The sequence below is a fragment of the Williamsia sp. R60 genome, assembly GCF_054063855.1.
Window position 1 is genome coordinate 736,439 of record NZ_JBSSGR010000002.1, and the last position, 115,343, is coordinate 851,781.

A 115,343-nucleotide genomic window follows, 5' to 3' on the forward strand; every position below is an offset into this window, starting at 1 on the left:
GAGCTCCGCTCGATTCCGGGGAGCGCTGTCCACGAACCCGGCGCACTGAGGCCCGACGATTACCCCGAGCCGATCGTGGATCACTCGGCACAGCGCCGGGTCGCCCTGGATCGCTACAACCAGCTCGACTGAATCCCACCGTGCGGGCAGAAAATCCCCCCGCTGGGGGAGTGTCAGATCGGCTTCTTCAGGTCCGGGTTCTCTGCGTAGATCTCGTTGACAATCGACATGTCGAAGATGGCTTCAGGCTTGATGTCGTAACCCGCTTTGGCGAGCGCTTCGATGTTCAAGGCGATCAGCTCATCTGACATCGTCAGCAGGCCATTGGCCTTGGTCTCCTCCGACACCACCAGAAGATTCTGGGCTTCGGCTTCTTTCACCTGCTCACCGAGTTCGAGGCCGAGATCCTTGCCGTACTTGGTGACGGCCAGCTCGGCCGACTTGGCGGGGTCGGCCACCGCGTCGTACCAGCCCTGGATGTCGGCCTTGATGAAGGCTTTGAGCTTGTCGCGTTCGTTGTCGATGGTCTCCTGCCGGACCACAAGGGTCTCGGCGACGAGGGGCAGATTGAAGTCGGCGAACAGGAAGTTCGCGTTGGGGAAACCGCCCTCTGCCAACGTGATCGGTTCATTGGTGACATACGAGACCCAGCCGTCGACCTCACCTTTGGTCAGTGGGGTCGGGTCGTACTGCACGGTGATCTTCTGAATGTCAGAGTCGGTCATGCCATTTGCGGTGAGCAGTGCCTTGAAGACGTTCTCGTTCGACGCCTGGACGCCGATCTTCTTGCCTTTCATCTCCGCGGGACTCAGGATCGGGCTACCCGCCGACGACACGATGCAGAAGGGGTTCTTCTGGAACGTCGCGGCGACGGTCTTGAGCTTGGCGCCCTGCAGGATCACGGGAGCGGTCAGCTGCGGGGCGGTCATGCCGATCCACACCTTGTTCGACGTCAGGCCCGTCTCCACGCCGGTGCCCGGCCCGCCGCCGGTGATCAGTTCAGGGGTGCCGAGTCCGGCGGTTTCGTAGTAGCCGTTCTCGATGGCGAAGTACTCGCCGGCGAACTCGATGTTTTTCTGCCACGACAACTGCACCTTGGGATTGGTGGTGCTGGCCCCACCGCTGTCGCTGCTGCCGGAACTGCAGGCAGCGAGAACACTGGCGCTTCCGACTGCGCCACCGGCGATTAGGGAGTACCGAAGGAAGGATCGGCGGTCGAACGTGTAAGCCATGTGCAGACTCCTGTTTTCAGTGAACGTCGGCGGTACTTCAGATCGAGATCCGCCTTCGGCAGAACTTAAGGTGGCGCGGTTTCGGCCACATTGCGCACGTGCGTTTGTTTGTAACGAGTTGTGAATCTGCCCCGCCGGCAGCTGATCTATGTCGGTGTGGTGCCCATCTGCGCCAGCACGAGCTTTTCGGCGACACCGACAAACGCATAGAGCACGATGGACGCGACCGTGATGACCAGCACCGACGCCCACAGCTCGTTGTAAGCCGCCGCGGGCAACGCCTGCTGAAGGGTGGCGCCCAAACCCTTGTTGGTGCCGAGCCATTCGGCAACGGTGGCTCCGATCATGGCGCCGGGCACCGAGACCTTGGCCGCGGCGAACAGTGCTGGAACAGCCGAGGGCAACGCCGCCATCCTCATTGCGGTCAGGCGGGTTCCGCCGTAGGCCACGATCACGTCGTTGATCTGCCGCGGCGCATTCGCCAGGCCGGTCATGATCATCACCAACGCGGGGAAGAACACCACGATCCCGCCCATCACCGCGACGACGGCCACACCGCGTCCCACCACAAGCGTGATCAGCGGGGTCATCGCCACCAGCGGTACCGACCGCAGCAACATGGCGATCGGCATGAACGTCTGGGCAACCGGGCGGAACATCACGAACAGCGCGGCGGCGACCACTGCTGCGCCCATGCCGCACACGAACCCGATCCCGGCGTCTTTCAGCGTGATCCACAGATTGTCGAGGATCGCGCTGCGGTCGGCCGAGGCCGTCGGGTCGGTGAACAGGTAGTGGAACACATCCACCGGGGTCTTGCCGATGATCGGGCCGATGTCCGGGTACGCCAGCAGGAACAACCACCAGATGGCCAAAATCAGGAAGAACGAGATCACGAGCGAGCCGATGAACTTGGCGATCTCCCAGGCGATCGCCTTGCCGTTGCCTGCGTTCGCTCGCGCTGCTGCGGCCGCGGGAACCGGTGCGGTCGGTGGAGCTTGGGACGTGGTGGTGGCGGTCATTTACTGCCTGCGATTCCGGTGCTGTAGCGGGTGACGAAGACCGAGAAGAACGCGACGATGCCGTAGCCGATACCGGCGACTGCTCCCGCGACGAGAGCGATCGCCCACACGGCCGGGATGTCGCCGCTTTGCTGGGCGATGATGAGCGCCGGCCCCGCACCCTTTTCAGGCATCGCCAGGAACTCGCCGAGCACGGCACCGAGAACCGCTGCCGGTGCGGCGATCTTCAACGCTCCGAAGGTGCTCGGCAGCGCCGAGATGATGCGTACGCGCACCAGCTGCGAAAAGGTGCCTCCGCCATAGACTTTGACGAGGTCGAGGCTGGCCTGATGTGGCGAGCGCAGGCCCGACAACGTTCCGATCATCGTGGTGAAGAACACCGAGATCGCCGCGAGGAACACGATCATGGTCTGTACCTCGGCGAACGCCACCTGCACGATGGGTGCCACCGCGATGATCGGCGTGCAGTAGCTGATGATGGCCAGCTGTGTGGCCACGCCCTCGATCAACGGGATGATCACCACCAGCAGCGCCAGGACGATGGCGAGTACGTTGCCCCACAGAAACCCTCGTAGGGACAGTTCGATCGTGGGTGTGAAGTTGTTGATGTAGTAATCCCAACCCTTGTCCCCGATGGCGTCGATGACGGCCAGCGGGGTAGGGATGGTGCCTTTGAACCACTCGAAGTACCCGGCCATCGTCCAGATGATGAGGACCGCGACAATGCCGATCGCCCCTGCACCCCAGCGCTTCCCGGCCAGTTGTGCCCGGCCGGTGATCTGCGCACCGCCCATCCCTTTGCCTGCGGTCAGGGTGGTCACGCGACGCCCGCCGATCCCTTGTTGCCGAACAGCAGGCCGCTGAGGTGGTCGTGCAGCGCGTGGAACTCGGGCGTCCGCATCATGTCGGGTACCCGCGGGCGGGGAAGGTCGATGGTCACCGTCTCCAGGACCCGTCCTGGCCGGGGACTCATCACTGCGACGACATCGGAGAGGAACACCGCCTCCGCGATGCCGTGGGTGACCATGAGAGTGGTGGCCGGCTTCTCGGTCCAGATGCGCAGCAGCTCGATGTTCAGGCGTTGGCGGGTCATGTCGTCGAGGGCGCCGAACGGTTCGTCGAGCAACAGTGCTGTGGGCTTGACGACCAGTGCGCGGGCGATGGATACGCGCTGTCGCATACCTCCGGACAGGGTGGCCGGTTTGGCCTTCTCGAAGCCCTTGAGGCCGACCAGGTCGATCAGCTCGTCGATGAAACCCTTGTCGACGGAGATTCCCGCGACCTGCAACGGCAGCTTGATGTTCGATTCGACACTGCGCCACGGCAGCAGCGCGGAGTCCTGGAAGGCGATGCCCAGCCCGTGTTGCGACTGGAGTTCTTTCGGTGATCGCCCGTTCATCAGCGCCGTGCCGGCGGTGGCATCCTCGAGACCCGCCAGGATGCGCAGGACCGTGGATTTCCCGCATCCCGATGGCCCGAGAAGCGAGAGGAACGCGCCTTCGGAGGTCTGCAGGTCGACGTTGTCGAGTGCGGTCACCGACGACCCGCCCCGCAGTCCCGCGGACTTGAACTCCTTGGTCAGCCCGGAGATGTTGATACCGGTGCCCAGCGGCCGGGGAGCCTTGGGTGCGGTGGGCGATTCGTCCGTAACACTCATCGACGGAGAGTCAGCGTGGGTCATATCGGCCGACGCTAGGCGTCTGGAGTTTCTTCGTGGTTACACCCGCGTTACCGGGCTCATCCGGATGTCACCGTGGCCTCATTCCGCGCAGCGACAACGCTTTTCGTTGTCTATCGTGCGGGCATGAGATTGGTGTTGATGTTCTACGGAAGCCGCGGCGACATTCAACCCGGTCTGGCCTTCGGGCTCGAACTGCAGCGCCGAGGCCACGACGTCAGGATGGTCGTGCCGCCGAACTACGTCCGCCTCGCCGGGGATCTCGGACTGATCGCGTATGCGGTGGGTTCGGACACCGCCTCGGTGTGGGACAGCCCGCGAGGGCAGGAGATCCTGCGGACCAAGAACCCGTACACCAAGTTGCGGCTGGCCGGTGCGGCGATCAAGGAGGGTTTCGCGGCGTTCGACGCTGACGCGGTGGATTTGCTCACCGGACCCGACGCCAAAGTCACCGGCGTGGACGGTGTGGTGAGCGGACCCCTCTGTCAGGAACGGATGTACTCGATCGCCGAGAAGCTCGGCGTGCCGTTCTCGGTGCTGCGTTTCGGGCCGTTCTCGGAGAACGGGGTGGTCGGCGCAGTTCCCGGAGTCGCGCTGCCAGGTCCGGCTGCGATCAACCGTGCGTCGTGGAAGCTGACCGACGCGCTGGGGTTCATGGTCGGGCGAGGTGCGGAGAACTCGTTCCGAGCCCGGCTCGGACTACCTGCTGTGCAGGAGTCGCTCCACCAGAGATTGATGACAGGCGAGGTTCTTCAGATCCAGGCCTACGATCCGGTCTTGTTTCCCGGTCTGGTCGAGGAATGGGGCCATCGCAAGCCGATCGTCGGTTACCTCGATCTTCCCGCCGACGCGCGAGGTGAAGCGGCCGGGGATGCCGCGACGACACAGGCGGCTACCCGGGCGCTGGATCAGTGGCTGGCAGCAGGTGATGCACCGGTCTTCGTCACGGTGGGCAGTGTGCCGGTTCTCGATCCGGACGCACTCACCCGGGTGATCACCGAAGCCTGTGCGGCGGTGGGTGTCCGCGCGCTGATCACGATGAAAGGGCGGGCCACCGGACCCGACCCGTCGGATGACAGAGTGTTCTTCGCCGAATCGCTCGATCACGCGGCCGTGCTGCCACGGTGCCGCGCCGCGGTGCATCACGGTGGGGCGGGAACCACCGCCGCAGGACTGCGGGCCGGGTTGCCCACCATGGTCTGCCACGGTGGCGCCGACCAGGCGTACTGGGGCAGGCAGGTGAAAACTCTTGGCCTCGGGACATTTTGCCGGTTGAAGGGCTTGACCGCCGAGCGGTTGACGGCCGGCCTGGAGGTGATCCTCGACCCTGCTGTCAGTACACGAGTGGCGGCGGTCGCCGGTGCACTCATCGCACCTGACGCCGCCGCCACGCATGCTGCTCAACTCGTCGAGGACCGTTTCGGGGCGACCCGTTCGGTCAGCCCTTGATGGCTTCCTTCCACTTCACGCGGGCCCCTGTGCGCAGGATGTTGCGCTGGTAGATGCGGGCGGCGAGCCACGCCGCCACCGCGCAGGCGATCATCATCAGGACGATGGTGACGATCACCTGAACCACCGTTGCGTCCCCGGTTGCTATCCGCACCGGCATGATCGACGCTGAGAACGGCGGTATCCACGCCAGTGTCTGCATCAACGTGCTGTCGAGGGAACCGATGCCGAAGTAGGCCGAGTACACAACCGCCATCGCAAGAATGGTGAGCGGGGCCGAACTCGATCCGAGCTCCTCCTGTCTCGACACCACTGCGCCCGTTGCGGCGTATAGGGTTGCGAAGAAGACGAATCCCAGCACGAACCAGACGACAACCGCGGCGAACATCGAGCCTGCCGCCGTGGGCACGTCGAGAATGCCGGTGGCAAGGGCGGCTACGAGCGCGGTACCGCCCAACAGGACCACCTGCGCAAAGGCCATCAATCCGATGCCGACGATCTTGCCCCACAACAGATGTAGCGGTTTGATCGTTGCCAGCAGCAACTCGACCACCCGAGATGTCTTCTCTTCGACGACCCCGGCCGCGACCATGGAACCGCCTTGCAGTACAGCGAACATCAGCAATGAGACGCCGACGAGCGCAACGGCAATACGTTGGCCTTCATTGGGTTTGGCGGGGTCTGTCTCGCTGACGGTGAGTGTGGAGTCGGCGCTGATGGCCGAAAGGTCCACGTTCTCAGCGGCCAGGGCCTTGGTCAACCCGTCCTGACTCACGGCCGTTCGCAATACACCTTCGAGGCTGCCGTCGAGGTCGTCTTTGGTGACTGCTTCGTAGTTGTTGGTTCCGGCGGCACCGGGGACCAACGCCACCTTCACGTCGCCTTCTTTCGCCTGGGCGCGCGCCTCGTCGGCGTTGCCGATGGGCACGATCTCGATGTTCTCCCCGGATGCGTCGCCGACCGCGACGATCGTCTCCGACAGCTGCGAGTTGTCGCCCACCAGTCCGACTTTCGTGGCTTTGTCGTCGCCGGTGAAAATCGAGAGAACGATGATGCCCGCAACGATGACGACCAGCAGGATCACGTTGGTGATGAGGAACGACTTGGTGGCCGCGCGGGTGGTGATCTCGCGCCGGGCAACCAGGTTGATGGCCCGCCACGCGCTCATCCGGCCCGAGCCGGACTTCGGGTGGTTGTTCGGATCGGAAGCGTTCGTACTCATGCGGATACAACCTCTCGGAAGAGTTCGGTCAGGTCGGGTCGGGATTGGGCGAAGTGTGTGACCGGCCCCGTCGCGAGTGCAGCGGTCAGAATTGCCTGTTCGTCGGTCCCCGGCGTCATGCTTACCGTGGTGATCGACCCGTTCTGGATGGTGCCGACAACCCCGGGCAGATGATCGGCCCATCCGGGAGGGGCCTGTGGTGCACCGACGTCGAGCCGGATCTCGCCGGCCGACCGGAGTTCGTCCACGGTGCCCACTGCCCGCATGGTGCCGGAGGAGATGATGCCGACCCGGTCACACAGGCGCTGCACGAGTTCGAGTTGATGGCTGGAGAAGATGACCGGGACACCTTGCGCGGCCTTTTCTTTCAGCACGTCGCTCATCACGTCGACGGCAACGGGGTCCAGGCCCGAGAACGGTTCGTCAAGCACCAGCACATCGGGGCTGTGAACCAGGGCAGCCGCCAGCTGCACACGCTGCTGGTTGCCCAGGCTCAGGCTGTTCACGTCGTCGTTGATCCGCTCGTACACACCCAGCCGCCGTACCCAGGTCTCCACCTGATCATCGGCTTCGGCGCGCGACAGGCCGTGCAACTGTGCGAGGAACGAGAGCTGTTTGCCCACCTTCATCTTGGGATACAGGCCGCGTTCTTCGGGCATGTACCCGATGCGACGTCGGGTGTCGAGGTCGATGGGCGAGTCGCCCAGCAGTACTCGACCCGAATCTGCCGACAGCACACCGAGGATGATGCGCATCGTGGTGGATTTTCCGGCGCCGTTGGAACCGACGAATCCGAAGATCTCGCCGGGGGCGACGGTGAAGGACATGTTGTCGAGGGCCTTGAGGGACCCGTATCTCTTACTCAGACCGTCGACGATGAGGGGAGCGGTCACTGTTCGAATCCTCCTGATTGGCTGACGTTTTCATTGGCCACCACCTGGGGGTAGGCGGCGAAGTCTTCTGGATCGGGGTCGGGTAACCACCATCCGATCAGACAGGTGGGAATGCAGGTGGCCCCGGCGACCAACACGATGAGGAGCACCGCGCTGCCGTAGATCACCTGGCCGCCGACGCTGTTGTCGCCTCCGCCCGACAAGATGATGAGCACGAGGTACGGGACGAACATCGAGACCCACAGCGCGGTGTACGCGATCGATCGGGCAGCGTTGCGGCTGGCCAGTTCGAACTCGTCGAGGGCCGAGGCCGGTGCATCGCTGACATTGCGCGTCACCGCCCGCAGCACGTAGATGAGCGGGAGCATGACAAACGAGATGAGGCCGATGAACGCCGGGGCCGCCCACATGGTGAAGAACATGACGATGGCACTGGCGATCACCAGGATCACCGAAGTGACAAGCGCGACCACGAGCTTGCGGGCACTGCGCCGATTCCGCAGACGGGGGAACCGGTGGCCATAACGACGCAGGAACTTCTCGTGCCTACGTACCTGCCATTCTTCGTATCCACGCCACCACGCCGGTTTCGCGGACTCGGGGATCACGCTGTTCGGATCGTTCACGACGGCCCTCCATTCGTGCGATACAACTGCGTCGACATCGCGCCGAACTCGCGGCGACTGAAGACGGCCTCCACCGGGAGCCCGAACACATCGCAGATGCGAAAGGCCAGGTCGAGGCTGGGATAGTTGTCACCCCGTTCGAGCGAGCCGATCGACTGGACGTTCACGCCCACCAGCTCGGCAAGTTGTGCGCGTGACATCCGGCGCTCGGCGCGTAGTACGCCGATGCGGTTGTAGATCGGCAGGTGGCCTGCCTTCTTGACCGGACTCACAGGGATAAGTGTTGGGAAAACACAACAGAATGTCAATGTTTGCCATACCTGGAGGGCGCTTTGTGATCGCCAGCCTCACGAATTCTCTGCGATCACCATCTCGAGGATGTCCGCGCCCAGCGCGACCGGTCTGCAGGTGGGTGCCGCCGAGGCCGGATCGAGGGCACCCAGTACAAGCCCGACGGCGTAGTCGTCGTAAGGCAGGCGGAAATGGCCGCTCAGATCGGCCGGGCAGCGATCCTGGATGAATAGATTTGTTGCGCCGGCACCTTTGAGTGCAACGGTCGCCGCCGGCTGGATCACTTCGTCCACCTGCGTGCCGATGGTCGTGTACTCGACGCCGGGGACCGTGTCGTTGCCACCGTTGTTGAGTTCGGCGAGCAGCGGCGAACCCTGGACTTGCTGCCACAGTGCGGTGGAGACCAGCTCAGGTGGGATGACGGTGGCGGCGACGTCGAGGGCGCCTGGGATCCGGGCGGCAATCGGCACCAAGCCGTACAGGGAGCTGCCGTACGACGGGGATGCCAGACCCACCCAGTGCCCGACCATCGTCGACCCACCCAACCGGTTGACGAAATACCGGCCGACCGTTGCGCCCTGCGAATACCCGACGATGTCCAGCCTGGTGGCTCCCGTCTCTTGCAGTACCTCAGCCGCGAAGCCGCCGACCTGCCGAGCGCTCTCCACGATGTCTTCGGTGCCGAAGTTGTCGCCGCCCGCCCGCCCGCCGAAGTTCACGGCGAACACGCAGAAGCCCTTGGCAGCGAGCCGGGGCCCGATCTTCGCGAAATCGGAGTAGGCGCTCGAATCCGTGCCGTGGAGTAGAAGAACCGGCCGCGGGTGCGTGGGCGATGGGGTGCAGGTGAAGTCGTTGACGCCGGGCGGCGCCGACCCCGGGTGATCGCCGACATGGCGGGAGGCCTCATGATGCGTGTTCTGAGCCGGGCCGGGAACGGTGGGTACTTCCCACAGCGACGCCGGCGATTCTTGTACGTTGTCTGATCCCTGGCTGCTGTCGGCAGCCGCTGGGGAAACCGAGATGAAGGCGAGAAGCACGGAAATCGTTGCCGCGGCACACAAACTCCGGCGACGACCCGGGCCACGTCTGCTGTCCGTGTATCGCATCGCACACCTCACCTCGGCCCGACCCGCTGTAGATCGATTTGACCATCTCAGCTGACGAGTAGCCGGATTTCGGGCGGAATGTGGTCTGAACGTTGCAGTGCACTGCCACTGTGCTGCGGCTGCGGCACCAGCCGGCCGGGCGCGTCAGGCGAGAATGTCCTGCACCACCCGGGCTGCTTCGCGGCCCGCGCGGTTGGCGCCGATGGTGGACGCTGACGGGCCGTAGCCCAGTAGTTGCAGACGAGGAACAGATGCCACAACGGTCGCCAGCCGGCCGGTCATCACGATGCCGCCGCCCGGAGCCCGCAACTTCAGTGGCGCCAGATGGTCCAGGGCGCTCCGAAAGCCGGTGCACCACAGGATGACGTCGACATCGAGATGATCACCACCGCCACCTCCACCCTCGGGTGTCCCACAGTCCCAGCAGACTCCCGTCGGTGTGATGCGGGTGAACATTGGTCGCCACGCGAGGATGCCGTCCGCGCGGGCGGCGCGTATCGCGTCGTTTTCGGGCAACCCGGTCACCGACACCACCGACCCGGGCGGTAGCCCTGCACGCACCCGTTCCTCGACGCGCGCCACTGCGGCCCGGCCGTTTTCGGGGGTGAACGGGCCACTGCTGAAATGGGGTTCGGTGCGACTGCACCAGAAGGTCTGTGCGCCTTCGGCATTGCGTGCGATCTCGATCAGCAACTGGATGGCCGAGATGCCCGCCCCCACCACGAGAACACGCTTACCGTCGAAATCGGTCGGCCTGTTGTAGTCATGGGTGTGCAGTTGTGTCCCGGTGAACGTCTCGATACCCGGCACATACGGGATGAATGGTCGGTCCCAGGTTCCGGTTGCGTTGATCACGGTGCGCGCCATCAGCTGTGAGCCATCAGAGGCCGAGACCAGGAAGTCGTCGCCGTCGCCGCCGGCGAGCGACACCGAGCGGACGTCGACTGGCCGACGCACGTCGAGCCCGAACCGCTGTTCGTACTGATCGAAGTAGTCGGGCACCGCCGTGGACGCCGGCCACTGGTCGCATTCGACGCCGAGCGCTTCTGACAGCCCGAAGCCGGGAAGGTCGTGCACGTTGTTGGCCCCGGCCAAAGTCAATGTCGGCCAACGGAACTGCCACGCGCCTCCCGGCCCGGGGGAGTGGTCGACGATCATGGTTCGATCACCGAGGCCGTATTTGCCCAGGTAATACCCGGCCGACAGGCCCGCCTGCCCCGCACCGATGACGAGTACATCGGTACGCGCCCGGTCTCCGAAGGCGTTGGAGTTCACCTGTCGAACAATAGCGGTACGCTGACGCCCATGATTGGGACCAGCCGGGATGGCGATGTGCTGACCATCGAACTGCAGCGAGAGCGGCAGCGGAACGCACTCAATTACGAACTGGTGGAAGCGCTGTCGGTGGCGATGACCGACGCGGCAGGGGCAGGTGTGCGGGCCATCGTGCTCACCGGTCAGGGAACCGTTTTCTGTGCGGGCGCGGACCTGTCCGGCCCGGTCTACGAACAGACCTTCCTCGACGAACTGCTGGCGATGCTCCGGGTTGTCGAGAGCATCCCGGTACCGGTGATCGCCGCGCTGAACGGCGCCGCGTTGGGGGCAGGCCTCCAGCTCGCGATGGCCGCTGATCTGCGGGTGATGTCGCCGTCGGCGTGGTGCGGCATCCCCGCAGCAAAGATCGGTGTGACAGTTGACGAATGGACCATCAAGCGTCTCGTCTCGCTGGTCGGTGCGGGTGATGCGGCGGGCATCCTGATCGGTTGTGACTCACTCAGTGCCGACCGAGCTGCTGCCGTCGGGTTCGCCAATCGGATCGGCGATCTTGCCGAGGCGCAGCAGTGGGCCGCGAGCATCGCCGCGCTGGCTCCACTGACCCTGCAGCACTACAAGCTCGTTCTCGGCGACGACGGTGCCCGTGAGGAGGCCGCCCCCGACCACGTCGCAGCGATGGTCAGGGCCTGGCAGAGCCAGGACATGGCCGAAGGGCGCGCGGCTCGGGCCGAGCGACGTCAGCCGAACTTCATCGGGAAGTAGAACCTTCCCGGGCCTACCCCAACCCGTCGCCAACCGGTCCTCGGCACGACCCCTCGACGATACCCGCGCTCAAGTGGGTTTTCGTGGTGGTAACACGGCTGCAGCCTCCCAGATACACGGCGGCCTTACGTTCCTCGCAGTCTCTGGTTCAGAGGAAACGTGGGCATGACGCGAGGGAGAGATATGTCTGCAGACAAAACGGTGGATCCGATAGCCGCGGGGGAATTGCCGACCAACATCAACGCGATGAGCGAGACGTTGGAGGACTACACCCTTCGTTTCGCGCCCCGCAGCTATCGCAAGTGGGGCCCCGCGGTGGTCGCCACCTCGGCTCTGGGTGGCATCGCCTACCTGGCCGACTTCGCCATCGGCGCCAACATCGGCATCGCCAACGGCACGGGAAACGCGTTGTGGGGCATCCTCATCTTCGCGGTGGTCATCGTCCTCACCGGCTACCCGCTGGCGTACTACGCCGCCCGGTACAACATCGACCTCGACCTGATTACCCGTGGCAGCGGCTTCGGCTACTACGGCTCGGTGGTCACCAACGTCATCTTCGCGTCGTTCACGTTCATCTTCTTTGCCCTCGAGGGCTCGATCATGGCGCAGGGCCTCAAACTGGGTCTCCACATCCCGCTGTGGCTGGGCTACCTCATCTCATCGGTGATGGTGATCCCGCTGGTCATCTACGGCATGAACACACTGGCGAAACTGCAGGTGTGGACCACTCCGCTGTGGCTGGTGATGATGGTGCTGCCGTTTGTCTACCTCGTGATCAAGCACCCTGACGCGATCGGAGACTTCCTTGCATTCAGTGGTGGCACCGACGCCCAGGGCGGACACGGCGTCAACTTCGCCGGCATCATGCTCGCCGCCGGTGTGTGTCTGTCGCTGATCGCCCAGATCGCCGAGCAGATCGACTACTTGCGGTTCATGCCTCCCAAGACACCGGAGAACTCGCGTCGCTGGTGGATCGCCGTGATCACCGCAGGACCGGGTTGGGTGTTCTTCGGTGCGATCAAGCAGATCGTGGGCTTGTTCCTGGCCGTCTACCTGATCATGAACTTCGCCGATCAGGCCGGCGTCGCCAACGAACCCGTGGAGCAGTTCCTCGCGGTCTACGAGGAGTTCATGCCGCACTGGCTGGCGATGACCCTCGCCGTCATCCTCGTGGTCATCTCGCAGATCAAGATCAATGTGACCAACGCGTATTCGGGATCGCTGGCCTGGACCAACAGCTTCACCCGCATCACCAAGACCTACCCGGGTCGACTGTTCTTCGTCTTCTTCAACGTCGCGATCGCTCTGGTGTTGATGGAAGCCAACATGTTCAGCTTCTTGAACAACATCCTCAACTTCTACGCGAACATCGCCATCGCATGGATCGTCGTGGTGGCCTCGGACATCGTGTTCAACAAGTACGTCCTGAAGCTCTCGCCCAAGGTGCCCGAGTTCCGCAGGGGCATGCTGTACAACTTCAACCCGGTCGGGTTCATCAGCGTGATCCTCGCCGGCGGACTGTCGGTGCTGGTGTACTTCCACGCTTTCGGTGACGCCATCCAGCCGTACTCGCCGATCGTCGCAACCATCCTCGCGCTGGTGTTGCCGCCGATCATCGCGGTGATCACCAAGGGCAAGTACTACCTGCGACGCACCGACGACGGAATCGACCTGCCGATGTTCGACGAATACGGCAACCCTTCCGACGCCAAGTTGCTGTGCTCGGTCACCGGTATCGAGTTCGAGCGTCCCGACATGCTCGCTTCGAACAAGCCAGGCCCCAACGGGGAGAAGCAGTACATCAGCTCGCTGGCTCTGTCCTGCGACAAGACCGGTGAGCACGTGTTGCCTGCCCAGAAGTAACGCGCCTGCTCTGACTCGTCAGCTCCACCCGTTCCGCGAAGGGACGGGTGGAGCTGTCTTGTCTGTCCCCCCGCCGACCGGGCCGTAATTCCCGCCGACCGGGCCGTAATTCCCGCCGAGCGGGCCGTAACTCCCGTCGAGCGGGCCGTAACTTCCGCCGACCGGGCTGTTCCCATCACCGTGCCCCTCGGAATGTCGCGACGGCCGGCCTTGTTGTGCTCCTCAGTGCTCCAACACGCAGGACCCATCAACGACGAAGGGAACGATGCATGTCACGAATCGCCATCATCGGAGGCCACGGCAAGATCGCGCTCAAGCTGGCCAAGATTCTGACCGGTCAGGGACATCAGGTCAGCTCCCTGATCCGTAATCCAGACCAGTCGGACGACATCACGCAGACCGGGGCCACCCCGGTCATCGCAGATGTGGAAAACCTCTCGACCGACGATATCGCCCAGGCCATCAAGGGCCATGACGCCGTGGTGTTCTCTGCAGGTGCCGGCGGCGGCAGCCCTGAACGCACGTACGCCGTCGACCGTGACGCCGCCATCCGCAGCATCGACGCGGCCCAGCAGGCCGGTATCACCCGCTACATCCAGGTGTCGTACTTTGGTGCCGGACCGGATCATGGTGTTCCCGAGGACAATTCGTTCCACGCCTACGCCGAGGCCAAGGCGGCGGCCGACGAGCATCTCCGTAAGACCACACTCCTCTGGACGATCGTGGGACCGAGCTCTCTCACCGATGAGCCCGGCACGGGTCGCATCGCCACCAAGGAACGCGGCGCCGAAGCCGGCACCAGCGTGTCCCGTGACGATGTGGCGGAGGTCCTGGCTGCTGTTCTCGAGACACAGTCCAGCGTCGGAACCACGGTCGAGTTCACCGGTGGTCAGACGCCCATCGCCGACGCTGTAAAAGGCGTCTGACGGGCGGGTCGGCGCAGCATCTTCAGACCGGTAGGCCTGCGGTCGCCGATTCCCAGTCGAAGTCGCCGTGATCGCTGCCGAGCCCGGTGGCGACCACTCCGGCCACCGCGCAACCGAGGTGCGCCGACCGCAGCAGGCTGAGGTCGTGGAGACGACCCGCGATGAACCCGGCCGAGAACGCATCCCCGCAGCCACTGGTGTCCACAACCTGGACGTCGGTGGCTGCGGCGTGTTCGGCACCGTCGCCGGTGACAACCCAGGCGCCGTCCGCGCCGGCAGTGGCTGCGACGCAGGCAACACCCCGGTCGATGAGGGCGCGACAACCGTCGACCAGGTCGGTGGCCCCCGTGAAGCCCAGCACCTGCTCGTCGTTCGGCAGCAGGTAATCCAGGTGTGGCAGAACGGGTTCGATCCACGCCAACACTCCAGGATCACCGGGCGCCAGGATGTCGGCCGAGACGCGGACGCCCGCAGCCCGGATCCGTTCGAGTACGCCCGCCAGTTCCGATGGGTTGAGCAGCTCGGGCGCACCGATGTGCACGTGATCCGCGGACGTGAGAAGGTCCAGCGGCACACGATCGAGCGGGTAGGCCAGATTGGCGCCGGGCATGTGCAGTGCGGGTCGATCGCCGTTACTGCGGATGGGCAACACGCTCATCGATGTCGGTTGATCATCCACTCGCAGAAGGTGTTCGGTGACCACACCGTGTCGCTGCAGCATGGTGGTGAGCAGGTCGGCGGAGTCGTCGCGACCCACGGCGCCGACCGTCGACACCACCGCTCCGAGTTTGGCCAGTGTGATGGCGGTGCCGCCGGCCGGACCCGCGGGCACCAACCGGATGTGGGGGACAAGGGCCGCGCCCTGGCCGTCGGGTATCGAATCAACCGGGTGGACAACCACATCGAGTACATGGGCACCGAACGTCACGACCTGCATGCATCATCTCCTGGGTAGCGGTGAGTAGCCGCGGTTCGCCGCGGCGACGGCCACCGCGATCAGCTGGTCTCGGCTGAGCACGGCGCCATCGCCGACGGCGGCTGTTCGTAGGTAGATCTCGGCCAGCCATTCCACCAATTCGATGCGCTCACAAGCTGCTTCGACTGTAGGGCCGTAGGCGACCGAACCGTGGTTGCGCATCAGGGCGGCAGTCCGCTCGGTGAACGCCTCGACCACCGCGTCGGTGAGTTCCTGGGTGCCGAAGATCTCGTGGGGCGCCACGCGCACGGCGCCACCGACCAACGCCGCGGTGTAATGCACCGCAGGCAGTTCATCGACGAGGTTGGCCACCGCGATGGAAGCCACCGGATGGGCGTGCGCGACCGCGGCCGCGTCAGTGGAGCGGTAGATCTCCAGGTGCAGGAGCAGTTCGGACGTCGGGACGTGATCGGTGTCCTCGACCACGTGCCCGTCGAGGTCTGTCACCACCAACTGGTCGGCGGTGAGTGATTCGAGAACAGCGCCACTGGCTGTGACGACCACCCGATCGTCGACCCTCGCCGACAGGTTGCCCCCCGTGCCGATCACCAGGCGGCGTGCGGCCAGTCGGTGCGCGGCGTCGACCAGATCCGCTCGCCGCTCTTCGACAGTCATGATGCTGACAATAACGGGCGATGGCGGCGATCCATCACGGATCGCCGCCATCGTTGGGTTTGTTCAGCCCCCGTTGGTTCAGGTGTTCAGCCGACCGGGGTCAGCGAACGGTACGTCGACCGTGAGAACCTTCCTGCCGGTTCGAACTTCGCGAGGATGGAGTCGGCGTCCTCTCCGGTCACCTGGGTGATCAGCGACTTGGCGTCGTCCACGGAGTTGATGGAGAGCACCGGCGACGGATCCGAGAGCAGGCCGAACAGCGCTGAGCCGAACTTGGGATTGGTTGCCGCGGCCGGGAACAGCACCGCAGCGTATTCCTGGAACACCGGGTCGCGCAGGAAGATCCGGGTGGCGAGGTTGGCGGCGTCCACACGGCTGGTCAGGAAGTTGTTGTAGGTGGCGATGATCCAGGCGTCGTCGAACTCGCCCTCGTGGTCCTTGGCGGCGGCCACGAACTGTGCGGCCTGGATGAACCCGCTCTGCGCCCCCTGGCCCGTGATGGGGTCGTAGGCCACGGCCGTATCACCCAGAGCAACCACCCGGTGTCCGCTTGCTGTGTGCCCGAGCGCGTTTCGCACGGTGGGCGTGACCGCTCCCTGGAGCCAGGAGTGTGGGTCCTCCTCGATGACCTGGGTGCTGAGCACCTCGGGCAGGTCCCAATCGAAGTATTCGCGATGCAAGTCGATCACTACTTTGTGGGCAGAATGCGCGTCGGTGACCGACTGGAACCGGCGTTCCCATTCACTGCCGGGTTGCGCCCACCCGAGGAACGACCATGACGGCCCGGCATCTTTGTGCAGGTAGGGGCCCCACCAGCCCTCGCCCTGGTCGGCGAAGTTGAACGCCTGGTGCTTCGGGCCCGCGGGACTGCGGTGCGCGAACACATCTAGGTCGTGACCCAGCCCGGCCACGGTGAGCAGGAGGACGCTGCGTTGTGGGCTCTTGTAGGGCGATCGTGATTCGTCGACGGTGAACAGGCTGGACAGTCCGGCCTTGCCGGTGGCGACGAAGGTCAGGTCGTTCTCGGCTGCGATGGAGTCGAGTCGGCCCGGATCGACGTTCTCGACCACGAAGCGGCCACCCTTTTCGAGGAACAGGGTGAGACGCTCGTCGACCTTGAGCCTGGTGTCGACACCGATCGCCTCGAATCCGGGGAACTCGGCGTCGAAGTCGAGGAGCTCGGTGTAGTCGTGCCCGCTGCCCGTGATGGTGCGAGCGCTGATCCCGGTGACCTGCGGCGCCCGGCCGGCAAAGTTGTCGACGCCCAAGGCGGTCTCGGATTGCTGTGACAGGCCGAACGTCACCGCGGTACCGGTGGCGGATACGTCGTGCAGCAGGCTCCGCTGATCACGCTCGCTGTAGACGGTCACGTCGAATCCTGCGTTGAGGAAGCCGACGGCCGCCGAGACGCCTGTTTGGCCTGCCCCGATGATGGCGACGGAACGGTTGGTGTTGCTCATGCAACGATCTCCTGTGTTTGTGCGAATGATGTTGTTCGAGAATCGAATACGGAGTGATTACGATGCGGCGACGTCATGACTGTCCGGCAGTCGCGCCGGTACATCGCGGTGTTCCGGCCCCCCAGGGGGCCTCGGTGGAAATAGTCATGCCGTCGAATCTCATGCCGGTGAGCATTCGCTGATTCGCGATACCGCGGAAGGATTCGACTCAGGCCGAAGTTAAGTGCATCTGAGCGAACAGGGCATCTCAGCGAACACAGCCGCGCAGCTCATGAAGGCCAATACAGTTTGTTCGAGCACTCGCGACGCGACGTGCCGCGGGAACAACGATTGGTGGACGTAGTGACACGGCTGGCGAACAGGGTCGCATTCATCACGGGAGTGGCCCGCGGACAGGGTCGCGCGCATGCGGTGCGGCTGGCACGTGAAGGCGCCGACATCGTGGGTGTTGACCTTGCCGGGCCGTTGCCGGGTGTTCCGTACGACTCGGCGACGCCGGCCGATCTCGCCGAGACCGCGGGCTTGGTCGAGGCCGAGGGTCGTAAAGCACTTCTTCGTCAGGGGGATGTTCGCGACCTCGAGGGGCTACGGTCCCTCGCCGCCGATGCGGTGACCCAGTTGGGTGGACTCGACATCGTGGTGGCCAACGCCGGCATCTGTATTCCGGCCACCTGGAACGAGGCGACCCCGGAGATGTTCCGCGATCACATGGACATCAACGTCACCGGCGTGTGGAACACCGTGATGGCTACCGCGCCTCACCTCGTCGAGCGCGGACGCGGGTCGATCATCCTGATCAGCTCGTACGCCGGGAAAAAGGTGCAGCCTTTCATGGTGCACTACACCACCAGCAAGCATGCCGTCACCGGCATGACCCGGGCGTTCGCTGCCGAATTGGGTGCGCACAATGTGAGGGTCAACAGCGTGCATCCCGGCGCCGTCGCCATCCCGATGGGGTCGGGCGACATGGTGGCCCGCATCGAAGAGACCAATGCAGCCAATCCGCGGTTGGCGCCCATGGGTACACCGTTTCTCAACCAGTACGCAGCAGACCCGGATGAGGTGTCCAACGTGGTCGCGTTCCTGGCGTCGGACGAGTCGTCGTTCATGACTGCCGAACACATCTCGGTCGACGGTGGTGCCCAGTACTTCTGACCGTGGGTCGGGAATCTGCCATCTGCCCTGGCAACCGTGGGCAAGGGTTCTACGGTTGATGGGTGACTGATCGGACGGATCGACCCGAGCGCATCTCGGCGACGCAATTGCTGGCCAAGCTCGCGGACGAGGGCAGTTGGCACCCGTGGGACTCGCAGATCACCGCGCTTCCCGACGATGCCGGGTACGCCGAGGACATTGGACGTGCCCGCGAGAAGACCGGACTCGACGAGTCGATCATCTGCGGTGAAGCCGACGTCAACGGGGTGCGAGTGGCCGTTGTTGTCAGTGAGTTCGGTTTTCTGGGCGGATCGATCGGCCGGGACGCGGGACGTCGCGTGGTCACGGCGATCCGCCGAGCGACTGCTGAAGGTCTGCCGTTGCTCGCCCTTCCGGCGTCGGGCGGGACGCGGATGCAGGAGGGGACTGCGGCTTTTCTGCAGATGGTCAACATCACGGCGGCGGTCGTGGATCACAAGGCCGCGCACCTTCCATACGTGGTGTATCTGCGTCATCCGACCACCGGTGGTGTGTTCGCGTCGTGGGGCTCGCTGGGACATGTGACGTTGGCCGAGCCGGGCGCTCTTGTCGGCTTTCTCGGCCCGCGAGTGTACGAGGGCTTGTACGGCGAGGCATTCCCCGGGGGCATACAGGTGTCGGAGAATCTGCGCTCGCATGGTTTGGTCGATCTTGTTGTCCCGGTGGACGATCTGGGATCAACGGCCTCGCGAATCATCAGGTTGCTTGCCGACCCGATGGTGAGCGATGGGCGCTCCCGAGGCACGCCGGCCGAGGTGCCCGTGAGTGAGTCGTCGGCGTGGGATGTGGTGGAGCAGTCGAGGGATCCCGGCCGGCCAGGCGTGAGTCAGTTGCTGCGCGAGTCGGCCGACGAGGCGGTGGAACTGGCCGGTGGGGGCGAACTGGATTCGCGCAGCGGCATCATTCTCGCGTTGGCACGCTTTGGTGGGCATTCGGTTGTGGTCGTCGGGCAGGACCGCAACCGTCAGGTGCCCGGATCGCTGGTGGGACCTGCCGACCTGCGGCTGGCCCGCCGGGGTATGAGGTTGGCACAGAATCTGCATCTGCCGCTGGTGACGGTGATCGACACTCCGGGCGCCGATCTGTCCGCTGACGCCGAGGAGTCGGGCCTGGCCAACGAGATCGCTCATTGCATCGCGGAGTTGACTGCGTTGACGGTGCCGACGGTGGCGGTGCTGCTGGGTCAGGGAGCTGGGGGAGCCGCGCTGGCGCTGTTCCCCGCGGATCGGGTGGTGGCCATGGAAAACTCGTGGCTGTCTCCGCTGCCGCCGGAGGGCGCCAGCCTGATCGTCTATCGGGACACCGACCATGCAGCCGACATGGCACGGAGCCAGGGAATCCGTGCGACCGATTTGCACGCCGCCGGCATCGTGGATGTGGTGGTCTCCGAGGCCGCGTTGGGCGGCTTTCTGTCGGAGCTGGGTGACCGGCTCGCCGCCGAGATCGATGCGTTGGACGACAGCACGGTCGAAGCCCGCGCCGGGTGGCGGACGGAACGCCTCCGGCGCATCGGTGGTGTCGAGATTTGAACTGCCTGGACCTAGTTCCGGCCAGCCGTCTAGGCGACATCCTCATACCAACTCTCCGGAGGTGGGCAGGGGTCGGGTAGCTGTGCCACCTCGTCGAGCCAGCGTTGTTCTTCTTGATGCCAGATCGGGTGCTCGATCCGCCATTGCTGCTCGGCGAGTTCATCTTTCGCTCGCTGGCGAAACCATGCGGCGTGAGCTTCTTCTTTTTTGCGCCGTTCGTCCACCATTCGCTGGTATCGCCGGTCGGGGAAATGCGTGTCGTTCGGAGTTAGCGCGTCGTCGGTGCCGCGTTGCCTCCACCCGACGCGTCCAACCCATTCTGGGGGTCCGGTTCCGGAGGTGATGATTTCGGTGATCCAGCCACCGTCGCCGTCGTGGACCTGAGCGTGGTCGCCGTCGCATACGAGGGTCAGGACGGTGATGTCGGTGCGTCCACCGTCTTTCCATTCGTGCATGTGATGCACTGCGGTGCGGGTGGCAGGCTGATCGCAGCCGGGCCGCGAACATCCGCGTTCGGCCGCGATCAGAGCGATTCGCTGGATCGCCGATGCCAGACGTTTTTCACGGCCTAGGAACAGCGGCCGGTGTGCGTTGTCGAGCAGCGCAAGGAATTTCCGGTTGCTACCTGCCAGCGCGAGTGCATCCCGGACGGGGAGAGTGCCTCCCGATGCGGTGGTGGCAATACCGGTCTCGGTCTCCAGTTCGTCGACTGTCATGGTTGCCACGACGATGGCCGGCTGTCCGCGGTGCTTTCCGAGGGTGCCCGACCCGACGACCGTCTCCAGCATCTTCTTGAACGCGTCATGGTTGCGTTGACCCTGTGTCCGGTTGTCTCGTTCAGCGGCAGCAGCGAGAACCGTACTGTCAGCGAGATCGGCGTCGCCACCGGGTGATTCGGGGTCGTCGGGGTTGTTCATGCCTGGCTGCGCCCATTTCGCCGCGACAACGTCCCAGAGTGCACGGGTTGCCGGATCGAGCGTTCCGGAGATCCCACTCATGTGGTCGATGTCTTGGCGCCCCGGCGTCAGGTCGCGTCGGCGGGCCCGGTCGGCGTCGTCGGTGAACTCGCCATCGGGGTTGAGATAGGCGAGCAACCGCTGCGCAACGCTTTCCAGCTGATCTGGCGACAGCGCGCAGGCCTGGTTAGCCAGATCCGATTCGATGGTCGACCAGTGTTCTGGCGTCCGTAGAGAAGTGGGCAACTTGGCCAGTGCGCGATGAATCACCCGGTAGTGCGCAAACTCTACTTCGCCGGCGTCCATCGTCGCCGCTGCGGCCGGATACGCGGCGGGCCGCGGTTCGCCGTTGAGTTCGTGCCAATACCTCAACCGCTCAGCGGCTTTGCTGCGCGCGCTGGCTTCGGAGGGGGTGAGCCGCAGCAGTGTCGACAGAAACCTGGCCGGCTTGAGTCCTCGCTTTGCCGCGACACCACGCTCACGCAGTTCCACCGCCCACCGAATCTTCACGGCATCATCTCGGCGCGCGCCCGTCTCGACCAGGGCAGTGGCCGCGACCACCTCGTCGTCGGTCATCGACGACAACGGCACCGTCAGCAGTTGCTGCGAGACGGCCTCGCGAACGGCCACCAACTCGCCGGCATCCAGCTGCTGGATGGCGGCGATCAGATCGGCCGTTTCGCTCATGTGTTCGATTGTAGGAGAGGGTTCTGACAATCACCCGAGCTCGACCCGCCGACTGAGTTCGCTCCACCTATTTGCGTTCGAGCCCGGTGCAACAGGCTCGAACGCAGGCGAGTGGAGCGAATTTGGCCGCCTCGTCACCCCAACCGCCGCACCGACTCGGGAACATCACCGGCGGTATGGGTGACCGGCTCGCCGTAGACCACTCGCATCGGCACCTCGCCGGTCCAGCCGGCAGCATCGTCGTCACCGGGGCCGCCCTTGCGCGCCTTCGTGATCCATTGCCCATCGATGATGGGAAGTGACAGCACCAGTGTCGCGGCCAGTTGTTTGCTCGTGTGCGGTGGCACCTCGGCGCTGCGGCCCGGGAGAATGCTGTCACTGAGGGCGGTCAGGGCCTGCGCCGGGTCGAGCGACGACTTCTCTATGACACCGCGAACAACTGCCGACCGGTAGTTCATGGAGTGATCGAAGAGCGTGTCGGCCACCACGAGTCCATCGGCGATGAACGCTGACAGCGCCACCGGGGCACCTGCCGCGATGTGTCGCAGAGCGCCCGCTCCCGTGGAACCGTGCAGGAGGATCTCGTCACCGTGCCGAGCGAAGAGCATGGGAACAGACCACGGCAGGCCGTCGACCACTGTGGTCACGGTGGCCACCTTGGCTTCGTCGAGAATCTGATCGAGCAGAGCGCGGTCGCCCTGACGTTCCTTGCGGCGATTGAGTTGGTCCACGGTGAGTCCCTTTGTCGTCGGTGCACGCACAACGTCCCAAGAGCGCCCCGCCGCGTCAAGCCGATTTGCAGGTCTGACCCCGGCCGGCCTGGTCGTGTCTGCGTGCGGCGATAACCTGCAACCAATGACCACCGAGTGGGCGCACACCATCACCCCGGACGCGTTGAAGGGCGACTTCGACACCGGGGCGATCCAGCGTGGGTCGGCGTATGCGCGACAACACCGTGTCGCCGCCGTGCAATGGGACGACGACAAACGCAGACTCACCGGCCGCTGTCAGGGCACGGGCGTCGCCACGTATTCGGTGCGCGTCGTCTTCAGCCACCTCGGTCCTGGCTGGAAGCTCGCCGATGCCGGATGCACGTGTCCTGTTGGCTATTTCTGCAAGCATGCCGTCGCGCTACTGCTGACCTTCGCGGATGAGGCCGCCGCCGCAGCCGCTCCGCCAGTCGAGCGTTCGCCGCACTGGGAGCGCACGCTGCAGGTGCTCTATTCCGAAAACCACCCGAAACCTCCGGAAAAGCTTGCGCTGCAGGCGTTCCTCAGCGTGCCTTCGCTGTTCGCATCGCGCGCTCGCCGGGCCCAGCTCGCGTTGCGGCCGATGCGACCGGGCACCCGGAGCGCCTGGATCAAGTCCGGTGTCGACTGGCCGGCCATCGTTGACCTCAGGCCTGGAACATTTGCGGCACAGCAGCTCTCGGTGCTGCAGTCGATGGCGCGCGACTCCATGCGCACCACCCCGTACGGGCTTCCGCACGGGCTGATCCTGGCGGACACGCCTGCCACCATCTGGCAACAATTAGACGCGGCAGCAGCAGCGGATATCCCTCTGCTCGGCGATCCGGCCTCGGGGATCAACACCGTGCAGGTTGCCAAACGGGCTGGTCTCACCGTCTCGGTCAGCGGAGAGGTCGGTGCCGATGCCCACGTCTCGGTCGAGGTGACCATCGACGGAAACGTGGTGCCGACGTCTGAGGTGACCATTCTCGGAAAGGGCGATCCGCACGGGATCGGTCATCTCGATGCCGATGGTGTACTCACCCTCGCCCCCTTCGACTCGGCCGACGCGCCCGCCGCGGCGTTGCTGCACGGTGACCAACCGATCGTCATCCCCGCCGCGGACGTCTCCAGATTCGCCGATGTGGTGTTGCCTCGGCTTCGCGAGTCGGTACCGATCCGGGTCGACGACTCGGTGTTCGTGGCGCCCACCATCTCTGGCCCGACGCCGGTGGTAACCGTCCGTTTCACCGGCGATGTCGCCCATACCCATTGGGCGATGCGCTATCTCGTCAACAGCACACCTCGCGACCTCGACGACGCCATCGGCACACAGCCGTCGTGGCGAGACCGAGTGGTCGAGGAGCAGATCTGGGAGTCGATTCGCGATGCGCTGGCTGCGGTCGCCCTCACCTCGGGCGCGGCCGGCCGACGATTGATCGCGGCCTTCGACGCACAGCAAGGCTCCGGCCGGGTCCGGCAGACAGACGAGGTGGGACCTGCCGACTACGAGGAGGCCGTCAACGGTGTCACCACGCATTTCTTGCGCCACGACGTACACCTGAACCCCCTTGAAACGGCGCGGCTGTGCGCCGAGGTACTGCCGGCACTCGCAGGCCGCGACGACCTGATCGTCGAGGTCGCCGAGGTGGCGCAGCGTTACCGGCAGGTCACCGAGCGGGCACGGCTGCGCATCGCGGGCTCGCAATCCGCCGACACCGATTGGCTTGATCTCGACATCACCATGGACGTCGACGGTGAGCAGGTGCCGATTGCGGAGGTGCTCGCCGAATTGTCCACTGGCGCAACGCACATGTTGTTGCCATCGGGCGTCTACTTCCCGCTGGACTCACCCGAACTCGTGAAGCTGCGCCAGCTGATGGACGAAGCGGAGGTCCTCGGTGAGGCCGAGTCCGGGAGGGTGCCCGCGGTACCCACAAACGTCACACTGTGGGAGGAACTGCTCGAACTCGGCGTGGTCGATGAACAGCTGCAGACGTGGCAGGAGCGCATCGCGGCGCTCAGTGCGGCACGGCCACCGGAACCGGTCCAACCACCGGCGATGCTTCACGCGACTCTGCGTGACTACCAGCTCGACGGGCTCAACTGGCTATCCTTCTTGTGGAACAACGGCTTCGGAGGCGTACTGGCCGACGACATGGGGCTGGGCAAGACACTGCAGACGCTGGCCCTGTTCGGCCGGGCCCGGGAGAATGGTGAGACCGGCCGGTTCCTTGTGGTCGCACCCACGAGTGTGGTGAACAACTGGGCGTCGGAATGCCACCGGTTCACGGATCTGCGAGCGGTCACCATCACAGCGACGCAAGCGCGTGGGCGTACACCCCTGGCCGAGCTCATCGCCGACGCTGATGTTGTGATCACCACCTACGCATTGCTGCGCATCGATTTCCCGGCCTACGACGAACAGCAGTGGGCGGCACTGGTGCTCGATGAGGCCCAGTTCGTCAAGAACCGCAACTCGAAAGCGCATCTGTGTGCGCGACGTCTGAACACACCGTTCAAGCTGGCCATCACCGGTACGCCGATGGAGAACAACCTGATGGAACTGTGGTCACTGCTCTCGATCACCGTGCCGGGACTGTTCCCCGACCCCAAGGCATTCGCAGACTACTTCCGCAAACCCATCGAAAAAGGCGAAGACCCCCAACGTCTCCCGGTGCTGCGCAAGCGGATCAAACCGGTGATGTTGCGACGTACCAAGGATCAGGTGGCCCGCGATCTCCCCGCCAAGCAGGAGCAGATACTGCACGTCGAGCTGTCGGCGAGGCACCGCAAGATCTACGACACCCGCCTGGTGCGCGAACGCGAGATCGTCCTCGGGCTGCTGGGCGACCTCGAGAAGAACCGCTTCCAGATCTTCCGCTCGTTGACCATGCTCCGGCAGTTGAGTCTGCACGCCGGGCTCGTCGATCCGGCCGACGCCGAGGTTGCGTCGGCGAAGGTCGACTTCATCCGAGAGCAGCTTCCCGAGCTCATCGCCGAGGGGCACAGTGCCCTGATCTTCAGTTCGTTCACCGGCTTCCTGGATGTGCTGCGGCGCGGACTCGACGGTGACGGCATCACGTACAGCTACCTCGACGGCTCACTGTCGTCGCGCGAACGCGCCGAGGCGGTCAGCGCGTTCACCGAGGGCACCACCAAGGTCTTCCTGATCAGCCTCAAAGCGGGTGGTTTCGGACTCAACCTGACCGAAGCGGACTACTGCTTCGTGTGCGACCCCTGGTGGAATCCGGCAGCCGAGGCGCAGGCAGTCGACCGTACTCATCGGATCGGCCAGACCCGTCCGGTCACCGTGTACCGGCTGGTGTCGGCCGACACCATCGAAGCGAAAGTTGTTGCGCTACAGAACCGGAAACGTGAGCTGTTCAGTGCTGTGGTCGACGACGGGAACATGTTCTCATCGACCGTCAGTGCCGACGACATCAGGCACATGCTCGACTGATCTCAACTTCGCTGGCACGCTGTAGTGATGGCAAATGTTGATGAACTACACGGCGAAGCGCACGTCCAGCGTTATCTCGAGACGAACGGGGAAGAAGGCTTCCACTGGAAGGGGACCGAGATCCTCATCCTGTTCACCAAGGGGCGAAAGTCCGGCGACGAGCGACGACATGCCTTGATCTTCCGCACCTGGGAAGACAATGCCTATCTGGTGGTGGCATCGAAGGGTGGGGCAGACGCGCCGCCTGCCTGGTTCCTCAATCTGCAGGACAACCCCGAAGCGGAGATCCAGGTCAAAGACGAGCGGATTGCCGTTCGAGCGCGAGTGGCCAACGACGAGGAGAAACCGGCGATGTGGTCCCGCATGGTCGAGGTGTGGCCGGACTACGACGAGTACCAGACCAAGACGTCGCGTCCCATCCCCGTGGTGGTTCTCGAGCGCGTCTGACCCGAAAGAACCGGCCGCCGCCTGGTCAGCCCTTGGTGATCAGGCGGCGTTCGCCGGCCCGTACCGGGAACTCGAACCGATTGTTCTGCGGCGGCAGCGGACACAGATAGTGATCGGTGAACGTGCAGGGTGGCAGGTAAGCCCGGTTGAAGTCCACCACCACGCGGCCGTCCGCATCCGCCGGTTCGACGTCAAGAAATCGGAACCGCTGTGTTTCGCTGCCGTTTGTCGAGTCGGCGAACACGAGTTGAGCGCCCCCGTCCGGCCTCGCAATGCCCGACAACGTAAGCGCCGCCCCATCCACCGTCACCCGTATGGTCGCGGTGGCCTTGGACCCGACGAACCCGTCGACGTGATCGAACGGCAATTCGTCATCGTCGAGTTCGATGGTCCCCTCCAGAACCCAGGACGGATCCGGGTCAAAAGCTTTGATGCCTGACAGTGCCAGGCGGGTGGGTGCCTGCGGGTCGAAGACCCGGACCGCCACGCGTCCTGCCCGGGCGAGCACAGCCACCGTCACGTCATCAAAATCCTGCTTCGCTCCGGGCTCGAGGGAGGCATCGGCCTCGCCGGGACGGCTGACAACGGCCGTGCCGTCGACGGCGGTCCACGAGCCGGTAAGCGGATTGATGGTCTGCGGTTGATCATCGAGCCAGTACGTGCCGGTGACCGAAGCCAGACCGTGGGGTGCGGTTGCGGCGACGTCGCGGTCGGCGCGCCAGAGATGCCACTGACCGAGCCAGTGGTCTGTTGTGGTGGCGGAAGTGGTCACCGTGATGCCTTTCGGTTCGGGTCGGTACAGCGAGAGTGGAAGTTCGGTTGATCAGTGGGTCAGCGAAGCGGTGCGCGCGGCTGCGCGTTTGCCTGGAATGGCGTCGAGCAGACGCTGGGTATACGGGTTCGCCGGGTGCTGGAATACGTCTGCAACGGAACCGGATTCGACGATCTTGCCCTTCTCGAACACGGACACTGTATGCGCCACCTGAGCGACCACGGCGAGGTCGTGGGAGATGAACAGATAGGTCAGGCCGAGACGCTCCTGCAGTTCGGCGAGCAGTTCGAGAATCTGTTCCTGCACCGAGACGTCGAGCGCCGACACCGGTTCGTCGAGGAGCACCACTTCGGGTTCGAGCACCAGGGAACGGGCAATGGCCACCCGTTGGCGTTGCCCACCCGACAACTCGACCGGCAACCGATCGAGGTGGTCGCGGGGGAGTCCCACCTGGTCGAGCAGTTCCGCGGCCCTGTGATGGCGGGAGCGGCGATCACCGATCCGGAACGACACCAGCGGCTCGATGATGCTGTCGCGCACGGTGAAACGTGGATCCAGTGAGGCGAACGGATCCTGATGAACCAGCTGGAATCTGCGGCGCAGCGGTCGGAGTTCACGCCAGGAAAGATCGGTGATGTCGGTGCCGTCGAAGCGAACCCGGCCTGACGTCGGCTTCTCCAAGCCCATGGCGACGCGCAGAGTGGTGGTTTTGCCCGATCCGGACTCTCCGACGAGGGCGTGGGTCCGTCCGGCGGCGACGCGAACGGAGATGCCGTCGAGGGCAGTGAACGGCTCGCCCCCGCTGACGTCGAATCGCTTTGTCACCGAGTCGAGTTCGATGATGGGATTGTCGACCTCGACCTGGTCGGGGGCGACCACAAAACGGGGTGTGATGACGCCGCCCTGGGCGAGCGCGGGTGCCGCGGCTATCAGCCGGCGGGTGTACGAGTTGTCGGGCTCGACGAGAATGCTTGCCGGCGAACCCTCTTCGACGATGTGCCCGTGCTGCATGACGATCACCCGGTCGGCACGGTCCGCGGCAACAGCCAGATCGTGCGTGATGATCAACAGGGCGGTGCCGGTGTCGCGCACGAGTGACTCGAGGTGGTCGAGGATGCGGGCCTGCACCGTGACGTCGAGCGCGCTGGTCGGTTCGTCGGCGATGATCAGATCGGGTTTGCCGGCGAGGGCGATCGCTATCAGAACGCGCTGACGTTGACCTCCGGAGAGTTCGTGAGGGTAGCGGCGGATCCGTTCGGCGGGGTCGTCGAGGCCCGCTTTGGTGAGCGCGTCGACAACCGCGTCACCGATCTCGGCCCCTCGGACACCACGCAGTTTCACGGCTTCAGCGACCTGCACGCCGATGCGCTGAGTGGGGTTCAGCCCCACCATCGGGTCCTGCGGGATGAGTCCGACCACCGAACCACGCAGTCGTCGAACCACTTTCTCCTTGGCGCCGGCGATCTCCACGCCGCCGACCTTGATCGATCCAGACGTCACTCGCCCGTTGGCGGGCAACAACCCGATGATCGCGTTCGCGGTGGTGGTCTTGCCGGAACCCGACTCGCCGACGACCGCAACCACCTCTCCGGGATTCACCTGCAGATCCAAGTTGTGGACGGCGGGCGTCACCTGCCGGTTCCGTCGGTACCCGATGTTCAGGCCACGGATGTCGACGATCGGGACGCGAGCACCAGATGTCGACTTGCTGAGGTTGGTGGTCATCGTTCGAGTTCCTGAAGGGTCTTGGAGATGTGGTTGAGCGAAAGCACTGTGATCGCGATGAACAGACCAGGCATCAGCGAGACCCACGGGGCGGTGACAAGGAAGTTGCGTCCGGTGGAGACGAGGGTGCCCCACTCGGCCTGCGGTGGTGCGGCACCGAAGCCGAGGAAGCTCAGTGCAGCGATCGCGATGATCGCGACACCGAAGTCCAGGACTGCGAGGACGGCGACCGGGCCCCACGAGTTGGGCAAGATGTGCCGCAACAGGACCCGCGTCCACGAGGCGCCACCCGCACGGGCCGCCTCCACGTAGGGGAGGGTCTTGACCCTCAGCACCTCGGCGCGGGTCGTCCGGGCGAAACCGGGGACGATGCCGATGCCCACGGCGATGGCGACGGGGACGGTCCCGAAGCCGAGCGCGGTGACGATCGCCAAGGCCAGCAGCAGACCGGGAATGGCCAGCAGCACATCGACGAAGCGCATGATCACCGAATCCGTGACGCCGCTGAAGAATCCCGAGATCACGCCGAGCGTGAGTCCGGCCACGACTGCGATGGCCAGGGCGATCAGAGCCGCCTCGATCGTCAGGGTTGATCCGTACAGTGTCCGCGTCCACAGGTCGCGGCCCATTTCGTCGGTACCGAACAGGTGAGTTGTGCTCGGCGCCAACAGTCGGTCGGCCGGGGCGGTGCGGTAGGGGTCGTAGGAAGTGAACCAGGAAGGGAAGAACGCCGACACCCCGACAAACGCGATGAACAGCACGGTCAAAACGAACAGAGGCCGCCGAACAGCTTTAGCCGTGGTTTCCCGCAACGGACCCCAGCGTCCTCCGGGTTCGGTTGCGCCCGGCGGAGTCAGCGAATGGTCGGGTTTCGCGACAGGCCGCTCCACCGGCAGATCGATCCCCAGTGCACTGGCACTCGAGCTGGATGTGTCGATGCGGTCTTTCAGCGTCTCGGTCATGTCAGCTCACCTTTGTCTTCGTGCGGACTTTCGTCGTGTGGGCGATGCGAGGATCGAGCAGCGGATAGAGGAGATCGACGATCAGGTTGACCAGGACAAACGCGGCGGCGGCTAACGTCACAATGGCGAGTACCACCGGGATGTCCTGGGCGAGAACCGCTTCCTGCGCCAGCTTGCCGATCCCGTTGCGGTTGAACACGGTCTCGGTCACGATGGCGCTCGTCACCGTCACTCCGACGAGCAGGCCGAAGATGGTCAGCGCCGGTAGGGCGGCGTTGCGGAACGCATGCCTGCGCTGGACGGCACCGCGGGACAGGCCCTTGGCCCGGGCCGTCGCGATGTACTGCTCGCTCAGCGTTTCGTTGAAACTCCGGGTCAGCACCTGCGCCAACGCCGCCGTGGTGGGGATGGCCATCGTGATCACCGGCAAGATGAGGTACTCGGCACCACCCGATCCCTGCGAGGGCAACCAGCCGAGGTTGAATGCGAAGACCTGGATGAGGATCAGGGCGATCAGGAAGGACGGAACCGCAACGCCGAACGCGGGCAAGCGGTCCAGCAAAATCCGGACGGGCTTGAACTGGACGAACGCGGCGAGGTACGCGAGGACGGTCCCGGCGATGACCGCGAGTAGCCCGGCCACCACACTGAGGGTCAGTGTGCCGCCGAGGCGTTCGGCGATCAGGTCGGATACCGGTGCCTGCTTGGAGATCGACAGCCCCCATTCTCCGCGGACGGCGCCGCTCAGCAGTGAGAAGTATTGATCGATCATGGACTTGTCGAGTCCGTACTTGGACTTGACCGCCAGCAACTCTTCAGGCGACATGGTGTCCGGATCGAGTCCGGCCGCGCCCAGTTGGATGCCGACGGCATCGCTCGGCAAGAGATAGAGGATCACGAACGTCAACGTGAATGCGGCCCACAACACCACAACCGCCTGGGCGATTCGGCCTGCTATGTACCTGCGCATGGCTGCGGTTCCTTCCTGTGGCGGTTGGCCCCGGTGGTCGTCACCCGGGGCCAACCGGTCGAGCTCGGTTGATGCGTGGTCGATTACGGCTGCAGGAACGTGTCATTGAGAGCCAGGAAGCTCTCGGACGTGAATCGGAAGCCGTTGACCTTGTTGCTGACGCCGGCCAACTGCTGGCGTTCGAACAGCGGGAAGCTGACACCCTGATCGATCAGCAGGTTCTGCAGATCGTCATAGGCCTGTTTGGTCTGGGCCTCATCGGTGGTCTGCACGGCCTTCGTGAACAACTGCTGGATCTGCGCCGCCACCTCGGGGGTGGCCGCATTCTTGGCAATTGCCTTCTGGTTGGCGAGCGCTTCGACCAGGATGAACTGCAGCGCACCGGGATCGGCGCGGGTGAAGTAGGTTCCGATCAGATCGTAGCCACCACTCTTGAGAAGACCGATCGACTCGGCCTGAGTAACCACCTTCAGCTGCAGGTCGATACCGACCTGGCGCCACTGATCCTGCAGGAGCTCGTTACCGGCGGCGAACTGTCCGACGACGGGCAGGGTGAGGGTCAGCTGCTGACCGTTCTTGGACCGGTACTCACTGCCGGCGGGCTTGGTCCAGCCGGCGGCGTCGAGCAGCTTGCCGGCACCTTCGGGATCGAAGCCCAGCTTGCTTGCCTGCGACTGGAAGAACGGCGTGGTGAGGTCGAATGCACCTTCGACGACGGGGTAGTCGGGGCCGTAGACCGTGGCCGCGTTGGTCTTGAGGTCGGTCGCCTTGTACAGCGCCTGACGGACCTGCGGATCGGACAGGGGCTTGCCGGCACTGACGTTGGGGAACAATGTGTTCGAGACACCCGGCAGCGACCGGGATTCGATGTAGCCACCGGAGTTCTTGATCAGTTCCTGATCTTCGACGGTGAGCGGGTTACGAGGCCAGGTGATGTCGACGGCGCCGCTGACCAGGTTGCCGGTGCGGACGCTGTCTTCGGCGACGTAGCTGTACTTGACCGAATCGAGGTACGCCTCGCCGGTGTTCTTGTTGAGGCTCGATCCCCAGGTGTATCCGGCCCGCCTGCTGAGCGAGATGCCCTGGCCGGGGGTGTAGTTGTCGAGCTTGAACAGTCCGGAACCGCTGAACTGGCCGAGGCACCGCTCTTCCGGGGTCTTCTGGAATGACGCCGGCGAGATGAGGGCGAGGTTTGTGGTGGACGTCGCTTGCAGGAAGGACGAGTTCGGCTGGGTGAAGTGGAACTTCACGGTCGAGGGGTCGACCACAGCGGTGGACTCGAGGCCCAGGATGTAGCTGGCGCCGAAGGCGGTGCCGCCGCTCGACTTTGCCAATGCAACAAAGGCGTCGAAGTTGGCCTTGACGGCCTCGGCGTTCAGCGGTGCTCCATCGGAGAAGGTCACGCCGTCACGCAGGGTGAAGGTGTAATCGAGGCCGTCGGGGCTGATCTCCCACTTGGTGGCCAACCACGGCACGATCTCGCCGGTGTCGGGGTTCTGGTCGGTCAGGGAGTCGGCGATGTTGCGGATGACGCCCCGATGCTCGATCCAGTAGGTCTGAAACGGGTCAACACAGGTGAAGGTGGGGTTGTCCGGGAAGTAGGCGATGTCGAGGGTGCCGCCGCGCACGGGATTGGCGGCGTCGCCGCTGGGGCCGGATTCGGCGTTTCCGCCGGAGCTGCACGCGGTCGCGACCAGGGTCGACATCAGGGCGAGCGCGCCTGCGACCTTCCAGCGGCCGGATCTCGTGCGGGTGTGTTGACGCATTGTCGTGGTTCTTCTTTCGGGTGAGTTGATGAAGCGGTCGAGCGGGATCAGCCGCGCAGGAGTGCGCGACCGGCGGCCAGCAGAGCGGTGTCTTCCTGGGGCGGATGCACGCGAACACAGAGCACATCGCGCAGGTGTCGTTCGAGCGGATTGTGCCGGGTCAGTGCGGCGTTGCCGAGTGCGGCGACCGCGGTCTGGACCGCGGCGATCACCGACCGGGCGATCTGGACCTTGACCAGTGACAGGCCTGCCGATACGGCGGGATCGTCGGCGGCGACGCGCAGAAGTGTTCCGTAGAGCAGGGTTTCGGCCTGCACTATCTGGGCTTCGATCTCACCGGCGATGGCCTGGATGCGTTCGGTCTCGGCAATGGGACGGCCCAACGCGGTCGGTACGCGTTCACGGGCGTATGTCACGAATGCCGTACGGGCCGCCCGCGCAACTCCGACGTACAGCGCGGGATGGCCGAAACCCGTTGGGCCGGTGGCCACTGCGGGATCGCGGTAGACGCCATCGGTCTTCGGGATCTCGAGGAAGTTCTCCTCGCCGACCTCGACACCCGCGTAGCTGACGTCGTGGGTGTTGGAGGCGCGCAGTCCCAGGTGATCCCAGGTCTGGTGCCAAGTGATCCCGGCGGAGTGGGCGGGAACGATCACGTGCCCGACCCTCGGCTCCTCTTCATCGGTGATCGCCCAGACCAGGTGGTACGCCAGTGCCGTCCCACCGGTGGCAAAGGTCTTGCGGCCGTCGAGGGTCCAACCGTTTGCGGTCCGCCGCGCGATGGTCTTGGGCAGACCGCCGCGGGCCGGTGCACCCAGTTCCGGTTCGGCGCGGATCACGTTGACCGGGGCCGGTCCCTGCACCGACTGCCGGAGCAGGTCGTCGTAGAGGTCGGCGGGCCACGAGTCCGTGGCCGCCTGCATCTGGTGGATTGCCAGATTGTTGGCGGCGATGAGTGCCACAGACGGGTCGCCTTCGCCGAGCGCGGAGAGGATCTGCACAACCTCGAACGGTCCGGCCTCGGGACCACCGAACCGTGCTGCCACGGTTGCCGTGAGGTACCCACCGCGGTGGGCGGCAGCCAGGCCGGCCACCGGGATATCTCCACTTCGGTCGTATTGCTCAGCGGTGGAGGCGACTTCGGCGGTCAGCGCCTTGAGACCCGACGGCGAGAGGTCGGGCGTTGGGAGCGTCATGCCCCGCACCGAGGTGACGGTCATGCCTGGCCGGCCGTCGCGAAGGCGCCGAGGTGATCGGCCTGCAGGGTGCCGCGCTTGCCGGTGGCCTCGCGGTGGGCGAGTTCTTGACGAACCAGCGGCACCACGTAACGGCCGTAGTCGATGGCGTCATTGAGGGTGTCGTAGCCGCGGATCGACACCAGGTCGGCGCCCAGGTCGATGTAGTCGAGGATCGCCGCGGCGACTGTCTCGGCGCTGCCGACCAGAGCCGTGGACGCGCCTGCACCGTTCACGGCTGCCGCGGTCCGGGTCCACAGCGCCCGGTCGTAGATGTCTTTACGGTTCGCGAAGTCCAGTGCACGTTGAGATCCCACGTTCTGCGGGGTGTTGCCTGCGATGGCCTTGTACACAGGGTTCTTCGAGAAGTTGGCCTCGATACGGTCGACGTAGTCGTGAGCCTTGGCCCAGGCAAGATCGTCGGTGCGGTCGATGATGGGACGGAACGTGACCCAGATGCGCGGCCGGTCTGTGCGGCCGGACTCAGCGGCGATGCGGTGTACGCGCTCGATCTGGCTCTTGATGTCCGCCAACGGTTCTCCCCAGAAGCTGAAGATGTCGGCCTTGCGTCCGCCGATCTCGAAGGCGGCGTCGGACTGTCCGCCGATCGAAATCGGGACCTGCGCGCCGTACGGCGCGAAGCCGGGACCGAAGTTGTCGAACTTGTAGTGGGTTCCACTGTGGGAGAACGGTTCTGTCTTGGTCCACGAATCCCGCAGGATGTCGACGAACTCGTCGGTGCGGGTGTAGCGCTGCTCCTTGGTGAGGTAATCACCCTGGCGGGCCTGCTCGGCGTCGTTGCCACCAGAGATCAGGTGGACCAGCGCGCGACCCTCGGTCAGCTGGTCGAGGGTAGCCAGCTGCTGCGCAGCCACCGTCGGGAACACCGTGTTGGGACGCAGAGCGACGATCGGTTTGATCGTGTCGCTGAGCTGGCCTACGGCCGACGCCATCACGAACGAGTCGGCGGTGTTGGACCCGTACGGCAGCAGCGTCATGTCGAAGCCACCGTCCTCGAGGGACCGGACGTAGCGACGGAAGAACGGAAGGTCGATGCCACGAGACGGGATCGGGTTGAGCTCGGTGGACGGGTTCAGGTGCGTGAGGCTGATGAACTCGACCTTCGATGCGGCACTGGCCGGCACCGGCAACGACTCCTGGGACGGATCGGCGGTCATGTGGGGGGTCCTTCCTGACGTGTCTGTGGCGAGCAGGACCGAAAGACCGGGCCTGGTTCGGAAATGGATGCTAGGGGCGTTCAGGCGTCTGAACCAGGGTTGAGATCACCAATTCCGATTCGTATTGCCGATCGGAATCAATTGGTTGTACTGATCTCATCGGTGCAGGTCAGAGCATTCGCCGATGCCATCAGATAGCCCTAAGTCCGGCCGTTGCGCCAGGGTTTTACGCTCTGCGAATCAAACTGTGCATCGTCGGCGCCGATAGAGGATTCTGTAGTCCATACCCAGATATCTCAGGCCAGGACTTTGCGGGAACAGGTGAGTGTGTGATGGCGGATCCGTTGGACTTGGTGCATTTGCGCACCCTTGTCGCGATAGCCGAAACAGGGGGCTTTCGACGCGCGGCAGATTCTCTCCATCTGAGTCAGCCGACGGTGAGCCAGCACGTCCGCCTGCTCGAGAAGCGACTGAAGCAGTCCCTGGTGGTCAAGGACGGCCGCGGGTCCCGGTTCACCGCAGCCGGGGAGCGCCTGGTCCTGGAGGCCCGAAAGTTGCTTGCGGCGCAAGACGAGGTGCTGCAACGATTCTCGATGGCGGTGCCCGACAAGCTCACCATCGGTTCCACCGAACACGCTGCGGATGGTCTGCTGCCTGAACTGCTGACTGCGCTACGTGGCGCGTACCCGGACGTCTGGTTGCAGTTCCGCATCGAGCGGTCCACCTCGCTGGCCGAATCGGTTACCAAGGGCGCGATCGATCTCGCCGTGGTGCTGGGCGGCAACGCCGAGCCGATCGGCACAGAAGTCGGAGCGCTCGCGCTCCGGTGGGTGGCGGCGACAGGATGGGACATCACCGAGGTCGACGGCTCGATTCCGTTGGTGGCCTTCGAGGAACCGTGCGGACTGCGGCGCCGCGCGCTCGCTCAGCTAGACGACCTCGGTTACGCGGTCACGGTCAGTGCCGAGTCCGGGAATCTCGACGGGGTTCTCGCTGCTGCGCGTGCCGGTCTCGGAATCGCCCTGCTACCGTTTTCGGGCGCGGTTCCCGACGGCCTCGTGGAGGTCCAGGAGTTGCCGGATATGGGCGACATCGACGTCCGGCTCGTCGCCCGGCGCGGCATCGACCCCGATGTCGAGCAGGCTGCCGTCGAAGCGGTCACTGCGCACTACCGGACGGTTGCCGACAAGGCCGGCGACGCCGGAACACACCTACAAGGAGTTGCCTGATGACCTCGCGCGACGAAGTCCTGATCACCACAACCGAATTGGCGTCGCTGATTGCCGGTGACGCTCCGGTGACCGTGCTCGACGTGCGTTGGCGGCTCGACCGTCCGGACGGCCGCGACGACTACCAGGCCGGGCACATCCCCGGCGCGGTGTACGTGGACCTCGAGACGGAACTGTCCGACCATTCGGTCACCGGCCGTGGCCGCCATCCCCTGCCCAGTGGTGACTCTCTGCAGGCGGCGGCTCGCCGGTGGGGCCTGAACGACGGTGTGCCCGTGGTGATCTACGACGATTGGAACCGTGCCGGGTCTGCCCGCGCCTGGTGGGTTCTCACTGCCGCCGGCGTCACCGGCGCTCGCATCCTCGACGGCGGCCTGAGTGCGTGGGTGGCTGCCGGTGAGGAGCTGGCGAAGGGTGCTGAGTCGCCGGCCGACGGCGACGTCACGCTGGCGCACACCGATCTCTACAAAGGGGCCCTCGCCACCCTGACCGCCGAGGAAGTCGCCACGTTCAGCGATTCGGGTGTTCTGGTTGATGCCCGCGCACCCGAACGTTTCCGCGGAGAGGTCGAGCCCGTCGATCCGGTCGCCGGACACATCCCCGGCGCCGGGAACGCGCCGAGTACCGCGACCCTCGGTGAAGACGGAACCTTCCGTGATGCAGACCAATTGCGTGAGCTGTTCGCCTCCGCCGGTGCCGACGGTTCCGCGCCGGTCGGTGTCTACTGCGGCTCAGGAGTCACAGCGGCCGTCGACCTGGTCGCGCTGAAAATCACCGGCGTCGACGCTGCACTGTTCCCCGGCTCGTGGTCGCAGTGGAGTTCTGACGCCGCCAACCCGGTGGCAACCGGTCCGGCCTGACCTGAAGGCGTTTCACACTGTGAAGTTGTCAAGGTGCTGGTCTGACGGTCGAGTGTCCTGCGGTCTATAGCCGAGATTGTGTTCTAGGCTGCGGTCGAAAGACCTCCCGCCGTTTGTCGGTGCGAGGGTCGCGGTAGCCGTTGTCGGTCAATGTGTTCAGGCGGTGTGAACCACGGATGGCCGTCGTCACCCATGTTCACGTCCCATCCCTGGTGGTGGACCATTCGGTGGTGATGGCGACACAACAGGACGGTATTGTCCAGGCTGGTCTTGCCGCCCTTGGACCAGTGTTCGATGTGATGAGCGTCTGTCCATCCCGCTGGGCGCCCGCATCCTGGGAAAGCGCAGCCACAGTCCCGGGCCAACAACGCTTTACGAATCGCCGGCGTTACAGTGCGGTGCTCACGCCCGACATCAAGCGGTACGCGTTCGCCGTTGAGAATCATCGACGTCAACGTGGCATCACAGGCCAGCATGCGGGCAGATTCACCACTGATCCGTCCCATCCACTGCAACCGGAACGGACTCGAATAACCCTTCTCGTTCAGAAACGCGGTGTACTCATCCACCGACCCATGAAGGCCCGGCGGATGCGGGCCTTCACCGGCCAACTCGCGCGCATCGACAGTCATCGTCACATGCGGACGCACCCCACCCACCGTCGGGCGATCTTCGCCCTGCAGATACGCATCGATCAACCGCTCCAAACCCTCGGCCATCCTCTGCTCTGCCGACCGCGGATCCGGCGTCCCATCCTCGGCTGGTACCGGCCGGGTCAACGGATCCAACCCGGTCAACAGTTTCTCCCCGAACACCGCATCAACATCGAACCGGCCACGCACCCGACCATCTGATTCCTTGCCGATCGACACCTGGTTCAGTGCAGCGTTTTCCGCTACCGGCACCACCCCGGCTTCGCACGCGAGCGCGAACGCATCGCCACGAGCGCGTTCGGAGATCTGCGATGGTGTCGCCCCCGACCACGCCTGCCCCAGCAGCCCGTTGATACACGCCTCCCGCGCCGCGCCCGGTAAACCCGGAACCGCCCGTTCAACATGGGCGACACCCCGCACGATTGCATCGACTTGCTCCCCGGAAAAGTCACCGTCGCCGGCATGAGCAGCTACCCGCGGCAATGCCGTCAACCCGCGCCCGATCCGCACCATCCGGTGTGAACATCCCGGCGCCAGACCACCTGTCATCAACAATGCTGCAGTAGACGACTCGCCCAACCTCTTGGCAACACCCCGACAATCCAAAGCCCCCGCCCACACCGACAACACATGATCGACCAGATGACGCACCCCAATCAATGCCACCACCTGCTCAGCCAACTCCCCATCAGCCTCAGGTGGCGACCCCTGCGCAAGCACAGTCAACGCTGTGCGGATTCCCCCGATATCCATGACTTGAGCATAGGTCCGAAAGTCTATTCGCACAACCGTTCGAACAAAGAAATATGTTGCGTGACAATCACATTCGACGAATAGATCTATCGGAACCCCTCAGCCTACCGCTGCAGTCTGACACCGCAGGAGAATGTCAAGTTCTCAGAACCTGGTGGCCCACTCGACGCGGCCAACGGCCCACTCGACGCGGCCAACGGCCCACTCGACGCGGCCTACGGCCCACTCGAGGTCTGCGAATAGACTCCGGATCAGACGGTCTTACCCGGGTTGAACAGACCCGTCGGGTCGAGTGCCCTGCGGATGGTGCGTTGCAGTTCGACACCGTCAGGCCCCAGCTCCCGTTCGAGCCACCGTTGTTTGAGTACGCCGACGCCGTGTTCGCCGGTGATGGTTCCGCCCAAAGCCAGTGCGGTGCCGAAAATCTCGTCGGCGGCGGCAACAGCACGGTTATACGCATCCGGGTGATCGCGGTCCACCACGATGATGGGGTGCAGGTTACCGTCGCCGGCGTGGCCGAACGTGTAGATGGCGGTGCGGTGGCGGGTGGCGATCTCGGCGACCGCCCGAATCGCGTCGGCAATGCGGGTGCGGGGTACCGCGATGTCTTCGATGAGCGCTCGGCCGTGGCGTTCCAGCGCAGGTAACGCTGCTCGGCGAATCGCCAGCAACTCGTCGGAGACCTGCGGATCGTCGCCTACGCTGACTCGAGAGCTGAAATGGCCGAACACTTCTTGCACGATCCGCGCCTCGGTGTGAGCTCCGAACCCGTCGGTCTGCGCGACCACAAAAGCACCCGCGGCATCCGAGGGAAGACCGAGAAGATCCCGGCTCTGCCGCAGCGACGCCTCGTCGAGCATTTCCATGATCGAGGGACGAACGCGCGCGGCCAGAACTGCAGTGGTGGCCGCGGCCGCCTGCTCGACATCGTCGAAGTACGCAGCGATGGTGACCGTGTCGGTGGGCTTGGGCTGCAGGCGGACCGTCGCCGACACGATCACCCCGAGAGTTCCTTCCGAGCCGGTGAACAAACTGGTGAGGTTCAGGCCTGCAACACCTTTGGCAGTGCGACGGCCGGTGTGGATCAACCGGCCATCGGCCAGCACAACGCTCAGACCCAGGACCGAATCGCCGGTCACGCCGTATTTGACGCATCGGAGACCACCTGCGTTGGTGGCGATGTTGCCACCGATGGTGGAGATCGAGGCGCTGGCCGGGTCGGGCGCGTAACGCAATCCGTACCGGCCCGCTTCGGCGTCCAACGCGGCCGTGATGACACCCGGTTCCACCACTGCGAGTTCGTCGGCGGGCGCGATGTCGGTGATGCGGTTCAGGCCACTGACGTCGAGGACAAGTGAGCCTGACCCGGCACTGGCGCCGCCGGCCAAACCTGTTCCGGCGCCCCGGATCACCACCGACAATTCGGTGTCCGACGCGTAGGACACCGCGTGTTGAACATCGTCGACGGTCTTTGCCTGCACCAGTACTTCTGGTGCTCCGACCGGGTTGAATCCCGAACGGTCGATGCGGTACTCATCAGGGATCTGCACGCCGGTGCGGACGGTACCGGTGAGCGATTGTTCCCACAGGGCAAAGGAGGTCACGCTTCATCATGTCCACCCGAGCGGTGTGATCACCAATTCCGGATGATCGCAATGTCTGATCGGTCGGCCACATGGAACCGGATTGATCCGAAAGCGCTTGTCACCTGTCGGTTGTGCGGGGGCGGCGGTAGCTTCAGCTCATGTCGAGATACGTGATCGTCGGAGCCGGGGCAGTCGGAGCCAGCTTCGCTGCCGCCCTGAGTGACCGCACCGACGTCGTGGTGGTGGCCCGAGGCACGAACCTCGACCATCTGCGCAACAAACCGCTGACTTTCCGCACCTCTGCGGGCACCCGAAGTGTTCGACTCGACGCCGTCGCGATCGACGAACTGCAGTTGCGCGCCGGTGATGTGCTGGTGCTCGCCGTCAAGACCCAGCACGTGGGCGACGTCGCGGAAACCCTGGCGTGGAAGCCCGTTCAGTCGCCGGCCGGTGAGGTGGTCGGATCCGCTGCGGAGACGCTGCCGGTGGTGACCTTGCAGAACGGCCTCGACGCCGAGCGAGCCGTCGCGCGATGGTTTGCGCACATCATCGGTGCAACGGTCCTGATCGCCGCGCGCTACACCGAGGTCGGCGAAGTGAGAGTGGGCGGCAAACCCAGCCTGGGCGGCGTGCATCTGGGTCAGCCGTATCGCTCCACCGGCATCGGTGCGGACGCCGTTCGCGAATTCGCCGCAGATCTGCGGGCGGTGAACATCGATGTCTCGGAGACCGCTGACATCACCAAGATCAAGGCAACCAAGATCCTCCACAGCGTGAAGAACGGCCTCGAAGTGCTGGCCGGTGACCAGTCCGATCGGGTCCAGATCGGGTCGGCGCTCGAAGCGGAGGCGCGACGGGTGCTCACCGCGGCTGGAATCGAGTACGGAGCCACTCGCGAACTCGTCATCAACCCCGAGCAGACCAGCTTCGACCCCGACATCGACGTGGTCGCGGGACAGCAGTCCACCTGGCAGAGTTTTGCGCGGGGAGCAGGTTCGCATGAAGGGGACCACCTCAACGGCGAGATCGCACTGCTGGCCCGATTGCACGGCGTGGACGCTCCCCTGAACACCAGATTGCAGGCGCTGCTGGGTACGGCATCGGAGCGAGGCGGTGGCACAGATCTGGCGGGTCTCGACTCCCTGGTCGAACTCGCGGCGGCGTCGTCCGCACGCTGACTCCTCCGGACCTTCGGCACTATCGTGGGCGAGGTGCATTCGACCTCAGACGTAGCTGTCATCGGAGCGGGCATTGTGGGCCTGTCCACCGCGTACGCACTCCAGCGCAGCGGTCTGTCCCTCACCGTGTACGACAGCGGTCCGCCGGGTGGTGGCCAATCGGTTGGCGCATCACGACTTTTCCGGCACGCGCATGACGATCCCCGCATGGTGGGTCTTGCGGTCGAGGCGCGGACGCTCTGGGACCGCTGGTCCGTCGATCTCGGCACCGAGCTCATCTCGGCGGACGGGTCGATCGCGCTCGGAGAGGTCGCGGCCAGCCGGGTCGACACGCTCCGGTCACGTCCGGGCATCCCGGTACGGCACCTGTCCGGAGACGAATTGCGTTCGCTGATGCCAATTCTGGCGCCGTATGACGGCCCCGCCGTGTTCGACGAACGTGCGGGTGCGATCCGCACCCAGGCCGCCATCGGTGCACTGGCGAACAGCTTGGCCACACCGGTCGTCACAGACCACGTTGTGGCGCTGCGTCCGCTGGGTGATGCACGTGTCGAAGTACGGGCCGGCTCGAACGCGAGTGTCCACAATGACGTGGTGGTGTGCGCGGGCCGCGGCACGGTTCCGTTGGCAGCCGGCATCGGACTGTCGCTGCCGGTGACGGTGAAGGCGCACGCCCGGGCGTCGTTCCGGGTGCGTGACGACACCCTTGGGGCGCTACCGAATTTGCAAGACGGCAGTGGTGTGTTCGAGGAGGCCGGTATCTACGGGGCGGCGCACCCTGATCGGTCGGCGTTCGGATTGGGCATCGCCCGTGAGGTGGAAACGACCGAGCCCGGTGGTGTGGCTGATCCGGATGCCTTGGCAGAGCTGATCGACCGCGCCGCGGTCTATGTGGAGAGGGCGCTCCCGGGCCTCGATCCGAAGCCGTTGCAGCCCATCAGTTGCTGGATCACCACCTTGCCCTGGGGTGATGACGGCGTTGCCATCTGGCAGGCCGACCACATCTTTGTCCTGGCCGGTCACAATCTCTTCAAACACGCGCCCGTGTTGGGTACGACCCTGGCGCAGTCGGTGACGGCCGGATCGGTGCCCGAGTTGTTCCGTCCGGAGTCGATGCTGGGCGGCGGCTGACCACTGGATCCGGCACAGCGATGTGACAAGGTGAAACCCGTGGTTCTCTTCCCGACGCTGAATCAGTCCGCTCTCGCCAATGGCGCCGACAAACCTGCGGTGGTGACCGTGGGGGATGTGGTGCTCTCCCGTAGCGATCTCGTCGGCGCCGCCACGTCGGTGGCCGAGCGGATCCGCGGTGCCCGGCGCATCGCGGTACTCGCCGAACCCACCGCCCAGACAGTGGTGGCCATCGTCGGCGCCCTCATCGCGGGTGTCGCTGTGGTCCCGGTGCCTCCCGACTCCGGCACAGCGGAACGCGAGCACATCCTCGCCGACTCCGGTGCGCAGGCCTGGCTGGGGGCCGCGCCCGCTGAACCGGGGCTGCCGGTCCTTCCGGTGCGGATGTACGCGCGGTCGTGGCACAGCCATCCGGAGCCACACCCGGACTCCACGGCGCTGATCATCTACACGTCGGGCACCACCGGCCTGCCCAAAGGTGTGCCGGTGACCCGCCGTGCCATCGCCGCCGGTCTAGACGCTCTTGCCGACGCCTGGGCCTGGACCGCCGATGACGTTCTGGTCCATGGTCTTCCGCTCTTTCACGTGCACGGCCTGGTGCTGGGTGTTCTCGGTCCGCTTCGCGTGGGGGGATCTGTGGTGCACACCGTGAAGCCGACGCCCGAGGCGTACGCGTCGGCGCACGGATCGATGTATTTCGGGGTCCCGACGGTGTGGGCTCGGATAGCTGCCGATGAGACCTCAGCTCGCGCGCTCGCCTCGGCCCGGCTCCTGGTGTCCGGGAGTGCCCCGCTTCCCGTTCCGGTGTTCACCACCATCAAGGACCTCACCGGTCACGAGATCGTCGAGCGCTACGGCATGACCGAGACACTGATCACCGTGAGCACTCGTGCCGACGGCGAGCGACGACCGGGCTGGGTGGGCACTCCGGTGGCCGGCGTCGAGACGCGGCTGCGCGACGATCAGGGCGCGGACGTCCCGCATGACGGGGAAAGCATTGGCGCACTGCAACTCCGGGGACCGATGGTGGCAACCGGTTATCTCAACCGGCCCGATGCGACCGCTGAGTCGTGGCTCGACGACGGCTGGTTCGCCACCGGCGACGTCGCAGTGATCGACCGCGACGGCATGCACCGGATCGTCGGTCGATCATCCACCGACCTCATCAAGACCGGCGGCTACCGGGTGGGCGCGGGGGAGATCGAGACCGTGCTGCTGGGTCATCCCGCCGTGCGTGAGGCAGCCGTCATCGGCGTCCCCGACGACGACCTGGGCCAGCGCATCGTGGCCTGCGTGGTGGGGGAGGACATCGTGGAACAAGACCTGATCGATCTGGTGGCCACCGAACTGTCGAATCACAAACGCCCGCGCGAGGTGCGGGTTCTGGAATCACTACCCCGCAACGCCATGGGCAAGGTGCAAAAGAAACTGCTGCTGTGAACGATCAAGGGTGACACGACGACGTCGCTTCGGCGTTTGCCGAAACCGTCCGCGCCCGCAAGCCACTGCCGTTAGCGTGGTTGCACGGCGACGAGGAGGTTCCGGTATGCATGCACTCCGTGCTGCGGTCGAGGCGAACAACATCGACGAGATCGAGTCATTACTTGCAGAGTCAGTCACCTTCCACAGCCCGGTGGCGTTCCATCCCTACGAAGGCCGCGACACGGTGGCGGCCATTCTGCGAACAGCTTTCGAGACGTTCGAGGACTTCGAATACGTCCGCGAGTTGGACTCACCGCTCGATGGATACACCGGCCTGGTGTTCAAGGCGAAGGTCGACGGCCTCGACGTCCACGGGTGCGACTTCATCCACGAGAACCCCGACCACGAGATCGACGAGTTCACGGTGATGTTGCGTCCGATGAAGGCAACACACAAGTTCGCGGATCTTATGGGCGAGAAGCTCGAGGCGGTACTCGGTAGCTGATCAGCGCCGAAACGCCCGCGCGTACTGCGGTGGGTGGGCCAACGGCGCGCCGAGCCGGTCGGCGGCCTGCCGGAACCACGACGGGTTGCGGAGCAGCTCCCTGGCCAAGAACACGGCGTCGGCCTGCCCGTCGGCGATGATTCCTTCGGCCTGCTCGGCGTCGGTGATCATCCCGACCGCCGCCGTCGGCACGTCGGCCTCGTTCCGGACGCGGGATGCGAACGGCACCTGGTATCCCGGGGCCACCGGGATGGCGGCATCGGGAACGGTGCCGCCGGTCGACACATCGATGAGATCGACGCCGAGCTCCTTGAGCTCGAGGGCCAGTTTGACGGTTTCGTCGGCCGTCCACCCCTCCCGGTGATCGGCGGTGTCCCCGGCGAGCCAGTCGGTGGCCGATACGCGGACGAACAACGGGTACTCGGTCGGCCACTGTCCGCGGACTGCGGTCACCACCTCGAGCGCAAAGCGGATGCGGTTGTCGAATGATCCGCCGTAGTGATCGGTACGGGTGTTCGAGTGCGGTGAGAGGAACTGATGGATCAGATAACCGTGGGCTCCGTGTAGCTCGAGCACGCGGAATCCCGCGTCTGCCGCCCGACGCGCGGCCGCCGCGAAGTCGTCAATGATTCCACTGATCTCGTCCACGCCCAATTCGCGGGCTGCCGGCAGGCGACCGAACGGCACATCGCTGGCACCGACTGTGGGCCAATGATTTTCGACACGTTCCTGATCGGGCCACGGACGGCCGGTGGACCCTTTGCGGCCGGCGTGCACCAGTTGGATGCCAGGCACGGTGCCCTGCGCCGCGAGGAAACCGGTGAGCCGACGGAACGCGTCTCGTTGACGGTCGTTCCACAATCCGAGGTCGTAGTCGCTGCTGCGACCGTTGGGGGTGATGGCGGTGGCCTCGGTCATCACCAGAGCCGCCCCGCCGACCGCGCGGGCCCCGAGGTGTTGCAGATGCCAGTCGGTGACGCTGCCTGTGCCGGGACCGTCGGGTACGGCCGCGAACTGCATCATCGGCGACATCCACGCCCGATGGGCGAAGGTGACGTCTCGGAGCGTCAGGGGCTCGAAGAGATGGCTCATGGGTTTGCTCTTTCTACAGGCCGAGGAATGACCGGGCGGCCGAGGTCAGCGACGTCGACCCGGGCCCGTGCGCGGCGGCGAATCCGACGGGGTCGGACTCGGCCATGTCGAAGGGATAGTCACTGCCGCAGACGATATGGTCGTCGGCAGCATGTTTCATCAGCAGGCGCAGTGCACCGGCATCGTGGGTGACGGTGTCGAAGTAGAGTTCCGCAAACGCCGCGGTGGGCGGTCGGGCAGAACCTCTGCGAACATCGGGCCGGTTCCGCCAGCCGTGGGTCCACCGGCCGAGCAGGTCCGCCGAGCAACCACCACCGTGCACGAAACAGATTCGCAGATCAGGTAATTCGTCCTTGACGCCTCCGAGGATGAGCGACGCGACAGCCGTCGCGGTCTCGACGGGGTTGCCGATGAGGTTGGCCAGATAGTGGTCCGACCACTCGGGGCGGGGGAGTTGCATCGGATGCACGAGGACTGCGAGCTGCAGTTGCGCTGCGGTGGACAGCACGTGGCGGAGGGGGCCCCGGTCCAAGGAGTCGGGTCCCAGCAGCGGTGGGATGGCAACACCGGCGATGCCGGGGACCGAAGCGAGCTTCTTCATCTGTGCGGTGGCGGTGTCGGGGTCTCCGATCGTCACCATGCCCAAGCCCACCAGTGCGCCACCGGATCCGGCGACGACGTCGGCCAGTGCGTTGTTGAAGTCGTCCACGTAGGTCTCGGTGCCGTCCGCCTGCATGGGGAAGGCGAACGGAGGTGCGGACAACACTCGTACCCCGATGTTGTTGCGCGCCATGTCGTCCAGGATCGCCGGTACGTCGCTCATCGCGGAGGCGTCGATCGACAGGGAGGTCTGGCCGAGAAACAGCTGCCCTTCCCTGTCGTGCATGGCTCCGAACGGGGAGCCCGGCGGCAGTCCGAACAATTCTCGGGGCAGCCAGTGGGCGTGTACGTCGATCACGCCGGCGGCGATGGGTTCGGTGATCATGTCCTCAGATGTTTCCGTCGGCGGGAGCCAGAGGCAACGGCGCGTTTGCACTGTCGAGGTGTTCGACGGTGGAGAAGACCAGGTCGGTGTCGCCGATGTTCTCGATGTCGTGCAGCAGGAACTCGCCCTCCCCGAAGCGGAAGTGGCGGGTCTCGCCGGCTGAGTAGGAGACCTCGCGCACGGTGCCGTCGTGGGTGTGCTGACGGCTTCGGCCGGCATTGATCGCGGTCCAGAAGTAGTCCAGCACGTGCCGGTGCGCGTGCCAGCGTTCGCCCGGCGCGAGCCGGATCTCCCAGACCCGCACGCGGTCGTTCTCGCTGAGAAGCCGTGAGCCCACGTTGCCGTCATGGGCGTTCTCGGCGAACTCGGCCTTGAGCCACTCGGGCCATCCCTGGAAGTCTGTGGCGACGAGGTCGCCGGCCAGCGGCAGATCGTTCAGAAAGCTGTTCTCGGTCATGGTCTTTGCTCCTTCGAGAGGTATTACGAGGTGATCGTTTGCGGTCAGCGGCCGGGTCCGTAGAGACCGAACCGGAGGTCGGGGTCGCCGGGGACCCAGCTGTTGTGGAACTGTGACCGCTCGCCCATGTCGACGACTCGTCGCAGTAGTGATTCGCTGAGCTCGAGCTGGCCGGGTTCCCACTTGCGCAGTGCCGTTGCGATGTCGCCGTCGGCGGCTTCGAGTGCTGCGGCCAGTGCCCAGGCGTCGGCAGCAGCTTTGGCAGTGCCCGCCGCGGCGTGTGGCCGGGCGCTGCACGCGGCGTCGCCGACCAGGGCCACGCGGCCCTGTGCCATCCGGGACGAACGGGCGTCCGACACCACCTGCAGGTACGGCTGTTCGGTGGAGGTGACCACCTCGGCCGCGGCCGGTGCCAGCATTCGGGCAGCTGTATCGCGCATCTCGGCGACGTAGCGGTCTTGGACCTGGCCGGGATGGATGGAGACCGATCCGCTGAAACCTCGCTTGTCGACGAGCATTTCACTCAGTTCGGGTCCGGGTGCGACGTTGCGGTACCAGACGTAGTTCATCAACCGGTGCTGCCGCTCGACGCCCTCCTCACCGGGGATCGGGTAGAGGGTGATGTGTGAATTGGGGATCACGCAGTAGCTGATTGCGTCGTGCATCAGGTCTTGGGTGGGTCCCGACAGCGACGCCAGCGGAACGGTGCCCCGCCAGCCGACGTAGCCCGAATAGTGCAGTGAGGACTCGGGATCGAAGCGCTCTCGGGCCAACGAGGTGATGCCGTCGGCGAAGACCACCAGGTCAGCGGTCTCGACTCGCCCGCTGACGAAGCGAACCGTGACACTGGTGTCGGATTGGTCGAAGCCGCAGGCCAATTCGCCGAGGTGGTAGTGGTCAGCGCCGAAGTCGGCGAGCAGCGCCCGGTAGAACGTGCCCCACGAGGTGTAGGTCCACGTGCGGTCCTCGCTGTAGATCACCTCGTTGCCGTCGCCGAGGTACTGGACCTTGGACGTGGACGTACTCAACGCGGTGGGTTGCTGGTTGCTCCGTTCGGTGAACCAGCGCATGGTGTCGGGTTGCAACACTATTCCGCTGCCGCGTCCGTCGAGAGCCGATGCGGTGCGCTCGTAGACGTCGACGGTGAAGCCCAGATCGCGCAGGAGCAGGGCGGTGGTGAGGCCACCGATCGAACCTCCGATGACGATGGCGGTGGCGTTGCTGTAGGTACTCATGAGTGGCTGTCCTCTCGGGTCAGGGCCGGCCGGGGTGGATCGGTGTGGGGTGGTTCGGTGGTGGCCGAAGAATCGGTGGGCATTGCCGTGCCACGGGTATCGGGGGCGAAGAGCAAACCGATGACCGCGATGAGTCCGACGGCGGCGATGGTCGCGGTTGCGAGTCCCAGGTTGCCGCTGAACCAGGAGGTGGCGATGACTCCTGCGATGAGGGGTCCCGAGGCCGTGACGAGGCGGCCGACGCTGTTACTCAGTGCCAGGGCAGTGGCGCGGACGCTGGGCGGGAACAGCTCGGGGCCGTAGATGAACGTTCCGGACAGGGCGCCGAAGAGGCCGAAGCCCAGGATCGGCATCGCGACAACGTATTCGGTGTAGCTGTGACCGAAGGGGAACACGTAGACAATGGCTGCGGCCGAGACGATGAAACTCAACGCGAACGTCTTGCGGCGGCCCAGTGCGTCGGCGAGAAAACCCCACGACGCGTAGCCGATGATGCCGCCGGCGTTGAAGAGCATCGAGGCGATGGCGACCCGATGGTCGGCAAGCGAATCGGGAAGCGCACTGTCCTCGGTCATGTTCCGGATGATCTGGGGGTACCAGGTGGACACGCTCCAGAAGGCGATCAATGAGCCGGTGGCCAGCGCGGTGCACACCAGCGTGGGTCGAAGAAGCGGAGGTGCGAATAGTCGGCGGAGGACAAAGCTGTCTTCTTCGGTGGCTTGGCCGCGCGCCTTCCGGTCTTTGCGTGCCCGGATGCTGGCCTCGATCTCGGGAGGCTCGGGAACGTAGCGGCGGATGAACCAGACCAACAGCGCGGGAATGACGGCCAGTCCCATCATGAATCGCCAGCCCAGGCTGCCCCAGAGCGCGTAGACCGCTGAGGCGATGAAGAAGCCGCCGGCGTAACCGGACATCATCACGCCGCCGGCGCGAGCCCGGTGTCGGTTACGCCAGGTCTCGGCGATGAGTGCTGCGCCGACCGGTGCCTCGACACCGGAGCCCAGGCCTGCGATGAACCGAAGTATGCCCAGTTGCCACCAGGTGTCGGCGAAGGCGGCCGCGGCGGTGAACACCGCGTAGGTGAGGATGCCGAGCGAGAGCACCCGCGTGCGGCCGAAGTAGTCGGCAAGTATGCCGAACAAGATGGCACCGAGCGCCCATCCGACCAGGAACAGCGCGACGGTCAAGCCGCCGTAGAAGCCGATGGCGCTCGAATCGGCGGCTATGTCGCTGTGCGGAAGCAGTTCTCGCATCGCCGGCCCCAGGACCAGGACGTAGAGACTGCCGGCGAAGCCGTCGAGTCCCCATCCCAGTGTGGTTCCGACGAGCACGAGCCATTGCATTCGGCTGATCTCGGTGCGCCAGCTCGGGCGGACCGGGCCAGGGGTGGTGTGTGGCGTCGACATCGACGCTCCTTTCGGGTTCGGGTGGGCAGCGTTCAGCGCTGCGGCACCCACGTGCAACAGGAGAAGTGTTGGCGCCGAGACACTTCGATCTGTCCCGGGCCGGCCGTTCGACTAGTTGAGGCGCTGTTGCTCGGTGTCGCCGTACCAGTCGACATGGTCGTCGGCGGTGCGCACGACAACCGTTTTGATCCAGGAGAAGTCGTCAAACGATTCGGTGCCCGCATCCTTGCCGGTGCCCGATTCCTTCACGCCACCCCAGGGGAGCGACGGTTCGAGTCGGTGGTGGTCGTTCACCCACACCATTCCGGCGACGATTCGGCTTGCCACCCGGTGTCCGCGAGCGATGTCTCGGGTCCAGACCCCGGCGCCGAGGCCGTAACGGTTGTTGTTGGCCATCGAGATTGCTTCGGCTTCGTCATCGAAGGGGATCACCACGGCGACAGGTCCGAAGATCTCTTGTTGTGCCACAGTCATCTCCATCGTGGCGTCGGCCAGGACGGTGGGCTGCAGGAAGTAGCCGTGTTGCAGGTCGGCGGTGAGGTCGGGGACCGATCCGCCGGCCGCCACGCGGGCGCCCTCGTCGATTCCGGTGGCGATCAGTGCGGTGACCTTGCCGCGTTGCACCTCACTGATGAGTGGACCCATCTGCGTTGAGGGGTCGGCGGGGTCGCCGATGCGGATGGCCGAGGCGCGGGCGCTCAGCGCGGCGACGAAAGCGTCGTAGATACCGCGCTGGACGAGGAAGCGTGAGCCCGCGACACAGGATTGGCCTGCAGCGACGAACGCGGAGAATGCCGCCCCTTCCGCCGCGACCACCGGGTCGACGTCATCGAACACCAAAACAGGGGTCTTGCCGCCCAATTCTGCTGTGACACGGGCGAATCGGGAGGCTGTGGCCATCGCGGCGGCGCGGCCGGCCTCGGTCCCACCGGTGAGGGTGATCTTGGCGACGTCGGGGTGGTTGGTGAGCCGGATGCCCGCTTCGCGGCCGCCGGTGACCACGGTGACCACCCCGTCCGGCACGCCGGCGTCGGCGAGGATCCGGACCAGGGCCAACGTGGTCAGCGGTGTGAGTTCAGAGGGCTTGACCACCACTGTGTTCCCGTTGGCCAGTGCCGCGGACAGGCTACGCGCCAGGATCAGCATGGGATGGTTAAACGGGGTGATGATGCCGCACACCCCGAGCGGGGTTCGTTCCTGGTAGGTGAGATAGGGGCCGTCGCTGGGCAACACGGCGTTGCGTTGCGCGCTGAGCAGGCCGGCGTTGTAGCGGAACCACTCCGGTACCCGCGACAGCTGGGCGCGGGTCTCGGTGACCGGACGGCCGTTGTTCACGGTCTCGAGCCGGAAGAGATCCTCGGATGCCGCCTCGATCGCGTCGGCGCATCGCAGCAGCAACCGGGCACGTTCGCTGCGCACCATCGTGGCCCACGGACCCGACTCGAACGCCGCCAGCGCCGAGCGGACCGCGGCATCGACCTCGGCGGCATCTTGCTCCGGCAGGATCTCGATCACCTGGCCGGTGGCCGGGTTGATGATCTCGCGTGTGGCCGTTTCCCCGGTGGGCGCCGACGCCGCACTGGCGGGTGAGGTGGTGGCTGTGTCCGTCATCCCTGATCCTTCGTCTCGACTGGTCGTCCGGTCACCGGTTGGTTGCGCCTTGTGGCGGGTTGGTCGGTGATCTGAAATGAGTCTGTCCGTCGAGTGTGATCTGGATCAATGTCGCTACCGACACCATTAGTTTGCGGGTATGTCCCCTCAGGACATAGCGGGTAGTGGCAGTCTGGAGTGGTGACCCGCGCACCCGGCAAACCGTCCACCGAGTTGGTGATGTGGCTGCGCGGACTGCGGGAGCTGAGTTCGGCGGCAACGTCGGCGGCTGACCTGCAGGAAGTGCTGGGGTTGGTGGCCTCGACCGCTCGCGCGTTGTTGGGCTTCGACTTTTGCGGGGTGCTCACTCCCAACGATGCGGTGACCGAACTCGCGATCACCGGGTGGTCGGGGTTGTCGGAGGAGTACGTCAACCGGGTCAACGCCGATCATCCCATCGGTCTCGACAGCACCTCGCCGTCGGCGCGGGCTTTTCACACCGGAGAGCCCGTGTACATCCGAGACATCATGGCCGAGCCCGGCTTCACTCCCTGGGGGTGGCCTGCGCGCGAGCAGGGGTACCGCGCGATAGTCGCTGTTCCGCTCATCGCTCAGGACGAGGTGATCGGCACCCTGAACGGCTACTACCAGCCGATCCACACGTTCACCACCGCGGAGGTGGAGCGGCTCGGGCTACTCGCCAACCACGCTGCCATCGCCGTTACTTCGGCCCGTCGTCTCGACGAACTGCGCAACCTCAACGAGTCGTTGCGCGCGCAACGCGACCTGCTCACCCGCTCCGAGCAGATTCATGAGCAGTTGTTCGCGGTGACGCTGCGATCTGGTGGAATCGACGGTGTTGCACAGGTTCTCACGGGTTTGATCGCCAGGCCCGTGTTGGTGGAGGATGCGCAGGGCAATGTCTTGGCAACAGCCGGTGAGGTCTCTGGACTTCCCGATGCCCAACGCCGGGCAGCGACCCCCGTTGACGACACCCAGTCCGCGAAGCCGATACAGGTCCGTTCCGACGATGGGTCGGGGCGACACTGCTGGGTGTCGACGGTCCTGCTCGCAGGTGAGGTGGTGGCGCGTATCTGGTTTCCCGGCATTCCGGGACCCCTGGACCCCACGGGGGAGCGGGCGATCGAGCACGCGTCGTTGGTCATCTCCCTCGAGATGTTCCGGTTCCAGACCGGCATCGAGGTGGAACACCGGCTGCGCGGCGAGTTGCTCGCCGATGTGCTGGCAGCCGGGACGAGTGTGCCGGCACAGGTGACCGCTCGGGCCGCCAGACTCGGCCATGACCTCACCCGGACACACGTGGCCATCGTGGCGTCGATCGCCGTGGACGACGACGCGCAACGAACGCGGATCTACCGCCGAGCGTTGACGGCGGTGGCCGATGTGGCGCGCTCACATCAACCGCGCCCGCTGGCGGCGATGTACCGGGGAATGATCGTGGTGCTGTGGCCCATGCCGGACTCTGATGTTGTGAGCGGTGCGAATCACTCTGATGGGCAGGGTGATTCGCTCGCCGAGGCGGCTGCCGCCGTCCACCGGGCGGTGGCGCGTGTCGCGGGGAGCGCCGAGGCGACGGTAGCCGTGTCCGGTGCGGGGCATCGAACCCACCAGCAGGGCTACCGCGCGGCTCGCGGTGCGCTGGACATTGCGGTGCATGCCGGTCGCGTCGGTGGTGTGGTGACGTTGCCCGCCCTGGGGATCAGCGGCCTGTTGCTCCAGTTGGACGACGCCGACCAACTCCTTGCCTTTGCCGACCGCACTCTGGGTGCGTTGTTGCGCTATGACCAAGCCCACGGCACCGAGCTGGTCTCGACCCTACGAGTGTTGCTGCGTCGCAGAATGAATCGGGCTCAGGCCGCCGGCGAACTGCACGTCCACCCGAACACACTCAAGCAGCGCGTCCGCCGGATTGAACAACTGGCCGGGGCCGATCTCGGCGACCCGGCAGCGCTGGTGGAGTTCAGTACTGCACTTGTGGTTCGCGACGTTGCGACGCAGCAGGTGTCTCGCTTGCACGAGTGAGTTCTGCATCTGTGGACACTCACGCATATTCCATGTGGCGCCGGGGTACCTCCCCGGTCATGGGACTCACAGTTGCGGTCACAGGGCCGACAGGGGAAATCGGGATTTCGGCAGTCACGGCCCTCGAGGCCGATCCGGGGGTTGATCGAATACTCGGGATGGCGCGGCGCGACTTCGACCCGTCGTCGCACGGCTGGACCAAAACCGAGTACCGCCAGGGTGACATCCTCGATCGCGACGCGGTCGACTCCCTGGTCAGCGATGCCGACGTGGTTGTCCATCTCGCGTTCCTCGTGCTCGGATCGCGAACCGAGGGACAACGCATCAATCTTGCGGGCACCCGCAACGTGTTCGAGGCGACCATCGCGGCCGAGCGTCCCAAGCGCATCGTCTACACCTCGTCGGTCGCGGCGTACGGATATCACTCCGACAACCCGGTGCCGCTGACCGAGGACGTGCCCACCCGAGGTTCGAGTGAGCACTACTACTCCGAGCAGAAGGCCGAGGTCGAGAAGGTCATCGCCGAGATCACCGAGGATGCGACGATCGAACTCTTCATGCTCCGCCCGTGCATCGTTGCCGGGCCGAAGGCGACAGCCCTGGCAGATGCGATGCCGTGGAACTACATTCCCGAGCCCGTACGTAAAGTTGCCGGCTCGATCCCTTTCGCAAAGGTGCCGTTCCCGGACACCGGGGTGCCCGTGCAACTGGTCCACCACGACGACGTCGCCCGTGCCATCGCCTTGTGCGCGACCACCGATGCGCCTGCCGGTGCCTACAACATCGCCGGTTCGGGAACCGTCTCGCTCTCCGACATCGGAAGGGTCCTCGGTGCCCAGCCCGTGAAGGTTCCGTCGTCGTCGATCAATGTGGTCGCCGAGGTGATCAACCGTCTCCCCGTGAAGCCCTCGGACGCCGAGTGGGTGAACATCCTGAAGACGTCGGTGGTGATGGACACCTCCAAGGCCCGTGACGTACTTGGCTGGGAGCCCAAGTACTCCGCAGCCGAGACGCTCGCCGATTTGGCGACCGTTCTCGACTGACCGTTACGGCGGGTCGATCCGCCATCGCGTGCTGACTCTGCTTGTCTGATTCGCAAGCGGTGTGTTGAGGCGATCAGAGGAGTTGTTGTGTCGGATACAAAGTCGGAATCCGTGGTCGAGCTGGAGCGCAGGGGCAGCATCGGGATCATTTGGCTGAACCGACCCGACCGGCTCAATTCCTTCACCAGCGAGATGCACCGTCGGATGATCGACGTGTTCGACGAGTGCGATGCCGACGACTCGATCCGTGCCGTGGTGATCACCGGGCGGGGCAGAGCATTTTGTGCCGGCGCCGATCTCGGGGGTGGAGGCGACACCTTTGTTCTCGACGACGGCGGTACCGGGGAAGCCCCACCGGATGAGGGTGGACGGGTGAGCCTGCGCATCTACCGTGCCACCAAGCCGGTGGTCGCGGCAATCAATGGCCCGGCCGCCGGTGTCGGTGTGACGATGAGTTTGCCCGCCGACATTCGAATTGCCTCGGAGACAGCCAAATTCGGATTTGTGTTCGTGCGTCGCGGATTGGTGCCCGAAGCCTGCTCGAACTGGTTCCTGCCCCGCATCGTCGGTATCTCCACGGCGCTGGAGTGGGCGATGGGCGGCAAGATGGTGCCGGTGGCCGAGGCGCTCGAACGCGGGCTCGTGCGCGAGGTCGTCCCCGCCGATCAGGTCCTCGACCGCGCAATCGAGGTCGCGACCGAACTGACCGCGGGGACCGCACCCGTGTCGGTGGCGCTCACCCGGCAGTTGATGTGGAAAATGCTCGGTGCTGAGAGCCCCGAGGTTGCGCACCACGCGGAGTCGAAGGCAATTTTCATTCGCGGGACGTCAGATGATGTGCGTGAAGGTGTGAACTCGTTCTTGGAGAAGCGGGCTCCCGAGTTTCCGCTGAAGGTGTCCGACGGATTGCCAGATCTTTTCGGATGAACCACTCACGCTGGGTCGATGATCATCAACGCTGCATGCAGCGATGTGCGCGACTCGGCGTCGTTGAGGTCGGCGTCGAGTAGTCGCGACAGGGTGTCCAGTCGGGCATAAAGGGTGGGGCGCGAAAGCCTCAGCGATTTGGCGAGTTCGGCTTTGTTGCCGCCGAGATCGAGGTAACGACGTAGTAGCGCGAACAGTACGTCACCGTGTTTGGCGCGGTGTTCGAGCAGTCCGCGCAGTTCGGTTTCGGCAAAGGCTTGCACCCGCGGATCGTCGCGGATCAAGGCGACCAGTCCACGAAGGCGCGTGTCAGATGAGCGATGGAACGGGCGGTTGTCGGGAAGCGCGAGGGCAACGTCGGCAACGTGCCCGGATTCGTCGAGTCCCTGTGCCGCATCGATGATCTGAGTCGACTCCGGGCCGACTCCGATGACGCATCGGTTCACGCCCTCGACCCGCATGATGCTCTGCTGAATAGCTACGCACACGTCGGTCATCTCCTCGACGCGCTGGGCTTCGGAAGAGCTGTGCCGCTGGGCGAGAAGCACGTCGATACGTCGCCCGCCCTCGGACGCTGTGGTGAGCGCCGTGTGCCGCCCGACCTTGATCGCGTGGGTGACCGAGTCGAGGATGCGGGCTCGTCGTTGCTGCACCAGCACTTGATCAGCGCGACCGGCATCACGAAGCCGGATGGTCATCGCGATGTAGGCGGGGCTGGGTCGAAGCCCCAGCGCGAACGCTCTGGCCGTTGCTTCTGCCTCGGTGCGAATGCGGTTGTGCCGCAGGTCGTCTATCAAGCCGCCCTGTGCACGGAGCTCGAGCGAACTGCGATCCTGCTCGGTCATCCGGTTGAGGGCGATTGCCTGAGCGGCTCGTTCGACGATGACAACCGACCGGTTGTCGGCATCGTGCGTCTGCGGCGCGATCAACCGGCCCCAGGTCTGGGGATGCGCGCCCACGGGCCGGGCCAGCCATGCGTCGGGGTCGGCGTGGCTCTGGCTGCCGACCTCAGGGGTCAGGCGGGATCGACGATCCCAATCGGCCAGCAATGTCGCGGGCTCGGTGCCGGAGAAGGCGACAACCTGCCGGTTCAGATCTTCGAGTACCACCGGTGCCTCGAGCATCTGTGCCGCCGCAGTGACTATCTCGTCCACACTCGCTCGGCGCATGCTGAGATCGGTGAAGGTCTCGTGAGTGTTGCGGGCGAACTCCAGTTCGCCGTACTGATCCGCGACGATGGTGCGGTGCACCTGTTCGGTGAGCTGTACGAACCGGATCTGTCGGTGCAGTGCAATGACCGGGAAGGCGAGTGAGCGGCCGGCCTCGATGACCGATCTCGGCACCTCGTCGACGTGGACGCCCAGCTCGATGATCAGTCCGACCGCGCCCGCCGCGACCAGCCCTTCGAGGTAGGTGTCTCGCGTAGGGGGATCGGCCAGCGCGCGGCCGGTGGTGAGTACCAGCTCGCCGCCCTCGAGCAGATCGGACAGGTCGGCGAGGTCGCTGACGTGCACCCAGCGGACCGGCGACTCAAGGGAGCCGTCGGACACCAGTTCGGGCCGCCCGGCCTGGACCACCGGGAGTGCAAGGATGTCCGCGATGGTCGGCTGCATTTACATAGTGTAAGGCAATCACATTCGAAACATACATACTGTCGGCCCCATCGGGGCTGGTCAGCGTGGATGCTGGAACCAGAGAAGTCCCCCCGACGATTGGACCCCCGTGACTCAGACCGTTGCCGACAAACCCGCTGCCACCGTGTCGACCATCGGCCACTGGAGTGGGGGCCGAGCCTTCTCCGGCGCAGCCGACCGCACCGCTCCGGTCACCAACCCTGCGACCGGTCAGGTGACCGGTAACGTGGCGCTGGCGGACGTCGCCGACGCCCGTACGGTGATCGATGCTGCGCGAGCAGCATTCCCCGAATGGCGTGACACCTCGCTGGCCAAGCGAACCACGATTCTCTTCGCCTTCCGCGAGTTGTTGAACGCCCGCAAAGGTGAGCTGGCCGAGATCATCACCGCCGAGCACGGCAAAGTGGTCAGCGATGCGCTCGGTGAGATCAGCCGTGGCCAGGAAGTGGTCGAGTTCGCCTGTGGCATTGCCCATTTACTCAAAGGTGGGATGACCGAGAACGCCTCGACCAAGGTCGATGTCGCCTCGCTTCGCCAGCCGCTTGGGCCGGTCGGCATCATCTCCCCGTTCAATTTCCCTGCCATGGTCCCGATGTGGTTCTTCCCCATTGCCATTGCTGCGGGAAACACCGTGGTGCTCAAGCCGAGTGAGAAGGACCCGTCGGCGGCGTTGTGGCTCGCGGAACTGTGGGCCGAGGCAGGTCTGCCGGCGGGCGTGTTCAACGTGCTGCAGGGTGACAAGGTCGCGGTCGACGAATTGCTGACCAACCCGGCGATCAAGGCAATCTCGTTTGTCGGCTCCACACCCATTGCGCAGTACGTGTATTCAACGGCAACAGCGCACGGCAAGCGTGTGCAGGCACTCGGCGGGGCCAAGAACCACGCCATCGTTCTTCCCGACGCCGATCTCGATCTGGCGGCCGACGCCATGGTGAATGCCGGCTTCGGCTCGGCGGGGGAGCGGTGTATGGCCATCTCCGCGCTCGTGGCCGTCGGCGGTATTGCCGATGAACTCGTGGCGAAGATCGCCGACCGCACCGTGGGCCTGAAGATCGGCGACGGCACACGCGGCACCGACATGGGGCCGCTGGTCACCAAAGCCCACCGCGACAAGGTCGCTTCTTACGTCGATGCTGGCGAAGCCGACGGCGCCACCATCGTGGTGGACGGACGCCAGGTGCAGGCCGACGGTGGCGAGGGCGGATTCTGGCTCGGCCCAACGCTCATCGACCACGTCACCACCGACATGAGTGTGTACACCGACGAGATCTTCGGCCCCGTTCTGTCAGTTGTTCGCGTGGACACCTACGACGAGGCCATCGATCTGGTGAACTCCGGGCCGTTCGGCAACGGCACCGCCATCTTCACCAACGACGGTGGCGCGGCACGTCGGTTCCAGAACGAGATCGAGGTCGGCATGGTGGGCATCAACGTCCCGATCCCGGTGCCCACCGCTTACTACAGCTTCGGCGGCTGGAAGAACTCGCTGTTCGGCGACACTCACGCGCACGGCACCGAAGGGGTGCACTTCTACACGCGCGCCAAGGTGGTCACCACACGTTGGCTCGACCCCAGCCACGGTGGCATCAATCTCGGCTTCCCGCAGAACAACTGATCACGGAGTTCCTCTAATGACTGCAGTAGCTTCCACCCTGCCGACCGGCCAGGAGTTCGACGTCGCCATCGCCGAAGGCCGCCGCGCCTACGAACTCGACCGCCGGCACGTGTTCCACTCGTGGTCGGCGCAGGCCAAGATCGATCCGATGACCATCGTGGCCGCGGAGGGCTCGTACATCTGGGACGGCGAAGGCAACCGGTTGCTCGACTTCTCGTCGCAACTGGTGAATACAAACATCGGCCATCAGCACCCGAAAGTGGTTGCCGCGATTGCCGAACAGGCCGCCAAGCTGTGTACCGTCGCTCCGCAGCACGTCAATGCGGCGCGGTCCGAGGCGGCGCGGTTGATTGCCGAGCGAACACCCGGCGACCTCAACCGCGTGTTCTTCACCAACGGTGGTGCCGATGCAGTGGAGCATGCGGTTCGCATGGCGCGACTGCACACCGGCCGGTACAAGGTGCTCTCGCGTTACCGGTCGTATCACGGCGGCACCGACACGGCGATCAACCTGACCGGGGATCCCCGGCGCTGGCCGAGTGACTACGGCACCAGCGGCACCGTGCATTTCGACGGACCGTTCCTGTACCGCTCGGCCTTTCATGCCGCCGACGAACACCAGGAGTGCCAGCGTGCCCTCGAGCATCTGGACCGGCTGATCTCGCTGGAAGGCCCCGCCTCGTTTGCGGCCATCATCCTCGAGTCGGTGCCGGGCACCGCCGGAATCATGGTGCCGCCGCCGGGATATCTGGCCGGCGTCCGTGAAATCTGCGACCGCTACGGAATCACCTACATCGCCGATGAGGTGATGGCGGGCTTCGGCCGTACCGGACAATGGTTCGCCATCAACAACTTTGATGTCACGCCCGACCTGATCACCTTCGCCAAGGGAGTGAACTCGGGCTACGTCCCACTCGGCGGTGTTGCCATCAGCGACGCCATCGCCGCGACCTTCGCCGATCGCCCGTACCCCGGCGGTCTGACGTACTCCGGTCATCCGCTCGCCACGGCGGCAGCGGTCGCCACCATCAATGCGATGGAGGACGAGAGGATCGTCCAGAATGCCGCACGCATTGGCAGTGAGGTGCTCGGGCCGGGATTGCACGAGCTGGCCGCGCGCCACCGGTCGGTCGGTGAGGTGCGTGGTCTAGGGGTGTTCTGGGCCATCGAACTGGTTGCCAACCCGTCCACACGCGAACCGCTGGCGCCGTACGGCGGCACCAGCGCCGCGATGAACGAGGTGGTCTCTGCCTGTAAGTCGAACGGGCTGTTGCCGTTTGCCAACTTCAACCGGATCCACGCGGTGCCACCGTGCACGGTGAGCGACGACGAGGTGCGTGAAGGACTTGCGATTCTCGACGCCGCGCTCACCGTGGCCGATCGGCATGTGGTGTCCTGACCGTCCGCTGACGCGACAAGTTCTCGGGGTTGCTCGGTCTACAGACCGAGCCGCCTCGGGTTTCTAAGCGGGGTGTGACTGACGTTGCGAGTGGGGGCATCTAGGTGCTGCGGGGGTCAGATGCGGCCCGTCGAGTGGCGTACTGCACCGCGAGCGACCGTCAGGCCGGCGATGTACCATTTCCGACCGGGGGAGTCGTTCGGTCATCCGCATTTTGTGAAGGCCGAACGTAAGTAGACGCGCTCGGCGCGGATAGGTCTGGGGGTAGGGGTGGCTCCGAACGATGTCAGCGAGACGTTCAGTATCAGTCCGGCGGAGGTCATGGCGACCGCAAGCACGTGGCAGCAACAGGGCGTCGTTGTAAACGGGTTGGATTTCTCTGGCATGGCGTGTGCCAGTGGCTCGGGATCAAGAACCTTCGCTGCGGTTGTGGCGTGCAGTGTTGCCGCGACCAACGCAACCGAGTCGATCGGCGGCAGACTGACGACGCTTGGTGAGAATTTGCGGACCTTCACGGTGACGTCCAGTGAGAACGACCGCACCGCTGCCGATTCCTTCACCAGGTTGATGCCGCGCTGATGCGTCCGACAATCTCCCAGCTACGCGGCTGGAATCCTGGCGAGCTGACCGATGCCGGCACCACGGCCCAGGACAACGCAACGGTGCTCGATGGGGCCGTGGACGCGGTTGTTCGTGCCATGTACGCCAACACACAGTGGTCAGGTAAGACCAGGTTCGCCGCCCAAGACAAGGTCAAGGAAGAGCAAGACCACGCCAACGAAGTGCGTAATGTGCTGCAGCAGATCGCGGATGAGACGAAGGACGCCGCGCACGATTTGGCGCACTCCCGCACATTCGTCCTCGGGCAAGTCGACGGCGCGTTGCACGACGGTTGTGCCGTCTCTGACGCCGGTGAGGTCACACATCCCGACAAGGCCAAAAAGGAAGTCGCGGACAACTATGAGAGCCATATCCAGCGCGGGTTGACTACGATTGACACTCTCGACGAAGACTACGGAACCCGAATCGAGGCGCTACAGGGCGATCTCGCCGCGATGGTCAATGGCCAACCCGACGTGGTTCTGCCGGACGGCACCAGGATGGACGGTGACGCGGTGATCGCCAGACTCCGCGACATGTCTGAAGCGGAGCGGCGTGCGTTCCTCGCGGGCATGAGCGAACAGGATGTCCGGCGACTTGTACAGGCCGACCCAGTCTTCATGGGCAACACGAATGGTGTTCCGTTCGCGGTACGGGGAGTTGCAAACGAGATCAACATTCGCAATGCCATAAGCAACGAGGTTCAGGCCGGCAACGATGTACCAGGCAGGAATAATCGGGTCGAAATGCTTCGCGAGCTGCTTCGCCAGCAAAACGATCCAGCACAGACCACGGACAGAAAAGAAAAGGCAGATCGTACCGTCGAGGATCGCAAGGTCGAGCGACAGTTCATCTCTTTCGAGAACACGGAGAACGGCCGGTATGTCGAGATGATCGGAGGCCTCACATCGGATACCAAGAACGCCACTGTGTACGTACCCGGAACGGGGTCAAATCTGAACGGCAGCAACACCAATACGTCCGCTGCCTGGAATCTGGCCCACAAGACGAACGGCCCGGTGTTCGTCTATATGGACGGTGACCTACCGCAAAGTATGGGCCACGAAGGACTTGTCGATGCAGGTAAGGGCGGCTTGACAGGCGCAATCCCCTCACTGGTGGCCGGCGGCCCGCTAGGCCTTCCCGGCGCAGTGGGCGGCTTTATCGCCGGCGGCATCCCAGGTATTTCAGACTCGATCGAAGGTTCGGCCGCAGATCCTCAGTTTGCCCGAGACATGGCACCTCGATTGGTGAGTTTCGGACGGGAGCTCGACGCTGAGATTGCTGTGCACGCACCGGACGCGAAAACCACATTTATCGGGCACTCGTACGGCGGGTCGGCAGTCGGGAGTGCCGAACAGCTCGGCCTCAATGCAGACCGGGTCATCTACGCGTCGTCGGCGGGAACTGGAGTCTTCGACGGACAATGGCAGAACGCCAACCCCAATGTCGAACGGTTCTCGTTGACTGCCCCAGGTGACCCGATTCAGTACATTCAGTCGATGCCAGGGAGTCCTCACGGGGGCGACCCGGACAGCATGCCGGGCGTAACCCGGCTCGACACAGGTACTTACAGCGGGGACAACCCGAAATACCCCGAAGGACTAGTGGAGGGTGGCCGTGGGCACGGCGGGTACTGGGATGATCGCGAGTCGGGAGGATTTCAAAATATGGTTGAAGTCATCACCGGAGGTGATCCGACTCCTTATGTCGAGCATGAATCTGACCGGCCTACGGACCCAGCATGGGATGTTGCCGAGGAGGTGATGGGAGTTACGCCGTTAGGGCCACTCCTTGATCCATTGGACGGAGATATAGACCTGCCAGGCCCCCTGCCCGACGTTCCGCTCAAACTGCCGTGGTGAAGATGAAGACCCTCAAAGGTTCCTTGACGGCTGTCCTTGTGAGCGGACTGCTGGCTGGATGCTTCGGCTCCAACGCCGCAGATCCAGTCGTGCGTGACATTCCACGAGACGAAGCTTGGCGAACCATCAACGTCAACTTGCACGAGGTCGTTCCTGAATGGGACGTTGCCAACCCGTTTCCTGAGGACCCGTTGTCGCCGCCCCCGAGTATGACTGGCTGTGCGACTGGCAAGAACAGTCTGGCTACAGGGCCGCCGTGGAGTTTGCGAGTCGAACAGACACTTTTGGAACCTACGCCCTCAGAAGTCCAAGATATCGAGCGTGGATTCGCTGCTCTGGAAAGACGCGGCTACTCTGCGGTAAAGAAACCATCAGGTTCACCCGCGAATAGAAAAGTGGCGAACGATAGCGGGTACTTCGTCCTGCTGCGGGTCGATGCGACGGCTGACGGCACTCAGACGTACGAACTTATATCGGTTTCGTCTTGCATTCGGTTTGAGGGTGATGATCAATACAGTTGACCATCGGCAGATGACATTCGGATTGTGTGATCGTGCTCTAAAGAGTAGACAACGGCGGGCGCGGATCGACTCCGGTCAGTCCGATAACCAGCATCAGAGCTTCCTCGAATTCACTCCTCAACCCGCAACGACTGTTCCAAATAGTCCAGGTTCTGCCGCATGCGCGCGATGATGCGATCGGGCCCCGGCTCCGCGGAATCGGCGTCGGGTTCGAGAACCGCACTGACAGCCATGTCGGCGAGTTGCTGTGCGACGTCCCGGTCGTCGTCAGTGTCTCCGGGATGATGCCACCAGGCGATCCAGTTCAGCATTCCGATGATGCCGAGTGCCGCAACGCGGGGATCGGCCGCGCGGAACACCCCGGCAGCGATCCCTTCGTTCATCGCGGTGGTCATCTCCCGCAACACCCGACGACGGCTTTGTCGATAGGTTTCGGCCAGCGCCGGCGGCAGCTCGGCCTCAGAACGGATCAGCAACCGAAATCGGTCTTGTGTCTGCATCTGGTGCAAAGCAATCGACATCGCCATCTCGCGGATCTTGGCTGCCGGGTCGAGGTCGGTGCGCTGGTTGATCTCGTGCAGCAACACCGCCGGTTCCTCGGCGATCTCGCTGACCAGCCGGGCGAACAGCTCGTCCTTGTTCTTGACGTAGTGGTACATCGCCGGGCGGGTCAGGCCCGTGGCGTCGGCGATGTCCTGCAGCGTGGTGCTGGCCAGCCCCTTTTCGGCGAACAGCCGCGTGGCCTGCTCCATGATCTCGCGCTCCACCAACTCGCGCCGCGAGTTGCTGCGTACGCCCGGCTTACCGGTGGCGGTCGACGGTGTCCCGTCCGGCGTCGACTTGGTCATGAGCGAACAATAGTGCGCCTCACACCGTCGCCGCGTGAACGTCGTCGAGTGCGCCGCCGATCACCGCGCCATCAACGATGTGGACCAGGTCCGTCCGCAGGCTCACCAGTCCCGCACTCAAGTCGCTTCGACATGCGTCCGGCGCCTCCACCACCACAATGTTCCCGGCCTGCCGCAGCCGTTCGCCCACATCCAGCCGGGTGAGCACAGCGTCTCGCTGAGGTGGTCCGGTCAGCCAGACCACGGACGCGGCGGGGATATCGTCAATGAGTCCATCTGCTGCCGTGCCCCAAGCCGAATCGACGTGGACCTCGACGACCGCAGTGCCCGCATCCGACCGCAGCGATCCGTCAGCCACCCGAGTCGGTGCTGTAAATCCGTTGCGACGCAACGGACGTCGCAACACCCACTCACCGACCTCGCTATCGGGAACCTCGTCCGGCCGCACGTCACCGTACTCGGCGAGCCCACGCCGGGCGACATCGGGCGCCGACTGCGCAAAACGCTCCAGACTGACCTTTCCGGCACGAGTCATGTACGCCACCATCAGCTGATCGACCGGCATATCGATGCGCCCCGGAAAAGACTCCCACCACAGTTCGCTGCGCGCTGCGATCGACTGCAGGTATTCGACGCCGGGCCGGCGTGCGGTTTCGTAGGCAGTCAACGCGTCCTCGAGCGACGACGCCTCCCGCACCCCGCGGTCCAGTGCGATGGCATCTTCCATCGCCAACTTGGTGCCCGACCCGATCGAATAGTGCGCTGTGTGCGCGGCATCGCCGAGCAACACCACGTTGCCTGCATGCCAGCGTTCGCAGGTGACGGTGCGGAACTTCAGCCACCGCGTGCGATTGCCGATCAGGGGATGCCCGCCGAGGGTCGCAGCGAAGGCGTCTTGCAGGTATTTCAGCGACTGGGTGTCGCTGTCGAGGGGGCCGATGTTCTCGGTCGTCACATCGAAACCGGCATTGCGCCAAGTGGTCTCATCCGTCTCGATCAGAAACGTGCTGCGGTCGGGTGCATAGGGATAGGCGTGGGCTACAAAGGTGCCGTGCTCGGTGGTCACCGGAGTGAAGATGGCACTCGGCAGTACGAAATCCGTTCCACACCAGAGGTAGAGACCCTTGCCGGTGGTGATCTGCGGGCGGAACTGATCTGCGAGCTCGGTGCGGGTGACGCTGCCCACGCCGTCGGCGGCGATGATCAGATCCGCGTCCACATCGCCGACCCCACGGCGCTGCCCGAACTCCAGACGCACCCCGGCAGCGACCGCGTGATGCTGCAGCACCTCCAACAGCATGGTGCGGGCGATGGCCAGCAACTCACCGTGCGAAAGCCTCGAGACGGCGTCGCCGACCTGCATCGACATCTCGTGCGAGTAGGCGACGTCGACAATGGCTTCGAGTGAGGCGGGATCGGCCTCGCGGAGATTGCGTTGGGTCCGCGACGCCAGCCCGACGCCGAAGCCGAATGTGGTGTCAGGCGAGCCCTGTTCGTAGACGGTCACGTCGGCGTCGGGGTGGCTGCGTTTGAGAAGCCGGGCGGCGTAGAGACCGCCGGGGCCTCCGCCTAGCACAGCGATGCGCTGTAGTTTCATCGGATATTGTCCTCACTGGTTCACGGGGTGTCGGCAGCAGCGAGCTTGGCGACCACGTCGGCGCGGAGCTGCTTCTTGTCGATCTTTCCCACGTTGGTCTGCGGTAGGGCGGTGAGCCATTCGAGTCGCTCGGGCCATTTGAACTTCGCCACACCCAGGGAATCGAGATGACGTTGCACCTCTGCCATCGACACCGTGTCCCCCTGAGCGGCAACGAGATAGGCGCATGTTCTCTCGCCGAGCCGCGGGTCAGGCATGGCCACCACCGCTGCGTTCGCAATGGCGGGGTGCTTGACGAGCAGGAGCTCGATCTCCTCGGCGTTGATCTTCTCGCCGCCGCGGTTGATCAGGTCCTTGATCCTGCCCTCGATAGACACGTAGCGGACGCCGTCGATCACCGTGATGCGCGCTAGATCGCCGGTGCGGTAGAAGCCCTCGGACGTGAACGCGGCCCGATTGTGTTCGGGCGCATCGAAGTAGCCGGGGATCGTGTACGGGCCGCGACAACACAATTCGCCCACCTCGCCATCGGCGAGAACAGCCTCTGACCCGGGCTCGAGGATCAGCACCTCGTCGTCAACCGCGACGGGGGTGCCCACCGTGGCCGACCGTGCCGCTTGCGGCGCGTCAAGAGGTGTCACCAGGAACAACCCCTCCGACATCCCGAACAGCTGACCGGCCCGCTGTCCGTCGTCGCCATCAGCGCGAGCGAAGAGGTCTGGACTCGGCTTGGCGCCGGAGAGGACAACAGTGCGCAGATGCGACCGTGGTTCGTCGAACGCCACGCTCGTCACCGCCTGGTAGTGGCCGTGCCCGATGAGGACGTCGGTGGCCTGCTCACGCGCCATCAACCGGAATGCGCTCGGCGCATCGGGGGTGGCCAGAACGAGGCATGCGCCGACCGCATGTGCGGCGTGCAGTGCGCAGGTGATGCCCGCGTTGTGGATCAACGGGATCAGATGCGCGACGCGGGTCTTTTCGGTCCACCCGAGCCGCTCGGCATAGAGACGCGCGTTGTCCCAGTACTCCACGTGCCGACGCGGGATGACCTTCGGCACACCTGTTGTGCCGCCTGATAATTGGAACGCACACACATCAAGCGGGTCGATCGCGGCCTGGATGCGTTTGACTCGTTCGCGTGCGACGTCGTCGACGATGTCCGAACCCAAGCTCTCCACCGCATGCGTTCCGTCTACGTCGTCAGCAGCCCCGACCGTCAGCACCGTGCGCATCGTCGGATGATTGGCCGCCTGCTCCTGTGCGAACGACACGAGATCAAACGAGAGTCCCGCCTCGACCACGTGTGCCACCGCGCCGACCGCTCGGCTGATGTGTCCGATCTCGTGACCCCGGTGCGCGGCAAGTGTTGCCACCGGCACCAACCCGGCCTTGAGGCAGCCGTACCAGGCGAGGACGGTTTCGATGCGATTGGTCACCTGGAACAGCACGGGGTCACCCGGCTCGAGGCCCACATCAGCCAGCCCAGCGGCGATCTGATCGGTGCGGCGTCCCAGCTCGTCGTATGTCAGCGAGCCGGTGTCGGTGACCACGGCAACCCGGTCGGGATACCGCAGCACCGTGCGGTGCAGCCGGTCGGCCACCGGCTGGTCGGTCCACGACCCTGACCGCCGGTACTGTTCGGCTTTGTCGGGTGGATAGTCGACCAGCCGGGCTCCCCAGCGAGAGCGGCCGGTCGGCGTGGTGACGGTCATTTGCCGGCCACCGCCGGTAGCAGTTGGGTCAGTTCGGCCACGTGGTCGGGGTGGTCGGCCGGGACGATCCCCGAGTACACCGCAGTCCAACATCCGGGGCAGCACTGCTGCCGGAAAACCACTGGGGTGTCGACGTATTCGGTGGGATCGGAGGTGACCTGCGGGCCTGCAGCACTGGACGGGCCCTCGTACATGGCCAGCGACAGCTTGCCGGTCTTGGTATCGCCGAGGAGGCGTCCGCAGTGCGCACATCCCACCACGCGGGCGTCACCGATCGTGACCTCCACAAGGTTGTCGTCCAGGCGCCGAGCCCGCGTCAGGTCGAGCGTCGCCTCTTGGTCGGTGGGGATCTCGGAGCGTTCTCGCCGTTCGTCCTTCAGAGCAGCGCGATGCTCATCGGTGGCCGCGGCGTCGACCTCGCCGTCGGTGACCACGACGCCGTAGTTGATGGCAGCACCGTCGGTGGTGACTTTGCCGTTGCGGACGTCAACGGCAACGGATTCCGGGTCGCGGCGTAGGGGATCGCCGTAACCGCCGCCGCCCTGCCAGTGCATGTACAGCACCTCACCGGGCGCAAGGTAGCTCTCGGCGTAGCAAGCGCCGATCTCCTTGTTCTCGCCGAGATCATCGAGCGAGCCGGGAATGGTGCCCTGCGCCAACAGTTCATCGATCCCGGAGTTGCGTGCCAGGATCTCCAGCCCGGTGTTACCCGGTTGGCCGCCGGCGAGTCCGGAGTTCTGTGCGACGGCTTTACCCGCGGACGCGAACACCAGCCCCATCGGCAGGCTCGTGCCGTACGGGGTGACGGCCAACGATGCGCTGACGCCGCCGCGATGACGTCCGGGACCACCCGAGTCGGGTTCTTCCTTGCGCCACAACGTCAGAAGCGGGTAGAGGAATTCGGTCATCTCGGTGTCGGGGATGCGGCCCATCGGGATACAGAACAGTCCGCCGGTGTCCATGCCGTCGGCCACCGGGCGCCCGCCGTAGCCACCGCTCATCGGTTCCATCAGGATGTTGAGGAAGGGGACCGGTTGCTCTCCGCGTTCGTCGAGTCCGGCGACAACGGCTGTGTCCCAGGTACCGCAGCACGAGGCCATGACGTTCTTGCCGAGTTCGATGTGGCGGTCGAGCATCTGCGCCAGACATTCGGCAACGAGGTTGCCGGTCAACCAGGCCGGGCCGATCGGGCCGCGACTGACCGCGGCCGGGAAGGTGGCGTTGTTGATCGTCCCTTCCTCGGCGATCAGGTCGAAGCATCGCATCAGACCACCTGCAGACCAGGGGATATCGCCCGCGAGGATCGGCAGTAGAGCCAGCATGACCCCGCCGCGCATGCCGGCGTACGTGCAGTTGATGACGCCGGTTTGCGGATCGGTGCCGGTGAAGTCGAACGAGAGGTGGTTATCTTTCTTGGTCATCGCGAGGGTGATCTTGTGGACCTCGCGGTCGCCGACGCTCGACTGGTCCTGGTACCCGGTGGCGTGCCAGGTGCCGTCGGGCAGGTCGGTCAGCTTGGCCCGCAGGCGGCTCTCGGCGTCGGCCATCATCCGCTTCATCACGGCTTTGACGGTGTCGGGACCGTACTGTTCGATGACGGCCAGCAGACGGTCGCGGCCCACACTGTTGGCGCCGACCTTGGCGCGCAGGTCGAGCCCCACCAGCATCGGGACGCGGGAGCGTCGGACCCACACGTCGGCGACGTCACGCTGCAGCTGGAAGTCGCGGACCACCTTGATCGGTGGTGTCGGAAGTGATTCGGAGAACACGTCTTTGGCTGCGGGGTCGAACGAGCCGAGCCCGGAGCCACCGAGGTCGGGTTCGTGGCAGATGGCGCTGGTCCACCCGAACAGCTTGCCGTCGTAGAAGACCGGTTGGTAGACCATCACGTCGCTCTGGTGCAGTCCGCCGCCGACCCAGGGGTCGTTGCAGAGGAACATGTCGCCCTCGGTGATGCCGGGGTTGCTCGACCGGTGCTGCAGCGTCCAGTAGATGGCCAGGTCAACGGCACCCACCAGCATGGTGTTGTAGAGGCCCACCTGCACCTCTTGCCCGAGTTCGTCGCTGACGGCGAAGTCGAAGTCGTTGGCGTCGGTGACAATCGGCGAACCTGACATCCGCTTGAGGGCATCACCCATCTCGTCGGTGACCGACCACAATCGGTGTCGGATCACCTCGTAGGTGAGGGGGTCGAGCTCATCGATCTGCTGTTGGGTGACGGTGTGGATGGGCAGCGTCGGTGGCAACGACCTGGCGAGAGCGTCGACGTCGACGGGTCGGCTGGAGAAGACTTCCGAGCCGGGGATCGGTGCGGTCATGAGTGATACTCCTGGATCTCAGGTCGGGTCGCGGTGATGGTGAGGTTGCCGAGGCGATCGATCTCGCCCGTGGTGTTGTGCGGCACCACCACAGTGGTGGTGGGCACTTCGATGACGGCGGGTCCGCGCAGAACGTGCCCGGCCCGTAGGCCTGCGTAGTCGTAGATGTCGGTGTCGACGTATCCCTGGCGTCCGTCGAGGCACACCTTGCGGACGCCGACGTGCGCGGCGCTCGCATCCGGCGATTCGGCGACCTCGAGTTCGGGCAGTTCGGGGGTGAAGGGGAGGACGCCCGTGCCGCGGACGCGGTAGGTGATGGCCTGGATCCCTGCTTCGCGGAAGCCGCTGTCTTTTCCGTACAGCTCGGCGTACCGGTTCTCGAATGCCTCTGCAGCTCCGGTGATCTCGGTGGAGGTCAACGATCCGCCAGGGATCGGGGTGGCCACCTCGGCCAGCTGCATCGCGTAGCGCATGTCGATCTCGCGCTCGATGAGCACGGATTTGAACTGAAGGCCCTGCCGATCGAGCTGTTCGCGAACTTGCTCTTCCAGGACTTTGAAGTTCTGTTCCACCCGCGCCGGGTCGAGCGGGAGTGCGGCGGGATCCGAGAGTTCCTTGGCCAGAACGATGTCGGACGAGGCCAGACCGTAGGCCGAGAACGCCGAGGCCACTTGCCCGAGGGGCACCACCACCTGCGAGACCCCGATCTCCTGCGCGTAGAGGCCGCAGTGCGCTGGACCCGAACCGCCGAAGGCGTAGACGATGAAGTTGCGGGGGTCGTGTCCTGCCTCCACCACCGTCTTGCGCAGTAGATCTCCGGTCTGGGCGTTCTGCACCGCGTAGATCGCGGCAGCGGCTTCCTCCACCGACAGTCCGAGTGGCTCGGCGATCCGGGTGCGGATGGCCTCGCGGGCGAGCTGGAGGTTGAGTGCTTTGCGGCCACCGAGCAGGCCACGCTCGGGCAGGATGCCGAGAACCAGGTTGGCATCGGTGTTGGTGGGCTCGGTGCCACCCTGTCCGTAACAGGCCGGGCCCGGAACCGCTTGCGCGCTATGGGGACCGATCTGCAGGTTGCCACCCGCATCGATCCAGGCGATGGCTCCACCGCCGGCGCCGATGGCGTGCACCTCGAGCGTCGGGACGTTGATGGGGTGGTGGTTGATGATGGTGCTCGAGGAGCGGACAGGTTCGCCGTCGACGATCATGCCGACGAGGAAGGTGGTACCGCCGGCATCGGTGGCGATGATGTTGCTGTGCCCGAGTTGACGTCCGAGGGATACCGACCCGACCACGCCGCCGGTGAGCACCGAGCCGACTGTGGAGATCGCGTTGCCGGGAGCTACCGATGCGGCGACCGCTCCGCCGTTGCTCTGCATCACCAGCAGGGGACCGGCGAGCTTGTGCTCGCGCAACTTGCCTTCGAGTTCGCCGAGGTAGTCGCGCAGGCCCGGGCCGATCTGGGTGCTCATGATTGTTGTTGCGTTGCGGGCGAATTCGCGGATGCGGGGGCTGACCTCGCTGGAGAGTGAAACGAAGACGGTGGGGTCGATCTCGTGCACGATGTCGCGGATGCGTTGTTCGTGGGAGGGATTGCGGAATGACCACAGCAGCGAGACGGCGATGGCGGTGATGCCGTCGGCAAGCAAGCTGGTGACGGCGGCGCGTACCTCGTTCTCGTCGAGAGCGACCACCACGCGGCCGTCACGATCGACGCGCTCGGTGACCTCGAGCGCGTGGCGTTTGTGCACCAGTCCGTGAGACTTGCTCTGCGCCATCACGTTCTGCAGCTGTTCGGGTGAGCGCCCGAGATAGCGGCCCTCCACGTTCATGATGTAGATCGAGTCGCGATGGCCCTTGGTGGTCAAGAACCCCACGTCGGGGACGTTGCCCATCACCAGGGCATTGAGCGACGACGTGGTGCCGTGCGCGATGTGGTGGGTGTTCGCCAACATCTCCTCGAGCGGCTGGCCCAGTTGTTCTGCCAACACCTCCAGCACGTCCATCACGCCCTGCGAGTAGTCGGGTGGTGTCGATGGCGATTTGCCGCCGATCAGCAGGCCGGACCCATCATCGAGGACGGCATCGGTGAACGTCCCGCCGACGTCCACTCCGATCACGTATGCCATGGCCAGGTTCTCCTTCAGTTGCCGCGCAAGTGTTCATTTACGTCGACGTTGAGTATTCGACGCCGATGAACACATGTCAAGCAGATTTTGTGAGCCGCCTCACCCATCTTGCCGCTTCTTCTCGGATTTGCGCAGTTCAGCGCGCTGGAGGCGAGGGCTTGACGAATTGTCATCTGCGTCGAATAATTGTCACAGACGTCAACTTGGCGTTCGTCGGTGCCCCTTGGGACACCCGAAATGGAAAGGACGGCCAGATGAGCGTTCACCGAATCGGTCTTGTGGTGCCGAGCTCCAACGTCACCGTCGAGACGGAGATGCCGGCGTTGCTGCGCCGGCACCCCACCTCGGAGTTCTCGTTCCACTCGACGCGGATGCGGATGCACCGGGTGTCGCCCGAGGAGCTCGCCGCGATGAATGCCCAGCGTGAGCGGTGCGTGATGGAGATTGCCGACGCGTCGCCGGAGGTGATCTTGTACGCGTGCCTGGTGGCTCTGATGGTTGGCGGGCCGGGGGAGCACCAGCGGGTGGAAGGTGCCGTAGCCGAGCAGTTGGCGACGGGCGGTTCCGAGGCCATCGTCCGGTCTAGTGCCGGGGCGCTCGTCGAAGGGCTTCGTGCACTCGATGCCAAACGCATCGCCATCGTGACGCCGTACCTGCGGCCACTGGCAGAGAAGGTGGTCGAGTATCTCGAGGCCGAGCACTTCGAGGTTGTGGACTGGCGTGCACTCGAAGTGGCCGACAACGCCGAGGTCGGCTGCATTCCCGGTGACCGGGTGATGGAGGCTGCCCGGTCGCTCGACCTCACTGGCGTCGATGCCGTGGTGCTCTCGTGCTGCGTGCAGATGCCGTCACTGGCACTGATCGATGACGCCGAGCGTGAGTTCGGCATTCCCGTGTTGTCAGCGGCAACCGCCGGTGCGTACAGCCTGCTGCGCGGCCTCGGTCTGCCCGTGGCCATCGACGGCGCCGGCAGTCTGCTGCGCGCAGACGTGGCCTCAGTTCCGGCCTGACTACCCCCAGCTCAACCGAAGGAAGTACTGATGAACGAGCTCGACCACAGGGTGCGCGGCGTCGACCACGTCGCCTACCCGACATTCGATCCGGCGGGCACCGTCCGCTTCTACCGAGATGTACTCGGTTTCCCTGTGGTGCATTCGATTTGTGCGGCAGGCTGGGGTCCGGACAAGCATCCCGACTTCATCCACTTCTTCTTCGACATCGGCAACGACGACCGACTCGCGTTCTTCTACTACTTCGGTCTCGAGCCGTTCGAGGGTGGACCGCAGGGCGATTCGTACTCGCGCTTCGCCGAGGATGTTCCGATTTTCTTCATCCGGTCGCGACACCTCGCCATCCACGTGGACAACGAAGAGGATCTACTCGAGTACCGCAAGCGCCTCGACGGCAGCGATTGGCCGGTGGAGATGCAGATCCAGCACGAGACCATCGAGTCGATCTACACCCACGACCCGAATGGCTACATGATCGAGATCACGCGGGCGATGCGTCCGGTGACGCCGCAGGAGGATCTTGATGCGAACCTGACGATCGATGCGCTGATCGATGTTGTGTCTGAACCGAACCCGAGCATGGCGGGGCTGCTGACCCGCAAGGCCGAGCTGATTGTTCAGCGCGCCGCGCAGTGGCAGGAAAATCAGGACGCCCAGGCGGCGCTCGACGTGGTGGAGGCCGGCCGATGACCACGTTCTTCATCTTGGATGTGCCCGAGAACAAAGCGGTCGCGGCGGTGGCGGGTGAGGACCCCGATGTCACCGTGGATCACGTGGGGCCGTACTACCGCGTGTCGGCTGACGCGGAGATTGTGGTCGACCGCCGAGCAACGGGCTGTCGCCATGCGGTCTGGTACAGCTGCGTCTCCGGGCTCGCCGCCTCGCGAATTTCGCAGTGGGACAAAGACGCGTTGAAGGTGGAGCCGCTGTGAGCGTTGCTGATGCGGGGGAGCGGCTGGGCGCAGGCCGGTACATCGAGGCCGCGGAGCAACCGTCGAACACGGTGACGTCGGTGCATGAGCTGACGACATTCGACGGTGCCAAGGTGTCTGGGGTGTTGCGGACTGTGCCGTCTGCAACGACTGTGGTCGCGCTGATGCATCCGCGTCAGGATCTCACCCATCACGTGCTGGTACCTGAGCTGTTGGCCCGTGGGTTTGCGGTGTGGACGCAGGGAACGCGGTCGGTGAACAACGACCTGAACTTGATCCATGAGCAGGCGCTGCTGGATGTCGCGGCGGGTCAGGTGTTTCTGCGGGACAACGGTTTCGAGTCCGTGGTGTCGCTGGGACATTCCGGTGGTGGAACGCTGTTTGCGTTCTATCACCAACAGGCGGGGATGGCTCCAGGGGATCGGTTGTCGCAGACGCCCGCTGGCCGGCCAGTTGATCTTGCATCGGCCGAGATGCCGGTGCCCGACGGTGCGTTGTTCATGGCGCCGCATCCTGGACAGGGAGCGTTGCTCCTGCGGCTCATTGATCCGTCGGTCGTCGATGAGAGAGATCCGTTGAGTGTGGATCCGGCACTGAATGCGTTTGATCCGGCGAATGGATATGTGGAGGCGCCTGGTGCGTCGTCGTATAGGCCGGAGTTTGTGGAGCAGTACCGGGCGGCTCAGCGAGCGCGGGTGGAGCGGTTGGATGCTATTGCGCGGACACATGTGGCGCAGAGTGCCGATGCGCGAGCACAATTCAAGGCTTCGGGTGAGCCGGTGGATCGTCGGGCCGCGTTGGCACCGCGGCTGATGACGGTGTACCGGACGGATGCCGATCTACGGTTCGTAGACCCGTCACTGAGTCCGAATGACCGCCCGTACGGGTCGTTGTTCGGTCGTCGGCCTGACCTCACCAACTATGGGTTGGTCGGTTTCGGCCGACTGTCTACTGCGGACGCATGGTTGTCGACGTGGTCGGGACTGTCGAGCAATGCTGCGTTCGTGCAGTGTGCGCCGGGGGTGCAGGTGCCAACGCTGTTCGTCGAATTGACCGGGGACCAAGCGTGTTTCCCCGACGATGCTCTGGAGATGGTTGATGCGTTGGGGTCGGATGACGTGACGCATGTGCGTGTCGAGGGGACCCACTTTGGTGGTCCGATTCGCGACGGAGCACCGACTGGGGCGAGTCTGGCTGCGGCGGAGATCGGTGGGTGGTTGGGGGAGCGGTTCGAGTCTTGACGTCCACGCCGCCGGGCGACATGGGCGTGGGTACTACTTCCCCTCGGCCACTTCTCGCTGGATCCCTAGGTAGTACTCCTGCTGGGCAGGGTAGTAGTCGTCGAAGTCGATAGCACCCGGATCCGCGCCGTTCAGCGCGGCGACCAAGCGGTCGAGGTAGTACTCCCAACCCGGCCCAGTGTTCTCGATTGTTGTTGGGTCGTCGATGACTTGGCTCAGCGTGAGCGTCGTGACCCCGTCGGCCTCTGTTAATTCGACGATGAGATTCCACGTCCCGAAGTCGTCGGTGGTGACCACTTGCAGCACTCGTGGTGGTTCGCAGCGTTCGATGTTGTAGCGCGCGGGCGTGACGTCGTCACCTTCGGCATTCATGGTGAACTCGACGTAGCCCTGTTCAGGGTCGCCCGTGTAGAAGCCGATCCACCTTGCGAGCCGGTCGGATTCGGTGACGGCTGCCCATACGTCGTCGATCGGGGCACGGAAGGTGCGAACGAACGCCACTGCGTCGCCCTCGGAGCGCGGGGTGAATGATCCAGTCGGTGTGATGGTCATGCGGTCTCCTCGTCGTTAGTGGCCGTTGTGGGTTGTCGAGACGAACGACGTTGCTTGACAGTGCGCCGCACCTCGGTGTCGAGAGCGTCGAGAGCTGATTCGGTGACGGGAAGGCGGCGCTCGCCGGTGGTAGTGGCCGGTTCGATCGTGCCCGTGGGCGTCAGTTCGGCGATGAACTGCCGGACTTCGTTGATAGGCCGTGCGTCCAGTCGGTAGTGCCGTTCACGTCCCCTGTCTTCGGCGACCACCAACCCGGCTTCAGTGAGCACCCGTAGGTGTCGGCTCACCGCGGGTCGCGAGATCGGGTGCGCATCAGACAGACTCGAACACAGATCTACCACCCGCGTGGGGCCGCCGACGAGTGTGAGCAGGATGCTGCGCCGCACGGGGTCGGCCAGTGCCTCGAACACGCTCACGAGGAGAATGGTAGCCGATCGGTTACCGTTTCTATGTGGGTCCCTAGTGTGGTTTGCATTTCGGACGATTGCTGTGCGGCGCAGCTCACAATGTCCCGCGGTAGCCGAACCGGTAGCGCGGGCCCGATGAGACGCATGTGGACAACAGGGTCCTGCCGTCTGTCCGACGCAGTCCGCCCCAAAGATGGTCGGACCCGGACATAGAGGGTCGAGACAAATGTCAGCGGCGTAATTTACACTGCGGTGGTGCAGAAAACCAGGGCGTGGGCCTCCGCCGATCTGTTCAGCGGTTGTGGCGGCATGTCCGCCGGGCTTGAGGCCGCAGGCAGTTTCGACAACGTCTACGCAGCAGACAACGATCGCTGGGCAAATGCAACATACGAACGGAACCTCGGCCACCGACCAGACGGCACCGACCTCCTTGTACTGACCGATCCAAGAAAGCGGCGCGAGTGGGGGGACCGCCTCCGTGCCGACGTCGGGGGCCGCCCGTTCCTTTTGGCGGGCGGGCCGCCCTGTCAGGGTTTCTCCTCGCATGTGAAGACTAAGGGTGATCGTCAAGGACGGAACCGGCTTTTTGAGCTCTTCGGCGAGCTCGCGGTCGAACTGATGCCAGAGGTCATACTGATCGAGAACGTCGCTGACCTAGTCTCGGCTCGGTCGTGGAGTCTTTTTGACGAGCTGCGAACCAACTTGGTGAGAGCGGGCTACACGGTGCGCGCCCGAATCGTCAATATGGCCCAGCTCGGAGTTCCTCAGGAACGGTTCAGGACCGTAGTCCTGGCCAGCAGGAATGGAACCCCGTCTTTCCCCGCAGTGCAAAGGCGCCCTCACGAGTACTCCACTGTAAAGGAATGGATAGGCGATTTGGAGCCGATCGCGAGCGGTCAAGTCAACCTCGCGGATCCGATGCATGTGACATCCAAGCACCGCGAATCCACGCTCGAAGTACTGCGCCAGGTGCCGCACGATGGTGGGTCGCGGCCTCGGGGTATAGGGCCGGGATGTCTAGACCGGACATACGGTACGCACGGTGGGTACACCGATGTCTACGGACGGCTTTCCTGGTCCAACGCGGCGCCGACTATTACAGCGCGATGCCGGACGCCCAGCTGTGGTCGATTTGCACATCCAGAACAGGACCGCGGACTGACGGCGCGTGAAGCGGGGCTCCTGCAAACATTTCCTCGCGAATGGTATTTCGAAGGGCCATTCGACGATCGTTATAAACAGATTGGCAACGCCGTGCCGCCACTAGCGGCACGCGCATTCGCGGAGCACATCGCCGCGGGAATGCCCGAGGTTGCAGAAGAAGTCGGACTTTTCGAGGTCCGAGATAAACCGGTAGGTAGTAGCTTTTCGGTTTTGATACCGGGAATAAGAAAGCGAGGTGGAATCTTAAATGACAAGTAGTCCAGCTATCGACGCCTTTAGTGGGGCCGGCGGTCTGTCACTCGGCCTAAGCAACGCGGGCTTCGACATGCGATTGGCATTCGACAATAACCAGATTGCAGTCGACACGCATCGCAAGAATCTACCAGGTCGCGCTGAGGTGCTGGATGCTGCTATGACGTCAGGCAGTGAACTACTCGAACTTGCTGGACTCGAACGCGGCGAGGCAGCCTTGCTCGCGGGTGGCCCTCCTTGCCAGGGGTTTTCGCTGCAACGTCGAGGTGCACGAGATGATCCTAGGAACTTACTCGTTTTACGTTATCTCGATTGGCTCGACGAAATACGTCCGCGAGCATTTTTAATCGAAAACGTAACCGCGATACGAAGTATCAGAGGTACTCACCTTCTTAATGCAGTCGAAGAACGCGCAAAAGAGCTGGGGTTCGACGTTCACTCTAAAATTCTGAATGCCGTGGATTTTGGTGTGCCCCAAAGACGACGGCGGGCTTTCCTCGTAGGGGTGCCGTCAGGCTCGAAATTTTTCTGGCCTGCGGAGTCCGATAAACCCCCCCGAACTGTCCGTGACGCATTTACCGAACTACCGGCTCCCCCACGTGATGGCACGCCACATCCGTTTGTGCCTAATCATTACCGTGAGACCCGGCTTAGTGCCCGGAATGTCGAGCGGATTCGTCACGTTCCTGAGGGCGGGGGTAGAGAGCACTTACCGGAAAGACTTCAATTAAAGTGCCATTCCGGCACTCATCGCCACCTCGATACTTATGGGCGACTATCGCGGGATGAACCCGCAGTAACGATCACTGCGCGGTTTGACAGCTTTACTCGTGGCCGGTTCGGGCATCCCACCGAAGACAGAAGCATTACCCTGCGCGAAGGTGCCCGGTTGCAGTCCTTCCCAGACGATTTTGTGTTTTTAGGAAACCGTGAGGATGGTGCGCGCCTAATCGGTAACGCGGTACCGCCTCTTCTCGCCGAACAGATCGGGAAAAGTATCCTAGCAGCGATATCCTAAGCTGGATGATTTTCGAGTTCGGACAAGCGAGAAGAAATCCAAGCTTGAATCAGAAGCTCGGTTTCGATAACCCGCGTCGGGTCCACGGAGATAGTGAATATTGAACAACCGCCGCGTGTTTGCCCAAGCCTTCTAACCTGTGGAGGGCTCACTATGGCTGGTGTGACAATCGTTGCGGCGCGTGCCGAGAACGCATCCGCGTGCGCAATCAGTTGATAGATCGCGTCGTCGGATACTTTCTCGCCGGAGCGGCGATACTTCGCGTCCAAAATCAATGTGCCGTGTTCGAGCTTGAGAACGATATCCGGGTCTGCTCTTTTGGCGATGCACTGCTCGGTACCCGTGTCGTTGTGAAACAAAGAAACGCCGAGTGAGCTTCCAACGAAAGTGGATAGCGGATGCAAGTTCCTGCAAATTGAAAAAATCGCTTCCTCGAAGACACGGGCTACATTGATCCAGGCGCTGAACCTGCTTGTCGATTGTGTAGATGTAGGCGAAATGTCCGGAACTCCATCTAATATAGTCCTCGCCAAAGAAATTGCTCTCGCCGTGACCGGGTCCGAGATCCCCTCAAGGGGAACAAGGTCTGGGGCCGACTGCAGCTGGGCGCCGGAAAGTGAAATAATGCACTCCCGGAGGAGTTTGAGCCCTACGTCATTGTTGGGAAGCAAATATTGCGCGCGAATTCCGGCTGCGAGGAGGGTTCGATTTAGCGGTGTGTCCTCTGAGAGGTGCCGCCACGTAGCCACCATAACGTTTTCCTTACCGTGCGACCATGGCCTGCGGATGCTGTCTCGAATTAGCAATCTGCCACGCGGTCGCGATGTCAGGGCCGTCAAGTCCGAGTACTCCTTCAGTACCCCGTTTTGCAGACACGATGCGACTGCGTCTGTGTACGCGCGTGCGACGGCGTCATTCGGTGTTAGCGTTCGATTTGAGTAGGAGGATTGTTCTCCAATCTTCCTGCCGGTTCGGGATAGCTCCAGACAAGCTGAAACGGTACCAGGCACGAGTTCCGCAACCACGATCTCTTCGCTTCCGATCAGGAGCGTCCCAACATATGGGCCGATCTCAAGCTCGTATCCAAGTCGGGTTGATCGAAGGTTCGCAACCCCTGCCAAAACCCACGGAAGTGAAAGCACCTCCTCGGGGGATACCGTTATTTCGTCTTTTGTCATCAAAATTTTGTCGTATGACCTGACGTTGTGAGTCATCTGTTATGGCAATCGTTGGTCGGCGTTAGCTATTATCGATCTCTTTCCCATCCACGGCGTGAGATGACCCGACGGCGGGCCCTGCCTCTGCGTAGTCTCGAAATACTGTTGATTTCCAGATATATCCCGATTCGATTTTGTCCGGCTCGGGGTAAATTACGAGGTTTCCGCGTCGTAAGAAGTATCGAAGACTTTCATGCCAGAGATCGAAAAGGTCACGCTCATCACGAACGCCAACAAACACCCCGTGCCCAAACGGAGTGTCACTTGGTAGGGCCGCAAACCAGGATACAACCGTCTCGACCAGTGGTGGCCGCATACCGGCCGTTTGAAGAAGCTTGGTAAGAGCTAACGGACTGCTGGGTATTTCTATCTGTCGAAGACGGCGAATCATTGCGTCGTCCATATTTACGACACTCCGATCCGCAGGGTTCATTGTCGCGAGAATGATAAGATTCGTAGCAATCGAAAAGCTTCCGTTCAACACCGGCACCCGGAAAGTTCTGTCCCGATATTCGATGTATGTGAAAAGCTCCCCAAGCACGTTCGCAACATCGGCGCGACTCAGCTCGTCAATGATTAACACGAATGTATTCTCGGGGTCAGAGCGGGCTCGCTCGTTTATTTCGAGGAGAGCGCCAAGTTGAGGCTTGAATCCAGATTCGGAAGGAGCTAGGCCCCCTATGAACTCTTCGTATGTGAAGCCAGCGTGGAACTGGAGCGTGGTCAAGCGCGTAAGGTCGCCTTCGACTAGAACCGTCGCCGCCATGATCGCCGCGCGCGTCTTGCCTGTACCGGCTTGTCCTACGAGCGCGATAATTTGGCGGTGACCGAATCGTCGGCACTTCTTCACGATAGTGGAAGTGATCGGCTCAGGGTCTGGGGGTGCATCCAAATTGGTATGGGTCTGGCCGAGCCATTGAACGTATTTGATACTATCGGTCGTAGAATTGAATGGTGGCGGGTCCGCAATAATCTCATCAAGTAGGGGAGTGAACTCTATGTTCAAATGCCTGAAGCCGTCCGGTCTATCTCGTGGTTCGAGAAGGAGATTCTTGAAGGCTGCCCTTGAAAACCAGGTGTCCAACCGGTCAGATTGATTGTCGCCTGCATCCGGCTGACGCGGCCCAAGCAGTCGCTCCATCAGAACCGGGTCTGATGGGTCGTAGCCGGGCGTCTTACGCGCCTCGTTCACGCGAGAGATGGCTTCTGGCACCTGTTCGTCTTTGAGGCAAGTGGTGAGTGCCCTGCCCATCTCCTCCCAGTGTAGTTTGTTGTCAAGTGACCGCATCATTCGCCAAATTGCTAGAAGCGGACGGATGTCGGTGCCAATGGGGTAGTCGATCTGGCTTAGGGGACTGTCGAGTTGATAACGAGCCAACGCGGGAGCAACCAGTTGCGCGATCCGCGGCCTACTTGCGACCGCTAATTGCCTCCCATAGTCGTCGACGGATTGATATTGTTCGTTTAAAACTCGGAGCAAGTCTGATCCCAATGCCGTTGAATGGAGAAATCCTCCATCGTCGTACAAAAGACCGAGTCCCCGAAAGAGGGTCTTGTAGGTGCGAAATCTTTGGTTTGCCTGTTCCTGCAACTCTGGTGCGACCTGCTTATTTCTAATCTTGAGTTTGCTCCGGACCGAGTCGTACGGCGCCCTCCATTCCAGCCCGTCTGCCAACAGCATTCCATGAAGAGCGGCGGCGCCCACGTCTCGTGCAGTTCCTCCGACGCTGAGCTCGGGTACTACATCGCGGCCTGAGATGTCCCAATGATTCGTCACGTCACAACATTTGCACGGTAGACGGGCAATGTCACGCACGAGAGGGCTGCAGTGCAATCCACGGTTGCTCTGCGGCGCCAACGGTCCATTGAGATCCGAGCGACGTGCCGGCGACGGTAGCTCCGCCACGTCCGGCGCCACGCTTGATATAGCTAGTGTCAGCACGGTTAGAAAAGTGCGCTGCTGCGTTGAACCTACACGACTCAATCTGGAAGGAGTGGCCGGCGCGTTAAATCAGAATGAGTCACGCGCCGCTGCTCTCGGCGTTGTCTTCCTGTTACGGGCGAGCATGTGATCACGTGGTCCGGGTTCTGGACCGCATACTCGTCCGCTTACAGGTCCGGAGGCTATAGGACCCCCCAGCTTTGCCGCGCGATAAGCCGGGTGTTGCGTTGGCCTGTGGTTCGAAACCTGCGCGTGAATCCGCCAGTCCGTCAATTGCTATCTGTCTTTTGCTGCCTCTTCTGTGACTCGTCCGTATAGTTCAGCGTCGCCGCAATGAGCGGCCCTTGGATTGTGCTGCGGTTGCGGTGCGGTCGAGTCGTCGCATCTGTAGTTTGACGAGCTGCCTGGAAATCGCTGTGGCCAATAATTGTTTTCCAATATGTTGACGCGTATAGAAGGCGGACGGAGCGGGTGTGCATAGTAGTAGGCGCGGACAATGTAGCTAATGAACGGTGCCTACGTCGCGCAGCGCTGCGAGTGTTTCGTCGAGAATTCGACTAAAGTTGCCGCGCTGATATTTATTGAAAATGATCGCGGACGTAGGACGTTATGTCCTGCCCAGCCAACGACTGGGTGTTCGCGTTTTGGCGTACCCAAAGGACATCCGACTTACCAAGAATCGCGCGCTGTGGCCAGACGGGCTCTGGCGACGCTGGAAAATCGACAGACATGATGCGCACACCTTTCACTTCTGGGAAGCCGATTGATATACGAGAGGAAACAGCGTTCCCAAGGCTTTCGTTCAAAGTGGTTTGAACTTTCAGGGTGAGGCGGTCAATTGAACCTCGGCAAGCTTTGACGTCTTCGTCCAATCCTACTATGCCTCCAGAGTCGTTCACGCCGACGTAAATTGTGCCGCCAATCGAATTCATGAATGATACGCCAGCTTTTAGGAAGGAGTCGCGTACATCCGCTTCTTTTCCGCCGGCGATTGGCACACAGAACGTAGTCTTGAACTCGAGCCTCTTAGATTCCCCCGTTGCAATATGCGCGAGTATGGATTTAGACTGAAGCGCCATTGCCTGTGCGGTTTTCAGGGGATCGAGACTTGCCTTCCACCCTAATGTCAGGAGTTTTGAGGGCGCCCATACCCCTCGGTCGAACTGGATTATTCCCAAGTTCTCGAGTCGGTTTATTGCGGCTGGGTACATCTCGTCAAATTCCTCCAGTCCGCCCTCGGTCATCAGATGCTGCAGTAGCTGCCATTCAGTAGTGTAGAACTTTTCGATGTGTGAGAGTATCTGATCAATTTGGCTGGATACTGCTCTTTGGTATCTTGCTAGCGCGGACTTAACTGAAATCTCATCGATAGATATTATTTCGAGACCTTGATCGGCTATATTGCGAGTAGCTTGTGAGGCGAGTTCACGAACCAAGATCGCATGGCCGCCGGTCTCGACGTGCACTAGCGCCGCAGCGGCGTCACTCCAGAGAAAGCCCTGGCGGGCGCCGAGGACCTGCAGGAGGTCGAGGGTATCATCGATCGTTAGGGGAGCGACATAGTAAGGCTTCGCGAAGCTGAACAATGGGTTTTCTCGGCCGTACAACTCTCTGGCCTCTACTGAGGCACTTGCAAGACCGGCGAGTATCAGGCTGACCCGGCCACCTTCGCCGCCTGAGCTCTCTTGGACCAACTTGCGAAGAACGCCAAAGAATTGAGGTATCAAGGATGATGTGCTAGTCAAGGCGCCATTCTCGGCCCCGGGGGGGCAGAGGTACTCAACCTCATCCAAAATTAGAACTAAATGAAGATGGCGGCTGGATCCGTGGTGCATAATTCTTTGAATCGCTCGCTTGAAGTCCAGCAGAGACGAATCCGGGGTAAGTTCGCTTAGCGGTTGTGTGCGAAACTTCGAATCCGATAGTCGGCGGCGAATTTTCTCGGTCAAGTCCAACATGAGCTCGCGCACTGGATTGCCGAAATCGATATCTGGAAGGTCTTCCAAGTCCTGGTACACGTAGACAGTACGAGTGGTTCCGGGAGAGTCTTCCGAGGCGATCCGGTTTTGGCGCTCCAGCTCCATTAGAACCGACGTCTTCCCGGTCTTGCGCATCCCAAAGATTGCCGGTATTTGTTGATTCTTCACGTTAGCGCTGATTGAGTTTAGCAGGATACGCCGACCGAAAAATTGATCTCCGGTCACCGAACCGTGCTGAGTGTAAGGGTCAATCGAGTGAATGCGCTTTGCCATATCTCGTATCAACGCTTCGGCATCAGTGTCCTGAGCCCGCCGCCATAAGGGAATGAAAACTTTTGTTGCATCGCTAAACTCGTCCAGTTTCAAAGTTAAACGGGGGTCTGAGGAGCTTAGAAAGGTCAACCACCTGGTGTAGTTACCGCGATCTTCGGGAAGATATGCCAGCATCTCCGGTATTCTTGTCACCGTGCGCGACTGTATGTCGTAATGCGGCGAATAGATCACTGGTACTTCCGCGCTGAGTCCAAACCGTTCCTCTAGCGTCCTGCCAAAACGAACGAGGACTATCCATGAGCCCCTAAAACGTTCCTCGGCGATCAGCTTCCGGGCGAAAACATATTCGGACCCCAGTCGACGGAAGTTTGCGCGGTCATCTCTACTCGACGGAAAGTCGGTGGCCAGCTCTTCAAGACGCTTTACAATATCTGGGTTGCGCATTTCCTTTACTGAACCAGCTAAAAACTTCGAATGTGGGTTGGGCAAGATCAAGGGAACTCCCGGCTCTCTTTGGAGGTGCGTTCGCCGTGGCTTCCCGCCCAACTCTATATTGTCAGCCGTTCGAGTGCGTATAGATCAACCGCATCTGTCTGAGTTCTAGATGGTCGTGCCCTAGTTCTGCAGGCCGCGTGGGTGCCAGCGGGCTAGTGGCCGCGTCCGAGACATCCAGAGCGGGTCGGCACAGTTGCTGGCAGGGCCGCCACCGTTGTGGTCGTTCTTGATCACAGGCAGTTGCATGATCGCCCACGCGATTAGGCTCCTCAGTGCGCCGCCACGTCCTTCTTCTTCCGCTTCGGAACCACATGCATGATCGCCACGATGATCGCACCAACAATGAGTCCGATAACTGCAGAAGCAGTGGTACCAAGCACCCACGACAGCACGCCACCGAACCAACCGTGGACGAGTTCTTCACCCCAGTGTTCGAGGTGGTGGAGTTGATCTGTCGGCCAATGAAAGCCGGCCTCGCCGACGTTGATCAGCAGGATGTGTCCGCCCACCCACAGCATCGCGGCGATACCGACGACGGTGAGGATGCTCATCAGCTTGGGCATTGCTGCCACCAGCCCGCGGCCGACCTTCTGGCTCACCGTGGAGTTGCGCTTGGCCAGCGCCAGGCCCAGGTCGTCCATCTTCACGATCAGGGCCACCACGCCGTAGACGAGCGCGGTGATGAGGAACGCCACGGCGATGAGGACCATCAGGCGGGTGACAAACGGCTCGTCCTCTACCGACGCCAGCGAGATGATCATGATCTCCGCCGACAGGATCAGGTCGGTGCGGATGGCGCCGCTGACCATCGTCTTCTCGAAGTCGGGACCACGGTCGCTCGGCTCCACCACCTCTTCGTGGTGTCCGGCAAACGCCTCGTAGACCTTCTCGGCCCCCTCGTAGCAGAGGAACGCCCCGCCGACGATCAGCAGATACGGAAGCGCCCCGGGGAGGAACTGGCTGAGGATCATGGCCACCGGGAGGATGATCAACAGCTTGTTGCGGATCGACCCGAGCGCGATCTTGCGGATGATCGGCAGCTCCCGGTCCGGGGTGAATCCGTGCACGTAGCGGGGAGTCACCGCGGTGTCGTCCACCACCACGCCCGTCGCCTTCACGCTCGCCTTGCCGGCAGCGGCCGCGACGTCGTCGAGAGTCGCCGCAGCAGCCTTCGTGATCGCAGCAACGTCATCGAGTAGAGCTACGAGACCACCAGCCATGGCAGACGCCTCCTCAGGTCATCGGTTCAGTTGAGAACAATACGTCGTGGCCGGACCCAGTTCTGTCCGAAGACGCAGGTGACCCCCCGCCGCTCGTCAGAACATCGACCGCGATGCCTCACCTCACGGAGTCTGCTTTCCCTGAGGCGGTCCACACGGCCCGATGCCACGTGCTGCTGTACCCCAGCTCACCGATGTGAAACGGACATGCGCTGGTGCTCGTAGAAGAGCTGCTCCGCAGTCACCCGAATGACAACGTCCTGCTGTGGAGGTCAGTGGCCTTTCGCGAACTCGTTGATCAAAGACCGCGCGGTGACGATCCCTGACTCGATGGCCCCGTCCACCACCACGCCGTTCCAGCCGCGGGCGAAGTCGGCGCCGGCGAATCGCAGCCGCGAGTCGCTCGAGAGAAAGTTGCTCCATCCGTCGAAGAACTGTCCCGACCGCAACGTCGCCCAGGTCTGCCCCGACCACTTGTCCGCCACCCAGTCGTGGCCTCCGCAGTCCAGCACCTTCAGATCGTCGCGCCACACGTTGAGGGCCTTCTGCGCAGAGTCCACGTCCTGGAGGTCGATGGCGTTGTGGTCGGACCCGAAGCCCACCAGGATGGTGGCGTCCTCGTCGTCGAGGAAGTACTCGCTGCGCGAGGGTCGGCGGGCTTTGGGTGGCTTGGGGTTCTGGTGGATGCGTGGTCTGCCGCGCGAGCGGCTCCGGGTTTGGCGCGCGGGTCGGGACCCCGCTCGGGGTACCGGCCGACGCGTGGTCTGCAGCGCGAGCGGTTCCGAGTTTGGTGACCGGGGTTCGGGGCTGGCTCGCGGTTCTAGTGGACGCTCGGTCTGTAGCGCGCGCCTCTACGGGTTTGGCGTGCGGGCGGGACGCTCGCTCGGAATACCGGCCGACGCCCGGTCTGCAGCGCGAGCGGGTCCGGGTTTGGCGCGCGAGGTCTGGGGGTGAGATTCAACTGGCCACCCGAAACACCTTGTCCGGAAACAAGTTCGCGGACACCTCTTGCCAACTCACGCTCCGAGTGTCACTCTGGGAAACATGACTACAGGAAAGGCGGATCCCGCCACCGTCGCGTGAGCGCCGCATACGTGCCCTCGGTTCTTGACCGCCGAGCGCCTCTTGACCATCATTCTCAGTTCGATTTTGAACATCAACGCACCATCGCTGACATTCATGCAGCGTGGCTCTCGCACGCACTGACCACCGGGCCGAGCGACCGGAGTTCTGCCGAAGCCGCTGTCGCGCAGCTGTATCGACTGGCAGACCGTCCGGTACCTGAGTTCGTATGGGTGTCATCACCGCCCGCGGGTGCCGACTTGATCGTCGCCGACGGACTCGCGTCGTCGGTGCCAATCGCTCACGGGATGCGTCAGTCCGCACATTCCGATGTGGCAGCGGTCATCACCAGGTCGAAAAGGCGAATGGCGGCGCGAATCGATCCACACCGTCGCGTTCGCCGATTTGGGTGGTGGCAGGCCCCGGTGCTGCCGCCGGATCCCAATCCGGCGCCGAGGGCAAGAGCGCGCCGGGAGATCCGGGATTCGTTGCACACCAGTATTTCTGATGGAATAGCCGCCGCGATCCGTTCCCTTACTCCGCCGATCGCCGGCTACGTCACCTGGTATGGGCAACACGAAGTTCCTTGGATCGCGCACTGCGTCGCCGGGCCGCAGTTGGGTCTGGCCAGGTATGCGCCGGAAGACGTCGAGATCCTGGACATCCACTGCGCGTTGGCGCGAGCGACGGGATGGTGGTGGCCATTCGACAACGTCTGCGTCATGGCTGAACGGCCCACAGAGCTGCACACCGAACCCACCCCGGATGCACAGTTCGGCCAACGTCGACTTCATCACGAAGCTGAACCGGCGATCCAATTCGCCGATCGGAAAGCACTTTACGTGCTCCATGGCACTGTCGTCCCCGAATGGGTGATGCATGATCCGACCGTTGAACGCATTGCTCGCGAGCGCAACGTCGAGGTCCGCCGTTGTGCGATCGAGCGCCTCGGCTGGGACGTCTATATCTCGGAGGCTGGTATGACGCTGATCGATCAGGCCGATGATCCCGGGAACTCCGATGGCACTCTGTCGCTCTACGCAACTCCGCCCACCGTGCGCCGGAATGGACGAATACTGCTCGTCCTCAATGGCTCACGGGAACGGGACGGGACTCGTCGACGCTACGGGTTGCCAGTACCGGACGGAATGTCTTCCGCCCTCGACGCCGCCGGCTGGACCTACGGCATCAGCGGCGACGACTACTCACGTCTCGTTCGCCGCACCTGACAAACAACTACCAACAACCCAAGGAAACAACATGAACTCCACCATGACCCTGTCCGATCTCTCCGCGCTCACGGGCCTCGAGGTGTTCGACTACCTCGACACCGAGATGTCGATTCCCATCGTCGACGGACTGCAGGCGCAGGGCGACCTCATCGTCACTCCCGCCGACATCTTGCCGATGGTCACTTCGTACCCGAATGCACGTCCCGAACCGGTGCCACAGGCGGGAATTGAACTGCTGCGCAGCGCAGCCGGAAGAAATCCGCACAGCCTCGTCTCCGAGGACGGCAACTGCACGTGGATGGCGGGTGTAATCGATCCGAGAGGTCTCGCACTCGGCATCCTCGACACCCACGTGGTTGCGTACCTGATTCATCCCGAGCACGGTGCCACGGGAATCGCACCCGGGCGCTATGTGATCGGGCGTCAGCAGGAGTTCGACACGACTATTCGTCGGACACCGCCGGCCTGGACGAACGACTCGTATTGGGGCAGGGGGCGACTCGTCGCTGACTGACGCCCGGTATATGAGATGCCCGCGGAATACCGACGAACTTGATCCGCGGGCCGTCTCGGGGGGCCGCCTGATCTCGAACAAGTAGGTGCCGCCGGCAGAACCACCGCCATACGACGGTGGTTCTGTCGGCAATGGCCTACTCGTCGTCTGCGTCACCTGAGCAACTTGCAGTCGCACCTGGGCCGGAGGACGTATTGGTGACAATGACTCGGTCGCCCTGCCTGATCGTGCAGGTAATTGACCCTTGGGATTCAATGCCGTTGCTGGCAATCAACGAAACGGACTTCAGGATTCCGGTGACCTCAACTTGTTTGGTCCACGGGATCGCGATATTTGTCTCCTGCGCAGTATCGAGTTCCCCGGTGGTGAACGTCGCCGAGCCGGTCGGCCCATCGCCGGTGATCTCGTAGGTCACCTGAACAACTTCATTCGATTCTTTGTTGACCTCGTTTACTGCGCCGCCTATCAACGCGGCGCAGCTGGCGATGCCTGCGATGATCACGATGATGATCGCGAGAAGTACCCAAGGCCAGATCTTGCGCTTCTTAGGTGGTTGCTGCGGGGTGTAGTACCCACCCTGCTGCGGATACTGACCCTGCGGATAGGGCTGTCCGCCTTGGTATGGATTGTTTTGCTGTCCGTCCCCGTACGGGTTGAACGGCTGTCCTTGGTTGGGTGGTTGCTGGTCGGGCATTGAAAGCGTGCTCCTCGTGCAGTGGTGTGTTTTACGTAGGGAACCACACAAGGGTTGATGAACTGGTGGGGACGGATATATCTGCAGCAGAGGAGGTTTCGTTGAGCTAAGTGCATCTATTCGTACGATAGACAAATGCAACCACTTCCCGTAAGTGACGCTACTTCGGTGGAGCTACTGCCGACAAAGTGGTCGGGGGACGTGGGTGATCCGAGTCGCCGGGAGGATTGCCGGGCTGCTCATTGACTCGACATGTAAGACTTCGTACCCATGAGCCGTCGTAAGGTGCATCTGGTAGCCCGTATCACCGGCCATGCCGCCTGGTGGGCGTTTGTGGTCGCTACGTTGTTCGCCGGAGGAATCACCTGGCTCGGTAACGATCACGAGTACCAACACCCGCCGTTCCTTCTTCGGTCGGACGAATGGATGGTGTACTCGACGGTGCCGGATTCATCAACAGCCACCGCGGATTATGTCGATGTGGCCGTGGCCCTTCCGTATGAATGGTGGAAGGATGGCGAACTGCTCTCGGCGGCACTGTTTGTGGTGGTGATGATTGCCGCTGTGGTTGAGGCGACTGTAGCTCGTCGACTATGGCAAGGGTTGATCACCGTGGGGGCGCCATGTGTTGCCTTGGGTCTGCTTGTGATTGCGACTCCCGACACGGCCACCGAACCCGATATGACGACCGCGCTGGTTCTGGTACTCCTGGCCGTCACCGTGCGTGAGGTCTGGGCGCGATGCTTCGCGCCTCGGAAGGTCTGAACAGGCCGGAGCAATCGTTCGACTCCCGTCCCGGCGATCACCTCGGCGCGGCTGCGCACGGTCGAACCTGATCGTCAAACGCGCTCGAAGGTTCGAAAGCCAACTGCAGGCGCTCGGAATGCTTCGACCGCGGGTGAGGGTGCCACTAATCGATCGCATCGTCTGGCTGTCAGTCCATGGAACCGCGGTCTGACCGTGGGCTCCGAAAAAGACGATGTTGCCGTTGGATTCATGCTGGTCGGCATTCTTGGCTTCGTGGTGGTCAGCAGTCTGTGACTGTCAAGCCTCCTTGAGTGAAGCAGGATGGCCTGTGTAACGCCCGGTCGGCTCCGAATCCGAGGTCCTCACGCAAATGTCGTGGCACTCAACACCGCAACAACCACACCCGCAACCACCAATACCCCGACAACCGTGGCCATGGTCCAGGCCAGGCGCCGCCGGTGTTTGGTCGCGGCGTTGATGCCGACTCCGATGCCGACGAGGATCGCCACCGAATACAACGAGATACTGAGAGTCAGTGCTGCAGGAGAAATGGCGCACTCACCCCTTGTCCAGCTTGATCGACTCGCCCTCGGCCGGCTTGGCCGCGATCTGCTGAGTCTTCTTGTACAGCCACGCAATAACGGCGACGAAGACGATCACACCGAGGTACTCGGAGATGTTCTCGAATCCGCTGCCGACAATGGCGAGCGGGCTCTCGTCGTCGGTCGCGGCGACGATGCCGGCGAACACCACACCGAAGAGGCTCTCACCGACGATGAGGCCGGTGGCCAACAGGACGCCCATGCGCTTCTTGCGTTCTACTTCGACGCCGGACTTCTCGGCCCACTTGTTGTAGAAGGTGCCGAGGATGGCGCCGATCGGGATGACCAGCGTCAGCGAGATGGGCAGGTACATACCCATACCCACGGCCAGCGGCGGCAGACGGAACTTGCTGTTGGTCGTCCGGGTCAGCACCTCGTCGACAACGATGATGGCGATACCGATGAGCGCACCGACGCCGATCAGGTTCCAGTCCAAGTCGGAACCGAACACGCCCTTGGCGAGCGAAGAGATCAGTGCAGCTTGCGGGGCCGCCAGAGCGTCGTCGGTGGCGCCCGGGGCGCCGACGAATCCGAAGGCCGTCTGCATCAGCTGCAGGATCGGAGGGATCACGGCGGAACCGAACAGCACTCCGATCACCAACGCCACCTGCTGCTTCCAGGGCGTGGCACCCACGAGCTGACCGGTCTTGAGGTCTTGGAGGTTGTCGTTCGAAATGGTCGCGACACCAAAGATCACCGCCGTGGTGAACAGCGTGAACGCGATCAGAGCAGTGTTCTGAGCGTCGGTGGCATCGCCGTACACCATCTTGATGAGCAGGGCGGCGATGAGGACAACAAGAATGCCAACCCCGGAAATCGGGCTGTTGGACGATCCAATGAGGCCGGCCATGTAACCACACACCGCCGCGACCACGAGCCCGATCACAAACACCAAAATGATGCTGACAGCGATGATTCCGGTGGCCGTACCGTGCAATGCGGTGTTGTGCACAAAGTCCCACAGGAGTAGCCCGATGGGGATCAGGGCCACCACGATGACAAGCCCGACGTAGGTGATGGGGATGTCCTGCTCGGTCAGCTCGACAGACGATCCCTTACGGCGACTTCTGGCCGACACCATCGCTGTCTTGATGCCCTTGATGATCGGGCCGATGATCTTGAGCAGGGTCCAGATCGCGGCAACCGCGATGGCTCCGGCGCCCACGAACCGAACATCCGAAGAGAAGATGCTGCCGACCCCGTCGAGCAGGGTCTCGCCCGCGGGCAGGTTTCCGTTGCTCTGGATGGGCAGGATGATGCCGAACGAGATGACCAGGCCGATGAGCATGGCGATACCGACGGTCAGTCCGACGAGATGACCCACGCCGATCAGGGCCAGCGACAAGCTGGCGCCCCACATCGTCCCGCCTGCACCGACTTTGACCGCACCGGCCAATGAGTTGCTGATGATCTTGAGGTTCGCGAGAAGGTTGAACGCAGCGGCAACCACCGACCCGATCAGGATGATCCGCAGCCCGCCCCTGTTTTCCTCGGCGCCCTGGGTGGTGTCGCCTACCCGGAGCACCTCGGCCGCCGCCACCCCCTCGGGATAGGGCAGATCAGATCCCGTCACCAACGCTCGGCGTAGGGGGATCGAGTACATGACGCCGAGGATGCCGCCGATGGCGCACACCGCCACGGTGATCCAGTACGGGAAGCCGGTCCACCAGCCGACCATGATCAAACCGGGCAACACGAAGATGATCGCCGAGAGAGTGCCCGCAGCCGACGCGATGGTCTGCACGATGTTGTTTTCGACAACGGTGTGGTTGGCGAAGTAGCGCAGGATGCTCATCGAGATGACGGCCGCCGGGATCGCTGTGGCGAAGGTGAGACCCACCTTCAAGCCGAGGTACACGTTGGCGGCCGTGAACACGAGGGTGATCAGTCCGCCCAGGATGATTCCCCGGACAGTCAGTTCCCGTAGTCCGGGCGACTTCTTGTCCGTTACGGTTGCGTCCTCTGTGGACATGTTGCTACCCCTCATCTTGAACGGGTCTGGTGATCATTAGCCGCCGAAACAAAAGCATCGTTGACCGTGACACTGTAATCCCGAACCCGCCGCTGCGGACTACCTGTCGCCCAAAACCCCACAGGCGACAAGAACGTGCTGGCTGAACGGCCCGGCCCTGTGCTCGTCGGAGATCGGACAATGCGTCTTTGGAAACGGTCCCGGAGCCTGGTTCTGCTGGTAGTTTCCGCAAGATGGGACCCACCGTCGCACGCCTGGCCCGTCTGTTCCCGAGCATTCTGATGGCGGCGGTCCTCGTCGCCGCAGCTGGGTTCTCCGGCGCGGGAGGTGCAGGTGCGGCACCGGGCTTCTTTCATCCGCCGGCCGAGGTCCCGGCAGCCCCGGAACCCGCCCACCTGACCTCGTCACCTTTAATCCCCATTTCACCCGAGTGCAACATGAGGCGCGCCTACTAGAAGGGTCGAAGTCTTCGCCAACGCCCTCACTCCAAACTGCCCTTGGAGGACAGTCCCATGACTCTTGTGCCCGAAATGGACTCCGTTGTAGGTAAAGAACTCACGATCGTGCGCGGAGCGTGTCCCCACGATTGTCCCGACACCTGCGCCATGCTCTACCACGTCGAAGACGGCAAACTCGTTGACGTCAAAGGGGATAAAGAACACCCGATGACCCGAGGTGGCCTCTGCGTCAAGCTCAAGAACTTCCCTGAGCACCACTACCAGGCCGACCGATTGATGACGCCCATGCGACGCACCGGGCCCAAGGGTGCTGGTGAGTTCGAACCGATCACGTGGGACGAGGCTCTCGCCGAGATCAAGGAACGCTGGACGGCGATCATCGACGAGTACGGCAGCGAGGCGATCATGCCGCACGCCTACCTCGGTCATCAGGGCGTGCTGAACGGCCTCACCTCCGGCGATGCCTTCTTCAACCGTCTCGGCTCCACGGTCGCGGAGAAGACGTACTGCGAGTCGGGCTCGTCGACGGCGTGGCACATGACCGTCGGTGGAACAGGTGGCCTCGACATCGAATCGATGGCCCACTCCAAGTACATCATCGTGTGGGGCATGAACATGACCAGTACCAATCTGCACGGCTGGCCGTTCTTGCTCGAGGCTCGTAAGAACAACGGCGCCAAAATCGTTGTCATCGACCCGGTGCGCACTCGCACTGCCCGACAAGCAGATTGGCACATCCCGATCAAACCCGGAACCGACGGTGCGTTGGCGATGGGTCTGATCAACCAGATCATCGAACAGGGCCTGACCGATACCGACTACGTCGACAAGTGCACCGTTGGTTACGCCGAGCTCGCCGAGCGGGCCGCGAAGTACTCATCCGAGTACGTCTCGGAGATCACCGGTATTCCCGCCGACGACATCCGAACTTTGGCGCGCGAATACGCGACCAGCCAGCCGGCGGCCATCCGGCAGGGTGTGGCGCTCGAGCGTAGTCGTGGGGGTGGCCAGGCGATCCGGGCGATCACCTGTCTGCCCGCACTCGTCGGTGCGTGGCGCCACGTCGGCGGCGGAACGATGGAGATGCCGATCTGGGAGTTCCCCACCAAGTTCGACGCGATCTGCATGCCCGAGTGGATTCCTGAGGGAACCCGGGTGATCAACGAGCTGGACCTCGGTATGGCCCTCACCGGTGAAATGCCGCTCGACCCGCCGCTGAAGTCGCTGTTCGTCTACAACTCGAATCCGGTCTCGCAGGGGCCTGCTCAGAGCAAGACCATGAACGGTCTGATGCGCGACGACCTGTTCACCGTGGTCAGCGACCACTTCATCAACGACACAGCGAAGTTCGCCGACATCGTGTTGCCGGCAACCATGCAAGCCGAGCAACTCGACATCATGGTCACGTGGGGTCACCTCTACATCTCGCTCAATCAACCGGCAATCGAACCGCCGGGTGAGTGTGTACCGAACGTCGAACTGTTTCGCCGCCTCGCAAAGACGATGGGCTTCGATGACGACTACTGGAATCGGACCGATGAGCAGATGCTGATCGACTTCCACGACTGGGACGCACCGGCGCTGGAAGGCATCACGTTTGAGAAGCTCAAGGAGGTCGGCTGGATGCGGCTCAATGTCGGGATGCCCGATGTCCGGGCTCCGCACGCGGAAGGCAACTTCCCAACGCCGTCCGGTAAGTGTGAGTTCAAGTCGAGCCTGGCCGAAGGCGGCAACTTTGTTGTCCCGGTGTGGCGTTCGATGTACGAGGGGATGCAACCCGGCGGGTACATCGACCCGCTGCCCGACTACATTCCACCGTTCGAGTCGCCCGACTCGAATCCTGAGCTTGCCGCGAAGTACCCGCTGAGCATCGTCTCGCCGAAGCCGCATGCGTTTCTGAACAGCCAGTACGGCAACGCATCTGACAAACAGGCCGTACAGGGAATGCAGCAGGTGTTCATTCATCCCGCCGATGCCGCCGAACGCGGAATCGCGGCAGGAGACCTGGTGCGGGTGTTCAACGACCGCGGCACGTTTCAGGGCCCGGCGGCGCTGGACGACAGTGTGATGCCGGGGTTGGTGATGGCGAATGTCGGGCATTGGCAGAACAAGAGCTCGGGGTCCACCGTCAACTCGATCACCGCTGACCGGCATTCGACACTCGGCAACTCGGGTGTGTACTCCGACAACCTGGTGGACGTGGAGAAGGTTGATGCGCCCGCGATCGCGGTCTAGTGGCACAGGCCGGTTCTGCTGGCGGACCAATCAACCAGCCCGAAGGCGCAAGGTCACCAGTCCACACGGACCCGGTCATGTCGAGGTAACTACTCATAAATGACGTGGAGCTTGCCAGGATCAAGATGAACAAGGTCCCAGTTGTATCGAAATCGAGTCTGCTGGAATCATATTCCGCGCGCTAGGAACCGCCTCTGATCTGGTGTGATGCGTAGTCAGATCGGGTTGCGACCCAACGCAAGAAAACCACCTGTGTCATTCACGATATTCAATAGAAAGTCAATATTAGGAAATGTAACGTTGTCCGAATAGCTACTTGATTTTCGTCCTCAAAAAGCCGTGCGAAACTATTGATTTTCGTATGGTGGCCTTATGGCCCGGTCAACGGATATGACGCCAAACGGGGTTCAGGGCGAGGCAGCCAAGGCCCTCCTCGACGTCGGCAGGTTCTTCACCCGGTGGGACGAAAGCGACGACGGCCGCATGGTGTTCCGGGAGGGCGGCCGTGCGGGTGACGTGTTCTACCGCGACCGATGGAGTCACGACAAGATCGTCCGATCCACCCACGGAGTGAACTGCACCGGGTCGTGTTCATGGAAGGTGTACGTCAAGGACGGAATCATCACCTGGGAAACCCAGGAGACCGACTACCCGTCGGTCGGCCCAGACCGGCCCGAGTACGAGCCTCGTGGATGCCCCCGAGGTGCCGCGTTCTCCTGGTACACCTATTCGCCCACGCGGGTCCGGCACCCCTACGCCCGCGGCGTACTCGTGGAGATGTACCGCGCCGCGAAGGCCCGCGTTGGCGACCCGGTGCTCGCCTGGGCCGACGTGGTCGGCGACCCGATGCGTCGCAGGTCCTATCAGCAGGCGCGGGGCAAGGGCGGCCTGGTCCGGGTGTCGTGGGACGAGGCCATCGAGATGGCGGCCGCGGCGCACGTCCACACCATCAAGACCTACGGCCCCGACCGCTGTGCCGGCTTTTCGCCCATCCCGGCGATGTCGATGGTGTCGCACTGTGTGGGCACCCGATTCATCCAGCTCATCGGCGGCGTGATGACGTCGTTCTACGACTGGTACGCCGACCTCCCGGTCGCCAGCCCGCAGGTGTTCGGCGACCAGACCGATGTGCCCGAATCCGGCGACTGGTGGGATGCCACCTATCTGATGATGTGGGGCTCCAACGTTCCAGTGACGCGCACGCCCGACGCGCATTGGATGGCCGAGGTGCGTTACCGCGGAACAAAAGTCGTCACCGTCAGCCCCGACTACGCCGACAACAGCAAGTTCGCTGACGAATGGCTACCCGCGCAGGCAGGTACCGACGCGGCGCTCGCGATGGCGATGGGTCACGTCATCCTCACCGAGTTCTTCGTTCGAGAGTCTGTGCCGTTCTTCAACAACTACATCAAGACCTATAGCGACCTGCCCTTTCTCATCCACCTCGATGAGCACGACGGCGCGTACGTACCCGGAAAGTTTGTCACCGCAGATGAACTCGCGGCACTGCCCGATGGTGCGGCGCCCGAGGACGATGTGTGGAAGACGGTTGTTCTCGACAAGAACACCGGTGAGCCCGTGGTACCGAACGGATCGCTCGGCTTCCGGTTCTCGAAGTCGGGAGAGGGCCGGTGGAATCTCGACCTCGGCGACATCGAACCGACCCTTACGCTGCTCGGCCGCGTCGGTACCGACAACGTCGAGATCCTGCTTCCGGCGTTCGACGCCCCTGACGGCTCCGGAAGGGTTCTGCGACGGGGTGTTCCGGCGACGAGGGTGAACGGCGCATTGGTGACCACCGTCTTCGACCTGATGTTCGCCCAATACGGCGTCGCTCGTGACGGTCTGCCGGGGGAGTGGCCGAGCGGCTACGACGACGTCAGCACGCCGTACACACCCGCGTGGCAAGCCGAGATCACCGGAGTTCCTGCGGAAGCGGCGATCCGGGTGGCCCGTGAGTTCGCCACCAACTCGATCGATTCGGGTGGGCGCTCAATGATCATCATGGGAGCCGGTATCTGCCAGTGGTTCCATGGCGACGCGACGTACCGCGCCATCCTGTCGCTGCTGATCCTCACCGGCTGCATGGGCCGCAACGGTGGTGGCTGGGCTCACTATGTGGGGCAAGAGAAGTGCCGACCCATCACCGGATGGATCTCGCTGGCCAATGCGCTCGACTGGTCGCGGCCGCCGCGCACGATGACGGGAACGTCGTACTGGTACATGCACACCGACCAGTGGCGCAACGACGGTTACTCCGCGGCGTCGCTCGCTTCACCGTTGTCCCGAGGAACACTCGATCACCAACACACCGCCGATGCCATAGCGCAATCGGCTCGTCTTGGCTGGATGCCGTTTTACCCCCAATTCGACCGCAATCCACTCGATCTCGCCGATGAGGCGAATGCTGCGGTGGACGCCGGAGCTGCGGACTCGGTCGGTGGCTATGTAGCCGAGAAGCTTCACAACGGTGGGCTCACCCCGGCGATCACTGATGTCGATGCGCCGGAGAACTGGCCGCGCACTCTGGTGCTGTGGCGCTCGAACCTGATGGGGTCGTCGGCCAAGGGCAACGAGTACTTCCTGCGTCACCTGCTCGGGACACACCACAACGTATTGGGCACCGAGAATCCGGAGACCCCCCGGCCGCGCGACGTGAAGTGGCACGACGAGGCCCCGGAGGGCAAGCTCGACCTGCTGATGTCGGCGGACTTCCGGATGACATCCACAACACTGCTGTCCGACATCGTGTTTCCGGCCGCCACGTGGTACGAGAAGTACGACCTGTCGTCCACCGACATGCATCCGTTTGTGCACGCCTTCTCGCCCGCGATCGATCCGCCGTGGGAAGCCAAGTCCGACTTCGATCTGTTTCACACACTGGCCGAGAAGTTCTCGGCCCTGGCCAAGACCCACCTCGGGGTGCGCCACGATCTTGTCAGCGTTCCGATGCAGCACGACACCCCCGGTGAGATCGCGCAGCCGCATGGTCGGGTGATGGATTGGCAGGGCACCCCGGACCCGGGAACGCCAGGCAAGAACATGCCGAACTTCACCGTGGTGGAACGTGATTACACCGCCATCGCCGACAAGCTCGCCGCCGTCGGGCCGCTGGCGGACAAGCTCGGCTTCACGGTCAAGAACGTCACCTACGACCTGGCCGAGCAGAGCGAACACCTGGCGTCGGTCAACGGTGTGATGCTCGGCGGTGCCGCCGATGGTCGCCCCGCCCTCGACACCGACGTCAAACTCGCCGAAGCAATCTTGACGTTCTCTGGCACCACCAACGGCGCGGTGGCCGTGGACGGATTCGAGAAGCTGCAAAAACGTGTGGGCAAACGCCTCGACGACCTCGCGGGCGGCTCGGAGGAGAAGCGGATCACGTTCGCCGACACGCAGCGTGCACCGGTTCCGGTGATCACCTCACCGGAATGGTCGGGTTCGGAGACCGGTGGCCGCCGATACGCGCCGTTCACCGTGAACATCGAGCGGCTCAAGCCTTTCCACACACTCACCGGCCGCATGCACTTCTATCTCGACCACGACTGGATGATCGACATGGGTGAAGCGTTGCCGATCTACCGGCCACCGCTTGACATGCATCGCCTGTTCGGTGAACCCCGGTTGGGGCCCGACGGCGCGCAACAGGTGACGGTCCGCTACCTCACGCCACATTCCAAGTGGTCGATCCACTCCGAGTACCAAGACAACCTGTTCATGCTGTCGCTGTCGAGGGGCGGCCCGACCGCCTGGCTCAGTCCCGAGGATGCCGCCGCGATCGACGTGTCCGACAACGACTGGATCGAATGTGTCAACGCCAACGGCGTTCTCGTATGCCGGGCCATCGTGAGTCACCGGATGCCGGCAGGAGTCGCCTACGTCTACCACGTGCAAGAGCGCACCATCGATGTCCCGAAATCCGAGGCGACCGGCCGTCGGGGCGGGATCCACAACTCGACCACCCGGTTGCTCGTGAAACCAACGCATCTGATCGGTGGCTACGCCCAACTGTCCTATGCCTTCAACTATCTCGGGCCGGCAGGTAATCAACGCGACATGGTGGCCACCATTCGCAAACGCAGCCAGGAGGTGACGTTCTGATGCGAGTCATGGCGCAGGTCGGCATGGTGATGAACCTCGACAAGTGCATCGGATGCCATACGTGCTCGGTGACGTGCAAACAGGCCTGGACCAATCGTGCCGGCACCGAATACGTCTGGTTCAACAACGTCGAGACGCGTCCCGGTCAGGGTTACCCGCGGCGGTATGAAGACCAGGAGAAGTGGCGCAGCGGTTGGCATCTGAATGCGAAAGGCAAGCTACGTTTGCGCACCGGTGGGCGATTGCAGAAGCTGTGGACCCTGTTCGCCAGTCCTGTTCAGCCGACCATCGCTGACTACTACGAGCCGTGGACCTATGACTACCAGACACTCATCGACGCCCCGCTCGGCGATGATTTCCCGGTGGCCCGTCCCAAATCGTTGCTGACCGGTGAGGACACCAAGATCTCCTGGTCGGCCAATTGGGACGACAACCTCGGCGGCTCAACCGAACACGGCGACCTCGATCCCATCGTCGAAAAACTGCGTCGCGAGTCCGAAGAGGCGATCAAGTTCAGCTTCGAGCAGACGTTCATGTTCTACCTGCCGCGCATCTGCGAGCACTGTCTCAATCCGTCGTGTATGGCTTCCTGCCCGAGCGGAGCCATCTACAAACGCACTGAAGACGGCATCGTCCTGGTTGATCAAGACCAGTGCCGTGGATGGCGCCAGTGCATCACCGGGTGTCCGTACAAGAAGATGTATTTCAACCACAAGTCGGGCAAGGCCGAAAAGTGCACGCTCTGCTACCCGCGGATCGAGGTGGGGCAGCCGACGGTGTGCTCGGAGACGTGCGTCGGACGTCTGCGCTATCTCGGCATCTTCCTCTACGACGCCGACGCGGTGACCGACGCAGCCTCCACAGCGGACGAAAAAGACTTGTACGAGGCACAACTCGACCTGTTGCTCGATCCGAATGATCCCGAGGTGATCGCGGCGGCGCGCATCGACGGAATCCCCGACGACTGGCTGGACGCAGCCCGCCGGTCACCGGTGTACGCGCTGGCCAAGAAGTACCGCGTCGCGTTGCCCCTGCATCCGGAATACCGCACCATGCCGATGGTCTGGTACGTCCCGCCGCTCTCGCCGATCGTCGACCTGCTTGCCGACCAGGGCCACGATGCCGAGAGTCCGGGCACGTTGTTCGGTGCGATCGACGCTCTGCGCATCCCGGTCGAGTACCTCGCTGAACTGTTCACTGCGGGAGACACCGACGTGATCGACAGGGTTCTCAAGCGCTTGGCCGGTATGCGCGCTTACATGCGCGACGTCACCCTCGGCCGGGAGCCGAATCCTGACATTCCCGCTGCGGTGGGGATGTCGGAGGAAGAGGTGTACGAGATGTACCGCTTGATGGCCATCGCCAAGTACGAAGACCGCTACGTGATTCCGACTGCCCATCTCGAGCAGGCCGAGCAACTCGACGAGATGGCGTGCGCGCTGGACTACGAAGAGGGCCCCGGGATGTTCGAATCGGGTGCGTTCGGAGAGGCCAGCGGTCGCCCGGCGCCGGTGTCGGTGGAAACGTTCCACGCTCTCAAGCAACGGCAGACCACCCACACTGCGGCGGGGGAGGCGAGCATGGCAGGCCGCGTGAACCTGCTGAACTGGGACGGCAACGGTGTGCCGAACGGCATGTTCCCCGGACCTTCGGAGCAGCGATGAGGTGGCTACGCGGCACGCGCGGTATCGACCACCGGGTGATTTACCAGGTCGCGGCGTGGTGTCTGAGCTATCCGGATGAACAGTTGTTGTCGAAAGTTGCACTGCTGCAAGCAGCTCTCGACGAGCATCCCGACCGAAACACCGCCACGCCGCTGCATTGTTTCGTCGACTACCTGGCCAGTGTTGACGCCGAGGCCATCCGCCGCGAGTACGTCGACGTCTTCGACCTGTCGAACAAGCGGACGTTGTACCTGTCGTATTGGACCGACGGTGACACAAGGCGCAGGGGAGCAGTGTTGGGCGAGTTCAAGCAGATGTACCGCGACAGCGGGTATCTCGTCGATCTGCACGGTGAGTTGCCCGACCATCTGCCCGTGGTGCTCGAATACTGCGCACGCGCTGATCCTGCGGCTGCCCAGGAACTCCTCACCAGGTACCGAGCAGCTCTCGAACTCATCCGGTTCGGCCTCCTCGATGCGGGCTCGCCTTATGTCGACGTGTTGACCGCCGTGTGCTCGACAGTGCCAGGTGCCTCGCCGACGGACCGTCAATCCGCGATGGCCATGCGACCGTCCATCCCGATGGAAACCGTTGGCCTCGAACCGTTCGACCCCCGCCTGCTACCCATTGCGGAGACGAGGTGAGTAAGACGTGGACATCTTCCTGTGGGGCGTCATCCCATACCTGACCCTGGCCCTTCTCATCGGCGGCACGATTTGGCGCTACCGATACGACAAGTTCGGCTGGACCACGCGGTCATCGGAGTTGTACGAATCGCGACTGCTGCGCATCGGGTCGCCCCTCTTCCATTTCGGGATCCTGGTGGTGATCATCGGCCACGCCATCGGCCTGGTGATCCCCGAATCCTTCACCGAGGCAGTGGGTGTGACCGAAGACCTCTACCATCTGAACTCCGCGTTCTTCGGCATCATCGCGGGCGTGTGCACCTTGGTCGGTCTGGTCATCTTGATCTATCGGCGCCGCACTGTCGGACCGGTGTTCATGGCCACCACGCGCAACGACAAGGTGATGTATCTGGTTCTCACCGCGGCGCTGCTGCTGGGTCTGTACTGCACGTTTCTCGGCGTGGTCCCCGGACAAAAGGGTGTCAACTACCGGGAAACGGTCTCACCGTGGTTCCGTTCCATCTTCTACTTCAATCCGGACGTCGCGGCGATGAACAACGCGCCGTTGCGGTTCCACATCCACGTTCTCGTCGGCATGCTGGTGTTCGCGATGGTGCCCTTCACCCGGCTGGTGCACATGTTTACCGCACCCGTGCACTATCTGTTCCGGCCGTACATCGTCTATCGCAGCCGCGACCAGCACTCGTCCCCCGGTAATCAGCAGTATCGGCGCGGATGGGCGCCGGTCGGAGTGAAGGACCGTGAACGATGACCAGCTCCACACAGACAACCGTCCCGGTTGACCGGCGCGCGCAGACACTCAATCTTGTTCTCGCCACCACCGCGTTCACCATCAGCTTCTGGGCCTGGAACCTGATCGGTCCGTTGGGCGTTCGGTACACCGCGGACATGGATCTGTCATCCACCGCCAAATCAGTGTTGGTGGCGATCCCGATTCTGGTGGGATCGCTGGGGCGCATCCTCACCGGTGCGCTCACCGACCGGCTCGGCGGGCGAGTGATGTTTCCGGTTCTGCTGCTGGCCTCGGTACCGTTTGTCATCCTCGTGGCGATCGGCGGGCATTTCGACAACTACACGATCCTGGTGGTGGCGGGCTTTTTCCTCGGTATCGCCGGCACATCGTTCGCGGTCGGCATCCCATTTGTGAACGCCTGGTACGACAAGTCGCGGCGAGGTTTTGCCACCGGCATCTTCGGCGCGGGTATGGGCGGCACCGCATTGTCGGCGTTCTTCACGCCGCGCTTTGTGCAGTGGTTCGGATACGTCACCACCCACGTCATCATCGCCGTGGCACTCGTGGTGGTCGCTGCTATCTGCTGGATGCTGATGCGGGACTCACCCCGGTGGTCGGCGAATCACGATGCGGTGGTGCCCAAACTGATCGGCGCTGCCAAGTTGCCGATCACCTGGCAGATGGGATTTCTCTACGCCGCGGCGTTCGGTGGATTCGTCGCTTTCTCGACGTACCTTCCGACCTACCTGAACGATGTGTACGGCTTCGACCTCGAGGCAGCCGGAACCCGCACCGCAGGCTTCGCGATCGCGGCGGTGGTCGCACGCCCGCTCGGTGGCATCTTGTCGGATCGCTTCGGAGCCCGTCTCATCACCGTGATCTCGTGTGCCGGCGCGTCCGTCCTGGCGATCTGGATGATCACCAAACCGCCACTGGAGATCCCCGCCGGGCTCGACTTCGTGCTCATGGCGCTGTGCATGGGGCTCGGGTCAGGATCGGTCTTCAGCTGGGTGGCCAAGGAGGCGCCACAGGAGCGAGTCGGCTCGGTGACCGGAATTGTCGGTGCCGCAGGCGGGCTCGGTGGCTTCTTCCCGCCGCTACTGATGGGGGCTACCTACAACGCCGAGAATCACAGCTACACGGTGGGGCTGACTCTCCTGGTCATCGTGTCCGCGCTCGCTGCGGTGTATACGGCGTTCGGTATCCGGCACCGGAAGTCGGAGAACGCCAGCGTCTGAGCGGTCCCCGTTGTCGTATAGCGGCGCTACTGTCTCCCCACGTGTTGCCCATGGGGATGGGTGACGTCAATCAAGGGGGAACAGTATGTCGTCAGGGGTGGATGTTCGGATCGATGCGTTGGTGGATGCCTTCGAGCGCGATCTGGGAGACGAGGCTTTGTGGATCAAGCCGAGGGCGTATCCAGAGTCGTTGGCGCTGTGCATCATCGACTCGATCTACTCGACCGGCGCTCAGTACGGGCAGGTGGCCAACATCGTCGATCGGTATCGCTCGTATCGATCGGGGCAGGGTGGGGATGCGGACCTCGACGGGCCGGCGGAGTTGCTCGCGACGTTCGACGAGCTGGGTAGCGCGCAGGCGTGGGCCGAACAGATCGGTAACCGTCGGCCGACGTCGACGACGCCAGGTGCGCCGTTGAAGGCCGAAGCCGTTCGGGACGGTGCGAGCCGCCTTGTCGGGCTGGGGATCCGGTCGGTCGAAGAACTGCGGCTGACGGCAGAGTCCGACGCCATCGATGTGGTCAACAAGTCGTGGCGCGAGGTGCCCGGCCAGCGGTCGGGCGTGACGTGGGCCTATGTGCTGATGCTCGCCGGCATACCGGGCACCAAAGCAAATCGACTCGTGGTCGAGTACGTGGCCGACGTGCTCGAGCTCCCGGTAGGTGAGGTCGATGCGCGATCGGTCAGCGAGTGGATTCGTGAAGTGGCGAAGACGAAGAGGTGGAACAGCGTTCACACCGAACACGCGATCTGGCGGTTGCAGACCCGACGTCCGGTGAGTGAGTCGGTGGCTGACGTGGCTGAAGCGGCCGGGTAGGAGGGCGCTGCGGAAGTCGGAGGGAGTGGGGCGTTGCCGTATTTCCTCCGACTTCGTGTAGTTCCTCCGGTTGTAGTCGGAGGGTGTGAATGCAGTCGGAGGGTGTGGGGCCGGGGGATGCGTGGGTTGCGGGCGTCCGCCGTACTCCCTCCGACTTCGTGTAGTCCCTCCTGTTGCAACCGGAGCATGTGGCTGGAGTCGGAGGGTCTTGGGGCCCGGGAGCGAAGGGGTTGCAGGCGTCGCCCGTCGTCCCTCCGACTTCATGTAGTTCCTCCTGTTGCAACCGGAGCATGTGTCTGGAGTCGGAGGAACTGGAGCTCGAAACGTGGGCCGAGCCCGGCAGGCCGCTACTTAACCCCGGTCAATGCACCGATGCCGCCTGTGGATGCCTCAGACTGGTGGCCATGCCGAACGAACATCTCGAGAAGAAGTCGCCGTCTTTCTTCAGCTGGGAGGTGGCCGGCAGTGGGGACGTGGTGGCTCCCCATGAACGGCTGACCTGGCCCAGGACCGTGGGCATCGGCCTGCAGCATGTGGTAGCGATGTTCGGCGCGACTTTCTTGGTCCCGGTGATCACCGGCTTCCCGCCTGCGACGACCCTCCTCTTCTCCGGTATCGGCACCATCCTGTTCCTGCTGATCACGCGCAACCGGCTACCGAGCTATCTGGGCTCGAGCTTTGCCATCATCGCGCCTGTCCTCGCGGCGACGGCATCGAATGGCGAATCGGCAGCGCTCGGCGGCATCGTGGTGGTCGGTGCATTGCTGATCATCATCGGCGTGGTCGTCCAGTACGCCGGCACAGGCTGGATCCAAGCGTTGATGCCTCCGGTGGTGACCGGCACGATTGTCGCTCTGATCGGGCTCAATCTTGCGCCGACAGCCAAGGCGAACTATGAGAAAGACGCCATCACGGCGACCGTGGTGCTGGTTCTGCTGATTGCGTCACTCATCCTGTTCCGGGGACTCCTCGGACGACTCGCCATCTTCACCAGTGTTGTGCTCGGCTACCTGTTCGCGCTGGCGAGAGACGAAGTGGACACGAGCAAGATCGGATCGGCAGATTGGGTTGGGCTGCCCGACTTCACCACTCCGACATTCCATCTCTCGGTGCTACCCATGTTCTTGCCGGTGGTGCTGGTGCTCGTTGTCGAGAACATCGGGCACGTCAAGTCCATCAACACCATGACAGGCCTCAACTACGACAACCGCATCGGCCGCGCCCTGGCCGCAGACGGTGTTGCCACGGTGCTCGCCGGGAGTGGCGGCGGTTCGGCGACAACAACTTACGCCGAGAACATCGGCGTGATGGCGGCGACGAAGGTCTATTCGACAGCGGCATACTGGGTCGCCGGGGTTGCAGCCATCATCCTCGGAATGTCGCCCAAGGTAGGTGCCGTGATCGCGGCGATCCCGGACGGTGTGCTCGGTGGCGTCACCACCGCGCTCTACGGCCTCGTCGGCATCCTTGGTGTGCACATCTGGGTGACCAACAAGGTCGACTTCTCCAAGCCGGTCAACCAATTCACCGCAGCTATTGCCCTGGTGATCGGCATTGCCGACTTCTCCTGGGTCATCGGCGACCTCAGCTTCGGCGGTATCGCACTGGGTGCCGTTGCAGCCCTGCTGATCTACCACGTGATGCGCGTGGTTGGTGGCTGGCGGGGGACCGTGGTTGTCGACAAGGCCGACGAAGCTTGATCGGCGCCGATTATTCGGAGTTGGACGGGCCGATCCATTTCGGATACTGGACTTCTCCGGCCGCCGCGGGTGCAAGCCCCGGTAGCTGAACACTGTTGCGTCCCGGGTCCTGTATGGCCTCGGGAAACACTGATTTCCACCACGCCGTGCACTGTGCGGGGAGGGTTTCGCCCCGAAGCCCCCGCGATTCCGTGATACGCCATGATCCGAAGATGTTCCAGCCGGGGATCTTCCCGACAATTCCTTCTGAGTTCTTACCCGTGTCGGGAATCCCAGGACGTCCAACTGGTCCATCGTGTTTCACAAGAGTAACTGCTTCTCCCATCCCGAGATATCTCAACGGCATGGAGGGCGTGGGCAGGAGTCCGTACTCGCAGATCTTTGCCGACACGCGTGAATTATCATTCGTCAGTTCGACGACGTGGTAGAAGAGCGACTTCAGATTAGGTGCACCTGGTCCGAGGTCGGGTGGCGCGTAGGCTGCCGCTATTGCTTGTCGTCTCGGGTCATTCTGCGCAGGGAGAGGTTCGCCCCCAAGCGCATCGAGGTACCCGGGAAAAGATCTCTTGGCGCCAAAAGCCTGGGCCATGTAGCCAGCTTCGACGGTCCCGCGCACGAGTTCACCAGCGCGACTGAACAAGTCGATGCCCGCATCGGCCGACCAGACGCTGGCCCAGAAGGCGTCCTCTTCCTGAACTGGTATGGGGCTTGATGGCGGCGAGCCCTCTTGCGACCCGAGAGAGCAGGACGCGAGGAATAGGCATCCCGCCAGAACGATTGCTTTGATTACGTTATTTGTCATCTTTACGGTAGATCACCACATCGTCATAGTTGTCACGGTATTTGGTGGCATCTTCGCCGTTGTTCAGTCGGGAAAAGATCGTCGCGAGCGCATCGTCCACGTCGTCACGCTGGTAGGTTCCCAGGAGTTCGGCCGATGACCTGATTTGGCCGTTCGCATCGACGGCCCACGCGTACTCGCCGACGACGGACGGAGCTAGCGGGCCGGCCGCATCGAGCACGTTCCAGTAGTTCGCATTGAGCCTGGGGCCCAGGGGCTCAGGAGCATCAGTGTCGACTCCGTTGGTCGGCGCGGGACCCAGCATGGCGTTCTTGAGCGAATCTCCACCGATCGCGAGCGCTGCGGATGCCTCATCGCTTCCCACGGGCAGATGGCCGAGACCCATGTCGAGGAGATTGGTTGCTACGTTGAACGACTTCTCTTTTCGTTGGTAAGCCTCTTGCGTGGCCTCGTTGCCGTATTCATCCTTCGCAGCTTGATAGGTTCCCTGGTCCACCAGACCCGCGAGCCGGCCGGCGCCGATCAGTTTAGAGCCAGAATCGGGGGCGTCGGGATCGTTTCCGTAGCCCTGTTCAAGTCGGACTTGCTGGTTGAGGGCTGCGCCGTCGAAGAGTTCTCCGGCGGACTCGTCGGTGTTCATCAATGCAAACACATTCGCCGCGCCGACAAACTTACCGGTGCCATCGTCAGCCCAATCAATGTTGAAGTCGGGGTGTGCCCCAGAGCCGGCCATGTCCGTGATGTAGGGCGTCATACTCCTGGAAAGTGTTTGTAGCAGTTCGGGATTCATTTCGCCAACAGACTGCCCATCGGTTCCCGGGATCGCCGAAACCAGCTTCCATGCGTCGTTTGTGCTGGACGCCCGGGCGACTGCTTCCATGATGTCGGCGGTCCGAGTCGACGTCGCGACGTCAACGGCATTGTTCGGATCTCCTACTTCGAAGTCATCGGCACCGAACCGGAACAGACTGCTTGCTGCGCTCCCGTTGTCTGACCACTCGTGCGTCTGAATGTCACTTACGAGTTGCATACCGTGTTCTGGATCGGTTACTGCCTCAGCAACCGCGATCTTGTCGGCGGCGACGGCAGAGAAGATTGACTCGGTAATTGGCTTACCAGGATCGATGACTCGACCGTCGACTTCAAGGGGAGTCCCGACAGTCTGCTCGGCCTGTACTTGCGCGTGTAGGTACACGGCTCCGGCGTCCAGTAGTTTGGCGTCGAGATCACTCCCGGATTGATAGGCGTCGTCAGCGGCGACGGCAATCTCGGCAATGGCTTGGTTATCGGCCACCCCGTTCAAGATCAGCTTCGGGCCAGCGGGATTGGAACCAGGGGACCCGGTGCCTGTTTTGACGCCCTTGACGACCAAATCTTCTCGAGTCAGGGATGCGCCGATCTGTTTCGGCAGAACCGCAAGTCCACCGTTGGTGGGTACGTCTCTGTCGCCGCTGACACTGGCGGTGACGTGGCTGTTGGAACCGATCTGCAGGGCGTTGGCGAATGCGGTGCGCGCCTCAGGTGGCATCTTGTTCATCAGGTCGCGTATCTCTTGCGGGCTCTTACCGTCGAGGGATCGTGACAGCGCATTGATGTACTCCATCTGTGATGCCGGGATTGCCGCAGTATCTCCCGCTTGTAAGGCCGCGATCTGTTCGGGTGTGAGGGATCCGGCTTCCTTCAGCCGTTCCAACTCTTGGGGGCTCAAGTTTCCAGGTTGGTCGGCAATCCGCTTGCCGTCACTTTCGCCTTGTTCCTTGGAGAGGGCCGCAGCGTCGATGAAGGTCGCAATCAACCCTGAGCGGAGACCGCGCAGGGACGTTTCGGTGCTCAGATCCGCGTTGTAAGCAGCCATTGCAGCGTTTTTGATCGCCAGCTGCCAGTCATCAAGAGCTCGTTTGCGCTCGTCTGACGGTGGTCCGACGAACGTGTCCGTCAACACGAGGTTTTCGTTGACCTTGAACAAGGCGTTTTCGGCGCCGTTGATGGCGAGCTTTGCCGCTTGAACGTGCGGGTCGGTGGCGTAAAAACCCTGCTCCGCAGTACTTGCGAGACTTTCGAGAGCGTCGACAACGGTGATCGCCGTTCGCCGATCGCCGGTTGCACGATTCTGGGTGGCCTCGGCCGTGGTGCCTTCCCAGATCCCTTCATTCACACGCGTGACACTCGTGACGTACCTGTCGAAAAGACTCTCGATCGAGGTCCCCATTGTCCTCCATGAACCGGCCAGGGTCAGCAGCTGGCTCGGATCCCAGGACTCGATCTGAGAGCGAGTGAGTCCGCTCAACGAGCGTCCTCGGTATTCCAGTCTCCGGTCGCGTTGGTATAGGTCGTCGCCAGCTTTTCGGCGTTCGAGTCGTCTTGCCCTCGAAATTGGACTGCCACGTTCGACATGATCTCGCCGGTCTCGCTGAGCCGTTCCGCGATCGTCGGAATCAACGATCCTTCGACAATTTCGGAGGAAATGTTGATCGCTTCGTTCACTGAACGCATGGTGCTCGCCCCCGTGGCCGAGCCGCTGATCTTGAGCTCTGAAGCTTCTGACCCGAGTCCGTTCAGCGTTGTACCCAGCGCTGTCAGCTGGCTGATATCCGCAGCAAAATTACCCATCGCGACCCCCGACGCTTGGTGATGCAAGTACACGTGGCCGACGAGCAGACCGAGTGTTAGACGCCAAGGTAGCGCACCCGGTTCCGCGGGCCTCGAGACGTCCTGTGTCAGTGCTCAACGCACCGACTTCGTCACCTGACTGATGTTGAATTGCCAGCGTTCGACCACATGAAAGCCCATCCGTGCAGGCACGCGGTAGGCGATGGTCGGGCCCAGACGGGGACCGGGGTCGAGCGCCGGACCCTCATCGTGCGCCGACAGGCTCTTGTCTTTCTCCGAGATGGTCCAGATGACGGTGCATGCACGAATCTGGTCACGGCGTAGGTGAGGTGCCGCATTGGTGTCCCAGAGCAGTCCCTCGGGCCGGGCTCGCTGCCACAACCCGACATCGATCAGGCCCCGATATGCCTCTGGCCGCGCGGCGAGCAGCGGGCGGATGGGGCCAGGCTCCCACGAGACGGTGTCGTCGAGGAGTAGGCAATCGCCAGACGAGGCCTGCGCCCCGATGAGGTCGGCGACCTGGCTGTAATCCATCTTGAACTTGGCGTAGTCACCGCGCTGATCGATCCAGTTGGGAGTCGCGGCGATCGCCATGACGACGAGCACGGCGGCGATGGGCGCGGGCTTCTGCGCAATGGCCACCACACAGGCCCCGATCAGCAGAGCCATCGCAGGCGCTGTGAACGACAGATACCGATCGACGTAGATGGGTTGCGATATCAACGAATACAACAGCAACCCGACGGTGGGGACCACGATCCACACGATCGAGAGGACAGCCACCGCGCGCATGCCGCTGGTCGCGACGCGCTCTCGCCGGGCGAAGAACAGCACCACAGCGGTGCCCAACAAGAGAAATGCGACCACCGCGAAGGCGATCGAGAAATCAAAGTACTGAGTCAGCAGGACATTGCCGAACACACGCTCGTCGAGGGGATCGATCCAACTGAGCTGAGTGGACTTGGCGCGCATGAAGGCGAGGTAGGGGCTGAGCAGAACCACGGCGAGAACGGTCGACAGGCCCCAGGCACGGAGCTGACTCCGGTTGTTGCCGAGCATGATCAGGGCGATGAGATGAACCGGGACCAGCAACAGCAGGTGAATGTTGACAAGAACCGACAGCACCACCAGAACCGCATACAGCAGCCACCAGGACGTGGCCCCACGCCGAGTGGCCACGAACAAGACGATGGTCAGCCACGTCGACACCACGATGGCCAGGGCGTAAGGACGAGCCTCGATGCCTGCCAACGTGACCCGCGGCAGGATCGCGAAGACGATGCCGGCGGTCACGCCGACGGCGCGGCGTGAGAGCAGTTTGCCGAGCACCACCACGCCCGCAGCGGCGACAGCGATCGCGACGGCGCTGGGCAGCCGCGACCACGCCTCCGATTCTGGGAAGACGGCGAACCAGCCATGCATCAGGACGTAATAGAACGTGTGGGCCGAGTCGGTGGACGAGACGAGATCGATCAGCTCGGAGATCGAGCGGGTGGACGCCGAGATGGTGGCGGCCTCGTCGTACCAGAAGGACGGATTGCCGATGCCGACGAAACTGACGACAAACGCAAGCACGGCGACGGCGACCGCATCCACGTTCGGGCCGACTCGAAACCTCGACCTACGCGACTCGGCCGGGACCACCGTCTGATCGTTCAGCGCTGTCTCCTCACCGGGCCTGTTGACGCGGTCGAGCGTATCTCAGCAAGATCGCTGTAGCTTCTAGCCATGTCGTTCCTCGAGGGCCTGGTAGACGGCACCAGGCTGCCGATGTTGCTGCTCTTCGCCTCGTTCATGATCACGTTTGTGGTCACCCGGACCATCACCCGGATGATTCGCTCCGGGCGCGGCCCCTTCCACGACAACGTCGCCGGCGGCGTGCACATCCATCACGCGGTGCCCGGGATCATCTCCACGATCGGCGGGGGATTCCTGTCGGTGGCTGTCCACGGTGACTCACCATGGGCCGAGGTCAGTGCGGTGATGATCGGGGTCGGATCGTCGCTGGTGCTCGACGAGTTCGCCATGATCCTGCACCTGCAAGACGTCTACTGGTCCGCCGAAGGCCAGCTGTCGGTGCAGGTGGTCGCCCTGACGGGCTCACTCCTCGGACTGGTGCTGCTCGGCATCGATCCCGTCGTGTCGAACGTCGGGACGCCAGGCCATTTTGTCCTGCTCGGCACCATCCCGTTCCACGTCCTCGCCCTCTTGTTGTGTGTCGAGAAGGGCAAGTACCAGACGGCTGCGATCGGCGCGTTCATTCCTCCCGTGGCCTGGATCGGCGCAGTTCGTCTCGCCAGGCCGAAGTCGAGGTGGGCTCGCAAACGGTATTCCGGCGTCAAGCTCGGTCGCGCACAGCAGCACGAAAAGAAATTCGACGAGACCTTCGGGCGATGGGGCCTCGACATCGAAGACCTGGTGGCGGGCAAACCGTCGGCGTGACGAGTTCCCTTGCAGGTGCCCTGGATCGAGTGCGATGGGTCGGGGAGTTCAGCAATGCGGCGCAACAGGTCCGTCTGGAACCGTCGAGTTCGACCCGGCGTCCTAACGCCACTGGGTTCGGGCGAGGTTCGGGGGAACTGTGGGGAATCAGTCAAACACTGAGGTCGATACGATCGGCCTTGCACGGTGGGGTAGGGAAGCGGCGCTTCTGGGCGAAGACCTGGCCGCGGCCTTGGATCGATCGGGACGGCACATTGCGATGTGCGCCAACGGGTTCGGCACCTCGACGCAGACGGAGTTCGTCACCTACGTGACAACGCTCGAGCGGCGGGCCGGCGAGATGGTGGGAGCGCTGGAGGGGCTCGCGGCAGGCCTGGCGGGTGCCGCGGCGTCGTATGGGTCGGTCGATGACTGCGCGGCAGGCACTTTCGAACAATCCTCGACCGGGCTGCGGCTGTAGAGCGCGGCAAAGTCGTGGATCTCACCGACATCGACAACTGGGACACTGCCGCACTCGACGGTTTGGTCGCAGAACTCAACGGCCGCTTCACATCTGTGATCGACGCCGACGCAATGTTGCGCAAGGTGGCGGCGACTCCTGGGTGGAAAGGCGAAGGAGCAACCGCGGCCGGAGGATCGTTCCGATCCGTGTCCACATCACTCAACGACGAGGCAGCTGCGTTGGGCGCGGCATCGGAGTTGGCCCGCCAGACGAGTACCGCCGTCGGAGAACTGAAGTCAGCGTTGGCGCTACTTCGCGCCGACGCATCCGATGCAGACATGGTGATCCATCCGCCGCCGACAGTCGATGACGTCTCACAGATGGACATGACGGGCGAACAACGGACAGAACGGGAGAAGACGAAGCAGCACCTGATGATCCGGGCGCGAGCGCTCGTCGTCCAGGCCGAGGACATCGACAACGACACAGCGACTGTCCTGCGCAAGATCGTCGCCGGCGAGATCGCCTATCTGGAGTTCGGCTCGCTCACAGAGGCGTTCGAGTCCGGCCGGGCAGGTGCATCTCTAACTGCGCCCACCTGGCCGAACATGGACAAGAAGTCGCCCGAAGAAATCGACGCCTGGTGGCGGGCGCTCCCGGAGGCGCAGAAGCAGCAGATGATCGCGGAGCATCCGGGGTTGATCGGCAACCTCGACGGTGTGGACGCCTCCTCGCGCGACGTCGCCAACCGGATTGCGCTGGCGGCGCAGACGCAACGAGTGGAGGCCGAACTCGCAGCGCTCGACAGGGCGTACATCGGCGCTCGGGGTCAGTACGCACTCGCCTCAAGGCTGGCAGCAAAGCGCGAAGAGCTCGACGGCTTGCGCGCCATCAACACGGCACTGGGCGGGGACTACCGCGTTGATCAGAACGACACCGGAGCGCAAGCGTTCCTGCTGACCTTTCAACCTGACGGGAAAGAGACAAAAGCCGCTGTCGCGGTGGGTAATCCGGACAGAGCGCGTCATGTCAGCGTGACCGTGCCCGGGGTGAACACCGAAGCGAAGTCGATCGGCACCATGACAAGCGAGGCGGGTGCCTTGCGGCGCGAAACCCTCGGCATCCTCGCCTCCACCGGCGGTGAGGGAGAAGCTGTCTCGACCGTCGCGTGGATCGGGTACGACACCCCCGACGTCAACGACGGTGCCCCGTGGGAAGCACTCGGGGATGGCAAAGCAAAAGCCGGAGCAGACAGCCTCGCCGACTTCACCCGCTCGCTGGGCCTGACCAGCGACCATCCAGAGGACGAGCAACACCTGGTACTCAACGGACACTCCTACGGATCAACGACGGCGTCGCTGGCTCTGCAGGGTGGAGCGCACGAGTACGTGGACGACACCGTGTTCTACGGGAGTCCTGGTGTGTACGCGAACACGTCATCACAATTGGGACTGGAGTACGGGCATGCGTATCTGATGAACGACCCCGACGACAGGTGGATCAATCTCGCTGCCAGCGAGGGTGTTCACGGATCCAACCCGTTTGCCTCGGACTTCATCCAGTTGTCCACCGAAGAGCGAACGACTGCGGACAACCTGCACCGCGATGGGGTGGACAGCCACGGTCAGTACTCCCGGGCCCAGGAGGATCAGGGCATTCCTGGCACCCGCGAGAACCCACTCCGCGTCAGCGGATACAACTTGGCCGCGATTCTCGCGGGCCGGCCAGAACTCGCCGACAGGGCTGAGTGATGGACGCTACGCCGAAACGCCCACCACCCAGAAGTGGCGGGCCGTCATACCTTCGCAGGCCACCAGATGCGGTTGCCGATCGCGGCCATCGCGGCCGGTACCAGAATCGACCGAACCACCACCACGTCGAGGATGAGTCCGACGCCCACGGTGAAACCGAATTGGAGAAGGTTGATCACCGTGGCACTCATGAGGGCAAACATCGTGACGGCGAAAACGACGCCGGCCGTGGTGATCACACCACCGGTCGACCCGAAGCCTCGGATGATTCCGCCGATCATCCCGGTCTGGGATTCCTCACGGATCCTGGATGCAAACAGCATGCTGTAGTCCGCGCCGACGGCCACAAGCGCCATGAACGCCAACGGTACGACCGACCAATCGAGGTCGATGCCCAGTCCGTACTGCCAGAACAGGATGGACAACCCAATGGTCGCCGCAAACGACAACAGCACGGTCAGAACCAGCAGTAATGGCGCGAGAATGCTGCGGAGCAACACGACAAGGATCAGGAACACCGCCAGGATCGCGACCACGGCATACAGTGCGAAATCTCTGTTGACCTGATTGTTCATGTCGGCGGACAACGATGTCAGGCCGGTCGAACTCACCTCGGCACCGTCGAGAACCGTTCCGATGGTGGCCGTCCGGGCAGTGTCCGCGATGTCGTGCACCGTGCGGATCGCTTCGTGGCCGTACGGGTTGATGCTGCGCACCACGAGCATCCGCGCGGTCTTGCCATTGGGTGACAGCAGGAGTTTTGTGCCTGCCACAAAACGCGGATCTTCGAGACCCTGTGCGGGAAGGTAGAAACCAGCCCCCGGGCCCGACATCGTGTCTCGAGCCATCGTCTGCAGATAGTCGCCGGCTTCGCCGAGCCCGGCGGTGAGTTGCCCTGTCAGAGCCACGGTTTTGTCGGTGCCTGCCTTGACCTGGCGAAGCCCCTCGGCCAGCTGCGTCATACCCGTCGACAGTTCGGTGATGCCCGCAGTCAGGGCACCCAGCTCAGAACGCAGCTGCTCCGGGGTTTTTCCTCCGAGCCCATCGAGAAGGATCTTGACCTGACTCAGCCCGGTCTCGATTTCAGGCAGCAATGCTTGTGCCTTGTCGATGACCTCGCCCGGCACACCCGACAAGTTGACGGCTTGTTGCAACGTCCGTGAGGCTTTTCCGCCCGTGGCCTTGTCGAACAGGCTGAACGCCGCCCGCGCCGCCAGGCACGTGGGGTCGGCCTGGCACTCTGCGTCAGGAACGGTCATGAGCATCGGACCGAACACGTCGTCGAGCTGTTCGGTGGCAGCCAGCGTTTGCGCATTGCTCGTGGAAACCGCTGTAACCAAGAGACTCAGCGTATCGGCGAGGGTTGCGAGCTCAGTGACTCCCTGGGGAAGAGAGAGGTGGCCATCAGAAGCGATCGCCACTATTCGAGACGCGGTGTCCGCTGCGTCGAGCACACCACCGGCCAGTCCCACAACCTGATTGGTCCCGTCGACCAAGAGTGGCAACTGTCCCAACGCGCTGTCGGCACCGTCGCGAAGTGCTGTCACCCCTGATGCCAGTCGTTGCAACTCCGGTGTTGCCTCGACCATCTGCCGATGGGCATCGTCGAGCCGATTGCCGACCTGCCCTACCTGGTACCCGGTGGATGCTTCGGGAATCGGTGAGCCATCGGGTCGAGTGATCGACCGGACATAAGCGATGTCGGGCAACTTCGACACCGACAACGCCACGAGTTCGAGCGCCGCCAGATCGTTGGTGTTCCGCATGTCGTGGTCGGCACGGACGATCAAGTACTCGGGCAGGATCTCGTTGACACCATAGTGTTCGAGCACTTTGTCGT

General features: G+C 63.4%; 93 protein-coding genes (2 of these 93 running past the window's edge). 42 read left to right on the forward strand and 51 right to left on the reverse strand.

What is annotated here, in order from left to right:
• A protein-coding gene (locus ACVWY6_RS10370) for a cryptochrome/photolyase family protein (RefSeq protein WP_457537804.1) crosses the window boundary here: on the forward strand, positions 1-132 show its 3' end. It extends 1,218 nt beyond the left edge of the window; 132 of the gene's 1,350 nt are visible here — the last part of the coding sequence; its start codon lies off the left edge, out of view; the stop codon is at positions 130-132.
• A 41-nt stretch (positions 133-173) separates the two neighbouring features.
• Here ACVWY6_RS10370 and ACVWY6_RS10375 read toward each other — a convergent pair whose 3' ends face one another.
• The 4 genes from ACVWY6_RS10375 to ACVWY6_RS10390 all read right to left on the reverse strand — a co-directional run bounded on the left by ACVWY6_RS10375 (position 174) and on the right by ACVWY6_RS10390 (position 3,911).
• Entirely contained in the window at positions 174-1,232 is a 1,059-nt protein-coding gene (locus ACVWY6_RS10375; protein WP_457537806.1) for an ABC transporter substrate-binding protein, read from the reverse strand.
• Between the two features lie 146 nt (positions 1,233-1,378).
• The gene (locus tag ACVWY6_RS10380; protein ID WP_245969110.1) at positions 1,379-2,254 is read right to left on the reverse strand and encodes an ABC transporter permease; all 876 of its coding nucleotides are present in this window, start codon (positions 2,252-2,254) and stop codon (positions 1,379-1,381) included.
• Positions 2,251-3,048 carry an ABC transporter permease gene (locus ACVWY6_RS10385; RefSeq protein WP_457538579.1) on the reverse strand — a complete coding sequence of 266 codons (798 nt, stop codon included), beginning with the start codon at positions 3,046-3,048 and terminating at the stop codon, positions 2,251-2,253. The genes ACVWY6_RS10380 and ACVWY6_RS10385 overlap by 4 nt, the downstream gene beginning before the upstream one ends.
• Positions 3,049-3,071: 23 nt before the next feature.
• Positions 3,072-3,911 carry an ABC transporter ATP-binding protein gene (locus ACVWY6_RS10390; RefSeq protein WP_457537808.1) on the reverse strand — a complete coding sequence of 280 codons (840 nt, stop codon included), beginning with the start codon at positions 3,909-3,911 and terminating at the stop codon, positions 3,072-3,074.
• 147 nt (positions 3,912-4,058) lie between these two features.
• Here ACVWY6_RS10390 and ACVWY6_RS10395 point away from each other — a divergent pair, with 147 nt between their 5' ends.
• Positions 4,059-5,381, forward strand: coding sequence for a glycosyltransferase (locus ACVWY6_RS10395; RefSeq protein WP_457537810.1), 1,323 nt, complete (start codon positions 4,059-4,061; stop codon positions 5,379-5,381).
• On the opposite strand, the gene ACVWY6_RS10400 is transcribed toward ACVWY6_RS10395, so the two are convergent.
• From ACVWY6_RS10400 to ACVWY6_RS10425, 6 genes are all read right to left on the reverse strand, one after another.
• The gene (locus ACVWY6_RS10400) at positions 5,371-6,603 is read right to left on the reverse strand and encodes an ABC transporter permease (RefSeq protein ID WP_457537811.1); all 1,233 of its coding nucleotides are present in this window, start codon (positions 6,601-6,603) and stop codon (positions 5,371-5,373) included. The two genes, ACVWY6_RS10395 and ACVWY6_RS10400, sit on opposite strands and share 11 nt — an antisense overlap.
• Positions 6,600-7,496, reverse strand: a complete 897-nt coding sequence (locus tag ACVWY6_RS10405) for an ABC transporter ATP-binding protein (RefSeq protein ID WP_457537813.1) — start codon at positions 7,494-7,496, stop codon at positions 6,600-6,602. The genes ACVWY6_RS10400 and ACVWY6_RS10405 overlap by 4 nt, the downstream gene beginning before the upstream one ends.
• Entirely contained in the window at positions 7,493-8,122 is a 630-nt protein-coding gene (locus tag ACVWY6_RS10410; RefSeq protein ID WP_457537815.1) for a hypothetical protein, read from the reverse strand. Before ACVWY6_RS10410 ends, ACVWY6_RS10405 begins: the two co-directional genes overlap by 4 nt.
• A complete protein-coding gene (locus tag ACVWY6_RS10415) occupies positions 8,119-8,394 on the reverse strand; it encodes a helix-turn-helix transcriptional regulator (protein ID WP_023959804.1) in 276 nt (91 codons plus the stop codon). Before ACVWY6_RS10415 ends, ACVWY6_RS10410 begins: the two co-directional genes overlap by 4 nt.
• Positions 8,395-8,469: 75 nt before the next feature.
• The gene (locus ACVWY6_RS10420) at positions 8,470-9,519 is read right to left on the reverse strand and encodes an esterase/lipase family protein (protein WP_457537817.1); all 1,050 of its coding nucleotides are present in this window, start codon (positions 9,517-9,519) and stop codon (positions 8,470-8,472) included.
• A 144-nt stretch (positions 9,520-9,663) separates the two neighbouring features.
• Complete coding sequence (locus ACVWY6_RS10425; RefSeq protein WP_457537819.1) at positions 9,664-10,794, reverse strand: NAD(P)-binding domain-containing protein; 1,131 nt, start codon at positions 10,792-10,794, stop codon at positions 9,664-9,666.
• A gap of 30 nt (positions 10,795-10,824) precedes the next feature.
• Here ACVWY6_RS10425 and ACVWY6_RS10430 point away from each other — a divergent pair, with 30 nt between their 5' ends.
• The 3 genes from ACVWY6_RS10430 (at position 10,825) to ACVWY6_RS10440 (ending at position 14,345) form a co-directional block, all read left to right on the forward strand.
• Positions 10,825-11,556 (forward strand): enoyl-CoA hydratase, encoded by a 732-nt coding sequence (locus ACVWY6_RS10430; RefSeq protein ID WP_457537821.1) that lies wholly within the window; start codon positions 10,825-10,827, stop codon positions 11,554-11,556.
• Positions 11,557-11,739: 183 nt separating this feature from the next.
• Positions 11,740-13,419, forward strand: coding sequence for a purine-cytosine permease family protein (locus ACVWY6_RS10435; protein ID WP_023959812.1), 1,680 nt, complete (start codon positions 11,740-11,742; stop codon positions 13,417-13,419).
• Positions 13,420-13,688: 269 nt separating this feature from the next.
• Positions 13,689-14,345 carry an SDR family oxidoreductase gene (locus ACVWY6_RS10440; protein ID WP_457537823.1) on the forward strand — a complete coding sequence of 219 codons (657 nt, stop codon included), beginning with the start codon at positions 13,689-13,691 and terminating at the stop codon, positions 14,343-14,345.
• A 22-nt stretch (positions 14,346-14,367) separates the two neighbouring features.
• On the opposite strand, the gene ACVWY6_RS10445 is transcribed toward ACVWY6_RS10440, so the two are convergent.
• The 3 genes from ACVWY6_RS10445 to ACVWY6_RS10455 form a co-directional block, all read right to left on the reverse strand.
• Complete coding sequence (locus ACVWY6_RS10445) at positions 14,368-15,282, reverse strand: carbohydrate kinase family protein (RefSeq protein WP_457537825.1); 915 nt, start codon at positions 15,280-15,282, stop codon at positions 14,368-14,370.
• 3 nt (positions 15,283-15,285) lie between these two features.
• Entirely contained in the window at positions 15,286-15,936 is a 651-nt protein-coding gene (locus tag ACVWY6_RS10450) for a class II aldolase/adducin family protein (protein WP_457537827.1), read from the reverse strand.
• An 86-nt stretch (positions 15,937-16,022) separates the two neighbouring features.
• Positions 16,023-17,396, reverse strand: a complete 1,374-nt coding sequence (locus ACVWY6_RS10455) for a styrene monooxygenase/indole monooxygenase family protein (RefSeq protein ID WP_457537829.1) — start codon at positions 17,394-17,396, stop codon at positions 16,023-16,025.
• Between the two features lie 342 nt (positions 17,397-17,738).
• Here ACVWY6_RS10455 and ACVWY6_RS10460 point away from each other — a divergent pair, with 342 nt between their 5' ends.
• Positions 17,739-18,551 carry a mycofactocin-coupled SDR family oxidoreductase gene (locus tag ACVWY6_RS10460; RefSeq protein ID WP_457538581.1) on the forward strand — a complete coding sequence of 271 codons (813 nt, stop codon included), beginning with the start codon at positions 17,739-17,741 and terminating at the stop codon, positions 18,549-18,551.
• A 62-nt stretch (positions 18,552-18,613) separates the two neighbouring features.
• Complete coding sequence (locus ACVWY6_RS10465; protein ID WP_457537831.1) at positions 18,614-20,119, forward strand: carboxyl transferase domain-containing protein; 1,506 nt, start codon at positions 18,614-18,616, stop codon at positions 20,117-20,119.
• 29 nt (positions 20,120-20,148) lie between these two features.
• Here ACVWY6_RS10465 and ACVWY6_RS10470 read toward each other — a convergent pair whose 3' ends face one another.
• Positions 20,149-21,762: a DUF222 domain-containing protein gene (locus ACVWY6_RS10470; protein WP_457537832.1), complete on the reverse strand. Its 1,614-nt coding sequence runs from the start codon at positions 21,760-21,762 to the stop codon at positions 20,149-20,151.
• A 134-nt stretch (positions 21,763-21,896) separates the two neighbouring features.
• The gene (locus ACVWY6_RS10475) at positions 21,897-22,493 is read right to left on the reverse strand and encodes a pyridoxamine 5'-phosphate oxidase family protein (protein ID WP_023959827.1); all 597 of its coding nucleotides are present in this window, start codon (positions 22,491-22,493) and stop codon (positions 21,897-21,899) included.
• Positions 22,494-22,617: 124 nt separating this feature from the next.
• Here ACVWY6_RS10475 and ACVWY6_RS10480 point away from each other — a divergent pair, with 124 nt between their 5' ends.
• On the forward strand, positions 22,618-25,953 hold the full coding sequence (locus tag ACVWY6_RS10480; protein ID WP_457537834.1) for a DEAD/DEAH box helicase: 3,336 nt from the start codon (positions 22,618-22,620) through the stop codon (positions 25,951-25,953).
• 27 nt (positions 25,954-25,980) lie between these two features.
• Positions 25,981-26,400: a nitroreductase family deazaflavin-dependent oxidoreductase gene (locus ACVWY6_RS10485; protein WP_400725336.1), complete on the forward strand. Its 420-nt coding sequence runs from the start codon at positions 25,981-25,983 to the stop codon at positions 26,398-26,400.
• 25 nt (positions 26,401-26,425) lie between these two features.
• On the opposite strand, the gene ACVWY6_RS10490 is transcribed toward ACVWY6_RS10485, so the two are convergent.
• From ACVWY6_RS10490 to ACVWY6_RS10520, 7 genes are all read right to left on the reverse strand, one after another.
• Complete coding sequence (locus ACVWY6_RS10490; protein ID WP_400725338.1) at positions 26,426-27,172, reverse strand: DUF1684 domain-containing protein; 747 nt, start codon at positions 27,170-27,172, stop codon at positions 26,426-26,428.
• Positions 27,173-27,223: 51 nt separating this feature from the next.
• Entirely contained in the window at positions 27,224-28,897 is a 1,674-nt protein-coding gene (locus tag ACVWY6_RS10495) for a dipeptide ABC transporter ATP-binding protein (protein ID WP_457537836.1), read from the reverse strand.
• Positions 28,894-29,859 (reverse strand): ABC transporter permease, encoded by a 966-nt coding sequence (locus tag ACVWY6_RS10500; RefSeq protein ID WP_457537838.1) that lies wholly within the window; start codon positions 29,857-29,859, stop codon positions 28,894-28,896. The genes ACVWY6_RS10495 and ACVWY6_RS10500 overlap by 4 nt, the downstream gene beginning before the upstream one ends.
• Position 29,860: 1 nt before the next feature.
• Positions 29,861-30,829 (reverse strand): ABC transporter permease, encoded by a 969-nt coding sequence (locus ACVWY6_RS10505; protein WP_457537839.1) that lies wholly within the window; start codon positions 30,827-30,829, stop codon positions 29,861-29,863.
• Positions 30,830-30,912: 83 nt separating this feature from the next.
• Positions 30,913-32,595, reverse strand: coding sequence for an ABC transporter substrate-binding protein (locus ACVWY6_RS10510; RefSeq protein ID WP_457537841.1), 1,683 nt, complete (start codon positions 32,593-32,595; stop codon positions 30,913-30,915).
• A 47-nt stretch (positions 32,596-32,642) separates the two neighbouring features.
• The gene (locus tag ACVWY6_RS10515; RefSeq protein ID WP_457537843.1) at positions 32,643-33,791 is read right to left on the reverse strand and encodes an acyl-CoA dehydrogenase family protein; all 1,149 of its coding nucleotides are present in this window, start codon (positions 33,789-33,791) and stop codon (positions 32,643-32,645) included.
• Positions 33,792-33,811: 20 nt separating this feature from the next.
• Complete coding sequence (locus ACVWY6_RS10520) at positions 33,812-35,008, reverse strand: LLM class flavin-dependent oxidoreductase (protein ID WP_116917402.1); 1,197 nt, start codon at positions 35,006-35,008, stop codon at positions 33,812-33,814.
• 332 nt (positions 35,009-35,340) lie between these two features.
• Between ACVWY6_RS10520 and ACVWY6_RS10525 the strand changes: the two genes are divergently transcribed.
• Together ACVWY6_RS10525 and ACVWY6_RS10530 are read left to right on the forward strand one after the other, a co-directional pair.
• A complete protein-coding gene (locus ACVWY6_RS10525) occupies positions 35,341-36,237 on the forward strand; it encodes a LysR family transcriptional regulator (RefSeq protein WP_457537845.1) in 897 nt (298 codons plus the stop codon).
• A complete protein-coding gene (locus ACVWY6_RS10530; protein WP_457537847.1) occupies positions 36,237-37,097 on the forward strand; it encodes a sulfurtransferase in 861 nt (286 codons plus the stop codon). Before ACVWY6_RS10525 ends, ACVWY6_RS10530 begins: the two co-directional genes overlap by 1 nt.
• Positions 37,098-37,180: 83 nt before the next feature.
• On the opposite strand, the gene ACVWY6_RS10535 is transcribed toward ACVWY6_RS10530, so the two are convergent.
• Both ACVWY6_RS10535 and ACVWY6_RS10540 read right to left on the reverse strand, forming a co-directional pair.
• A complete protein-coding gene (locus tag ACVWY6_RS10535; RefSeq protein ID WP_457537849.1) occupies positions 37,181-38,503 on the reverse strand; it encodes a DUF222 domain-containing protein in 1,323 nt (440 codons plus the stop codon).
• A 251-nt stretch (positions 38,504-38,754) separates the two neighbouring features.
• The gene (locus tag ACVWY6_RS10540) at positions 38,755-40,107 is read right to left on the reverse strand and encodes an FAD-binding oxidoreductase (protein ID WP_457537850.1); all 1,353 of its coding nucleotides are present in this window, start codon (positions 40,105-40,107) and stop codon (positions 38,755-38,757) included.
• 140 nt (positions 40,108-40,247) lie between these two features.
• On the opposite strand from ACVWY6_RS10540, the gene ACVWY6_RS10545 reads away from it, so the two are divergent.
• The 4 genes from ACVWY6_RS10545 (at position 40,248) to ACVWY6_RS10560 (ending at position 44,325) form a co-directional block, all read left to right on the forward strand.
• Positions 40,248-41,267: a ketopantoate reductase family protein gene (locus tag ACVWY6_RS10545; RefSeq protein ID WP_457537852.1), complete on the forward strand. Its 1,020-nt coding sequence runs from the start codon at positions 40,248-40,250 to the stop codon at positions 41,265-41,267.
• 33 nt (positions 41,268-41,300) lie between these two features.
• Positions 41,301-42,398, forward strand: coding sequence for an NAD(P)/FAD-dependent oxidoreductase (locus ACVWY6_RS10550; protein ID WP_457537854.1), 1,098 nt, complete (start codon positions 41,301-41,303; stop codon positions 42,396-42,398).
• A gap of 39 nt (positions 42,399-42,437) precedes the next feature.
• A complete protein-coding gene (locus ACVWY6_RS10555) occupies positions 42,438-43,838 on the forward strand; it encodes an acyl-CoA synthetase (RefSeq protein ID WP_457537856.1) in 1,401 nt (466 codons plus the stop codon).
• Between the two features lie 106 nt (positions 43,839-43,944).
• On the forward strand, positions 43,945-44,325 hold the full coding sequence (locus tag ACVWY6_RS10560) for a nuclear transport factor 2 family protein (protein WP_457537858.1): 381 nt from the start codon (positions 43,945-43,947) through the stop codon (positions 44,323-44,325).
• On the opposite strand, the gene ACVWY6_RS10565 is transcribed toward ACVWY6_RS10560, so the two are convergent.
• The 6 genes from ACVWY6_RS10565 to ACVWY6_RS10590 form a co-directional block, all read right to left on the reverse strand.
• Positions 44,326-45,417 (reverse strand): NADH:flavin oxidoreductase/NADH oxidase, encoded by a 1,092-nt coding sequence (locus tag ACVWY6_RS10565; protein ID WP_457537860.1) that lies wholly within the window; start codon positions 45,415-45,417, stop codon positions 44,326-44,328.
• 13 nt (positions 45,418-45,430) lie between these two features.
• Entirely contained in the window at positions 45,431-46,402 is a 972-nt protein-coding gene (locus tag ACVWY6_RS10570; RefSeq protein WP_457537861.1) for an amidohydrolase family protein, read from the reverse strand.
• Between the two features lie 4 nt (positions 46,403-46,406).
• Positions 46,407-46,859 carry a cupin domain-containing protein gene (locus tag ACVWY6_RS10575; RefSeq protein WP_030169786.1) on the reverse strand — a complete coding sequence of 151 codons (453 nt, stop codon included), beginning with the start codon at positions 46,857-46,859 and terminating at the stop codon, positions 46,407-46,409.
• A 44-nt stretch (positions 46,860-46,903) separates the two neighbouring features.
• Entirely contained in the window at positions 46,904-48,094 is a 1,191-nt protein-coding gene (locus tag ACVWY6_RS10580; protein ID WP_457537863.1) for an FAD binding domain-containing protein, read from the reverse strand.
• Complete coding sequence (locus ACVWY6_RS10585) at positions 48,091-49,500, reverse strand: MFS transporter (RefSeq protein ID WP_457537865.1); 1,410 nt, start codon at positions 49,498-49,500, stop codon at positions 48,091-48,093. Before ACVWY6_RS10585 ends, ACVWY6_RS10580 begins: the two co-directional genes overlap by 4 nt.
• A gap of 111 nt (positions 49,501-49,611) precedes the next feature.
• Positions 49,612-51,111, reverse strand: coding sequence for an aldehyde dehydrogenase (locus ACVWY6_RS10590; protein ID WP_457537866.1), 1,500 nt, complete (start codon positions 51,109-51,111; stop codon positions 49,612-49,614).
• Between the two features lie 180 nt (positions 51,112-51,291).
• On the opposite strand from ACVWY6_RS10590, the gene ACVWY6_RS10595 reads away from it, so the two are divergent.
• The 3 genes from ACVWY6_RS10595 (at position 51,292) to ACVWY6_RS10605 (ending at position 55,103) form a co-directional block, all read left to right on the forward strand.
• Positions 51,292-53,133, forward strand: coding sequence for a helix-turn-helix domain-containing protein (locus ACVWY6_RS10595; RefSeq protein WP_457537868.1), 1,842 nt, complete (start codon positions 51,292-51,294; stop codon positions 53,131-53,133).
• A 59-nt stretch (positions 53,134-53,192) separates the two neighbouring features.
• A complete protein-coding gene (locus ACVWY6_RS10600; protein ID WP_457537870.1) occupies positions 53,193-54,176 on the forward strand; it encodes an SDR family oxidoreductase in 984 nt (327 codons plus the stop codon).
• Positions 54,177-54,263: 87 nt separating this feature from the next.
• Complete coding sequence (locus ACVWY6_RS10605) at positions 54,264-55,103, forward strand: enoyl-CoA hydratase-related protein (protein WP_457537872.1); 840 nt, start codon at positions 54,264-54,266, stop codon at positions 55,101-55,103.
• 5 nt (positions 55,104-55,108) lie between these two features.
• Here ACVWY6_RS10605 and ACVWY6_RS10610 read toward each other — a convergent pair whose 3' ends face one another.
• Positions 55,109-56,716 carry a PucR family transcriptional regulator gene (locus ACVWY6_RS10610; protein WP_457537873.1) on the reverse strand — a complete coding sequence of 536 codons (1,608 nt, stop codon included), beginning with the start codon at positions 56,714-56,716 and terminating at the stop codon, positions 55,109-55,111.
• A gap of 145 nt (positions 56,717-56,861) precedes the next feature.
• Between ACVWY6_RS10610 and ACVWY6_RS10615 the strand changes: the two genes are divergently transcribed.
• From ACVWY6_RS10615 to ACVWY6_RS10625, 3 genes are all read left to right on the forward strand, one after another.
• Positions 56,862-58,352: a CoA-acylating methylmalonate-semialdehyde dehydrogenase gene (locus tag ACVWY6_RS10615; RefSeq protein WP_457538583.1), complete on the forward strand. Its 1,491-nt coding sequence runs from the start codon at positions 56,862-56,864 to the stop codon at positions 58,350-58,352.
• 16 nt (positions 58,353-58,368) lie between these two features.
• Complete coding sequence (locus ACVWY6_RS10620) at positions 58,369-59,751, forward strand: aminotransferase class III-fold pyridoxal phosphate-dependent enzyme (protein WP_457537875.1); 1,383 nt, start codon at positions 58,369-58,371, stop codon at positions 59,749-59,751.
• 578 nt (positions 59,752-60,329) lie between these two features.
• Complete coding sequence (locus tag ACVWY6_RS10625; RefSeq protein WP_457537877.1) at positions 60,330-62,216, forward strand: WXG100 family type VII secretion target; 1,887 nt, start codon at positions 60,330-60,332, stop codon at positions 62,214-62,216.
• Positions 62,217-62,847: 631 nt separating this feature from the next.
• Here the strand turns inward: ACVWY6_RS10625 and ACVWY6_RS10630 are convergent.
• Genes ACVWY6_RS10630 through ACVWY6_RS10650 form a run of 5 tightly spaced genes read right to left on the reverse strand, consistent with a single transcriptional unit; the run spans position 62,848 to position 71,338 of the window.
• Entirely contained in the window at positions 62,848-63,585 is a 738-nt protein-coding gene (locus ACVWY6_RS10630) for a TetR/AcrR family transcriptional regulator (RefSeq protein ID WP_457537878.1), read from the reverse strand.
• Positions 63,586-63,604: 19 nt separating this feature from the next.
• Positions 63,605-65,182, reverse strand: a complete 1,578-nt coding sequence (locus ACVWY6_RS10635; RefSeq protein ID WP_457537880.1) for an FAD-dependent monooxygenase — start codon at positions 65,180-65,182, stop codon at positions 63,605-63,607.
• Positions 65,183-65,202: 20 nt separating this feature from the next.
• A complete protein-coding gene (locus ACVWY6_RS10640) occupies positions 65,203-66,894 on the reverse strand; it encodes a (2,3-dihydroxybenzoyl)adenylate synthase (protein ID WP_457537882.1) in 1,692 nt (563 codons plus the stop codon).
• Positions 66,891-69,212 (reverse strand): hydantoinase B/oxoprolinase family protein, encoded by a 2,322-nt coding sequence (locus ACVWY6_RS10645; protein WP_457537884.1) that lies wholly within the window; start codon positions 69,210-69,212, stop codon positions 66,891-66,893. The genes ACVWY6_RS10640 and ACVWY6_RS10645 overlap by 4 nt, the downstream gene beginning before the upstream one ends.
• The gene (locus tag ACVWY6_RS10650; RefSeq protein ID WP_457537885.1) at positions 69,209-71,338 is read right to left on the reverse strand and encodes a hydantoinase/oxoprolinase family protein; all 2,130 of its coding nucleotides are present in this window, start codon (positions 71,336-71,338) and stop codon (positions 69,209-69,211) included. The genes ACVWY6_RS10645 and ACVWY6_RS10650 overlap by 4 nt, the downstream gene beginning before the upstream one ends.
• A gap of 254 nt (positions 71,339-71,592) precedes the next feature.
• On the opposite strand from ACVWY6_RS10650, the gene ACVWY6_RS10655 reads away from it, so the two are divergent.
• From ACVWY6_RS10655 to ACVWY6_RS10670, 4 genes are read left to right on the forward strand one after another with little or no spacing between them, the layout of a single operon-like run.
• Positions 71,593-72,348, forward strand: a complete 756-nt coding sequence (locus tag ACVWY6_RS10655) for a maleate cis-trans isomerase family protein (RefSeq protein ID WP_457537887.1) — start codon at positions 71,593-71,595, stop codon at positions 72,346-72,348.
• Positions 72,349-72,378: 30 nt separating this feature from the next.
• Positions 72,379-73,038, forward strand: a complete 660-nt coding sequence (locus tag ACVWY6_RS10660; protein ID WP_457537889.1) for a VOC family protein — start codon at positions 72,379-72,381, stop codon at positions 73,036-73,038.
• Positions 73,035-73,280 (forward strand): hypothetical protein, encoded by a 246-nt coding sequence (locus ACVWY6_RS10665; protein ID WP_457537891.1) that lies wholly within the window; start codon positions 73,035-73,037, stop codon positions 73,278-73,280. Before ACVWY6_RS10660 ends, ACVWY6_RS10665 begins: the two co-directional genes overlap by 4 nt.
• On the forward strand, positions 73,277-74,521 hold the full coding sequence (locus ACVWY6_RS10670) for an alpha/beta hydrolase (RefSeq protein WP_457537893.1): 1,245 nt from the start codon (positions 73,277-73,279) through the stop codon (positions 74,519-74,521). Before ACVWY6_RS10665 ends, ACVWY6_RS10670 begins: the two co-directional genes overlap by 4 nt.
• A 33-nt stretch (positions 74,522-74,554) precedes the next feature.
• Here ACVWY6_RS10670 and ACVWY6_RS10675 read toward each other — a convergent pair whose 3' ends face one another.
• A complete protein-coding gene (locus ACVWY6_RS10675) occupies positions 74,555-75,073 on the reverse strand; it encodes an SRPBCC family protein (RefSeq protein ID WP_457537895.1) in 519 nt (172 codons plus the stop codon).
• Positions 75,070-75,489, reverse strand: a complete 420-nt coding sequence (locus tag ACVWY6_RS10680) for an ArsR/SmtB family transcription factor (RefSeq protein WP_457537896.1) — start codon at positions 75,487-75,489, stop codon at positions 75,070-75,072. The genes ACVWY6_RS10675 and ACVWY6_RS10680 overlap by 4 nt, the downstream gene beginning before the upstream one ends.
• A 246-nt stretch (positions 75,490-75,735) precedes the next feature.
• On the opposite strand from ACVWY6_RS10680, the gene ACVWY6_RS10685 reads away from it, so the two are divergent.
• Positions 75,736-76,902: a DNA cytosine methyltransferase gene (locus tag ACVWY6_RS10685; protein ID WP_457537897.1), complete on the forward strand. Its 1,167-nt coding sequence runs from the start codon at positions 75,736-75,738 to the stop codon at positions 76,900-76,902.
• Entirely contained in the window at positions 76,892-77,914 is a 1,023-nt protein-coding gene (locus ACVWY6_RS10690) for a DNA cytosine methyltransferase (protein ID WP_457537899.1), read from the forward strand. The genes ACVWY6_RS10685 and ACVWY6_RS10690 overlap by 11 nt, the downstream gene beginning before the upstream one ends.
• On the opposite strand, the gene ACVWY6_RS10695 is transcribed toward ACVWY6_RS10690, so the two are convergent.
• The 5 genes from ACVWY6_RS10695 to ACVWY6_RS10715 form a co-directional block, all read right to left on the reverse strand.
• Entirely contained in the window at positions 77,911-79,092 is a 1,182-nt protein-coding gene (locus ACVWY6_RS10695; RefSeq protein ID WP_457537900.1) for a 5-methylcytosine restriction system specificity protein McrC, read from the reverse strand. The two genes, ACVWY6_RS10690 and ACVWY6_RS10695, sit on opposite strands and share 4 nt — an antisense overlap.
• 61 nt (positions 79,093-79,153) lie before the next feature.
• Positions 79,154-80,836: an AAA family ATPase gene (locus tag ACVWY6_RS10700; RefSeq protein ID WP_457537901.1), complete on the reverse strand. Its 1,683-nt coding sequence runs from the start codon at positions 80,834-80,836 to the stop codon at positions 79,154-79,156.
• A gap of 815 nt (positions 80,837-81,651) precedes the next feature.
• Positions 81,652-83,820 (reverse strand): RNA-binding domain-containing protein, encoded by a 2,169-nt coding sequence (locus ACVWY6_RS10705; RefSeq protein WP_457537903.1) that lies wholly within the window; start codon positions 83,818-83,820, stop codon positions 81,652-81,654.
• A gap of 269 nt (positions 83,821-84,089) precedes the next feature.
• Positions 84,090-85,040, reverse strand: a complete 951-nt coding sequence (locus ACVWY6_RS10710) for a DUF808 domain-containing protein (protein WP_457537905.1) — start codon at positions 85,038-85,040, stop codon at positions 84,090-84,092.
• A gap of 272 nt (positions 85,041-85,312) precedes the next feature.
• Positions 85,313-85,810, reverse strand: coding sequence for an FAD-dependent oxidoreductase (locus tag ACVWY6_RS10715; protein ID WP_457538584.1), 498 nt, complete (start codon positions 85,808-85,810; stop codon positions 85,313-85,315).
• Positions 85,811-86,119: 309 nt separating this feature from the next.
• Here ACVWY6_RS10715 and ACVWY6_RS10720 point away from each other — a divergent pair, with 309 nt between their 5' ends.
• Both ACVWY6_RS10720 and ACVWY6_RS10725 read left to right on the forward strand, forming a co-directional pair.
• Positions 86,120-87,331, forward strand: a complete 1,212-nt coding sequence (locus tag ACVWY6_RS10720) for a DUF6745 domain-containing protein (RefSeq protein ID WP_457537907.1) — start codon at positions 86,120-86,122, stop codon at positions 87,329-87,331.
• 31 nt (positions 87,332-87,362) lie between these two features.
• On the forward strand, positions 87,363-87,848 hold the full coding sequence (locus ACVWY6_RS10725) for a hypothetical protein (RefSeq protein WP_457537908.1): 486 nt from the start codon (positions 87,363-87,365) through the stop codon (positions 87,846-87,848).
• Positions 87,849-87,984: 136 nt separating this feature from the next.
• Here the strand turns inward: ACVWY6_RS10725 and ACVWY6_RS10730 are convergent, their stop codons facing one another.
• Entirely contained in the window at positions 87,985-88,542 is a 558-nt protein-coding gene (locus ACVWY6_RS10730; protein WP_457537910.1) for a hypothetical protein, read from the reverse strand.
• A 270-nt stretch (positions 88,543-88,812) separates the two neighbouring features.
• Here ACVWY6_RS10730 and ACVWY6_RS10735 point away from each other — a divergent pair, with 270 nt between their 5' ends.
• Positions 88,813-89,307: a hypothetical protein gene (locus tag ACVWY6_RS10735; protein ID WP_457537912.1), complete on the forward strand. Its 495-nt coding sequence runs from the start codon at positions 88,813-88,815 to the stop codon at positions 89,305-89,307.
• A 344-nt stretch (positions 89,308-89,651) separates the two neighbouring features.
• Here ACVWY6_RS10735 and ACVWY6_RS10740 read toward each other — a convergent pair whose 3' ends face one another.
• A complete protein-coding gene (locus tag ACVWY6_RS10740; protein WP_457538586.1) occupies positions 89,652-89,840 on the reverse strand; it encodes a hypothetical protein in 189 nt (62 codons plus the stop codon).
• A 7-nt stretch (positions 89,841-89,847) separates the two neighbouring features.
• The gene (locus ACVWY6_RS10745) at positions 89,848-91,863 is read right to left on the reverse strand and encodes an OPT family oligopeptide transporter (protein WP_457537914.1); all 2,016 of its coding nucleotides are present in this window, start codon (positions 91,861-91,863) and stop codon (positions 89,848-89,850) included.
• A 233-nt stretch (positions 91,864-92,096) separates the two neighbouring features.
• Between ACVWY6_RS10745 and ACVWY6_RS10750 the strand changes: the two genes are divergently transcribed.
• The 9 genes from ACVWY6_RS10750 (at position 92,097) to ACVWY6_RS10790 (ending at position 105,456) form a co-directional block, all read left to right on the forward strand.
• Positions 92,097-92,318 carry a hypothetical protein gene (locus ACVWY6_RS10750; protein ID WP_457537915.1) on the forward strand — a complete coding sequence of 74 codons (222 nt, stop codon included), beginning with the start codon at positions 92,097-92,099 and terminating at the stop codon, positions 92,316-92,318.
• A 57-nt stretch (positions 92,319-92,375) separates the two neighbouring features.
• Positions 92,376-94,556, forward strand: a complete 2,181-nt coding sequence (locus ACVWY6_RS10755) for a molybdopterin-containing oxidoreductase family protein (RefSeq protein ID WP_457537916.1) — start codon at positions 92,376-92,378, stop codon at positions 94,554-94,556.
• Positions 94,557-94,928: 372 nt separating this feature from the next.
• On the forward strand, positions 94,929-98,657 hold the full coding sequence (locus tag ACVWY6_RS10760) for a nitrate reductase subunit alpha (protein ID WP_457537917.1): 3,729 nt from the start codon (positions 94,929-94,931) through the stop codon (positions 98,655-98,657).
• Positions 98,657-100,321: a nitrate reductase subunit beta gene (gene narH / locus ACVWY6_RS10765; RefSeq protein ID WP_457537919.1), complete on the forward strand. Its 1,665-nt coding sequence runs from the start codon at positions 98,657-98,659 to the stop codon at positions 100,319-100,321. The genes ACVWY6_RS10760 and narH overlap by 1 nt, the downstream gene beginning before the upstream one ends.
• Entirely contained in the window at positions 100,318-100,965 is a 648-nt protein-coding gene (narJ, locus tag ACVWY6_RS10770) for a nitrate reductase molybdenum cofactor assembly chaperone (protein ID WP_457537921.1), read from the forward strand. Before narH ends, narJ begins: the two co-directional genes overlap by 4 nt.
• A 7-nt stretch (positions 100,966-100,972) precedes the next feature.
• The gene (gene narI / locus ACVWY6_RS10775) at positions 100,973-101,719 is read left to right on the forward strand and encodes a respiratory nitrate reductase subunit gamma (RefSeq protein ID WP_023959995.1); all 747 of its coding nucleotides are present in this window, start codon (positions 100,973-100,975) and stop codon (positions 101,717-101,719) included.
• Positions 101,716-102,939: an MFS transporter gene (locus tag ACVWY6_RS10780; protein WP_457537923.1), complete on the forward strand. Its 1,224-nt coding sequence runs from the start codon at positions 101,716-101,718 to the stop codon at positions 102,937-102,939. Before narI ends, ACVWY6_RS10780 begins: the two co-directional genes overlap by 4 nt.
• Before the next feature lie 85 nt (positions 102,940-103,024).
• Positions 103,025-103,756, forward strand: coding sequence for a heme peroxidase (locus tag ACVWY6_RS10785; protein ID WP_457537925.1), 732 nt, complete (start codon positions 103,025-103,027; stop codon positions 103,754-103,756).
• 404 nt (positions 103,757-104,160) lie between these two features.
• Positions 104,161-105,456 (forward strand): uracil-xanthine permease family protein, encoded by a 1,296-nt coding sequence (locus ACVWY6_RS10790; protein WP_457537927.1) that lies wholly within the window; start codon positions 104,161-104,163, stop codon positions 105,454-105,456.
• 10 nt (positions 105,457-105,466) lie between these two features.
• Here the strand turns inward: ACVWY6_RS10790 and ACVWY6_RS10795 are convergent, their stop codons facing one another.
• The 4 genes from ACVWY6_RS10795 to ACVWY6_RS10810 all read right to left on the reverse strand — a co-directional run bounded on the left by ACVWY6_RS10795 (position 105,467) and on the right by ACVWY6_RS10810 (position 110,464).
• The gene (locus ACVWY6_RS10795) at positions 105,467-106,258 is read right to left on the reverse strand and encodes a hypothetical protein (protein ID WP_457537929.1); all 792 of its coding nucleotides are present in this window, start codon (positions 106,256-106,258) and stop codon (positions 105,467-105,469) included.
• Complete coding sequence (locus ACVWY6_RS10800) at positions 106,248-108,413, reverse strand: TPR repeat region-containing protein (protein WP_457537930.1); 2,166 nt, start codon at positions 108,411-108,413, stop codon at positions 106,248-106,250. Before ACVWY6_RS10800 ends, ACVWY6_RS10795 begins: the two co-directional genes overlap by 11 nt.
• Before the next feature lie 128 nt (positions 108,414-108,541).
• Positions 108,542-108,868 carry a hypothetical protein gene (locus ACVWY6_RS10805; RefSeq protein ID WP_400725549.1) on the reverse strand — a complete coding sequence of 109 codons (327 nt, stop codon included), beginning with the start codon at positions 108,866-108,868 and terminating at the stop codon, positions 108,542-108,544.
• A 114-nt stretch (positions 108,869-108,982) separates the two neighbouring features.
• Positions 108,983-110,464 carry a glycosyltransferase family 39 protein gene (locus tag ACVWY6_RS10810; protein ID WP_457537932.1) on the reverse strand — a complete coding sequence of 494 codons (1,482 nt, stop codon included), beginning with the start codon at positions 110,462-110,464 and terminating at the stop codon, positions 108,983-108,985.
• A gap of 132 nt (positions 110,465-110,596) precedes the next feature.
• Between ACVWY6_RS10810 and ACVWY6_RS10815 the strand changes: the two genes are divergently transcribed.
• From ACVWY6_RS10815 to ACVWY6_RS10825, 3 genes are all read left to right on the forward strand, one after another.
• Positions 110,597-111,310 carry a hypothetical protein gene (locus ACVWY6_RS10815; protein ID WP_457537934.1) on the forward strand — a complete coding sequence of 238 codons (714 nt, stop codon included), beginning with the start codon at positions 110,597-110,599 and terminating at the stop codon, positions 111,308-111,310.
• A gap of 139 nt (positions 111,311-111,449) precedes the next feature.
• Positions 111,450-111,770: a hypothetical protein gene (locus ACVWY6_RS10820; protein ID WP_457537936.1), complete on the forward strand. Its 321-nt coding sequence runs from the start codon at positions 111,450-111,452 to the stop codon at positions 111,768-111,770.
• Positions 111,771-111,784: 14 nt separating this feature from the next.
• Positions 111,785-113,503: an alpha/beta hydrolase gene (locus ACVWY6_RS10825; RefSeq protein WP_457537938.1), complete on the forward strand. Its 1,719-nt coding sequence runs from the start codon at positions 111,785-111,787 to the stop codon at positions 113,501-113,503.
• Between the two features lie 44 nt (positions 113,504-113,547).
• Here the strand turns inward: ACVWY6_RS10825 and ACVWY6_RS10830 are convergent, their stop codons facing one another.
• Positions 113,548-115,343, reverse strand: partial view of an MMPL/RND family transporter gene (locus ACVWY6_RS10830; RefSeq protein ID WP_457537939.1) — the 3' portion only. 1,249 nt of this gene lie beyond the right edge of the window; only the last 1,796 of its 3,045 coding nucleotides appear in the window; its start codon lies off the right edge, out of view; its stop codon occupies positions 113,548-113,550.

Bases quoted from the DNA above. Each gene is read 5' to 3' on its own strand.
- ACVWY6_RS10650 (WP_457537885.1), bottom strand. From the start codon at position 71,338: ATGGCATACGTGATCGGAGTGGACGTCGGCGGGACGTTCACCGATGCC.
- ACVWY6_RS10380 (WP_245969110.1), bottom strand. From the start codon at position 2,254: ATGACCGCCACCACCACGTCCCAAGCTCCACCGACCGCACCGGTTCCC.
- ACVWY6_RS10610 (WP_457537873.1), bottom strand. From the start codon at position 56,716: ATGCAGCCGACCATCGCGGACATCCTTGCACTCCCGGTGGTCCAGGCC.
- ACVWY6_RS10575 (WP_030169786.1), bottom strand. From the start codon at position 46,859: ATGACCGAGAACAGCTTTCTGAACGATCTGCCGCTGGCCGGCGACCTC.
- ACVWY6_RS10785 (WP_457537925.1), top strand. From the start codon at position 103,025: ATGTCGTCAGGGGTGGATGTTCGGATCGATGCGTTGGTGGATGCCTTC.
- ACVWY6_RS10760 (WP_457537917.1), top strand. From the start codon at position 94,929: ATGGCCCGGTCAACGGATATGACGCCAAACGGGGTTCAGGGCGAGGCA.
- ACVWY6_RS10480 (WP_457537834.1), top strand. From the start codon at position 22,618: ATGACCACCGAGTGGGCGCACACCATCACCCCGGACGCGTTGAAGGGC.
- ACVWY6_RS10695 (WP_457537900.1), bottom strand. From the start codon at position 79,092: ATGACAAAAGACGAAATAACGGTATCCCCCGAGGAGGTGCTTTCACTT.
- ACVWY6_RS10435 (WP_023959812.1), top strand. From the start codon at position 11,740: ATGTCTGCAGACAAAACGGTGGATCCGATAGCCGCGGGGGAATTGCCG.
- ACVWY6_RS10580 (WP_457537863.1), bottom strand. From the start codon at position 48,094: ATGAGTACCTACAGCAACGCCACCGCCATCGTCATCGGAGGTTCGATC.
- ACVWY6_RS10805 (WP_400725549.1), bottom strand. From the start codon at position 108,868: ATGGGTAATTTTGCTGCGGATATCAGCCAGCTGACAGCGCTGGGTACA.
- ACVWY6_RS10600 (WP_457537870.1), top strand. From the start codon at position 53,193: ATGGGACTCACAGTTGCGGTCACAGGGCCGACAGGGGAAATCGGGATT.
- ACVWY6_RS10440 (WP_457537823.1), top strand. From the start codon at position 13,689: ATGTCACGAATCGCCATCATCGGAGGCCACGGCAAGATCGCGCTCAAG.
- ACVWY6_RS10570 (WP_457537861.1), bottom strand. From the start codon at position 46,402: ATGATCACCGAACCCATCGCCGCCGGCGTGATCGACGTACACGCCCAC.
- ACVWY6_RS10630 (WP_457537878.1), bottom strand. From the start codon at position 63,585: ATGACCAAGTCGACGCCGGACGGGACACCGTCGACCGCCACCGGTAAG.
- ACVWY6_RS10590 (WP_457537866.1), bottom strand. From the start codon at position 51,111: ATGACGGACACAGCCACCACCTCACCCGCCAGTGCGGCGTCGGCGCCC.
- ACVWY6_RS10725 (WP_457537908.1), top strand. From the start codon at position 87,363: ATGAACTCCACCATGACCCTGTCCGATCTCTCCGCGCTCACGGGCCTC.
- ACVWY6_RS10815 (WP_457537934.1), top strand. From the start codon at position 110,597: ATGTCGTTCCTCGAGGGCCTGGTAGACGGCACCAGGCTGCCGATGTTG.
- ACVWY6_RS10455 (WP_457537829.1), bottom strand. From the start codon at position 17,396: ATGAGCAACACCAACCGTTCCGTCGCCATCATCGGGGCAGGCCAAACA.
- ACVWY6_RS10420 (WP_457537817.1), bottom strand. From the start codon at position 9,519: ATGCGATACACGGACAGCAGACGTGGCCCGGGTCGTCGCCGGAGTTTG.
- ACVWY6_RS10675 (WP_457537895.1), bottom strand. From the start codon at position 75,073: ATGACCATCACACCGACTGGATCATTCACCCCGCGCTCCGAGGGCGAC.
- ACVWY6_RS10385 (WP_457538579.1), bottom strand. From the start codon at position 3,048: ATGGGCGGTGCGCAGATCACCGGCCGGGCACAACTGGCCGGGAAGCGC.
- ACVWY6_RS10530 (WP_457537847.1), top strand. From the start codon at position 36,237: ATGACCTCGCGCGACGAAGTCCTGATCACCACAACCGAATTGGCGTCG.
- ACVWY6_RS10445 (WP_457537825.1), bottom strand. From the start codon at position 15,282: ATGCAGGTCGTGACGTTCGGTGCCCATGTACTCGATGTGGTTGTCCAC.
- narH (WP_457537919.1), top strand. From the start codon at position 98,657: ATGCGAGTCATGGCGCAGGTCGGCATGGTGATGAACCTCGACAAGTGC.
- ACVWY6_RS10470 (WP_457537832.1), bottom strand. From the start codon at position 21,762: ATGAGCGAAACGGCCGATCTGATCGCCGCCATCCAGCAGCTGGATGCC.
- ACVWY6_RS10485 (WP_400725336.1), top strand. From the start codon at position 25,981: ATGGCAAATGTTGATGAACTACACGGCGAAGCGCACGTCCAGCGTTAT.
- ACVWY6_RS10495 (WP_457537836.1), bottom strand. From the start codon at position 28,897: ATGACCACCAACCTCAGCAAGTCGACATCTGGTGCTCGCGTCCCGATC.
- ACVWY6_RS10395 (WP_457537810.1), top strand. From the start codon at position 4,059: ATGAGATTGGTGTTGATGTTCTACGGAAGCCGCGGCGACATTCAACCC.
- ACVWY6_RS10710 (WP_457537905.1), bottom strand. From the start codon at position 85,040: ATGGCTGGTGGTCTCGTAGCTCTACTCGATGACGTTGCTGCGATCACG.
- ACVWY6_RS10635 (WP_457537880.1), bottom strand. From the start codon at position 65,182: ATGAAACTACAGCGCATCGCTGTGCTAGGCGGAGGCCCCGGCGGTCTC.
- ACVWY6_RS10535 (WP_457537849.1), bottom strand. From the start codon at position 38,503: ATGGATATCGGGGGAATCCGCACAGCGTTGACTGTGCTTGCGCAGGGG.
- ACVWY6_RS10565 (WP_457537860.1), bottom strand. From the start codon at position 45,417: ATGAGCCATCTCTTCGAGCCCCTGACGCTCCGAGACGTCACCTTCGCC.
- ACVWY6_RS10450 (WP_457537827.1), bottom strand. From the start codon at position 15,936: ATGACTGTCGAAGAGCGGCGAGCGGATCTGGTCGACGCCGCGCACCGA.
- ACVWY6_RS10645 (WP_457537884.1), bottom strand. From the start codon at position 69,212: ATGACCGCACCGATCCCCGGCTCGGAAGTCTTCTCCAGCCGACCCGTC.
- ACVWY6_RS10755 (WP_457537916.1), top strand. From the start codon at position 92,376: ATGACTCTTGTGCCCGAAATGGACTCCGTTGTAGGTAAAGAACTCACG.
- ACVWY6_RS10665 (WP_457537891.1), top strand. From the start codon at position 73,035: ATGACCACGTTCTTCATCTTGGATGTGCCCGAGAACAAAGCGGTCGCG.
- ACVWY6_RS10520 (WP_116917402.1), bottom strand. From the start codon at position 35,008: ATGACCGCCGATCCGTCCCAGGAGTCGTTGCCGGTGCCGGCCAGTGCC.
- ACVWY6_RS10510 (WP_457537841.1), bottom strand. From the start codon at position 32,595: ATGCGTCAACACACCCGCACGAGATCCGGCCGCTGGAAGGTCGCAGGC.
- ACVWY6_RS10795 (WP_457537929.1), bottom strand. From the start codon at position 106,258: ATGACAAATAACGTAATCAAAGCAATCGTTCTGGCGGGATGCCTATTC.
- ACVWY6_RS10390 (WP_457537808.1), bottom strand. From the start codon at position 3,911: ATGAGTGTTACGGACGAATCGCCCACCGCACCCAAGGCTCCCCGGCCG.
- ACVWY6_RS10655 (WP_457537887.1), top strand. From the start codon at position 71,593: ATGAGCGTTCACCGAATCGGTCTTGTGGTGCCGAGCTCCAACGTCACC.
- ACVWY6_RS10790 (WP_457537927.1), top strand. From the start codon at position 104,161: ATGCCGAACGAACATCTCGAGAAGAAGTCGCCGTCTTTCTTCAGCTGG.
- ACVWY6_RS10585 (WP_457537865.1), bottom strand. From the start codon at position 49,500: ATGTCGACGCCACACACCACCCCTGGCCCGGTCCGCCCGAGCTGGCGC.
- ACVWY6_RS10735 (WP_457537912.1), top strand. From the start codon at position 88,813: ATGAGCCGTCGTAAGGTGCATCTGGTAGCCCGTATCACCGGCCATGCC.
- narJ (WP_457537921.1), top strand. From the start codon at position 100,318: ATGAGGTGGCTACGCGGCACGCGCGGTATCGACCACCGGGTGATTTAC.
- ACVWY6_RS10640 (WP_457537882.1), bottom strand. From the start codon at position 66,894: ATGACCGTCACCACGCCGACCGGCCGCTCTCGCTGGGGAGCCCGGCTG.
- ACVWY6_RS10660 (WP_457537889.1), top strand. From the start codon at position 72,379: ATGAACGAGCTCGACCACAGGGTGCGCGGCGTCGACCACGTCGCCTAC.
- ACVWY6_RS10525 (WP_457537845.1), top strand. From the start codon at position 35,341: ATGGCGGATCCGTTGGACTTGGTGCATTTGCGCACCCTTGTCGCGATA.
- ACVWY6_RS10430 (WP_457537821.1), top strand. From the start codon at position 10,825: ATGATTGGGACCAGCCGGGATGGCGATGTGCTGACCATCGAACTGCAG.
- ACVWY6_RS10780 (WP_457537923.1), top strand. From the start codon at position 101,716: ATGACCAGCTCCACACAGACAACCGTCCCGGTTGACCGGCGCGCGCAG.
- ACVWY6_RS10400 (WP_457537811.1), bottom strand. From the start codon at position 6,603: ATGAGTACGAACGCTTCCGATCCGAACAACCACCCGAAGTCCGGCTCG.
- ACVWY6_RS10505 (WP_457537839.1), bottom strand. From the start codon at position 30,829: ATGCGCAGGTACATAGCAGGCCGAATCGCCCAGGCGGTTGTGGTGTTG.
- ACVWY6_RS10690 (WP_457537899.1), top strand. From the start codon at position 76,892: ATGACAAGTAGTCCAGCTATCGACGCCTTTAGTGGGGCCGGCGGTCTG.
- ACVWY6_RS10560 (WP_457537858.1), top strand. From the start codon at position 43,945: ATGCATGCACTCCGTGCTGCGGTCGAGGCGAACAACATCGACGAGATC.
- ACVWY6_RS10750 (WP_457537915.1), top strand. From the start codon at position 92,097: ATGGGACCCACCGTCGCACGCCTGGCCCGTCTGTTCCCGAGCATTCTG.
- ACVWY6_RS10745 (WP_457537914.1), bottom strand. From the start codon at position 91,863: ATGTCCACAGAGGACGCAACCGTAACGGACAAGAAGTCGCCCGGACTA.
- ACVWY6_RS10730 (WP_457537910.1), bottom strand. From the start codon at position 88,542: ATGCCCGACCAGCAACCACCCAACCAAGGACAGCCGTTCAACCCGTAC.
- ACVWY6_RS10375 (WP_457537806.1), bottom strand. From the start codon at position 1,232: ATGGCTTACACGTTCGACCGCCGATCCTTCCTTCGGTACTCCCTAATC.
- ACVWY6_RS10515 (WP_457537843.1), bottom strand. From the start codon at position 33,791: ATGACGCTCCCAACGCCCGACCTCTCGCCGTCGGGTCTCAAGGCGCTG.
- ACVWY6_RS10625 (WP_457537877.1), top strand. From the start codon at position 60,330: ATGCGTCCGACAATCTCCCAGCTACGCGGCTGGAATCCTGGCGAGCTG.
- ACVWY6_RS10545 (WP_457537852.1), top strand. From the start codon at position 40,248: ATGTCGAGATACGTGATCGTCGGAGCCGGGGCAGTCGGAGCCAGCTTC.
- ACVWY6_RS10620 (WP_457537875.1), top strand. From the start codon at position 58,369: ATGACTGCAGTAGCTTCCACCCTGCCGACCGGCCAGGAGTTCGACGTC.
- ACVWY6_RS10500 (WP_457537838.1), bottom strand. From the start codon at position 29,859: ATGACCGAGACGCTGAAAGACCGCATCGACACATCCAGCTCGAGTGCC.